The sequence below is a fragment of the Luteibacter sp. GL_149 genome, assembly GCF_057834065.1.
In genome coordinates this window covers 4211129-4326471 of record NZ_CM174395.1, presented here as the reverse complement: position 1 = coordinate 4326471, position 115343 = coordinate 4211129, and the positions used below count along the sequence as shown (strand labels likewise).

General features: G+C 63.0%; 79 protein-coding genes and 1 riboswitch (2 of these 80 running past the window's edge). Of the genes, 34 read left to right on the top strand and 45 right to left on the bottom strand.

All coding sequences use genetic code 11. From position 1 onward, the window contains the following. Window positions 1–1074, top strand: the 3' portion of a protein-coding gene (locus AC3IR3_RS19010; RefSeq protein WP_489194437.1) for a TonB-dependent receptor. It extends 2220 nt beyond the left edge of the window; the window shows 1074 of its 3294 coding nt (coding positions 2221–3294); the start codon falls outside the window, past its left edge; the stop codon is at window positions 1072–1074. A 78-nt stretch (window positions 1075–1152) separates the two neighbouring features. Here AC3IR3_RS19010 and AC3IR3_RS19005 read toward each other — a convergent pair whose 3' ends face one another. The 3 genes from AC3IR3_RS19005 to AC3IR3_RS18995 all read right to left on the bottom strand — a co-directional run bounded on the left by AC3IR3_RS19005 (window position 1153) and on the right by AC3IR3_RS18995 (window position 3260). Continuing rightward, window positions 1153–2001 carry a hypothetical protein gene (locus tag AC3IR3_RS19005; RefSeq protein WP_489194435.1) on the bottom strand — a complete coding sequence of 283 codons (849 nt, stop codon included), beginning with the start codon at window positions 1999–2001 and terminating at the stop codon, window positions 1153–1155. Window positions 2002–2813: 812 nt separating this feature from the next. Continuing rightward, the gene (locus AC3IR3_RS19000; RefSeq protein WP_489194434.1) at window positions 2814–2987 is read right to left on the bottom strand and encodes a DUF1328 domain-containing protein; all 174 of its coding nucleotides are present in this window, start codon (window positions 2985–2987) and stop codon (window positions 2814–2816) included. A 69-nt stretch (window positions 2988–3056) separates the two neighbouring features. Further along, window positions 3057–3260, bottom strand: a complete 204-nt coding sequence (locus AC3IR3_RS18995) for a CsbD family protein (RefSeq protein WP_132145900.1) — start codon at window positions 3258–3260, stop codon at window positions 3057–3059. Window positions 3261–3551: 291 nt separating this feature from the next. Here AC3IR3_RS18995 and AC3IR3_RS18990 point away from each other — a divergent pair, with 291 nt between their 5' ends. Then, window positions 3552–3935, top strand: coding sequence for a response regulator (locus AC3IR3_RS18990; RefSeq protein WP_489194432.1), 384 nt, complete (start codon window positions 3552–3554; stop codon window positions 3933–3935). Window positions 3936–3985: 50 nt separating this feature from the next. Here AC3IR3_RS18990 and AC3IR3_RS18985 read toward each other — a convergent pair. From AC3IR3_RS18985 to AC3IR3_RS18935, 11 genes are all read right to left on the bottom strand, one after another. Next, window positions 3986–5346 (bottom strand): IS3 family transposase gene (locus AC3IR3_RS18985; protein WP_489193317.1). Its coding sequence is split into 2 segments (ribosomal slippage): window positions 3986–4875 and window positions 4875–5346, totalling 1362 coding nucleotides; the frame shifts between segments, so codons are not numbered across the junction. Between the two features lie 86 nt (window positions 5347–5432). Continuing rightward, complete coding sequence (locus AC3IR3_RS18980) at window positions 5433–6011, bottom strand: hypothetical protein (RefSeq protein WP_489194431.1); 579 nt, start codon at window positions 6009–6011, stop codon at window positions 5433–5435. A 127-nt stretch (window positions 6012–6138) separates the two neighbouring features. Next, entirely contained in the window at window positions 6139–6966 is an 828-nt protein-coding gene (queF, locus tag AC3IR3_RS18975) for an NADPH-dependent 7-cyano-7-deazaguanine reductase QueF (protein WP_489194429.1), read from the bottom strand. 46 nt (window positions 6967–7012) lie between these two features. Continuing rightward, a complete protein-coding gene (locus AC3IR3_RS18970) occupies window positions 7013–8005 on the bottom strand; it encodes an aldo/keto reductase (protein ID WP_489194427.1) in 993 nt (330 codons plus the stop codon). Continuing rightward, entirely contained in the window at window positions 8002–8448 is a 447-nt protein-coding gene (locus tag AC3IR3_RS18965) for a MerR family transcriptional regulator (protein WP_489194425.1), read from the bottom strand. The genes AC3IR3_RS18970 and AC3IR3_RS18965 overlap by 4 nt, the downstream gene beginning before the upstream one ends. 85 nt (window positions 8449–8533) lie before the next feature. Next, window positions 8534–8923, bottom strand: coding sequence for an acyl-CoA thioesterase (locus AC3IR3_RS18960; protein ID WP_489194423.1), 390 nt, complete (start codon window positions 8921–8923; stop codon window positions 8534–8536). Between the two features lie 188 nt (window positions 8924–9111). Continuing rightward, on the bottom strand, window positions 9112–10140 hold the full coding sequence (locus AC3IR3_RS18955; protein WP_132145886.1) for a ribonucleotide-diphosphate reductase subunit beta: 1029 nt from the start codon (window positions 10138–10140) through the stop codon (window positions 9112–9114). Between the two features lie 191 nt (window positions 10141–10331). Beyond that, window positions 10332–12689 (bottom strand): ribonucleoside-diphosphate reductase subunit alpha, encoded by a 2358-nt coding sequence (locus AC3IR3_RS18950; protein WP_489196973.1) that lies wholly within the window; start codon window positions 12687–12689, stop codon window positions 10332–10334. A gap of 319 nt (window positions 12690–13008) precedes the next feature. Next, window positions 13009–13220: riboswitch (cobalamin riboswitch) on the bottom strand. A 186-nt stretch (window positions 13221–13406) separates the two neighbouring features. Then, window positions 13407–13967: a DUF2501 domain-containing protein gene (locus AC3IR3_RS18945; protein ID WP_489194421.1), complete on the bottom strand. Its 561-nt coding sequence runs from the start codon at window positions 13965–13967 to the stop codon at window positions 13407–13409. Between the two features lie 46 nt (window positions 13968–14013). Then, window positions 14014–14568 carry a cytochrome b gene (locus AC3IR3_RS18940; RefSeq protein WP_489194419.1) on the bottom strand — a complete coding sequence of 185 codons (555 nt, stop codon included), beginning with the start codon at window positions 14566–14568 and terminating at the stop codon, window positions 14014–14016. After that, entirely contained in the window at window positions 14565–15638 is a 1074-nt protein-coding gene (locus tag AC3IR3_RS18935) for a catalase family peroxidase (protein WP_489194417.1), read from the bottom strand. Before AC3IR3_RS18935 ends, AC3IR3_RS18940 begins: the two co-directional genes overlap by 4 nt. A 116-nt stretch (window positions 15639–15754) precedes the next feature. Here AC3IR3_RS18935 and AC3IR3_RS18930 point away from each other — a divergent pair, with 116 nt between their 5' ends. Together AC3IR3_RS18930 and AC3IR3_RS18925 are read left to right on the top strand one after the other, a co-directional pair. After that, a complete protein-coding gene (locus AC3IR3_RS18930; RefSeq protein ID WP_489194415.1) occupies window positions 15755–18445 on the top strand; it encodes a family 78 glycoside hydrolase catalytic domain in 2691 nt (896 codons plus the stop codon). Window positions 18446–18543: 98 nt separating this feature from the next. Beyond that, window positions 18544–20187, top strand: a complete 1644-nt coding sequence (locus AC3IR3_RS18925; RefSeq protein WP_489196972.1) for a methyl-accepting chemotaxis protein — start codon at window positions 18544–18546, stop codon at window positions 20185–20187. Between the two features lie 73 nt (window positions 20188–20260). Here the strand turns inward: AC3IR3_RS18925 and AC3IR3_RS18920 are convergent, their stop codons facing one another. After that, window positions 20261–20941 (bottom strand): NAD(P)H-binding protein, encoded by a 681-nt coding sequence (locus AC3IR3_RS18920; protein ID WP_489194413.1) that lies wholly within the window; start codon window positions 20939–20941, stop codon window positions 20261–20263. A gap of 301 nt (window positions 20942–21242) precedes the next feature. Between AC3IR3_RS18920 and AC3IR3_RS18915 the strand changes: the two genes are divergently transcribed. After that, a complete protein-coding gene (locus AC3IR3_RS18915; protein WP_489194411.1) occupies window positions 21243–23702 on the top strand; it encodes a glucose/quinate/shikimate family membrane-bound PQQ-dependent dehydrogenase in 2460 nt (819 codons plus the stop codon). A gap of 238 nt (window positions 23703–23940) precedes the next feature. Here AC3IR3_RS18915 and AC3IR3_RS18910 read toward each other — a convergent pair whose 3' ends face one another. Continuing rightward, entirely contained in the window at window positions 23941–24432 is a 492-nt protein-coding gene (locus AC3IR3_RS18910; protein ID WP_489194410.1) for a gluconokinase, read from the bottom strand. A gap of 102 nt (window positions 24433–24534) precedes the next feature. Here AC3IR3_RS18910 and ltaE point away from each other — a divergent pair, with 102 nt between their 5' ends. Further along, window positions 24535–25548 carry a low-specificity L-threonine aldolase gene (ltaE, locus tag AC3IR3_RS18905; protein ID WP_489194408.1) on the top strand — a complete coding sequence of 338 codons (1014 nt, stop codon included), beginning with the start codon at window positions 24535–24537 and terminating at the stop codon, window positions 25546–25548. A gap of 9 nt (window positions 25549–25557) precedes the next feature. Here the strand turns inward: ltaE and AC3IR3_RS18900 are convergent, their stop codons facing one another. From AC3IR3_RS18900 to AC3IR3_RS18885, 4 genes are all read right to left on the bottom strand, one after another. Beyond that, window positions 25558–26313, bottom strand: a complete 756-nt coding sequence (locus AC3IR3_RS18900) for an N-acetylmuramoyl-L-alanine amidase (protein ID WP_489194406.1) — start codon at window positions 26311–26313, stop codon at window positions 25558–25560. 47 nt (window positions 26314–26360) lie between these two features. Next, window positions 26361–26807: a hypothetical protein gene (locus AC3IR3_RS18895; protein WP_489194404.1), complete on the bottom strand. Its 447-nt coding sequence runs from the start codon at window positions 26805–26807 to the stop codon at window positions 26361–26363. Window positions 26808–26896: 89 nt separating this feature from the next. Further along, the gene (gene zapE, locus AC3IR3_RS18890; protein ID WP_489194403.1) at window positions 26897–28012 is read right to left on the bottom strand and encodes a cell division protein ZapE; all 1116 of its coding nucleotides are present in this window, start codon (window positions 28010–28012) and stop codon (window positions 26897–26899) included. Further along, the gene (locus AC3IR3_RS18885) at window positions 28009–28695 is read right to left on the bottom strand and encodes an alpha/beta hydrolase (protein ID WP_489194402.1); all 687 of its coding nucleotides are present in this window, start codon (window positions 28693–28695) and stop codon (window positions 28009–28011) included. Before AC3IR3_RS18885 ends, zapE begins: the two co-directional genes overlap by 4 nt. Window positions 28696–28743: 48 nt before the next feature. Between AC3IR3_RS18885 and AC3IR3_RS18880 the strand changes: the two genes are divergently transcribed. After that, complete coding sequence (locus AC3IR3_RS18880) at window positions 28744–29343, top strand: acyl carrier protein phosphodiesterase (protein WP_489194401.1); 600 nt, start codon at window positions 28744–28746, stop codon at window positions 29341–29343. 150 nt (window positions 29344–29493) lie between these two features. On the opposite strand, the gene AC3IR3_RS18875 is transcribed toward AC3IR3_RS18880, so the two are convergent. After that, window positions 29494–29991 carry a c-type cytochrome gene (locus AC3IR3_RS18875; RefSeq protein WP_489196971.1) on the bottom strand — a complete coding sequence of 166 codons (498 nt, stop codon included), beginning with the start codon at window positions 29989–29991 and terminating at the stop codon, window positions 29494–29496. Window positions 29992–30404: 413 nt separating this feature from the next. Between AC3IR3_RS18875 and AC3IR3_RS18870 the strand changes: the two genes are divergently transcribed. From AC3IR3_RS18870 to AC3IR3_RS18855, 4 genes are all read left to right on the top strand, one after another. Beyond that, window positions 30405–31670, top strand: coding sequence for an efflux RND transporter periplasmic adaptor subunit (locus AC3IR3_RS18870; protein WP_489194400.1), 1266 nt, complete (start codon window positions 30405–30407; stop codon window positions 31668–31670). A 70-nt stretch (window positions 31671–31740) separates the two neighbouring features. Further along, the gene (locus AC3IR3_RS18865; RefSeq protein WP_489194398.1) at window positions 31741–34980 is read left to right on the top strand and encodes an efflux RND transporter permease subunit; all 3240 of its coding nucleotides are present in this window, start codon (window positions 31741–31743) and stop codon (window positions 34978–34980) included. Window positions 34981–35119: 139 nt separating this feature from the next. After that, window positions 35120–38248, top strand: a complete 3129-nt coding sequence (locus AC3IR3_RS18860; RefSeq protein WP_489194396.1) for an efflux RND transporter permease subunit — start codon at window positions 35120–35122, stop codon at window positions 38246–38248. Window positions 38249–38456: 208 nt separating this feature from the next. Next, window positions 38457–40694, top strand: a complete 2238-nt coding sequence (locus tag AC3IR3_RS18855; RefSeq protein ID WP_489194394.1) for an NADP-dependent isocitrate dehydrogenase — start codon at window positions 38457–38459, stop codon at window positions 40692–40694. Window positions 40695–40764: 70 nt separating this feature from the next. On the opposite strand, the gene AC3IR3_RS18850 is transcribed toward AC3IR3_RS18855, so the two are convergent. From AC3IR3_RS18850 to AC3IR3_RS18825, 6 genes are all read right to left on the bottom strand, one after another. After that, on the bottom strand, window positions 40765–41991 hold the full coding sequence (locus AC3IR3_RS18850) for an SGNH/GDSL hydrolase family protein (RefSeq protein ID WP_489194392.1): 1227 nt from the start codon (window positions 41989–41991) through the stop codon (window positions 40765–40767). Window positions 41992–42192: 201 nt separating this feature from the next. Then, window positions 42193–42405, bottom strand: coding sequence for a hypothetical protein (locus tag AC3IR3_RS18845; RefSeq protein ID WP_489194390.1), 213 nt, complete (start codon window positions 42403–42405; stop codon window positions 42193–42195). 319 nt (window positions 42406–42724) lie between these two features. Continuing rightward, window positions 42725–45313 (bottom strand): TonB-dependent receptor plug domain-containing protein, encoded by a 2589-nt coding sequence (locus tag AC3IR3_RS18840; protein ID WP_489194388.1) that lies wholly within the window; start codon window positions 45311–45313, stop codon window positions 42725–42727. Between the two features lie 444 nt (window positions 45314–45757). Further along, a complete protein-coding gene (locus tag AC3IR3_RS18835) occupies window positions 45758–47407 on the bottom strand; it encodes a methyl-accepting chemotaxis protein (RefSeq protein ID WP_489194387.1) in 1650 nt (549 codons plus the stop codon). A gap of 138 nt (window positions 47408–47545) precedes the next feature. Continuing rightward, entirely contained in the window at window positions 47546–48493 is a 948-nt protein-coding gene (locus tag AC3IR3_RS18830; RefSeq protein WP_489194385.1) for an aldo/keto reductase, read from the bottom strand. 70 nt (window positions 48494–48563) lie between these two features. Further along, window positions 48564–48752, bottom strand: coding sequence for a hypothetical protein (locus AC3IR3_RS18825; protein WP_489194383.1), 189 nt, complete (start codon window positions 48750–48752; stop codon window positions 48564–48566). A gap of 116 nt (window positions 48753–48868) precedes the next feature. Between AC3IR3_RS18825 and AC3IR3_RS18820 the strand changes: the two genes are divergently transcribed. From AC3IR3_RS18820 to AC3IR3_RS18790, 7 genes are all read left to right on the top strand, one after another. Continuing rightward, window positions 48869–49768: a LysR substrate-binding domain-containing protein gene (locus AC3IR3_RS18820; protein WP_132145837.1), complete on the top strand. Its 900-nt coding sequence runs from the start codon at window positions 48869–48871 to the stop codon at window positions 49766–49768. Window positions 49769–50022: 254 nt separating this feature from the next. Continuing rightward, complete coding sequence (locus AC3IR3_RS18815; protein WP_489194381.1) at window positions 50023–50199, top strand: hypothetical protein; 177 nt, start codon at window positions 50023–50025, stop codon at window positions 50197–50199. A 164-nt stretch (window positions 50200–50363) separates the two neighbouring features. Further along, window positions 50364–52988 carry a magnesium-translocating P-type ATPase gene (mgtA, locus tag AC3IR3_RS18810; RefSeq protein WP_489194379.1) on the top strand — a complete coding sequence of 875 codons (2625 nt, stop codon included), beginning with the start codon at window positions 50364–50366 and terminating at the stop codon, window positions 52986–52988. A gap of 258 nt (window positions 52989–53246) precedes the next feature. Beyond that, on the top strand, window positions 53247–62174 hold the full coding sequence (locus tag AC3IR3_RS18805) for a YDG domain-containing protein (protein WP_489194378.1): 8928 nt from the start codon (window positions 53247–53249) through the stop codon (window positions 62172–62174). 56 nt (window positions 62175–62230) lie between these two features. Beyond that, window positions 62231–63907 carry a ShlB/FhaC/HecB family hemolysin secretion/activation protein gene (locus AC3IR3_RS18800; RefSeq protein WP_489194377.1) on the top strand — a complete coding sequence of 559 codons (1677 nt, stop codon included), beginning with the start codon at window positions 62231–62233 and terminating at the stop codon, window positions 63905–63907. Between the two features lie 104 nt (window positions 63908–64011). Next, complete coding sequence (locus tag AC3IR3_RS18795) at window positions 64012–64479, top strand: hypothetical protein (RefSeq protein ID WP_489194375.1); 468 nt, start codon at window positions 64012–64014, stop codon at window positions 64477–64479. A 103-nt stretch (window positions 64480–64582) separates the two neighbouring features. Beyond that, window positions 64583–66244 (top strand): Na+/H+ antiporter, encoded by a 1662-nt coding sequence (locus AC3IR3_RS18790; RefSeq protein WP_489194373.1) that lies wholly within the window; start codon window positions 64583–64585, stop codon window positions 66242–66244. 841 nt (window positions 66245–67085) lie between these two features. Here AC3IR3_RS18790 and AC3IR3_RS18785 read toward each other — a convergent pair. Beyond that, the gene (locus AC3IR3_RS18785; RefSeq protein ID WP_489194371.1) at window positions 67086–70196 is read right to left on the bottom strand and encodes an outer membrane beta-barrel protein; all 3111 of its coding nucleotides are present in this window, start codon (window positions 70194–70196) and stop codon (window positions 67086–67088) included. Between the two features lie 461 nt (window positions 70197–70657). Further along, the gene (locus AC3IR3_RS18780) at window positions 70658–73717 is read right to left on the bottom strand and encodes a TonB-dependent receptor (protein WP_489194370.1); all 3060 of its coding nucleotides are present in this window, start codon (window positions 73715–73717) and stop codon (window positions 70658–70660) included. 784 nt (window positions 73718–74501) lie between these two features. On the opposite strand from AC3IR3_RS18780, the gene AC3IR3_RS18775 reads away from it, so the two are divergent. Continuing rightward, a complete protein-coding gene (locus AC3IR3_RS18775) occupies window positions 74502–77009 on the top strand; it encodes a protease pro-enzyme activation domain-containing protein (RefSeq protein WP_489194369.1) in 2508 nt (835 codons plus the stop codon). Window positions 77010–77068: 59 nt separating this feature from the next. Here the strand turns inward: AC3IR3_RS18775 and grxD are convergent, their stop codons facing one another. From grxD to AC3IR3_RS18755, 4 genes are all read right to left on the bottom strand, one after another. Then, the gene (gene grxD / locus AC3IR3_RS18770; protein WP_489194367.1) at window positions 77069–77992 is read right to left on the bottom strand and encodes a Grx4 family monothiol glutaredoxin; all 924 of its coding nucleotides are present in this window, start codon (window positions 77990–77992) and stop codon (window positions 77069–77071) included. A gap of 83 nt (window positions 77993–78075) precedes the next feature. After that, on the bottom strand, window positions 78076–78945 hold the full coding sequence (locus AC3IR3_RS18765; protein ID WP_489194366.1) for a UDP-2,3-diacylglucosamine diphosphatase: 870 nt from the start codon (window positions 78943–78945) through the stop codon (window positions 78076–78078). A gap of 138 nt (window positions 78946–79083) precedes the next feature. Continuing rightward, the gene (locus AC3IR3_RS18760) at window positions 79084–79707 is read right to left on the bottom strand and encodes an SGNH/GDSL hydrolase family protein (RefSeq protein ID WP_489194365.1); all 624 of its coding nucleotides are present in this window, start codon (window positions 79705–79707) and stop codon (window positions 79084–79086) included. Then, window positions 79704–80945, bottom strand: coding sequence for an aminotransferase class I/II-fold pyridoxal phosphate-dependent enzyme (locus tag AC3IR3_RS18755; RefSeq protein WP_489194364.1), 1242 nt, complete (start codon window positions 80943–80945; stop codon window positions 79704–79706). The genes AC3IR3_RS18760 and AC3IR3_RS18755 overlap by 4 nt, the downstream gene beginning before the upstream one ends. Window positions 80946–81062: 117 nt before the next feature. On the opposite strand from AC3IR3_RS18755, the gene rsgA reads away from it, so the two are divergent. After that, the gene (gene rsgA, locus AC3IR3_RS18750) at window positions 81063–82118 is read left to right on the top strand and encodes a ribosome small subunit-dependent GTPase A (protein ID WP_489194362.1); all 1056 of its coding nucleotides are present in this window, start codon (window positions 81063–81065) and stop codon (window positions 82116–82118) included. 16 nt (window positions 82119–82134) lie between these two features. Here rsgA and AC3IR3_RS18745 read toward each other — a convergent pair whose 3' ends face one another. Beyond that, window positions 82135–83076 carry a LysR substrate-binding domain-containing protein gene (locus AC3IR3_RS18745; RefSeq protein WP_489194360.1) on the bottom strand — a complete coding sequence of 314 codons (942 nt, stop codon included), beginning with the start codon at window positions 83074–83076 and terminating at the stop codon, window positions 82135–82137. 224 nt (window positions 83077–83300) lie between these two features. Here AC3IR3_RS18745 and AC3IR3_RS18740 point away from each other — a divergent pair, with 224 nt between their 5' ends. The 3 genes from AC3IR3_RS18740 to AC3IR3_RS18730 are packed head-to-tail and all read left to right on the top strand — an operon-like array spanning window position 83301 to window position 87717. Continuing rightward, entirely contained in the window at window positions 83301–84419 is a 1119-nt protein-coding gene (locus tag AC3IR3_RS18740) for a DmsE family decaheme c-type cytochrome (protein WP_489194358.1), read from the top strand. Window positions 84420–84440: 21 nt separating this feature from the next. Beyond that, window positions 84441–87026 carry an MtrB/PioB family outer membrane beta-barrel protein gene (locus AC3IR3_RS18735; protein WP_489194357.1) on the top strand — a complete coding sequence of 862 codons (2586 nt, stop codon included), beginning with the start codon at window positions 84441–84443 and terminating at the stop codon, window positions 87024–87026. Window positions 87027–87036: 10 nt separating this feature from the next. Next, the gene (locus AC3IR3_RS18730; protein WP_489194356.1) at window positions 87037–87717 is read left to right on the top strand and encodes a c-type cytochrome; all 681 of its coding nucleotides are present in this window, start codon (window positions 87037–87039) and stop codon (window positions 87715–87717) included. A gap of 75 nt (window positions 87718–87792) precedes the next feature. Here the strand turns inward: AC3IR3_RS18730 and AC3IR3_RS18725 are convergent, their stop codons facing one another. From AC3IR3_RS18725 to AC3IR3_RS18685, 9 genes are all read right to left on the bottom strand, one after another. Further along, entirely contained in the window at window positions 87793–88008 is a 216-nt protein-coding gene (locus AC3IR3_RS18725; protein ID WP_489194354.1) for a hypothetical protein, read from the bottom strand. 145 nt (window positions 88009–88153) lie between these two features. Then, on the bottom strand, window positions 88154–90247 hold the full coding sequence (locus AC3IR3_RS18720) for an XVIPCD domain-containing protein (RefSeq protein WP_489196970.1): 2094 nt from the start codon (window positions 90245–90247) through the stop codon (window positions 88154–88156). Between the two features lie 17 nt (window positions 90248–90264). Further along, the gene (locus AC3IR3_RS18715) at window positions 90265–90864 is read right to left on the bottom strand and encodes a hypothetical protein (protein ID WP_489194352.1); all 600 of its coding nucleotides are present in this window, start codon (window positions 90862–90864) and stop codon (window positions 90265–90267) included. Next, entirely contained in the window at window positions 90861–91361 is a 501-nt protein-coding gene (locus AC3IR3_RS18710) for a DUF4189 domain-containing protein (protein ID WP_489194351.1), read from the bottom strand. Before AC3IR3_RS18710 ends, AC3IR3_RS18715 begins: the two co-directional genes overlap by 4 nt. A 26-nt stretch (window positions 91362–91387) precedes the next feature. Beyond that, entirely contained in the window at window positions 91388–92518 is a 1131-nt protein-coding gene (locus AC3IR3_RS18705; RefSeq protein WP_489194350.1) for a TrbL/VirB6 family protein, read from the bottom strand. A gap of 338 nt (window positions 92519–92856) precedes the next feature. Continuing rightward, entirely contained in the window at window positions 92857–93858 is a 1002-nt protein-coding gene (locus tag AC3IR3_RS18700) for a Csu type fimbrial protein (RefSeq protein ID WP_489194348.1), read from the bottom strand. Beyond that, window positions 93855–96158, bottom strand: coding sequence for a fimbria/pilus outer membrane usher protein (locus tag AC3IR3_RS18695; protein ID WP_489194347.1), 2304 nt, complete (start codon window positions 96156–96158; stop codon window positions 93855–93857). The genes AC3IR3_RS18700 and AC3IR3_RS18695 overlap by 4 nt, the downstream gene beginning before the upstream one ends. A gap of 7 nt (window positions 96159–96165) precedes the next feature. Then, entirely contained in the window at window positions 96166–96900 is a 735-nt protein-coding gene (locus AC3IR3_RS18690; protein WP_489196969.1) for a fimbrial biogenesis chaperone, read from the bottom strand. A gap of 2 nt (window positions 96901–96902) precedes the next feature. Beyond that, window positions 96903–97418, bottom strand: coding sequence for a Csu type fimbrial protein (locus tag AC3IR3_RS18685; RefSeq protein WP_489194346.1), 516 nt, complete (start codon window positions 97416–97418; stop codon window positions 96903–96905). Between the two features lie 297 nt (window positions 97419–97715). Between AC3IR3_RS18685 and AC3IR3_RS18680 the strand changes: the two genes are divergently transcribed. Genes AC3IR3_RS18680 through AC3IR3_RS18655 form a run of 6 tightly spaced genes read left to right on the top strand, consistent with a single transcriptional unit; the run spans window position 97716 to window position 102756 of the window. Then, window positions 97716–98678, top strand: coding sequence for an alpha/beta fold hydrolase (locus AC3IR3_RS18680; RefSeq protein ID WP_489194345.1), 963 nt, complete (start codon window positions 97716–97718; stop codon window positions 98676–98678). Between the two features lie 13 nt (window positions 98679–98691). Next, window positions 98692–99093 (top strand): hypothetical protein, encoded by a 402-nt coding sequence (locus AC3IR3_RS18675; RefSeq protein WP_489194344.1) that lies wholly within the window; start codon window positions 98692–98694, stop codon window positions 99091–99093. After that, window positions 99090–99284, top strand: coding sequence for a helix-turn-helix transcriptional regulator (locus AC3IR3_RS18670; RefSeq protein WP_489194343.1), 195 nt, complete (start codon window positions 99090–99092; stop codon window positions 99282–99284). Before AC3IR3_RS18675 ends, AC3IR3_RS18670 begins: the two co-directional genes overlap by 4 nt. A gap of 3 nt (window positions 99285–99287) precedes the next feature. Further along, on the top strand, window positions 99288–100853 hold the full coding sequence (locus tag AC3IR3_RS18665; protein WP_489194341.1) for an alpha/beta hydrolase: 1566 nt from the start codon (window positions 99288–99290) through the stop codon (window positions 100851–100853). Then, on the top strand, window positions 100850–101584 hold the full coding sequence (locus AC3IR3_RS18660; RefSeq protein WP_489194339.1) for an ABC transporter ATP-binding protein: 735 nt from the start codon (window positions 100850–100852) through the stop codon (window positions 101582–101584). The genes AC3IR3_RS18665 and AC3IR3_RS18660 overlap by 4 nt, the downstream gene beginning before the upstream one ends. Then, complete coding sequence (locus AC3IR3_RS18655; protein WP_489194338.1) at window positions 101581–102756, top strand: ABC transporter permease; 1176 nt, start codon at window positions 101581–101583, stop codon at window positions 102754–102756. Before AC3IR3_RS18660 ends, AC3IR3_RS18655 begins: the two co-directional genes overlap by 4 nt. 176 nt (window positions 102757–102932) lie before the next feature. On the opposite strand, the gene AC3IR3_RS18650 is transcribed toward AC3IR3_RS18655, so the two are convergent. Then, window positions 102933–105062 (bottom strand): TonB-dependent receptor family protein, encoded by a 2130-nt coding sequence (locus AC3IR3_RS18650; RefSeq protein ID WP_489194336.1) that lies wholly within the window; start codon window positions 105060–105062, stop codon window positions 102933–102935. A 121-nt stretch (window positions 105063–105183) separates the two neighbouring features. On the opposite strand from AC3IR3_RS18650, the gene AC3IR3_RS18645 reads away from it, so the two are divergent. Continuing rightward, a complete protein-coding gene (locus tag AC3IR3_RS18645) occupies window positions 105184–106050 on the top strand; it encodes a class I SAM-dependent methyltransferase (RefSeq protein ID WP_489194334.1) in 867 nt (288 codons plus the stop codon). A 3-nt stretch (window positions 106051–106053) separates the two neighbouring features. After that, entirely contained in the window at window positions 106054–106614 is a 561-nt protein-coding gene (locus AC3IR3_RS18640) for a pseudouridine synthase (protein ID WP_489194332.1), read from the top strand. Between the two features lie 46 nt (window positions 106615–106660). On the opposite strand, the gene AC3IR3_RS18635 is transcribed toward AC3IR3_RS18640, so the two are convergent. Next, window positions 106661–107446: a TatD family hydrolase gene (locus AC3IR3_RS18635; protein ID WP_489194330.1), complete on the bottom strand. Its 786-nt coding sequence runs from the start codon at window positions 107444–107446 to the stop codon at window positions 106661–106663. A 651-nt stretch (window positions 107447–108097) separates the two neighbouring features. Between AC3IR3_RS18635 and AC3IR3_RS18630 the strand changes: the two genes are divergently transcribed. The 3 genes from AC3IR3_RS18630 to AC3IR3_RS18620 form a co-directional block, all read left to right on the top strand. After that, window positions 108098–108538: a post-PEP-CTERM-1 domain-containing protein gene (locus AC3IR3_RS18630; RefSeq protein WP_489194328.1), complete on the top strand. Its 441-nt coding sequence runs from the start codon at window positions 108098–108100 to the stop codon at window positions 108536–108538. After that, window positions 108535–110553 (top strand): PA domain-containing protein, encoded by a 2019-nt coding sequence (locus AC3IR3_RS18625; RefSeq protein WP_489194326.1) that lies wholly within the window; start codon window positions 108535–108537, stop codon window positions 110551–110553. Before AC3IR3_RS18630 ends, AC3IR3_RS18625 begins: the two co-directional genes overlap by 4 nt. Window positions 110554–110784: 231 nt before the next feature. Then, window positions 110785–115343: the 5' portion of an ESPR-type extended signal peptide-containing protein gene (locus AC3IR3_RS18620; protein ID WP_489194325.1), read on the top strand. Its footprint extends 2755 nt past the window's final position; 4559 of the gene's 7314 nt are visible here — the first part of the coding sequence; it begins with the start codon at window positions 110785–110787; the stop codon falls past the right edge of the window.

Below are 115343 nucleotides of genomic sequence, written 5' to 3'. Positions count from 1 at the left end.
GTCGAACATCTGGAGACGAAGAACGCCGTCCGTTTCCAGGACCTTAACCTCGGTGCGGCAACGGGCGTGCTGCCCGACGGCCGCTCGAGCTACTGGACGACGACCGATCCGAATGCGTTCCGCAGTGTCGGCAAGACGCCGACGGGGCAGGCGATCTGTGCCACGCCCACGGGTGTCTGCGCGGGTGCGCGAGCCAATCGCGATCCGCGCTTCGGCAACGTCATCTATCTCAGCAATACGAGTCAGGGGCAGGCGACGTACGGCACCTTGCAGCTGGCCAAGCCGTTTACCGCCGACTCCGACTGGTCCGGATCGGTCGGCTTCGTGTTCGGCAGCTCGAAGGACGTCAGTTCGGGTAATGAAAAGGTCGCCGCCAGTACCTGGGCGAACGATGCCGTGTTCAATCCGAATGCCGATGCCGTCGGTCACAGCAATTTCGAAATCAGTCGCCGCATCATCGCGTCGCTGAGCTGGCAGCATCGTTTCTTCGGCGATTACACGACCAGTGTCTCGGCTTTCTACGATGGACACACCGGCCAGCCGTTCAGTTGGGTGTTCGGCAACGACGTCAGCGGTATCAACGCCACGGGAACCTCCTGGCCGATGGGTCTTGCGTATATCCCGAAGCCGGGCGACGTCCTGTTCCAGGCCGGAACGAAACAGGCGGCGATCGATCAGTTCTACCGCTTCATGGGGCAGGACAACTATCTGAAGGGTCGGGAAGGCACCGTCGCCGAACGCAACGGCGCGCATTCGCCCTGGGTCAACGAACTCGACCTGGCCATCCGGCAGGAAATCCCGGGCTTGTTCAAGGGCAACAAGGGCGAACTGCGGCTGGATATCTTCAACGTCACCAACCTGCTCAACAAGCGCTGGGGTCAGGTGCGCGATATCGGATACCCGTATATGCGCAGCCTGGCCAATTTCGCAGGCGTCGATCCGGCGACAGGCAAGTACGTGTATGCCTTGCCGCTGGACAGCAAGGGAAACTACAACCCGGGTTCGTATGTGACCGAAGACGATCGCGCGCAGTCGCGCTGGTCATTGCAGATCACGGCGCGATACACGTTCTGATCCATGACGTGCGGGAGCGCTCTTGAGAGCGCTCCCGCAGAGCGTTTCCGCGGCGCCGGGTGTCCCGGCGCCATCTGCTTAGCGAGAGTACGTGGCCGGATCGAATGTGGCCGGGTCTACATGATCGAGGCGCTTCAGCGATACCGGCTCGACGATGGTGTCGTGAGAGGTGCCGCCGATCTGGACGGGTTGGGTCACACGCGAGTACAGCACCATGTCTGTCCCATCCGCGTTAAGCAGCTGGCCATCCTTTTCGTAGATGCAAAGATCCTGCGTGCCGGTAGCCTTCAGGAGGGTGGCCAGCGCGGGATCGTCCTTCGGCATGCAGCGCAGATTGACGCCATTGACTGTACGGCGCTCGGAGAAATGGCTGTTGTCCTGCGGAGATCCGGCTACCTGTGACAGAACGTCGTCGTCCGTTTCCGTGGTGATCTTGCCGTCGTAGTCGCGCTTTACGCGCGTTATCTTGCCCTGATGCGTGATCAGGGTTTCGGTTGTGACCGGCCAGATACTGAACTCGCAGCCCTGCTCGGCCTGCATCTTTTCCGTATTCGCGTCGGACAACTGCTCGGTCTTGCGGACATACGAGCGACCGTCGGTGATCACCGTGTTCCGTTCGACCGCCGGATCGGCCGGATCGGCGGGAAAGGGTTTTACCGGCTGGTTCAGCGCTTTGGCGCCTTCCACGCAGATATCGTAGGCGATGCGCATCGCTACGCGTTCGCCGTGGACCGGGTCGGTGCGCTGCTGCATGACCAGTTCGTAGGCATTGCCACCGTCTTTGGGTACGGCCGTATTCGTATCCGCCGTTGCCGCCGTTGTCGCCGGTGCGTTGTTGCCGGTGCAGGCGGTCAGTGCGCATGCACCCAGTACCAGAGCCGCAAGAGATCCCAGGCGCTTGCCGCGCCCATCGTTATTCAATGACATCGAGTTTTCCTTCCCCTGGAGCGACTCCGGCCAACCCGGTAGGCGAGTCCAGCGCGGATGATAGGCGTACTTTTATTGCACCGCCATGGCTTCCTCGCTCCTGAAAACAGGCTCTTCACGCATGGTCGGGTAGGGCTCGGCTTTGCCATCGCGTTCGCGTTCGGACGTTTCGGGGAGAGCCGTCGGCCACCGCCCTCGACGCTCCGTCTCCACCGTCGCTCGGGAAGGGATAGCCGCTGCGCGGCTTTTGTCTGATGGCTGCGCCCCGTCGCGCCCGCGCGGCGGGCGGGGGTTTTCGATTCGGCCTCCATGCCTCAGCGAAAACGGCGGACCGTCCAGGTCCGCCCCCTTCGGGCCTTTTCCGCCCGCCGCGCTCGGTTCCGCAAGTCGCGTCGAGGGCGGTGGCCGACGGCTCTTCCGGAGGTTGCGGTGACGTGGGGGAAAGCAGCGCGTGACGCATGACCGGTGGTGAGCGTATCCGGTCCGGTCCCCCTCACGTGCTTGGCTCGCGCTCTGTCCACAACAAACCGCAGTCGCCGATGCCGTGGCCGGGTTGGCCCTTGGGGCCGCCTTAGCCGAGGGCCGCGATGACCCGTTCGAGCGAAAGCGGCGCTACGGCCCGCTCCCGCAGGGACGGCGCCGAAGGCCCCAAGGGCCAACCCGGTCGCGGCCTCCCAAACGCACAAGTGTAAGACGGCTGTCCTCGATCGAAGCTCGACGAAACACCTCAATCCGTCCCCGCTAATGCGTGAGGAACCAAAAAAGCCCCGGCATGCCGGGGCTTTCCGTTACAACTCACGCTTACCTGTCGTCTATATTTTCGGCCCGCGGCGCAAGCCGCCGAACAGCAGCGAAAGGACGAACAGGATCAGGAAGACCACGAACAGGATCTTCGCGATGCTCGCCGCACCCGCTGCGATTCCGGTGAAACCGAAAACCGCGGCGATGATGGCGACGACGAAAAATACGACGGCCCAGTGCAGCATGGTGTATCTCCTGGTTCGGGTTCTTGCCGGCCGGCGAACGTCGGTGGCCGGGGTAACGCGATGCCGGTACTACCGGTCGATGTCGTTGCGGAAATTCTTGACCTGTTTCTCGGCTTCGTCCTTGGCAACGCCATAACGTTCCTGCACCTTGCCGGCGAGGTATTCGCTATTGCCTTCGGCGATCTTGAGGTCGTCGTCGGTCAGCTTGCCCCACTTCTCCTTCATGCGGCCGGCCAGCTGCTTCCACTGTCCCTTGATGGTGTCTTCGTTCATTGAACTCTCCGGAGTACGCCGGCGACGGCCGGCTTGGGAACGATTCGAGCATCGACGTATTGAATTCCACGTCAGCGTGGGGTGAGACGACGTCTCACCGTGCCTTGCCGTTATCTGCACATGAGCCCTGCGCACGACTGCGTTATGAAGAAATCGTTTTCATCGCCATCGCCGGTCGATCCATTCGAAAAGAGCCGAAAAAGCGATGCAAAGTTGCCGTTACACGGTAGTTTCTTCGCAATTTTCTGGCGTATGCTGGTTCGGCAGGGGGAACCAGGCAAAGGGGGCGTCATGGAAGCGAACGTGCCGCGTGTGCTGGTCTGCGAAGACAATCTGCTGTTGGCAGACACACTGGTCGACGTGCTTGCGCGTCTGGGATGCCGCGTTGTGGTCAGCGTGGGTACGATAGGTCGTGCCATGGATGCCGTGCGCGACACAGCATGCGATTTCGCGGTGGTGGATCTCGATCTGCAAGGGCGGATGGCCTGGCCGGTGCTCGACTCGCTCGAGCGTCGCGGCACCGCCTACATCGTGGCGACCTGCTTGCGAATCACCGATATTCCCCAGCCGTATGCGTCCGCACCGATGGTGCCCAAGCCGTACGATGTGAGGCAGTTGCGTCGAGCCGTCGATGCCGTGAGACGTCGCGTGACATACGAAGAACATACGTCATAAAAAAGGGCGCCCCGGGTGAACTGACCCCAAGAAGTTGGACAGTATGAGCGCTAGGCACTCAAGGCCTGGGTCCGGTACTGAACCGGGCTCAGGCCTTTTAGTTTGAGCTTGATGCGATCGTGATTGTAGTAGTGGATGTAACGTCGGATACCGTGCTGAAGCTGTTCGATCGAGTCGAAGTGATCACGATAGAAGAACTCAGATTTCAGGGTGCCGAAGAAGCTTTCCATGGCCGCGTTGTCGAGGCAATTCCCTTTGCGCGACATGCTCTGGGTGATCTGTCGTGATGCCAGTTCGTGCCGGTAGGCGGCCATCTGGTACTGCCAGCCCTGGTCGGAGTGCAGTATTGGCGTGTCGCCAGCCCCCAGCTTCCCGATGGCCTTCTTCAGCATGGTGGCGACCATCTGAAAGACCGGCCGTCGCGATGTCTGATAAGCCACGATTTCGCCGTTGTAGAGATCCAGGACCGGTGAGAGATAGAGCTTTTCACCGCGGACGTTGAACTCGGTCACGTCCGTGACCCACCGCTTGTTGGGCTGGTCTGCCGTGAATTGGCGCTGCAGGATATGGGGCGCAGCGACCGAGAGCGCGCCTCGATATGAACGGTATTTCTTGGGTCGAACCAAGGATTTGAGACCCATCGACTGCATCAGTCGCTGGATCTTTTTGTGGTTGACCGCCTCGCCATCCTGCCGAACCTGTGCGGCGACTCGGCGGTAGCCATAGCGGCCCCGGTGACGGTCGTAGATGGAACGAATCCGCCTTTTGAGACCGACATGCGGGTCCTCCACCTCAAGGGCTTTGAGGTGGTAATAGAAGGTGCTGCGCGGCAACCCGGCTGCCTTTAGCAGCCTGGGAAGTGGATGCTTATGCCTCAATCCAAGGATCAGCTGCGTTTTTTCTGCGCTGCTGCCTTCTTCTCCTGGATCAAGGCATCGAGTTTTTTTAGGTAAGCAAGCTCCGCACGCGAATCTGCCAGCGCATCGAGCAGTTCCTCTCGGGTGAGCTCTTCGTCGGGCTTGAGCGGCGTAGGTTTGGGCGGTTTGGGAGCGGCCATGACCTTGGGGCGTCCTCGGGGCTTGGGTGCCAGCGCGCCCACTCCTTCCGAATCATAGCGGCGCTGCCAAATCGCGATAAGGGTGGGATTGCGGATATCAAAGATCGCCGCCGCTTGCTGAAGCGACAGTCCGTCGCGCCCGATCCGTCGCAAAACCCCCAACTTGAAGCGGGCGTCATACCGACTGAACTTCCTCGCCAAGCCAGCGGCCCCGTGTTGTTGATAACTCGCGACCCAGCGCCTCACCATCGAATGAGTCAGATCGTGGGTTCGGGCTACCGTTTTAACGCCCGCGCGCCCCGACAGGCACTGCCTGACGACCTTTAGCTTGAATGACTTGTCGTACTTCGCCATGAAAAACCCCCGGAGATTGGACGGGTGTCCAACTTCCGGGGGTCAGTTCAGGAGGCGCCCTTTTTTGTCGAAGCAGGGGGCTGGAATCAGCGCTTCTTCACTTCGAACGTTTCGTTGCCGACGGCCTGGCCGTTCAGCGAGACGGTGACCTTGTACTTGCCTTCCGGCCACTCGTTCGGATTCTGGATCTTGAACGTCGTCACGGCCGGGCCGTCGGTGCTGATCGACTGGCTGATGTCGCTTACCGTGGTGACGGTGTCGCCGTCCTGATAGATCCACTTCGCGGTCAGCGTGGCACCGGCGGTGGTGCCTTCGGTGGCGACACTGGCGTAGATGATCTTGTCGCTGGCGACGAAGCTGGTCTTGGCCTTGGCGACCTTCTTGTCGTTGCCGACGGCGTTGCCGAGCGTGACGGACGCGACCTTCAGCGATTCGCTGGTGGCGACCGGCGCTGCCGGGGCAGCAGTCGGGGTGGCGGCAGGAGCAGCCGCGGCGGTGCTGGCGGCGGCGGGGGCCGTGGAGGCCGGTGCCGGAGCGGCCGGAGCGGTCGAGGACGGCGCCGGAGCGGCAGGCTGCTGCTCTTCCTTCTTGCCGCAGGCGGTAAGGACCAGCATACCCGCGAGGGTAGCCGTGACGAGTACGGAGGAGCGGAAGGAGAGCTTCATGGCGTGTGATTCCGGGTACGTTCGATACGAAACGGGGGACCGCGGCGTGGTTTCCCCTGGCCGCGGCAGATTACAGACTACGTAAGTAAAGGCAATAGCAATGAAGTACGCATGAACGGCCCTGGATTTACTGCCGCGCGCCGCGTGGATTGGCGGGCCGGGCGGTCGGGTCGGTGCTGCGGAAGGGGTTGATATCCAGGCCGCCGCGGCGGGTATAGCGCGCATACACCGTCAGCTCGCGCGGCGCGCAGCGCTGCGAGATATCCATGAACATGCGCTCGACGCACTGTTCGTGGAATTCGGTGTGGTTGCGGAAGGAAACGATGTAGCGAAGCAGACCGGCGCGATCGATCGGCGCGCCTGTGTAGCGGACCTGCACGCTGCCCCAGTCCGGCTGACCGGTGACCGGGCAGTTCGACCGCAGCAGGTGCGAGACCAGCGCTTCCGTAACGATGGGGCCGCCCGGGGCGCTGAGGAAATCGGCGCGCGGCGGTCCGTAATGATCGATGGCCAGTTCCTGCGCGTCCAGCAGGATGCCTTCGGGTTCCGCGATGAGGGTGCCTTCGACGTCGCCCGGCGAGCGCAGCACGACGGATACCGGTCCGCCGGCTGCTTGCGACAGGTCGCGTTCGAGCACGGTACGCAGGGCGTCCGCGCTGGCCATGCGCTCCTGGGCGAAGCTGTTGAGGTACAGCTTGAAGGACTTCGACTCGACGATATTCGGGGTGGTGGCCGGAACGCGAAACTCCGCCACGGCCACCACGGGTTTGCCGCGGTCGTCGATCCAGGAAAGCTCGTAGCCGTTCCAGACATCCGTGCCGTGGAACGGCAGCGGATGGGTCACCCCGATGTCGTCCCGCTTACCCTGGCGCGGAATGGGGAAGAGCAGGCTGACGTCGTAGCGGTCGGCGTAGACGGTGGACTTGCCCAGCGGCGAGTGTTCGGGGGACGACATGGCGGTTCGCGAATCGGTGGAACCGCCATTGTACGTGACCGGCGCGTCAGCCGTTGAGGCTGCCCATCATGGCGGGCACGTAGCGTTCGCCCGAGACCGCGTCGGCCGGGAAGATCGCGTCGATTTCCTTAAGTTCGGCCGGTTCCAGGCGCACGTCGATGGCACCCACGTTCTCTTCCAGGTATTTGCGACGCTTGGTCCCGGGAATGGGCACGATATCGTCGCCCTGGGCGAGAACCCAGGCCAACGCCAGCTGGGACGGCGTGCAACCCTTTGCCCTGGCGAACTCCTGCACCTTTTCGACCAGGCGTAGGTTCTTCGCGAAATTCTCGCCCTGGAAGCGCGGACTCATTCTGCGATAGTCGTCCTCCGGGAAGTCTTCCGGCCGGGTGATGGAACCGGTGAGGAAGCCGCGACCGAGCGGGCTGTACGCCACGAAAGCGATGCCAAGCTTGCGGCAGGTGTCGAGGATGCCGTTGCTTTCGGGGTCGCGCGTCCAGAGCGAATATTCCGTCTGCAGTGCCGTGATCGGATGAACCTTGTGCGCTCGCTCGATCGTCGCGCTCGATGCTTCGGACATGCCGAGATAGCGCACCTTGCCTTCGACGACCAGTTCGGCCATGGCGCCGATGGTCTCTTCGATCGGCACGTCGCGGTCCACACGGTGCTGGTAATAGAGATCGATATAGTCGGTGCCCAGACGCTTCAGGCTGCCCTCGACCGACGTCCTCACATACTCCGGCCGGCCGCTGATGCCGCGCGCGTTGGCGTTCGACGGATCGCGAACGATGCCGAATTTCGTGGCGAGGAACACTTTCTCGCGACGGCCGGCAATCGCCTTGCCGACCAGTTCCTCATTCGTATACGGGCCATAGGCATCGGACGTATCGAGGAAGTCGATACCGAGCTCGAAGGCCCGTTGCAGCGTGGCCATCGATTCGGCATCGTCGCGGCCGCTATAGAACTCGCTCATGCCCATGCAGCCAAGGCCCAGAGCGGAAACCGTCGGCCCGTTGCGGCCAAGTGTGCGGGTGATCATGCGTGTCTCCTGCGGTTCGAGGGGGAGAGGGGAATCGCCACGACGGGCGGTTCCTCCGGGGATTCGGGAACGGACTGGCCGTAGAAGGACCGGTAAAGGGCGATCTTCTCGTCGAGCCGGGCGATGGTTTCGGTGAGCCGTTGAAGCTCGCCGCGCATGTGCGACGCATGACGCGCCAGCAGATCGCCTTTCAGGCGTACGTTCTCGGGGGTCTCGCCTGCACGGCGCAGCTCCGCGTATACCTGGATATCGCGCATGGACATGCCCGTGCCGCGCAGGCGCAGCACGAACTCGATCCAGGCCATTTCCGGCTCGCCGTAGACGCGCTGGCCGGAGCGACGGGGAACCGGATCGATCAGGCCGATCTGTTCGTAATAGCGCAGCGTATGCGCGGTGAGACCGGTGGCGAGAGCGGCTTCACGGATGCTGAGAAAGGTGGGCATGCGAAGACGATACGCCTTCGAGTGCGCTCTAAGTCAACCCTTCAGGATGAAACGATTTTCACGTGGGATTGCCCTTAAATCCGTTTCACACCGGTAACGGGTGTACGGGTGTCGGCTTGTGGTCGGCGTCCAGCGCGATCATCGTGAACGTACCGCGCGTGCAGAGTTCGCGCGCGCCGGAGATGAGGTCTTCGGTGAACATGGCGACGTCGATCTTCATGGACGTGCGCCCGACGCTGACGACTGTGGCGATGAGTTCGACCATCTGCCCCTTGCGCACGGGCACGTGGAAATCGACCTGCTCCGAGCGGGCAGTGACGACGATCTGGCGCGAATACCGCGATGCCGCGAGGAACGCCGCCTTATCCATCCATGCCAGTGCCTGTCCGCCGAAAAGCGTGCCGAGGTGGTTGGTGTGGTCGGGGAAGACGATTTCGAGGAGACGGGCTTCGGTGGGATTCGAGGGGGATGCCATGGGCGTCGGCCTTTTCGTTGTGCGTTGCGACATTGTGGGCGACGCACACGCTTCGTGCCACCCGTCCGGCCATCGGTTGTAGGAGCCCGCAAGCGGGCTCCTACGCAAAGCAAAAGCGAAGGGGCAAGAAAAAGGCCCGCCCCTGCAGCGCAGGAACGGGCCTTTTCGGTGTCACGAAATCCGATGGATCAGAACGACGCGTCGAACGTCACTTCGCCCTGCACGCCGACCTGGTACGACGAGACGCGGCGCTCGAAGAAGTTCGTCAGTTCCTGCACGTCCTGCAGATCCATGAAGTCGAACGGATTCTTCGCGCCGTACTTCTTCGGCATGTCGAGCTGGACCAGGCGCTGGTCGGCGCAATATTCGAGGTACTGGCGCATGTCGTTGACCGACAGGCCGGCCACGCCGCCCGAAAGCACGTCGGCCGCGAACTGCGTTTCGCATGCGATGGCATCTTCCATCATCGCTTCGACCTGAGCGCGCATCTCGTCGTCGAACAGATCCGGTTCCTGCTCGCGCACGGTGCGGACCACTTCGAACGCGAACGCCATGTGGCCGGATTCGTCGCGGAACACCCAGTTGGTACCCGACGCGAGACCGTGCAGCAGGCCGCGCGAGCGCAGGTAGTAGACGTAGGCGAACGCGGCGAAGAAGAACAGGCCTTCGATGCACGCGGCGAAGCAGATCAGGTTGAGCAGGAACTGACGGCGGTGTTCGCGCGTTTCCAGACGGTTGAGGTTCTGGATGGAATCGATCCACTTGAAGCAGAACTCGCCCTTCTGGCGGATCGAGGGGATGCTCTCGATCGCGGCGAACGCCTTGTTGCGCTCGGACGGCTCAGGGATATAGGTATCGAGCAGCGTGAGGTAGAACTGCACGTGCAGCGCTTCCTCGTACAGCTGGCGCGACAGGTACATGCGCGCTTCGGGCGAGTTCACGTGCTGGTACAAATTCAGCACGAGGTTGTTCGACACGATCGAATCGCCCGTGGCGAAGAACGCCACCAGACGATGGATGAGGTGACGGTCCGCGTCGGACATCTTGGTCGTCAGGTCCGAGGTATCCAGTGAGAAGTCGACTTCCTCGACGGTCCACGTGTTGCGGATCGCGGCGCGGTACATCTCGTAGAACTGCGGATATTTCATCGGCCGCAGGGTCAGCTCGAAGCCGGGGTCGAGAATGTTGGTATCGCGGGAGATCGGAGCTGCGGACATGGGTGAACCTCAGGGCAATTCGGGGTGTGGCTTTGAAGCGGGGGTTGGAGGTGGGAAGTGGGGGCGCATTTCCGGCGATCGCCCGATAGGGCTGGAACCGTCCGGCGGAATCACGGCCTGCGTGACGTTACCAGCACCCTCGGGCGTTCGACGCCGCGCCCCCACTTCCCAGCCCCCACCCCCGCTCTTACTTACTGACAGGCTTCGCAGTACTCGGGGTTCTCGAGCGAGCAGAACACCGCGGCCGTGGCTTCTTCCTGTGCATCGACGACGGGTGCGATCGGTGCGACGGCGGCGCCGGACGACACCGTGGTCTTCTGGATGCGCGTGGCCGGGCGGGAACGCAGGTAATACGTCGTCTTGATGCCCGACTTCCATGCGTACATGTACATGGACGACAGTTGCCCGATGTTCGGATTTTCCATGAACAGGTTCAGCGACTGGCTCTGGTCGATGTACGCGCCGCGTGCGGCGGCGAGGTCGATGAGGGCCTTCTGCGGCAGTTCCCACGTGGTGCGATACACCTCGCGCAGCGCGGCGGGGATCGATGCGATGCCCTGTACCGAACCTTCGGCGAGCTTGATCGCGTCACGCACATCGGCGGTCCACAGGCCTAGTGTCTTCAGTTCTTCGACGAGGTAGCGGTTCACCACCAGGAAGTCGCCCGACAGCGTTTCGCGCTTGAACAGGTTCGACACCTGCGGCTCGATGCACTCGTAGCAACCGGCGATGGACGCGATGGTCGCGGTCGGCGCGATGGCGATCAGCAGCGAGTTGCGCAGACCGTGTGCCTTGATCTTTTCGCGCAGTGCGGTCCAGCGGTCGTCCTTGCCATTCGGCCTGGCCTGCGGCCAGTAGTCGAACTGCATGTCGCCGTTGGCGGCGCGCGTTTCGGAGAAGCCCGGATGCGCGCCTTCGCGTTCGGCGATCTCGTTCGACATCGTCAGCGCATTGAAATAGATCTCTTCGGCGATGCGGGTCGACAGCGCGAGTGCCTCGGCCGAGTCGAACGGCAGGCGCAGCTTGAAGAAGACGTCCTGCAGGCCCATCACGCCCAGGCCGACCGGACGCCACTTCACGTTCGCCGTCTTCGCGGTGGAGATCGGATAGAAGTTCAGGTCGATGACGCGGTCGAGCTGGCGCACGGCGATACGCACCGTGGAGGCGAGCTTTTCGTAATCGAACTGACCGTCGACAACATGGCGCGACAGGTTGATCGAGCCCAAGTTGCACACGGCCGTTTCGTCGGCCGACGTGACTTCCAGAATCTCGGTGCACAGGTTCGACAGATGGATGACGTTTTCCGGCTTCGCGGTCTGGTTGCTGGTGGCGTTCGAGCGATCCTTGAACGTCATCCAGCCGTTGCCGGTCTGGGCCAGCGAACGCAGCATGCGGGCGTAAAGCTCGCGCGCCTTCACCGTCTTTACGGCGAGGCCGTCGGCTTCCGCTTTCGCGTACGCGGCATCGAACGTCTCGCCCCACGTGTCGACGAAGTGCGGCACGATCTTCGGGTCGAACAGCGACCAGTCGCCATCGGTTTCGACGCGACGCATGAAAAGGTCGGGAACCCAGTTGGCGAGATTGAGGTTATGCGTGCGGCGCGCATCGTCGCCGGTGTTCTCGCGCAGCTCGAGGAATTCCTCGATATCCGCGTGCCACGATTCCAGGTAAACGCATGCGGCGCCCTTGCGCTTGCCACCCTGGTTCACGGCGGCGACGGAAGCGTCGAGGGTCTTCAGCCACGGCACGAGGCCGTTCGAATGACCGTTGGTGCCCTTGATCAGCGAACCGCGCGAACGGATGCGCGAGTACGCCAGACCGATGCCGCCGGCGAACTTGGACAGCTGCGCGACGTCGCCGTACTTCTGGTAGATGCTTTCCAGCGCGTCCAGTGGCGAATCGAGCAGGAAGCACGAAGACAGCTGCTCGTGCGCGGTGCCGGCGTTGAACAGCGTGGGCGAGCTGGCGAGGTATTCCAGCGACGACAGCAGCTTGTACAGCTCCAGCGTTTCGCCGATGTCGTTGCCGCCCAGCGCGCACGCGATGCGCATGAAGAAATACTGCGGCGTTTCGATCACGGTGCGCTTCTGCGGATGGCGCAGAAGATAACGGTCGTACACCGTGCGCAGGCCGAAGTATTCGAAGCGGCGCGAGGCGTGCGTGTCGATGGCGTCGTTGAGCTTGCGCGAGTTGATCGCGACGAAGTCGCGCAGGCGGTCGTTCAGGATGCCCAGCTCGTGACCGCGCAGGATCGACTGCGAGAACGACTGGATCTCCTGGCCCGACACTTCCTTGTCGACGAATGCCGACAACAGACGCGCTGCCAGCTGGCCGTATTCCGGTTCCTCGGCGGTGAGCGCGGCCGAGGTGCGGATCGAAAGCTGGTCGAGTTCCTGCGTGGTGGCGCCGTCGTACAGACCACCGATGGTCTTGAGGGCGACACGCATCGGGTCGACGGCGAAGAGGCCGTCGGCGCTGCGAGTCACCGCGCGCACGATCTTGTTGACGTCGACGGTTTCATGGCCACCGTTGCGCTTGGTGACGCGCATCTGGCCGGGGTTGTGCGGAGGAGTCAGGGTGAAGTCCGGTGCGGGACGCTCGGCGCTGGTCTTGTAACCGGCGGCCGGAGCCTTGTCGTTGCTGGAAGGAGTCGCTGCGGCGTCGGCCGGCGATGCGGTGCGCTCGCGCGCGGAGGAATCCATTGTTGTTGTCATTTTTAGGCTTGCCCCATGGCCAGGAAAGCTTGCCTGCTCCCACGCGCAGGGCGAGTAACCGGGTGAGCTTCGCGGACAGGTCGAGGGCGGACACCCTGAGGGCTCCGCGCCGCGACGTCCCTCCCCGCGGAGGTCGTCACCACTACCGTCGCCGATCGGGCGGCGGTCGCTGGCAGGTCTTCGGACTTCGTGGGCATGGACCTTTCGATCCGCCTACCTGTCGCTTCCCAGCCCCCTGAGGACCAGTGCATTGACAGGATCGTTCCCACTTACCGCTGCGGGGCAGTTCCGGATTTACACCGGGATTCCCTTTTAAGTCCGACCGACAGCCGCGTCTGGACGGACACCAACGAGGCACACGATATAGGCGGGCGACAGTCAGGTCAACACAAGATGTAGTGTGTTCGGCCTATGTCATTGATTGGGCTTCGGAACGAATTTTTCAATGGTTTCACGGGCGGGAAAGGCCCAGAACCGGTCGAAAATCTCAAGTATTTTCGACCGGTTTTTTCGGCATGGCGTGGGTCGTCCCGCGCCGCTTCGTCGGGTCTGTTACATCCCGATCATCGACTTACCCTGCGACAGCACCTTGTCGCAGACCTTCTGGGTCAGCTGCTGCTTCAGGTCGCCGCCCGAGCTGGAGCCGCCGCCAAGCGAGCCAAGGCTCAGGCCCTTGGTGCTGCCGCTACCCAGCGATCCCAGGTCGACGCTCTTCCCGTCGCCCGTCTTCAGGATGCCGTTGGCGCCATCGGTATAGCCCTTGTCCTTCGTGGCCGACGACGAAGACGACTTGCCGCCGATGCCGTATTTGCCCATAAGTTTGTCGGTTGCCGAGCCGGACCCGCTGTCGTTGCCGGCGGCTTTCGTATCGCCCGTGACGGAGCCCAGGAGCTTGTCCTTCACGGACGAGGCGCCGCTGTCGCCGCCCAGGAAGTTGTTCTTCAGGCAGTACTGGATGATGCCCGCCGCATTGGTCGCGCTACCGGAGGTCAGCGACGAGGCGGAGTTTCCGCCCACCATGCCCTTCAGTTGGTCGAGGTTCTGGGCCGACGCGGAGCCGGTGGCCAGGACGAGCGCAAAGGCAAGATACGACAGGCTGCTGGACGGTTTCATGGCGGAGCTCCTGCTTCAAGGGAGCCCATAAGTAACTCCGCGAATGTTAGCCGGATGTGTCCGTCCGCACGGGACCGGTCATGGATCGCAGCACGCCATCCCGGCGGATCAGGCCGTGATAGAGCGCGGCGCTGACATGCACGACGACGGTCAGGAACAGCAGGTAGGCAAGATACCCGTGCGCGGCGCGCAGCCAGGCGAAAGCGACCGGATTCGCGGACAGGATGGACGGCAGCCGTAGCGACGCGCTCAGCATCACCGGCTCGCCGCTCGCCGACACCATTGCCCAGCCGATCAGAGGCATCGCGATCATCAGTGCATACAGCAACAGGTGCGATCCGTACGCGGCGAGTTTCTGCCACAGGGGCAGATCGGCGGGCAGCGGAGGCGGACGGTGGCGAAGGCGGATGGCGATACGCAGGATCGCGAGGATAAGAATCGCGATGCCCAGCGGCTTGTGGATGTGGATCAGCGTTTCGTGCCGTTCGGACACCGACGCGACCATGCCCGCGCCGATGAACAGCATGGACAGGATCATGATCGCCATCAGCCAGTGCAGCGCACGGGCGAGCGGATGGAACATGTCGGCACGGGTGTTCATCGTGCACCCTCCTTTGTCAGGCCACGGGCTTCCTCGGTCGTCCGTCGACGATACGAATCGGCGTAAGCGGCGGAGCGCGCCGCGAGCAGCGGGTCGTTCGAGCCCTCGATGCCGGCGGGCAACACTAATGGGTCGTAGTTGACGTCGCGGCAGGGGCCGCTGTCCTGGGGCTCGGTCGCCTGCACGGTGAGCGTGCCGGCGTCGATCTGCTTGTGGTCGGGCGACCACGCCTGAGCGGCGTCGTCGATCGCGTCGCCGGGGGCAGCCAGTGTCACCAGAAGATGCCAGCGCAATGGACCGGCGGCCAGACGCCTGACGAGGTCGGCGGCGAGGTAATCCGGATCGCCTGCCGGGCCGGGGGCGGCATCGGTGGCCTCGGGGATCAACGCCCAGCGGACCGCCTGCTTATCGCCCTTGCCGTCGACGAAGTAGAAGGAGTTGATCGACGAATAAGCCTCCGTCGCATAGCTGGCGGACGGCCTCGCGGTCTTCACCCAGGTAAGGAATGGCTTGGTCTCGGGGTGGGCCGCAAAGAACGCGGCGACCTTCCTCGGATCGGGTTTACCCGTGGAAGGGTCCGCCGCGGTGGCCAGTTGCTGATCGTAGAAGGCTTGGGGCGTGGACACCGGGAAGACCGGCATGGCATTCATCCCCGTGCGCCACTGCTGCCCGTCCGGTAGCGCGAAACGCAGTGCGAAGCTCCGGATCGGAATACTGCCGTCGGGTGCATAGGGATTGCCGCCGGGCAGGGCGAGGCGTCCCAGTACGGGTGTCTGCTGGCCTTGTTCGAAGACGCTGGCCGTCGACAGGTTTGCCGCGGCACCGCTGCCTTCGAACACGCCTGTCACGCAAACACCTTTGGCGTGGTTGCGTCGGAAGCCGGGATGGTCGCCGCCGTTGTGCTGGAGCGCATCGACGATACGTTCGGGCGTGAGTCGATGCGGCGCCAGCCATCCCCCGACGTAACCGAAGGCTGCTACCGAGACGATCGCGACGCCACCTATCGCGGCGAAGCGCAGCACGCGTCGTCGCGGATCGAGCGGAGGTCTGGACGGCGTTTGGATAGGCATTGCGCAAGGCTCCGCGTGAGATGACCTTCAATTGACCGGCGAGTGCCGCATTTGCTTTCGTGACCCACGGCCTTTCCCGTGGCCGGACCCCGCCGCTAGGATCGACGGGTTAGCCGATGCGTGGCATCGGCGGTCACGGCTGGGGTTTCATGCACAATCCTGTGGTTTCGCGCGTCCTCGCGGCGCTGGCGCTTTCGGCGTTGTCCACGGCGCAGGCCGTTACCCTGACGCATCCGCGTGTGGAATACACCGATACGCCGATGACCGACGTGGCGCAACCGCGTTTTTCGTGGTTCGTCGAAGAGGCTCCCAACGACACCGTGCAGATCGCCTGGCGCCTTCGGGTGAGTACGGACAGTCATCGTCCCGGCAACGCGTGGGATAGCGGGCGCGTGGTTTCGCCCAGTCCTTACGGGCATGAATACGCCGGTCCGGCGCTGAAACCCGCGACACGCTATTACTGGGACGTGACCGTCGAAACCTCGGCGGGCACCGCTACCGTGGCGTCGTACTTCGATACCGGCCTCGAGGACTGGGGCGTATCGCGCTGGATCGGCAAGGGCGACGGCGGCTCGACGGCCGCGCCACTGCTGCGCAAATCCTTTCGTGTGGATGGCGGACTAAAGCATGCTGCACTGTACGTTGCGGCGGGTGGCTACGCGGATGTCGCGATCGATGGCGTGCCCGCAAGCGATGCGGTGCTGTCGCCCGGTTTCACCGATTACGGCAAGCGCGTCCAGTACACCGCTACCGACGTGACGCAACGGCTGCATGCCGGCGAGAACGTCATGGCCATGGAACTGGGGCGGGGCTTCTACGGCATGACCAATCCGAACGTCTGGCACTGGGAGCGTGCGCCCTGGCATGGCGAGCCGCGCGTACGTGCCGTATTGCGTCTGACTTATGCCGACGGACACACGCAGGACGTCGTTACCGATCGCAGTTGGCGGATCGCGGACGGTCCGACGTTGCTGGACGATCTCTACGGTGGCGAAACCTATGACGCACGCAAGTCGCAGTTGGGTTACGACACTGTCGGTTTCGACGACGTAGCGTGGCGCGACGCAGTGGAGGTCGACGCACCGAAGGGGAAGCTTGTCGCGCAGTCGCAGCCGCCGATTCGCATCGTGGATACGCTGCGCGCTATCGCGGTCACCGAGCCAAAGCCCGGTACCTATGTATTCGCTTTCCCGCGCGTGATCGCCGGTTGGGCGACGTTTGCGGCGCAGGCGCCCACGGGAACGACGCTTACCGCCATCTACGGCGAAAAGCTGCTGCCCGACGGCACGGTGGATGCACGCGACGAACATCATTACTTCAGGAACGGCTTCCAGACCGACCGTTTCACGCTCGCCGGACGAGGCGTCGAACGCTGGCATCCCCGTTTCTCGTACAAGGGCTTTCGTTATGTGCAGGTCGATGGCTGGCCGAAGGGTCGACCGCCGACGGACGCCGTGACGGCACAGGTCGTCCACACCGATGTCGAACGTACCGGCCATTTCGAAGGCTCGAACGAGCTGCTGAACTGGATACACACCGCCGCGGTCGACACGATGCTCAACAATCTCCATGGCATTCCGACCGACACGCCCATGTACGAGAAAAACGGCTGGACGGGCGACGGGATGCTCGGCGCGGACATGTTCCTGCGCAACTTCGATGCGGGCGCATTGCTGGCCAAGTGGGTACAGGACATCGAGGACACCCGGAGCGCGGACGGCGCACCGCTGCTGATCGCGCCCAATCCCGGCTGGGGCAACGTGCGCGCGCCGACCTGGCACGCGGCATACGTGCTCGTGCCATGGTCTCTTTATATGTATCGCGGCGACCGGCGCGTGCTGGCCGACCATGTGGACGGCATGGCAAAGTACGTGCGCATGGAGGAGGCGCGTTCGCCGGGCGATATCGCAGATACCGAACTCGGCGACTGGGTAAGCCCCGAAACCGATCCCGGCGGCGAGAACGCGCCGGAAGACAAGCGCGTGGCGGCGACGGCGTACCTATATCGCATGGCGCGCGCGATGAGCGATATCGAGCGCGCGCTTGGCGACAAAGCGGCGGCGACGGCATTCGACGGTATGGCGGCTCGCATTCGCACCGCCTTCAACGCCACGTTCTACGACACGACGGCCGGACGCTATCGCGGTACGGGCGACAAGGACTATCGGCAGGCACATCAGTTGCTGGCACTGGCCTTCGGTCTCGCTCCGGACGACCAGCGCGAGCGCATAGCGAACGGTCTGGTCGCGGACGTCAGGGCACGCGACAACCATCTGGATACCGGTGCGCTGGCCACGAAGATCATCCTGCCTGTGCTGACCGCGACCGGTCATGCCGATGTGGCGTGGTCGGTCGCCACGCAGACGACCTTCCCCAGCTGGGGATTCTGGAAGGCCAACGGCGCGACCAGTCTGTGGGAGCACTGGAAACTGGCATCGCGGTCTCGCGGTCACTATTTTCTGGGCACGATCGACGACTGGCTTTACGAGGATGTCGCCGGACTGCGGCCGCTTGCGCCCGGTTGGGAACGCATCGAAGTCCGGCCGGCTCTCGTCGCCTGGCTCGACAGAGCGGAAGCGAAAACGAGAACGCCTTACGGCGATGTGGCGGTGGCCTGGCAACGAGGACCTGGCGGTCTGACCGTCGATCTGCGCGTGCCCGTCGGCGTTACCGCGCTCGTGCGCCTCCCCGCCGGGCAGGGTTCCCCTTGGCGCGACAACGGGACGATGCTTGTCCCGGAGCGGTGCGGCGCGGACTTTTGCGCGCGGATGGGCTCGGGCGTGCATCGCATCGTGAGTTCTTTGTGAACGTCTTCACATTTGCCCCGTAAAGTTTCCCGGGCGAGGGCCGCTAAGACCGGGACGGGGCCATTCGGTCTCCGACATGCAGTTCTCGGGGTATGACAATGTTGTCCGGTATTCGCGGTTGGTTTGGTCGCACGACGCTTAACACGCGTGTCTGGCTGGTCATGACGATAGTCGTGGCCGGTCTGGTGACGTTGAGCGTGGTCTCGGTGGTGCAGGGGCGCACCACCCAGATGCGCACCCTGGCGGACTCGCTGCAGAATCAGGTGCAGTCGGCGACCGCCATAGCGGACGACTTCCGCCAGCGCGCCGTCAAGGGCGAGATGACCGATGCGGAGGCGCGCAAGCAGGCATTGCATGCCATCGGCGCGATGCGCTGGGACGACGGCACCGGCTACGTCTTCGCCTTCGATTCGGACGTGAAGTTGCTGATGCATCCGCTGCGCACGGATCAGGTAGGGAAGAGCATCCGCGACGACGCCGATGCGAAGGGTTTCCACCATTACGTGGCGATGCTCGATGCGGACGCGAAGGATGGCCACGGACTGACCCGCTATACGCAGCTGATACCCAAGACCAACGAACAGCGCGACAAGATCAGCTATTCGGAGTGGTACAAGCCCTGGGATATGCACTTCATCTCGGGCGCGTACTTCGTCGACATCGATGCGGAGTTCCGCACGGATCTCATCGCCAGCCTGGAACGATCCGGTGTGATCGCGCTGCTGGTCATGCTGGTGGTGTGGTTTTCGATGCAAAGTATTCGCGACACCATTGGCGGCGAACCCGCCCATGCCGTGACGATCGCGGGGCGCATCGCCGATGGCGACCTGCGCGACGACGGTCGCAAGGGTTTCGGGCCGGGCAGCCTGCTGGAGTCGCTGGATCGCATGCGCGGACGGCTGGCCACCATCGTGGCGGAAGTACAGCAAGGCGCCCATGTGGTGTCGACCACGGCGCTGCAGTTGTCGCGCGGCAACGACGATCTGTCGCGCCGCACGCAGGAGCAGGCGTCGAGCCTGGAAGAGACGGCGGCCTCGATGGAGGAAATGACGGCGACGGTGAAGCAGAACGCCGAGAACGCGGGTCAGGCCGATCGTCTGTCCCGCGGTGCGCAGGTCCAGGCGGAGCGTGGCGGCGACGTGGCCGCTCAGGCCATGGTGGCGATGACCGACATCGGCGATTCCAGCCGGCGCATTGGCGACATCGTGAGCCTGATCGACGAGATCGCGTTCCAGACCAACCTGCTGGCGTTGAATGCGGCTGTCGAAGCGGCGCGTGCCGGCGAACAGGGGCGCGGTTTCGCGGTCGTGGCGGCGGAAGTGCGACGCCTGGCCCAGTCGAGCGCGGCGGCATCGCGCGACATCAAGCGTCTGATCGCGGAAAGTGGCGAGCGTGTCGAAGTCGGCAGCGCGCTGGTAAAACAGTCGGCAGAAGCGCTGACCGGTATCGTTGCCAGCGTAAAGAAGGTGACGGACATCGTCGCCGAAATCGCGGCGGCCAGTCAGGAACAGTCGGCGGGCGTCGATCAGGTGAATATCGCGATCGCGCAGATCGATCAGGTGACGCAGGAGAACGCGGCGCTGGTTGAAGAGGCGGCCGCGGCCGCCAAATCGATGCAGGATCAGGCTGTCGTGCTGAGCGAGCAGATGGCGTTTTTCGTGGTCGACGATGTGTCGCACGAGGTGAAGCGCGTTATCGACCACGCTCACGATATGAGCTTTGGGGAGTTGGCTGAGGCTTGAGGGTTTTGCTTCTTCGCTTCGTAGGCTTTCGCGCGCAGGCAAGCGAAAGCCTACGAAGCGAAGACGAGGCTGTCTACATCAACCCCAGCCGATTGATATCGTCGATATCGACGATATGCGTCGCATTGCCATCCCGCGCCACCCTCAGCATCGCCCGCCCCATGCGCTCCGTCGTCGTGATGTATTTCGGCAGCATCTTCGTCAGTAGCGGGAACACCGGACGCATCAGGTAATAGATCCAGCGAACGCTGGCGGTCTTGGGGACTTCGCCATTCATGGGCTCGATGCCGCCGGGCCGGAACATGTATGCGGCGCGGAACGGCAGCGCGAGCAGCGCATTCTCGGTGCGCCCCTTCACGCGCGCCCACATGCTTTGTCCTTTCTCCGTGCTGTCGGTTCCCGCACCCGTCACGTAGACGAAGGTCATGTCCGGATTCAGTCTCGCCAGCGTGGTCGCAGCGGCCATCGTCAGGTCGTAAGTAAGCTTCGTGTATGTCTCTTCGTTCATACCGACAGACGACACGCCAAGACAGAAGAAGCAGGCGTCGTAGCCGGTCAGCCGATCCTCGACGCTGGCATAGTTCGTCATGTCCGTCACAACGATATCGGCGAACTTTGCATCGTTCTTTCCCGTGGGCGTGCGGCCCACGGCAGCGACTTTCGCGACGTCCCGGTCGAGCAGGCATTCGCGCAGGACGCCTTGGCCGACCATCCCGGTCGCGCCGAAGACAAGGACATTGAGTTGCTTCGACATGGTTCGCTTCCGGGATCGTGGGAGGGCGTGCACGCCACACTAGCGTAAAGGGCCCAACGGGGATTGAGACATGCTGTCGGCGGCCGAACTGGCGCCCGGACGTACGGGACGTACAGGCAAGGTCCAGAAATACCTGACGCGGGAATCCATAGTGGCGGAACCGGTCAGGCATCACCGGACGTTCACACGAACGCATCGACCTTGTAGCAGGGGCTGGCGACGCGTGATGCGCCGCAACATTTTAGTATCCATGGAAGGTAATGGGGCGTACCATTTTCTGTCTTTACGAAAAGGCCAAGCCGTGAAACGAGCATCGCGCTTCCGTCCGGTCACACTCATTACAGCCGTCATCTTCGCCCTGTTCGGCGCCACCCTGCTTCTTGGCGGCATCCGGCTGGCGACGCTCGGCGGCTCCTGGTATTACCTGATTGCGGGTATCGCGACGCTGGTCGTCGCGGCGCTCCTCATCATTCGTAGAACCGCCGCCTTATGGGTTTTCGCCTTACTGCTGCTGGGCACGACCGTATGGGCCGTGATCGAGGTGAAGTTCGACTGGTGGCAACTGTTGCCGCGCGTCTGGGTCTGGTTCGTACTGGGCCTGTGGCTGCTGACCCCATGGGTTCGTCGCGGTCTGGTGCGCGTACGCGGCGCGCTGGACACGCCGTCGACACCACGCTCGGGCGTCCTTCCGTTATGGATCGCCGTCCTCGTGGCCGCCGCTGTCGGCATCGCGGGCCTGCTGCACACCGATCACGACCGGCCCGGCGAACTGTCGATGGACGACGTGACGGGACCGCAGGCCGACCAGCAGGCCAAGGCTGCTGGCGACTGGACCGATTACGGCAGCACGCCGTATGGCCAGCGTTATTCGCCGCTGACCCAGATCACCCCGGACAATGTTTCGAAGCTGAAGGTCGCCTGGCAGATCGAAACCGGCGACAAGGTCGGTCCGGACGATCCGACCGAAACCACCAGCGAAAATACGCCGCTGAAGATCGGCGACACAGTCTATATATGCACGCCGCATAGCCGCGTGCTTGCCGTGGATGCGGCGACCGGCCAGAAGCGCTGGGAGTTCGATCCGAAGCTCCAGAGCCCGATCGGGTTCAAGCACTGGGAGCACATGACCTGCCGTGGCGTGGCATATCACGACGACGACAAATACGCCGCGCTGCCGCCCGCACCCGTGACACCGGCGGCTTCCGCCAGTGCGGCGACGCCCGCATCCGCCGTTGGTACGCCAGTCGCCAATAGTTGCCCGCGCCGCCTGTTCCTGCCCACGGCCGACGCACGCCTGATCGCGCTGAATGCCGATACCGGTACACCGTGCGATGACTTCGGCGACCATGGCACGGTCGATATGCACTCCAATATCGGTCCGTTCAATCCCGGCGGTTACTACTCGACGTCGCCGCCGGCGGTGACGCGTAATCTCGTGATCATCGGCGGTCATGTCACGGATAACTATTCGACCGACGAACCGTCGGGCGTGATCCGCGCCTACGACGTGCACGACGGTCATCTGGTGTGGAACTTCGATCCGGGCAATCCCGACGAAACCGCGCCGATTGCGGCCGGCAAGGTCTATACGCGCAATTCGCCGAATGTCTGGTCGCTGTTCAGCGTCGACGAAACGTTGGGCATGGTCTATCTGCCGATGGGCAACCAGACGCCGGATCAGTTCGGCGGCGGTCGCACGCCGACGTCGGAGAAGTTCGGTGCCGGCGTTGTCGCGCTGGATATCGCCACGGGCAAGCTGAAGTGGAACTACCAGTTCACGCACCACGATCTGTGGGACATGGACGTGGGCGGTCAGCCGACCCTGATGGACCTCAAGACAGCGGACGGCGTAAAACCCGCCGTGCTGGCTTCGACCAAGCAGGGCAGCGTCTACGTGCTGGATCGTCGCGACGGTACGCCGATCTTCCCGATCACCGAGGTGCCTCGTCCGCAGGGCGCGGTCGCTGGCGATCACACGGCGCCGACGCAGCCGTTGTCCGCACTGAACTTCATTCCGCCGACGGTCAACGAGGCGGACATGTGGGGCACGAATCCCCTCGACCAGCTGTGGTGCCGCGTGCGTTTCCGCTCGCTGCGCTACGACGGCATGTTCACTCCGCCGTCGCTGCAGGGCTCCCTGGTGTTCCCGGGTAACTTCGGTGTGTTCGACTGGGGCGGCATTTCGGTCGATCCCAACCGGCAACTGATGCTGATCAACCCCAGCTACATGGCTTTCCAGTCGCGCCTGATTCCCAAGGAAGAACTCGCGAAGATGGAAGTGAAGATGGCTACCAGCGAAACCAATGGCATCAAGGACACCAAAGGTATTCCTTACGCCATCGAACTATCCGCGTTCCTGTCGCCGCTGGGTATTCCCTGCCAGGCACCGCCGTGGGGCTATGTCGCGGGCGTCGATCTGCAGACGGGCCGCACCGCGTGGCAGCATAAAAACGGCACGATCGTCGACAGCGCACCGCTGCCGATCCCGATGGCGCTTGGCGTCCCGAGCCTGGGTGGCATGGTGACGACAGCCGGCGGCGTTACCTTCCTGTCCGGCACGCTCGACTACTACGTGCGCGGCTATGACGTGCGTACGGGTCGCAAGCTTTGGGAAGCGCGTCTGCCTGCTGGTGGTCAGGCGACGCCGATGACTTATGCTGATAAGAACGGCAAGCAGTACGTGCTCGTTACCGCGGGCGGTCATGGTTCCCTGGGTACGAAGCAGGGCGATACGGTGATTGCGTATTCGTTGCCGGATTGATGGTGATCAGGCGAGGTCGCATACATGCGACCTCGCCGTCTTTCAGGGCACCTCGGCATCCGATCGTCGTTCCTGCGCAGGCAGGAACCCAGTGCGGTGCGATGGGTTTTCGCGACGGGGTGTGTTCACTCTTTCAGAGCGAGATCATGTGCGTGCGGCAAATCCATGCGCGGTCGCCCTGGGGCCTTGCCTGCGCAGGGGCGACGGTGAAGGGTTTGATCGCTGCGGACCCCTGCCGTCAGTTTGTTTCGTTGAGCTTTTCAACCATCCGCCCCACGACCTCATCCACCGTCAACGCGATATCCACCACGATCGCATCCCCGGGCTCCTCCAGCGTTGCCAGCTGACTATCGAGAAGCGCGGGATTGAAGAAATGCTCTTTGCGATGCGCAAGCCGTTCGGCAAGCAACGCCCGGTCGCCACGTAGATAAACGAAGCGGACATCGCCCGGTCCGGCGCCGAGCCGTTCGCGATACGCACGCTTCAGTGCCGAGCAGGCCACGATCAGCGACTGGCCTCCTGCCCGTCGTGCGTCGATGGCCGCCGCGATCGCGTCAAGCCACGGCGCACGGTCCGCATCGTCAAGTGCCTTGCCACGCGTCATCTTCGCGCGGTTGGCTTCGGGGTGCAGTGAGTCGCCGTCCAGAAATTCGCAGCTCAGCCTAATGGCGAGCCGTTCGCCGATCGTCGACTTCCCGCTTCCCGACACGCCCATGAGGATGACGATCATGCGTGGGTATTCCCGTAAATTGCCTGCGGAGCATTTTCCACAGGCGATGCGAAGCCGACCAGCGTTACCATCGACTCATCCCGTCTCAAGAGTATGTACGCCATGAAGTGGATCGACCTGCGCAGCGATACCGTTACCCAGCCCACCGACGCGATGCGCGCGGCGATGTTGCGTGCGCCGGTCGGCGACGACGTATACGGCGAAGATCCTACAGTGAACGCATTGCAGGAGCGGCTGGCTAACGATCTCGGTTTCGCGGCCGGACTGTTCGTGCCCACCGGCACGCAGAGCAACCTGCTCGCGCTGATGAGCCATTGCGAGCGTGGCGACGAATATATCGTGGGTGCGGATGCGCATACCTATCGTTTCGAAGGTGGCGGCGCCGCGGTGCTGGGATCGATTCAGCCGCAGCCGATTCCGCAGGACGGCGACGGTACATTGCCGCTGGACAAGGTCGAAGCATCCATCAAACCGGTGGACCCGCATTTCGCCAGATCCAGGCTGTTGACGCTGGAGAATACCTGGCACGGCCGGACGCTGCCGTTCGACTACCTCGCGCAAGCTGGCGCGCTCGCGCGGCGTCGCGGGCTGGGTTTCCATCTGGACGGCGCACGTATTTTCAACGCCGCGATCGCCTATGGCCGACCCGCCCGGGATATCGCGCAACACTTCGACAGCGTCTCGGTATGCCTGTCGAAGGGGCTCGGTGCGCCCGTGGGCTCCGTCCTTCTGGGTAGCGAGGAGCTGATCGGTAAGGCGCGGCGCTGGCGCAAGGTCGCGGGCGGCGGTTGGCGTCAGGCGGGTATGCTGGCGGCGGCGTGTATGTACGCGCTGGATAACCACGTCGAACGGCTTGCGGAAGATCATGCGCGTGCGGCAAAGCTCGCCGATGGATTGCGCGAGCTGCCCGGATTCACGGTAACCGGTTGCCATACGAACATGGTTTTCCTCGACGTGCCCGTCGAGCGGCTGCGCGACCTGGATGCGCATATGCGTGCGTCGGGCGTTCGCGTCAGCATCGGTTACCTGCCGTCGGTGCGACTGGTAACGCATCTGGATATCGACGATGCGGACATCGCGCATACCATCGACGCGTTTCGCGGATTCGGGGCCTGAGGTCGACCGTCAGCGAGTCGTTGCGGTGAGCTTTCGCTGCAACGAGTAGAGAATAGCGGCATCGGTTGCATCGAGGGTGTCGTTTTCCATGTTCCGGTAGTGCCGGTGGAAGGCGACGATCGCGGCGCGGGGATTGCCGAGGTCGTATCCGACCAGACGCATCGCGGCGAGCGAGTCGAACGCGGGCGGCGCGGGAATCAGGGGCTGGTCGTACCAGAGTCCGTAGCCGTACTGTGCGAGCGTGGCCCAGGGGAATTGCACGCTGGGATCGTTCTTTCGACCTGGCGCGATATCGCCGTGTCCGACGACGGCCTCGCGCGGAATGCCAAGTCGTGTTGTCAGGTCGCCCAGCAGCCGGATAAGTGCCTGAATCTGTGCCTGCGAAAAGGGCGCGACACCGTCGTTGTCCAGTTCGATGCCGATGGATGCCGAATTGACGTCGGTGATGCTTCCCCAGTTCGATGCGCCCGCATGCCAGGAGCGCTCGCGATCGTCCACCAGCTGATCGATGCGGCCGTCGTCTCCGATAAGATAATGGGCGCTGACGGGATTGGGAACGCCGGTGCGCGTGAGCACGCGGCGCGATGCATCCATGTCGCCTATCGATGTGTGATGGATGACGATGAGCTGGGCGCGTCGCGCATTGAAGTTCGGCGAAGGCGTCCAGTGGGCAAGCGCGCTGCGCTGGGGCGCGACCGCCGGAGCGGTAGCGCAACCCGTAAGCGCAAGCGCGAGCAGGCAAGCGATGGCGGAAATCTGGCGCATGGACGGCGAGACTGAGGGCAAGACCGTCAGTCTAGCGTCAAGAAGACCTATTCGACTTTGAAATCGCTGCTGGTGATAAGCCATGCGACGCGGTCGGCGTCGTCTTCTTCGCCGATGTCCTGGTGCGAGGCGACAACGATCTGCAGGTCGATGCAATCGTGGCCCTCGGAAAGCCACTGGGTGGCTTCGAACTGACGGCCCGTGTTCTTCAGGGCGGCTTCTAGCTCGGACCAGGTCGTATCGATCAGTTCGGTACCTTCGTGGCGCAGGCTGCCGCCCAGAACCTCGATATCGCAGAGCTTGCCGTCCATGAAGCGCAGTCGCAGCCATTCGTCGCCGTTGGGCAGGCTGTATTCGTCTTCGTCGTCCCAGAGGCTCTCGCCTTTGGGCTTGCCGCCGAGGCTTTCGTGCAACGCCTTGCGCTGCGTACCGAAGAAGACCGTGGTATCTCCGCGGCGAATCCCGCGGCCCGGGACCAGTTCCCAATTATCCATGGCGACCCTCGTTGATTTGCGCGGCATATCCGCGATGACAGGATGTTGGAACATGCGGAACGACGCCAGACGCATCCCGGCGGTTGATCTCAGGGTTTGTGCTCACGCTCGAGGTAGTCCTCGCTCTGCATTTCGATAAGGCGCGACTCCGTTCGGCCGAATTCGGCGCGAAGACGCTCGCCATCGTAGAGTTCGGTAATGGGCGCCGCGGCCGAAAGAATCAGTTTGACGTGGCGGTCGTAAAATTCATCGACCAGCAGTACGAAACGCTTGGCTGCGTTTTCCGAGTACACGGTGAATTGCGGCACGTTGGAGACCATCACCGCGGGGAAGTGTTTTGCCAGTTCGATATAGTCGGCAACCGCGCGCGGCCCTTCGCACAACGCCTCGAATTCGAACCAGACGATATTTTCGGCCCGGCGCCGGGCGGGAATGGCCCGGCCGTTGATCTCGATCGGCTCATTGTCCGCGACGGTTCCCTGTGCCTGACTGGAGAATATCCGCGACAGCGACCGTTCGGCCTCGGCGCCGGGAGGCACCAGGTAAACGGGAGCCTGACTCAGCGCGCGCAGGCGCCAGTCGTGCGGCGAGACCATTTCGTGCACCACGCAGTGCTTTTCGATGGCCGCGATCGCAGGCAGGAAGCGTGCACGCTGCAAGCCGTCGCGATAAAGACCTGGCGGCGGCGTATTCGACGTGGTGACCAGAACGACTCCGCGTGCGAACAGCGCATCGAGCAGGCCCGCCAGAATCATGGCGTCGCCGATGTCGGCGACGAGGAATTCGTCAAGGCATACCACTCGCGCTTTGGCCGCGATGCGCGCGGCCACTTCGATCAGCGGGTCCTGCCGGTCGCCCAGCTCGCGCAGCGATTCGTGCACTTCCGCCATGAAACGATGGAAATGCCGCCGCAGCGCCAGTCCAGGGGACAGGCTGGAGACGAACATGTCCATCAGGAAGGTCTTGCCGCGGCCGACGCTACCCCAGAGATAGAGGCCACGAACCGGGTCGCGGGTCTCGTTGCCCAGCATCGAACGAAGCCGGCCGAAGAGGCCGCCCGAGGTCGGGGCGGGATCGGGACACAGGGCGGCATGCAGTCGATCGAATTCGGCCAGCACGGGCACCTGCGCGGGATCGGACTCCCAGCGGTGACCGGCGACGCCTTCGCGATAACGCTCGCTGGGTGTAAGCGACGAGCAACTCATGCGTGACGCACGGCCGGAAGCCACTCGAGCACGGCGTGTTTCACGGCGCCGCGCAGGTCCATCAGGCGTCGATGGAAGAAATGACCGGTTTCGGGCATGCGTACGAGGGTGGGCTCCACGGGGAGGCTCTCGATCCAGGCGAATACCGCCTCGGGATCGACGACTTCGTCTTCTTCGCCCTGCACGATCAGCCAGGGGCATGTGGGAATCTCGATGTTCGAGAAATCCCAGCGTCCGGCGGGTGGAGCGATGGTGACGAGGGCGTCCGCGTGTAGTCGTACGGCATTGCGAAAGGCGACATAACTGCCGAAGGAGAAACCGGCGAGCCAGAGCTTGTCGTTCGGGCGCGTGCGGCGAACCCATTCGACGACAGCGGCGAGGTCTTCGCTTTCGCCACGGCCCTCGTCGTATTCGCCGGCCGATTCGCCTACGCCTCGAAAATTGAAGCGCACCGTATCGAGACCGGATTCGCGCAGCGCGCGCTCGACCATCGTCACCACTTTGTTATGCATCGTGCCGCCCTGAAGCGGGTGCGGATGGCATACGACGGCGACGCCGGCGCGCGCGCATTCGCGGGGCGCAACGTCGGTGATCGTTTCCAGCTTGCCCGCGGGGCCCGCGAGCGCGAAGCTGGTGGCCTCGTCCGGAAAACTCTCCGGCGCTGTAGGTAGTAGATCGCTCATGCCCTCCATGATACCCGCTGACCAACCCGCCCGTGGTGGAGCAGGGACATGAACGTTCTTGCGCATGCGTTGCTGGCCGGCCCCGATGCGGGGCTGCGCATCGGCGGACTGCTGGGCGATTTCGTCCATGGCACCCCCGATCCGTCGCTGCCAGAGGGGATTCGTCGGGGCATTCGCCTGCATCGTGCCATCGACAGTTTTACCGACCGCCACGATGAAGTGCGCGCCGCACGCGAACACATCCCGCCACCGTTTCGTCGCTACGCGGGCATCCTGCTCGATATGTGGTTCGACCATTGCCTGGCGCGCGATTTTGCCCGCTGGTCGGACCTGTCGCTGGAAACATTTTCGACGACGTTCCGCGAGGATCTGCATCAGGCCACGCCGATATTGCCAGCGTCGCTACTGCGTTTCCTGGGGTATATGGATCGCAACGACCTGCCTGCGGCGTACGTGCGGGCGCCTGTGATCGAGCGGGCGTTGCAAGGATTGTCGAGCCGGCTGACGCGCGAGAATCCGATCGGGGAGTCGCTGCCGTTGTTACAGGCCAATGACGAAGTGCTGCGGGGGCATTTCGGGAGGTTCTTTCCGGAGCTGCAGTCGTTTTCAGGGGCGTGGATCGAGCAGCACGCCACGGATCCCACGTAGCCCCTCACCGTCATTCCGGCGCACGTGCGCCGGAATGACGGTGAGGGGGTAGGCGGCTTGAGGGGCGCTGGCTGGGTGTGAGGGTCAGGTCAGCCCCAAAAAAACGCCGCCCCAAGAGGCGGCGTTTCATAACAGCGAAGCGGCCAACGCTTACTTCGACTGATCGATCATCCACTTGACCGTATTGCCGACCTGCTCGTCGGTCAGTGACGGGTTGCCGCCCTTGGCCGGCATATGGTTGCCGTCCGGGCCGGTGTAGCCCTCGATGGCGTGCTTGACCAGGGTGGCGGTGCCTTCCGCGATGCGCGTGGCCCATGCGCCCTTCTCGCCGACCTTCGGTGCGCCGGCGACGCCCGCCGTATGGCAGCTGTGGCACAGGTTGTCGTAGATCGTCTTGCCATCGGTGCTGCCGCCGTAGGCGACCTGCGAGGCCGCGGCCTTCGCGGCGGCTTCCTGGGCGGCGGCCATGGCGGCGCGGCCCGTGTCGCCCGCGTAGACGCCGCCAACCGGCGCGATGCGCGTGGTGGTCAGCTTCGTCTGGCTGGGGTCCTGCTCTTTCGGGATGCTGGAGTAGATCGAATAGGCCAGAACCATCAGGAGGACGGCCAGGACACTGAGACCCGCCGTGAGCCAGGAGAACTGGCGCATGAAGTTCTGGTCGGATTTGCTCGGGGAACCGCTCACGCTGTACTCCAGTCAGTTGGGTATGCCCTCTCGCCACGGAGGGCTTGAGGCTTGCCGATAACCACGCGAAAGCCCCTGGCCCCCACGCGCAGCGTCCAGAGGACGCAACAGGGCGCGAATTATAGCGGAACCCCGAACGACTTTGCCTCTCTAAGGTGTGGTCCTTTGGCGGCGACGGGGAACGGCATGGGGGAAGACATGCCGTCAGTCATGGGCTACCCCTGTCAACCGGCATTGTTCAATCCCGTTCGGGTACACCTAGTATTAGCGCCGTGGATCGACCGATCCATTGTCTTCATTTAGAGGGTATAAGCCCTCGTGCGCATGGCGCGGAGGTCGGGGCAGGTGCCTCACCTCAATTATCCGGAGAGTGTTTCATGTCGCGTTTTTGGAAAATCGCGCTGGCCGTTATCGTCGTCCTGGTCGTTGCGGCCATCTTCGTGGTGCCCCGTTTCCGGCACAACGCGACGGCCAACGGTACGGCACAGGCCCAGGGCAAGGGCCAGCAGGACAAGGATGGCAAGGATCAGGCACCCGTCCCCGTGACGGTGGTGCCGGTTGTCAGCCAGGACGTGCCGGTCTACCTGACCGCGCTCGGCACCGTGCAGGCACTGAACACCGTTACGGTGCGCTCGCAGGTCGGCGGCCAGCTGATGAAGCTGAACTTCAAGGAAGGCCAGGAAGTGAAGCAGGGCTCCGTGATCGCCGAAATCGATCCGCGGACCATTCAGTCCCAGTACGACCAGGCCACGGCGAAGCTGCGCCAGGATCAGGCGGCGTCCGCGACGGCGAAGAACAATCTCGACCGCTCGGTGAACCTCGTCAGCAAGGGTGGTCAGCAGTATGTGTCCAAGCAGGACCTGGACAACCTGAAGAACACCCTCAACCAGGCCGAAGCCACGGTCGCCGCCGATACCGCCGCGATCCGCGCTTCGCAGGTGCAACTGGGCTTCACCAAGGTCATTGCGCCGATCGACGGTCTGGCCGGCATCCGCTCGGTGGACGTGGGCAATATCGTCGCGACCACGGACGCCATCGTGACGCTGACCCAGTTGCATCCGGTCTACGTCATGTTCTACCTGCCCGAGAAGAATCTTGACCTGGTGCGTTCCTCGGTCGGCGAAACGGGTGCTGCTTCGACGCCGCTCGAAGTCATGGCGCTCGATCGCATCGACAGTCATGTGGTGTCCACGGGCGAGCTCGATGTCATCGACAACACCATCGACACCAGCACGGGCACGTTCCGTCTGCGCTCCGTATTCCAGAATCCGAAGACCGAACTCTGGCCCGGTCAGTTCGTCAACGTGCAGCTGAAGGTGCGCACGGTGAAGAACGGTCTGGTCATTCCGGCCCAGGCGGTGCAGCGCGGTCCGGACGGGGATTATGTCTACCTCGTGCAGGGCGACAACACGGTCAAGATGCAGGCGGTGGATGTGGCCAGCGAAGTCGGCGACAGCCATGTGCTGATCGGCAAGGGCCTGAAGCTGGACGAAAAAGTCGTTACGGAAGGTCAGTTCCGTCTGAAGCCGGGCAGCAAGATCCAGCCGCTGGCGCCCGGTCAGGTACCGGCCGCTCCGACCGCGGATGAACTGAACAAGGCCAAGCAAGGCCAGGCCAAGCAAAGCGGCGGTCGCCGCGGCTGATCCAACGACGGGCCGGCTCCCTCCGGAGCCGGCCCATGCAGGCCGACAGTTCCACAACCAGGATCGTCACGTGGGTTTTTCGACACTCTTCATTCGCCGTCCGATCGCAACATCGCTGCTCATGGTGGCGGTGCTGCTGCTCGGTATCCTCGGCTATCGTCAGCTGCCCGTTTCGGCGCTGCCGGAAATCGACGCGCCCAGTCTCGTCGTCAGCACTCAATATCCGGGTGCCAGCGCCACGACGATGGCGGCGCTGGTCACCACGCCGCTGGAACGCAACTTCGGCCAGATCTCCGGTCTGACGATGATGAGCTCGGACTCGTCGGCGGGACTGTCGACGATCGTGTTGCAGTTCGCGATGGACCGCGACATCGATATCGCCGCGCAGGACGTGCAGGCGGCCATCAACCAGGCACGCGGCACGCTGCCCAACAACCTGCCTTATCCGCCCGTCTATAACCGGGTCAATCCGGCCGATGCGCCGATCATGACGTTGATGCTCACGTCGGACAGCCTTCCGCTGCGCGACGTGAACAACTACGCCGATTCGATCCTGGCGCAGAAGCTCGCACAGGTGCAGGGCGTGGGTCTGGTGTCCATCGCCGGCAACGTGCGTCCGGCCGTGCGCATCCAGGTCAACCCGGCGCAGCTGGCCAACCTTGGGCTGACGCTGGAAGACGTGCGCAGCTCGCTCACTCAGGCCAACGTCAACGCGCCGAAGGGCACGCTCAACGGCAAGACGCAGTCCTACAGCATCGGTACAAACGATCAGCTGGCCACGGCTGCCGAATACAAAGACACCATCATCAGCTACAAGAACAACGCGCCGGTACGTCTGTCGGACGTGGCGAACGTGGTGGACGGTGTCGAAAACGATCAGCTGGCCGCATGGGCCAACGGCAAGCCGGCCGTGCTGCTGGATATCCGTCGTCAGCCGGGTGCGAACATCGTGCAGACGGTGGAGCACATCCGCCAGACGATTCCGGATCTGCAGAAAGTCCTGCCCGCCGACGTTCACCTGAAAGTATTCGCGGACCGCACCATCACCATCCGCGCGTCGGTCGAGGACGTGCAGTTCACGCTTATCCTTACCGTCTGCCTCGTCGTCGCGGTCATCTTCGTCTTCCTGCGCCGCCTGTGGGCTACGGTCATTCCGTCGGTCGCGGTGCCGCTGTCGCTGATGGGTACGTTCGGCGTGATGTCGTTCGCGGGCATGTCGCTCGACAATCTTTCGCTGATGGCGCTGGCCGTTGCGACAGGTTTCGTCGTCGACGACGCCATCGTGATGATCGAGAACATCGTCCGGTATATCGAGCAGGGGCACGACGGCAAGACCGCTGCCGAGATCGGCGCGAAGGAAATCGGTTTCACGGTCGTGTCGTTGACCGTCTCGCTGATCGCGGTGTTCCTGCCGCTGCTGCTGATGCCGGGCGTCACGGGGCGTTTGTTCCACGAGTTCGCCTGGGTGCTGACCATCGCTGTCGCGATCTCGATGCTGGTATCGCTGACGCTCACGCCGATGATGTGCGCCTATCTGCTGAAGGCCGACGAACTGCCGGACGCGGAAGACGCGCACGAACACGCGAGCGCGGCAGGCAAGCACACCACGTGGTCGCGCATCGTCGAAGGGTACGGCCGCAGCCTCGACTGGGTGCTGGACCATCGCCAGCTGACGATGACCGTGGCGGCGTTCTCCGTCGCGCTGACCGTCGTGCTGTACATCATCATCCCGAAGGGTCTGCTGCCCGAACAGGACACCGGTCTTATCACTGCCGTGGTGCAGGCCGACCAGAACGTCGCGTTCCCGCAGATGGAAGTGCGCACGAAGGCCGTGGCCGATGCGTTGCAGAAGGACCCGGCCGTGGCTGGCGTCGCCGCATTCATTGGCGCCGGTTCGGTCAATCCCACGCTCAATCAGGGGCAGCTGTCGCTGGTGCTGAAGGATCGCGGCGACCGCGACGGTCTGGACGTCGTGCTGCCGCGCCTGCAGCAGGCGGCGGCCGGTATTCCGGGCGTCGCCCTTTATCTGAAGCCCGTGCAGGACGTAACGCTGGACAGCCAGGTATCCGCGACGGAATACCAGTACTCGCTTTCCGACGTGAACTCGACGGAAGTCGCCGGTTTCGCGAACCAGATGACCCAGGCGTTGCGCAAGCGCCCCGAGCTCGCGGACGTGGACAACAACCTGGCCGATCAGGGTCAGGCGTTGAAGCTGACGATCGATCGCGACAGCGCGAGTCGTCTCGGCGTGCCGGTGCAGACGATCGACGACACGCTGTACGACGCGTTCGGCCAGCGCCAGATATCGACGATCTTCACGCAGCTCAACCAGTACCGCGTGGTGCTGGAGGTATCGCCGGAGTTCCGTACCAGTTCCGACCTGCTCAACAAACTCACCGTGCGCGGCAACGGCAACGGCGCGCTGACCGGCAGCAATGCGACCAGCTTCGGCCAGCTCGCATCCAGCAATTCGGCCACGCCCGCGGGTATCGGCAGTACGGGTAACGTCGGCTTCCAGGTCGGCGGTGGCGGCACGATTCCCATCGCGGCACTGGCCAGTGCGAAAGTGACGAGTGCCCCTCTGGTTGTCACGCATCTGCAGCAGCTTCCCGCGGTCACGATTTCGTTCAACCTTGCTCCGGGTTACTCGCTGTCGGCTGCCGTGGACGCTATCCATGAAGTGGAAGGCCAGCTCAACTTCCCGCCGCAGGTACGTGGACAGTTCATCGGCAAGGCCGCCGAGTTCTCGTCGTCGGTCGGCGACGAAGTGCTGCTGCTTCTCGCTGCCGTCGTCGTGATCTACATCGTTCTGGGTGTGTTGTACGAGAGCTACATCCATCCGATCACGATCATCTCGACGTTGCCGCCCGCGGGCGTCGGCGCGCTGCTCGCACTTCTGCTGTGCGGCATGAGCCTGTCGGTGGACGGCATCGTCGGTATCGTGTTGCTGATCGGTATCGTGAAAAAGAACGCGATCATGATGATCGACTTCGCGATCGAGGCGAAGCGCACCGGCATGAATGCGCATGACGCCATCCGCCGCGCATGTCTGCTGCGCTTCCGTCCGATCATGATGACCACCGCCGCCGCGCTGCTCGGCGCGTTGCCGCTGGCGCTGGGTACCGGTATCGGTTCGGAGTTGCGCAAGCCGCTCGGCGTATCGATCGTCGGTGGCCTGCTGCTATCGCAGCTGGTCACCCTGTACACGACGCCGGTCATCTATCTCTATATGGAACGTTTCTCCGACTGGTTGCAATTGCGTAAGGAGCGCAGGGCTCTGGCCAACGCGCAGGCCGGGATCGCCACCTGATGGCGTTACCGGGCAGGAGCTCGCGATTCACCCTTATTCGCCGGACGGTTCGCCGTCCGGCGAAACCTTTTTGCGGGACAGGCGTTATTGTTGCCATGACGTACCCGCTCCGCCTCACGATGAATCGATTCCCTGCCGCATGAATATCTCCGGCCCGTTCATACGCCGCCCCATCGGCACGTCGCTGCTCGCTATCGGCATCTTCGTCGTTGGCATGATCTGCTACTTCCTGCTCGGCGTTGCCGCGCTGCCGAACATCCAGTTTCCCGCCATCTTCGTGCAGGCCCAGCAGTCGGGTGCCGACGCGAGCACGATGGCGTCGACGGTCGCGGCGCCGCTCGAACGGCATCTGGGTCAGGTGCCCGGCATCGACCAGATGCGTTCGAGCAGTTCGGAAGGGAGTACCTTCGTCCTGCTGTTCTTCCAGAGCGGCACCAATCTCGATGCCGCCGCGCGCGACGTGCAGTCGGCGATCAACGGCGCACAGGCGGACCTGCCCGCCGGACTGCTCAACGCGCCGAGTTATCAGAAGGCCAATCCGAACGACGATCCGGTGATCGTGCTGGCGCTTACGTCAGACACGCTGGCGCCGACCGATCTGTACAACCTCGCCGACTCGATCCTTGCGCAGCGCCTGCGTCAACAGGTCGGCGTGGCGTCGGTGGATATCGCAGGCAGCGCCACGCCCGCGATCCGCGTCGACGTGAATCTGCGCGCGTTGAACGCGATGGGTCTTTCGCCCGATCAGTTGCGCAATGCGCTTACGGCCGCGAACGTTACATCGCCGCAGGGTTTTCTATCCGACGGCAAGACGACGATGGCGGTCACGGCGACCGACTCGCTGTACACGGCGGAACAATTCGGCAAGCTCATCATCGCGAACAAGAACAACGTTCCGATTCGCCTGTCCGATGTCGCGAAGGTCTACGACGGCCAGCAGGATGCCTATCAGGCGGCCTGGTTCAACGGTCACCCCGCGATCCTGATGTACGTCTACAAGAAATCCGATGCCAACGTCATCGCCACGGTCGACAACATCAAGGCGCAGGTGCCGTTGATGCAGACCTGGTTGCCTGCCGGGGCGAAGCTGTCGCCGTTCTTCGACGGCACGCCGACGATTCGTGCCTCGCTGGGCGAAGTCCAGATCACGCTGATGATCAGCCTGGCCATGGTGATCATGACGATGGCGCTGTTCCTGCGGCGACTTGCGCCGACGGTGATCGCCGGTCTCGCCGTGCCGCTGTCGCTGGCGGGCGCGTTCGTCGTCATGTACATCTTCGGATATACGCTCAACAACCTGACGCTGCTGGCGCTGGTCATCGCGATCGGCTTCGTCGTCGACGACGCCATCGTCGTTATCGAAAACGTCATCCGGCACATGGATGAAGGCATTCCCCGGTTCGAAGCCGCATTGCTCGGTGCGCGCGAGATCGGTTTCACCATCGTCTCGATCACCGCATCGCTGATCGCCGTGTTCATTCCGCTGCTTTTCGCAGGCGGCATCACCGGGATGTTCTTCAAGGAATTCACGGTGACGCTGTGCGCGGCGATCGGCGTGTCGGCGCTGGTATCGCTGACGCTCACGCCGTCGCTTTGCGGACACTTCCTGACCGCGCACAGCACGAAGCCGCCGTCGCGCTTCGGCAAGAAGCTCGAAATATTCCACGAGCGGATGCTCGGCGCCTATCGTCGCGCGCTGGACTGGACGCTGCGCCACGCATTGCTGATGGCACTGACGCCGCTGTTCCTGATTGGCGTGACCTTCGTGCTCGCGGGCATGGTCAAGGCCGGCTTCTTTCCGCCGCAGGACACCGGTCTGATCGCCGCTCGCGCCACGAGCAGTTCGACGGTGTCGTTCGGCGAGATGAAAATCCGCCAGGCGCGCATCACCGACATGCTTCTGAACGATCCCGCGGTGAAAGCGGTGGGCTCGCGTCTGGGCACGAGCCGTGTCGGTTCCAGCGGCAACTTCAATATCGAACTGAAGACGCGCGCCGAAGGGCGCGAGGAGACGACGTTCGACACGCTGGCCCGCCTGAGTGCGAAAGCCAACAATTTCCCCGATCTCAACCTGCGCCTGCGTCCGTTGCAGGACCTTCCCACCGGCGGCGGTGGCGGTAGCAGTCAGGGTGCGCAGTATTCCGTATCGCTGAAAGGCAACGATATCGTCGAGCTGCAGACGTGGCTGCCGAAGCTGGTCGACGAACTGAAAAAGAATCCGATGCTCAAGGACGTCGGCAGCGATATCGATGCACAGGGCCTGCGGCAGAACCTCATCATCAATCGCGACGACGCGGCCCGGCTCGGCGTGTCGATCGGCGATATCGACGGGGCGCTCTACAACGCTTTCGGGCAGCGCGCGGTATCGACGATTTACTCGGACATCAACCAGTACCGCGTCATCGTAAACTCGTTGCCCAGCCTGGCCGCGACGCCCGAGGCGCTGAACCGCCTGTACGTCAAGTCCAGCTCGGGAGCGATGGTGCCGATCACGGCAGTGACCCAGCAGAAGCCAGGTCTTGCGCCAAGTCAGATCGTGCACGAAGACCAGTACACGAGCATGGGCGTCAGCTTCAATCTCGCGCCGGACGTGAGCATGGGCGAGGCGATGCAGATCATCCAGAAGACGATCAACAACATGCGCATGCCTGGCGATATCCGCCTCGATGTGGGCAGCGACTTCCGGCGTTTCCAGCAGAATCAGAGCGACATGCCGCTGCTGATTCTCGCGGCGATCGTCACGGTCTATCTACTGCTGGGCATGCTTTACGAGAGCCTGATCCATCCGGTGACCATTCTGTCGACGCTTCCTGCCGCCGGTGTCGGCGCGCTGGCCGCGCTGGTCATTACCAATACGGAGCTTTCGATCGTCGCGATGATCGCGCTCGTGTTGCTGATCGGTATCGTGAAGAAGAACGCGATCATGATGATCGACTTCGCGCTCGTGGCCGAACGGGAGCACGGCAAGAACGCCGTCGAGGCGATCCGCGAGGCATGCCTGGTGCGCTTCCGTCCGATCATGATGACGACGATGGTCGCCATCCTGGCGGCATTGCCGCTGGCTATCGGCCTGGGCGAAGGCTCCGAGCTGCGCCGGCCGCTGGGTATCGCGATGATCGGCGGCCTGCTGATTTCGCAGAGCCTGACCCTGCTCAGCACGCCGGCCCTGTACGTGATCTTCGCCTGCCTCAGCGAGCGCTGGAAGCGCCGCAAGGCGGCCCGGCTGGAACGCCGGCAGGCAAAACGGGCGCTGGCGCGGCAGAGCTAAGCCAGCACCGTACGCAGGCGCATCGTCCGGTCACGGCTCGTGCGCCGGAGCGCGCTACATGGGCCGGGGAGGCGCGGCTTTCCCCCGTAGACCGAAAGCGAGACAATGAGCGGCTTGTGCGTGCCCGTCGGGACGCGGCGGCTGTCCGCGCCTTGCGACTGACGAGTTCGCCCCAAAGATTGCCGTAACTCGAAAGGTCACCAAAGACATGTCCAGTACGCCGAAGATCATCTACACCCTTACCGACGAAGCCCCGTTCCTTGCCACGCAGTCGTTGCTGCCTATCGTCGAGGCCTTTACGGCCACCGCATCCATCGCGGTCGAGACGCGCGACATCTCGCTCGCGGGCCGCATCATCGCGCAGTTCCCGGATCGCCTGAACGCCGATCAGAAGATCGCCGACGATCTCGCCGAGCTGGGCGAACTAGCCACCACGCCCGAAGCCAACATCATCAAGCTGCCGAACATCAGCGCTTCGGTGCCGCAGCTGAAAGCCGCGATCAAGGAGCTCCAGCAGAAGGGTTATGCCTTGCCGGAGTATCCGGACGATCCGCGCACCGACGCCGAGAAAGACGCGAAAACACGCTACGACCGCGTCAAGGGCAGCGCCGTGAACCCCGTGCTGCGCGAAGGCAATTCCGACCGCCGCGCGCCGGCTTCGGTGAAAAGCTACGCACGCAAGCATCCTCATCGTATGGGTGCCTGGTCCGCCGATTCGAAGTCGCACGTTGCCCATATGGAAGGCGGCGATTTCTACGGCAGCGAGAAGTCCGCGCTGATCGCCAACGACGGTACGGTAAAGATCGAATGGTTCGGCAAGGACGGCACGAGCAAGGTCCTGAAAGAAAAGACGTCGGTCTCGGCAGGCGAACTGATCGATGCGTCGGTCATGAGCAAGAAGGCGCTCTCGACGTTCATCGGCGCGCAGATCGACGATGCGAAGCGTGCGAACGTACTGTTCTCGCTGCACCTCAAGGCGACGATGATGAAGGTCTCCGACCCCATCATGTTCGGCGTGGTCGTCAACGAGTTCTACAAGGACGCACTGGCGAAGCACGCCGATGTACTGAAGCAGATCGGCTTCGATGCGAATAACGGTATCGGCGACCTGTACTCGCGCATCAAGGCGCTGCCCGCCGACCAGAAGGCCGCGATCGAAGCGGACCTCGCCGCCGAATACGCGAAGCGTCCGGCACTGGCGATGGTCAATTCGGACAAGGGCATTACCAACCTGCATGTACCCAGCGACGTAATCGTCGACGCGTCCATGCCGGCGATGATCCGCGACTCGGGCAAGATGTGGGACGCTCAGGGCAAGTTGCAGGACGCCAAGGCGATCATCCCCGACCGCAGCTATGCCGGCGTGTACCAGGTGGTCATCGAAGACTGCAAGGCGCATGGCGCGTTCGATCCCGCCACGATGGGCAGCGTGCCCAATGTCGGCCTGATGGCGCAGAAAGCCGAGGAATACGGCTCCCACGACAAGACGTTCCAGATCGCCGCCGACGGCACCGTGCGCGTTACCGATGCCAGCGGCAACCTGCTGCTCGAACACGCCGTGGAAGCGGGCGACATCTGGCGTATGTGCGAAACCAAAGACGCGCCGATCCAGGACTGGGTGAAGCTCGCCGTATCCCGTGCGCGCCTCAGCCATACGCCAGCGGTGTTCTGGCTCGATCCGCAGCGCGCGCACGACACGCAGGTCATCGCAAAGGTCCAGCGTTACCTCAAGGATCACGATACGTCCGGGCTGGACATTCGGGTTCTTTCGCCGGTCGAAGCCACGCGTTTTTCGCTCGATCGCATCCGCAAGGGTCAGGATACGATTTCGGTCACGGGTAACGTCCTGCGCGACTATCTCACCGACCTGTTCCCGATCATGGAGCTGGGCACCAGCGCGAAGATGCTTTCCATCGTGCCGCTGATGGCCGGTGGCGGCTTGTTCGAAACGGGCGCCGGCGGTTCCGCGCCGAAGCACGTCGAACAGTTCGTTGAAGAAAACTATCTGCGTTGGGATTCGCTCGGCGAGTTCCTCGCGTTGGCGGCATCGCTGGAACATCTGGGCAATCGCTACGACAACGCCGGTGCGGCGGTACTCGCGCGGACGCTGGATCAGGCCAACGGCAAGTTCCTCGACAACAACAAATCGCCCGCGCGTAAGGTCGGCGAACTCGACAACCGTGGCAGCCACTTCTATCTGGCGATGTACTGGGCGCAGGCCCTTGCGGCTCAGGACGACGATGCCGCGCTGAAGGCGAAGTTCGCGCCGCTGGCACGCACGCTGGAAGAGAACGAGGCGAAGATCGTCGCGGAACTCAGTGCCGTGCAAGGCAAGCCGGTCGAGATCGGCGGTTACTACCAGCCGAACCTCGCCCTGGTCAGCAAGGCGATGCGTCCGAGTGCGACTCTGAACGCCGCGCTCGCGACTATCGTCTCGTCGTTGTAATTCCGTAGATCCGTCGCATGCACCGTTCTGCCGGTGCGTGCGACGGGGCCATGGTCGCTGCTCGGTCTCGTCAGCGAAGCCCCCATCCTGGAGGCGTGTATGTCAGCGTCCACGTCGCCATCAGCTCGTGTACCCGCGTGGTGGGATGAAGTGTGTCCCAGAAGATGTAGCGCTGTGGATCGCAGCCTTCGCGCAATGCATGGCGCGTGACGTAATTCAATGCGCCCGGCGTATTGATATCGAGGCACGAATCGCTCACGTTGCCGAAGCCGAATTTGGCCGGTGTCGCGACCAGCTCGTCAAAGTGGCTTCGTGCATCGACAACGCGTACCTCGATGCCGTGCTGTGCAGCCAGTGCTTCGGCCACCTTACCGATTCCCGCGTTGTAATGGCCTACTTTGTCTGTCACGGTCTGCGCGTCGTCACGGCCCAACAGAAACACAGGTGCTTTTGAAAGGTCGGGCAGATTCACGATGAGTATCTTCGTTGCTCCTGCATGGACCAGTGTTTCGAGTGCCTGCTCCTGATCGCCCAGTGCTTGCTGGGCCGTGCTGTCGCCGCTGACGAAATCGTTGCCGCCGACGAGGAAGGTAAAAATTGTCCGTGAAGCGTCGTAATCCCGGGCATGTTTCATGTATCGGACATACGAATCGACCTGACTGCCGATGCCGTTGATGAGTCCGACGTAAACATCTTTCGACTCCGCGCCGCCAACGGCCCAGGTCACGAGAGGCAATCCTGTCTTCGCCGCCAGGTACTCGACCCAGACGGGTCCATTGGAGAATCGGCCGGCAGACCAGGATGCGCCAGGCAACTTCCATAGCGATGCATTGAACACGTTGCCGCTATCGCTCAGGCTGTCGCCGAACGCGACGATACGTTCGACGGGCTTTCCCGGTGCCGAATCGGTCGTCGACCATATCTGATAGTTGTAAGAGTCGACGTTATCCGCCGCCGATACCGTCACGAGTTCGCCGGGGATACCTTTTTCGGCTAGAGTCCGGATGCACGTGGCTCGCAGCCGTGCGTAACTCACATCGGTAAAGAACATCGCCTGGCCGGGAAGCCGGCTGATTCCTTGCCAGTGCCCAACGATTGCGCTGTCTTCGCCATCGGCGAACAGGAAGTCCGTTGCCACGGAAGCTAGGTCCATGTCCGCGCGGTAATGGCATCGGACATGGGTTGTGGATGCCTCTGACTTGATCGATGGATACGTTGCCAGGGTATTCGCTGACGCATGCGTGCCGATAAATGCCAGCACGATGCCCGCCAGCGCGGAAGCGTTTGCGATCCTCATCCTGATATTCCTTTCATGGAGTGTTGGCCCGGCAGGGGTTTACCGTGCTCCATTAAAGGAAAAGAAGCCTAGCCACATTAACAACATCAGGACGAGCATGTATACAACGCTGATGGTCTTGGTCAGCGGGGTCTTGGCAAGTGTGCAAGTGAGTGTGCCGAGGCACAGCAGAGAGGACCAAATCGTGAAAGACATGGCCATTCAGTCGCAAAAATAGGTGCCGGCGACGTGGCCAAGAGTCGCGCCGATGCCAAACCCCGCTGCGCCGCCGAAGCCGTAAGTGGTGCCTACACCGATAGCCGCGCCAAAGAGCGCCCCGCCAAGCACAAAACCGTCAACACACCGTTCGTAACGATGATCGATGCCGGGAGGCGCCAGCATCAAGCCGCCGGACACTTCGTTAATTTCATTCATTGTCAGTTCTACTCCTTAAGTACTTTCGGGCAGAAAGGCCCTGCCGATTCATGAGCAAGCAGGGATGACCAGATCATCCCCGGCGCTGGAAGATATCCATGCGATGCGGTGTCCGCAACGGAAAAGGAGTGCATTTCTCGCTTTTGTGTTTGTCGCAATGATTCCTCACGCACGTGCGGGGAAATCAACTACATGAGATGTCGACACCGGGCAGGATCGCAACCTTCGCCCGATACTGACAATGATCATGGCGTAATGATCGGGGTGCGAGAACGGCGACGAAGCGTGTGATTAACCTCGCCGCAATTCCTGCGCATGTTCAGAACCTATAGTTCACCCCAACATTAACGACACGTCCGCGTGGATCCGCCTGCGTGCTATCGAAGTAGGTGTACGACGGGTCCCACGGCGGTCGACGATTTTGCAGATTCTGCACCGCCAGCATCAGGGTGGTGCGTTCGATGCCGGTATAGGCGATCGAAAGATCCGCGGTGCTCCAGTTCTTTACGCGGGCGGGATACGCATCGGTCAGCCGATTTTCCGGGTTCTGCTTGTATCCGCCGGTGTAGTACCAGGTCAGTGTGCTGTTGAAGTCGCCGATCGACCAGCCGATCCCTGTGCTTCCGCGCCAGTAGGGCAGCGATCCGAAGATATTCGTCCCCGCACCGTTGACCGACGGTTGACCCGCCACGCGTGGCTGCCTGTAATCGAGCAGTCGCGACCAGTTGCCGCGCAGAGTGAAATCTCCCCAGCGATCGGCATGCAATACATGGCTGAAGTCGATATCGACACCGTCCGTGGTGAGACTGCTCTGGTTCTGATACTGGTTGTAGATGGTGACGATGCGTCCCTGCTCACGCACGACACGTCCGGGGTAAAGCTCCGGATGATTGACGATGTAGGTTGTGTCGTCCGGGCCGATGATGCCGTTCTGGACGATATGGTAATAATCCAGCCCGATACTCGTGTCGACGGTTGGCGACACAACGATGCCGACGTTGTAGTTCTTCGAACGTTCCGGTTTCAGTTTTGGATTGGCTGCGTTGACGCCGGTATAGCTGCGGCGCTGTCCTGGCGTGATCGGGTCATACGGATCGACCACGGAGCCGTAGCTGACCGCCGTGCTGTTGGTGATCTCCGGCAAGGATGGGGCGCGGAAGCCGCGCGAGAACGAGCCGCGCAGCAAGAGCCAGTCCAGCGGCTGCCAGCGTAACGAGAACTTCGGTGCAAAGGCGTTGCCGAAGTCGCTGTAGTGATCGAGGCGCCCCGCGACATTCGCTTCCAGCGTGGTCAGCAACGGTACGTTGAACTCGGCGTATCCGGCCGAAACGTTACGCGCGCCGTGAATGATATCGATCGCGGGTCGTAGCTCGGTGCCCGACAGCACGGCGTCGGAGGTATTCGAATCGATCGACTCGCGGCGAAATTCCGCGCCAGCGGCGAATCCCACGGTCCCTGCGGGCAGGTCGAACAGTGGCCGGCTCGCCGTGGCATTGGCCGCGCTGATCTTGCTTACCGCCGGGCGTAGCGTCGCCAGTCTCAATGCATCGACCGCCGACGCGTTGTTGGTATTGCTGGTGAAGTCGTAGCCGCCGCTGGCAAGCAGGGACTGGAACGCATACCGGTTGCCGAAGTTGGTCACCGTTTCGGTGAGCCTGCTCTCCGAATGCAGGGCCGAGATATCCCAGTCCCAACCGGCGTTTCGTCCGCGCAGTCCGAACAGTATGCGATTGAATATCTGCCGGTCCCGCTTGTTGCGCTGTCCGACATCCCACAGATTGGTATTGACCGGTGTCGGTACGCCATACGGATTGGCAGGATTGCCTGCCGGAAGCGTCGTGTCGATATTGGTCAGTGTCTGGTTGACGTTATTCCATGCACGCAATCCGCTGCCGATCGATAGCGGCGGCGAGAAGGTGAAGCTTGCGCGGGTGCGGCTATATATCCACTCGCCATAGGCCTGCAGGTCGTCGCCGAGTTTCAGCGTGCCGCGCAGTACGCTGTGATAGCGCTCTACCTTAGGCATCAGCGTCGTGTATTGCGCGGGGTTGTACGCCCATACCTGGCCGGACTTGCCTGGCGTGATCGCGCCGTAGTCGACTTTGCTCACCGGCCCGACAGCGTTGGCGAAACCTTGTGTCGCGTCATTGTTGTAGTAATTGGTCGGCGTCCAGTTGAGGCGGCCGCCGGGTTTGTCGCGGAAATCGTTGTCGCGCATCCAGCCCACATCGTCCTGATCCAGGCGGTCGCGTTCCTGGCCATCGACGGCGAAGAAAACGTTGTAGCCATCCTTCGCGAGATCGCCCGTTCCGCCGAGAAGATGGAAGCCGCGTTCGCGCTGACCCGTTCCTTCGGTACTGCTACCAACGTTTCCGCCGGCCTCGAAACCCTGGTAGTTCTGCTTCAGGATGATATTCACCACGCCGGCGATGGCATCGGAGCCGTAGACGGCGGATGCGCCGTCTTTCAGCACTTCGATGCGCTCGACCGCCGACAACGGCAGCGCATTGAGGTCGACGAAGGTGTCCTGCAGCTCGTTCGCGGTCGCGAAGTTCGATACACGCTTGCCGTCGACCAGTACCAGTGTGTTCTTGGAGCCCAGTCCGCGCAGCGATACGCTGGCCGTGCCTGCGGAGAAGCTGCCTGTGTACTGTTCGTTGAAGCTGTTGCCGTTGTTGGCGGAAATGGTGCGCAGGAAGTCAGGCAGGTTGGTCTTGCCACTGTGTTCGATCTGCGCAGCGGTAAGTACTTCGACGGGACTGGCACCTTCGGCGTCGGTGGTTTTGATATTCGAGCCTGTCACAGTCACGGCTTGCAGCTGCGCTGCCTGATCCGGCGATGTCTGCGCATGCACGGAAGCGGCCAGCAGACTCCCGATGGCCATGGGTAATAGAGCGATCTTGTTCATGTGCTATCTCACGAGGGGGAAGAGATGCACCCGGTCGCGCCGCGTCGCCTGGGCGACACGATGCAGTAGCCCGCACGCCGACCATCGGGCGTCCAGACGGACGTCCAAAGTCAGCCGCGCGCGGCCACCCGGGTTGGGTAGTGGGGGAGGTTTTCTAGTAACGAAGGACGGTGTGGGGAACCGTCAGACGCACGTGCGCTGGGTCAGCGACAACAGCGGCAACACGACGCCAGGGGGCGAGTCGCGTTGAAGAAAAGCTTGCTGTTGATCGGGCTTGTCACGGTAAATCCCCAGGACGTTACGACCCATGCCGGATAATTTGGCAGCATGGAAGGCCAATTGAGACATTCATGAAAGGGATTGTCAACGACTTTATCGTCAGAACTTACGGGATGGAATGTGCCTGAGCATCGCTTGAAGGCCTGTATTCTCTTGCGGCGAAGCTCAGAATTCCTTCCACAACGGACCGGATGACGGTACGGAAGGCAGTCGTTTTTCATGCGAGGCCGGTGCCGGAGGAGGCGCGGTCGCTGTCGCGACGGAAGGAACTGGTAGCGCGTCGTCGAAGCGAAAGAACGTGATCCGTTCCAGAAGCGCCTGCGACAGCTCGAATGCCCTGCGACTGGCCGCGCTGGCTTCCTCCACGAGTGCGGCGTTCTGTTGCGTGACTTCGTCGAGCGCACTGACGGCGTGGTTGACCTCGCCGATACCGGCAGCCTGCTGCTGCGATGCGGCGGCGATTTCCTCGACGATGGCGTTGACGGTGCGGGCGCCCACGGCGATTTCGTTCAGCGCCTGACCGGTACGTTCGACGAGCTCCGCACCTTCGCGTACTTTCAGACTGCTGCTCTGGATCAGAGTACGAATCTCCCGAGCGGCGGCGCTGCTACGTTGCGAAAGCATGCGAACTTCGGAGGCGACGACCGCAAAACCGCGGCCCTGCTCGCCGGCGCGTGCAGCTTCAACCGCTGCATTCAGGGCGAGAAGGTTGGTCTGGAATGCGATCTCGTCGATCAGTACCACGATCTCGCCGATCTGCGCACTCGACGCCGTGATTTCATGCATCGCAGCGACGGCATCGTTCGAAATGCCCGATCCCTGTTCGGCGTTCTGGCGAACCTGTGCCGCCATGCGCCGCGCGTGGTCCGCGCCATCGGCGTTCTGCTTTACCGAGGCGGCCATTTGTTCCATGGAGGCCGCGGTTTGCTCGAGAGAGCTGGCCTGTTCTTGCGTGCGCTGCGACAGATCGTCGTTGCCGCGCGAGATATCGCGCGCCGCGCCGCTTACGTCTTCGGACGATGTGCGAATGGAGCCGACGATCTCCGATAGTCGCAGGTCCATGCTGCCAAGCGCGTCCAGCATGTCGCCGAACTCGTCTCGCGAACGGGTCGCCCAGTTGTTGCCCAGCTTGCCGTGGCTGATCGCCTGAACCAGTGAGCGAGCACGTACCAGTGGCCGCATGACCGATCGCGACAACAGCATGCCGAGCAGCACCACGAAGACCATGCCTATGGCGGCCACCACGACCGTCAGCACGAATGTGAAGCGATACGCGTTACCCGCGCTGGCAAAGGCGTCCGCGGCTTCCCTGGTATTGCTCGCGGCAATGGCGTCGGCGAGATTGGATTCTTCGGTAAGCACCGGCGCCACCTCATCGAGGATGAGCTTTCGCGCTTCGGACGTATTTCCCGTTTCTATAAGCGATAGGGTTTTCCGAACGAGCGGTCGTGCTTTTTCCTTTATCGCGATGAAAGCCAGAGCCTGTGTTCGCTCATCGTCCGACGTGACCATGGATGGATAGTAGGACGCCCACGACGCGTCGAGTTGCGCGATGTTTTTCAGTATTTCGGCGCGGGTGGCGGCGCCGTCTCCCGTTGCCCGGAGCATTTCGCGGGTAAGCAGAGCGCGGTTCTCGACGATCATCGATCGCACGTCGCCGATGGCGGCGATCGGTCGAACGTTGCTGTTGTACATGCGGTCGAGCTGGTCGTTGCTGGCCCGTATGCCACGGATGCCCACCAGGCCCAGTACCAGTGCAACGAGTAACACCGCGCCCATCGAACCGCCGATTCTTGCTCTTACCGATATGCGCACCGTTTCTCTCCTCACGTAGCCGATGCATCCATATCGGCACGAGGCAGGGAGGCTGTTGTCGGTGACGGCCGTACGAGTGCGTCGGAGGTTTACTGTAGGAGCCCGCTTGCGGGCTCCTACAAAAAACGGCAGCCGGATTCAGGTCGCGCTGGCTTTTTCCAGTTTGCCGATTTCTTCGGGCGACAGCGTCAACCTCACCGCGCCAGCCAGCTCTCGTAACTGCTCGACGCTGGTCGCACTGGCGATCGGTGCGGCGATGCCGGGACGCGTCATCAGCCATGCCAGTGCGACCTGCACTGGCTTAGCGCGCTGCGCTGCGGCGACTTCGTCCAGCGCACCGAGCACACGCAGGCCACGGGCATCGAGATACGTCTTTGCTTTGCCGCCGCGCGCTTTGCTCTTGTCCAGATCGGCTTCGCTACGGTACTTGCCGGTCAGGAATCCGCTGGCCAGCGAGTAATAGCTGATAACGCCGACATCTTCCTTCACGACCAGCGGCTGCAGTTCGCCCTCGTACCCGGCGCGGTCCAGCAGGTTGTATTCCGGCTGCAGCGTTTCGTAGCGTGGCAGGCCATGGTCCTTGCTGAATTTCAGGGCGTCGGCCAGGCGGCTGGCGCTGTAATTGGACGCGCCGAGCACACGCACCTTGCCTTGCTTCACCAGATCGGCGAAAGCGTGCATGGTTTCCTCTAGCGGCACTTTCGGATCGTCCTCATGCGCCTGGTACAGGTCGATGCGGTCGGTCTGAAGGCGGCGCAGCGAGTCGTCCACGGCTTCGCGGATGTTGACAGGCGAGAGGCCCGGATAGCGGGCCCACTTGCCGACTTTCGTGGCTACGACCACCTGGTCGCGCTTGCCGGACTTCTTCAGCCATTTGCCGATAATCGCTTCCGACTCTCCGCCTTCGTTACCCGGAACCCAGGCTTCGTAGACGTCGGCGGTGTCGATCAGGTTGAAGCCTTCGTCCACGAAGGCGTCCAGCAGTTCGAAGGAGCGCTTTTCGTCGGCGCTCCATCCGAATACATTGCCTCCGAACGCCAGTGGCGCGACTTCCAGCGGCGACCGGCCTAGCCTGCGTTTATTCATGGGGGATATCCAGCGAGAATGGAAAACACCCATGATGCCGCCACGTCGGTCGACGTGGCGTCGTCGACGATCAGCAGGCGTGTCGCGGTCCGATCACGCAGTCGGTCGGAGCGGGGCAGGGTGCGCTCTTCTCCGCGGCCTGCGGTCTGCGGACTTTCGCGGCTTCCCGCTCGTTTTCGGCCTTTGCCAGCGAGAACAGCAGCTCTCGATTCGTGATGTGACCGTGCAGGAACGCCAGACCCGTAAACATCGAAGCCATGATCCTCTCCCCGGACTGTCGCAGAAAGCTGCGACTTGGTGTGGGGACAAAGCGTGCGCTCTGGACTGCGGCGAAAAAAGCGATATGTTTGCAATCCAGACTTGAGGGAAATTCACATGTCCCGGATGCCGTTGGCTCTATTGCAAGGGTTCGTGCTGGTTGCCCGTACCGGCAAACTGTCGCGTGCGGCCGAGCAGCTGAACCTGACTGTCAGTGCCCTCAGTCACCAGATCCGCAACCTGGAAACCCGCCTCGGCCGCAGACTGTTCGAGCGCGGTCCTCGTGGCGTGGTCCTCACCATGGACGGGAATCATCTGCTGGATGCTATCGGACACCATTTCGACGGCATCGAGCAGGCACTGCATCGCTACGCGGGGCGCCATCAGGATGCGCTGACGGTCAGCGTGCTGCCCTCGGTCGCCTCCAGCTGGCTGGTACCGCGGCTTCCCCGTCTGGTCGCGCGCCATCCCGAGCTGGAAATCAGCCTGCAATCCACCGCATCGCTCGTGGATTTCGATCGCGAGCCGGTCGATGCCGCCATCCGTTATGGCATGGGGCAATGGCCGCGCACCACGGCGGAGCGCCTGTTCGGCGAGTACATCGTGCCCGTGGCCAGTCCGGCGCTGATCGAGCGTATGGGCGGCATGCCCGACGTGTCCCTTGCGGGATGGCCGCTGCTGGGCGACCCGTCGGGGCGCTGGACGGGCTGGGCCGAGAAATTCAAAACGCCCTTGCCGGGCCGGTACGTGGCCCGGTTCGATAACACCGAAACCATGCAGCGCGCGGCGCTGGAGGGCATGGGCGTGGCCCTCGCGCGGCTGGTGATGGCGCGCTCGCTCATCGAATGCGGTGCGCTGGTCATGCTGTGCGAGGAGCGGCTGCGGGTCGCGGAAGCCTATTATCTCGTCTATCCACGGCGGTCGGAAACCCACGCCGGCATGACGGCTTTCAGGGGTTGGTTGCTGGAGGAGGCCGCGTGTCACGAAGCGGGTCTCGGCGAGCCACCAAAGGCTTGACACTTGCGCAGCGCAGCACGACAATTCTCGCGCTATCGCGCGGCTTCACGCGCCTTCAGCACCCTGCCATTTCTTAACCAAGGCATATGGACGTCTACCCTAGTCGACGCGCCGACATCCGCAAGCATCGGAGGGCGGCGTTGAAAAATAATCGCCCGCGGCGACCGTAAAGGTCTGCCGGCGCTTTCCTGACTAGGAAAGTCCGGCTCACCCTCGACGGAAGCCTACGGCTTCCGTTATCCGAGGAGTGAGCCATGAAGCTCAATCTTGATATGTCCGGCGCCCGCATGTTCGGCCGTCGTCTCGCGTTCGCGCTGGCCCGCCGCCGCGCCGATGTTTCCGCACGTCCGCGCACCATTACCGTGCCACGGTCCCGTCATGCCGAAGAAAGCCTGGCGAAACCCAAGAGTCGCACCCTTTTGCCATCATGAGCAGCGATACAGCGACAGGGGCGCGGCGTCCGCCGCACGGCTCCATGTCGATGACCAGCAGAATATCCATTCGTCGGCTCCGCGCCGGCGCGGGACGTCGCAACCCCGGTTGACGTCCGCTCGCGCCCGGTGGCTTCGATGTGCACCAGGGAAAGCGAGTCATCATGAAGAAGCACCGCGCAGCTGATCCGGCTGCAACCCCGCTCCAGAACACTATCGTCCGGGACGCTTTCCGTGCCGGCCCGGAGCTGCTTGCGTCGCTGGACAGCGGTCTCGACGGCCTGAACGAAGCGCAGATCGCGGAGCGTCTCGACCGCGACGGCGTCAACGAAGTCAGTCACGAGAAGCCGCCGCACTGGTCGCTGCAGCTGCTTCGCGCGTTCAAGAACCCGTTCATCATCGTGCTGGTCGTACTTGCGATCGTGCAGTTGGTCACCGAGCCGGATGACCTCACCGGTCCGGTCATCATCTGCGTGATGGTGGGCATCAGTGTCCTGCTGAGCTTTACCCAGGAATTCCGCTCGTCGCATGCGGCGGAAAAGCTCAAGGCGATGGTCCGGAATACCTCGACGGTCACGCGTCGCGCGGACGACGATCATGCCGAGCGTATCGAAGTGCCGGTCGAGGAACTGGTGGTCGGCGATATCGTGCACCTGGGTGCCGGCGACATGGTGCCGGCCGACCTGCGTCTGCTGGCCGCCAAGGATCTCTTCATCAGCCAGGCCATTCTCACGGGCGAATCGCTGCCGGTGGAGAAGGTCGCGCCGAACGGCCGCGACGTCGGCGACGTGGGCAATCCCCTCGACCTGTCGACCGTTTGCTACATGGGCACCAACGTGGTCAGCGGCACCGCGACCGCGGTCGTCCTCGCCACCGGGCAGCGCACCTATCTGGGTTCCCTGGCGCATACGCTTTCCGGTCAGCGCGTCCAGACGAGCTTCGATCGTGGCGTGTCCAGCGTCAGCTGGCTGCTGATCCGCTTCATGGCGGTGATGGTGCCGATCGTTTTCCTGATCAACGGTTTCGACAAGGGCGACTGGGTCGAGGCCTTCATGTTCGCGTTGTCGGTGGCCGTGGGTCTCACCCCGGAAATGCTGCCCCTGATTGTGACCGCCAATCTCGGCAAGGGCGCGCTCGCCATGTCGAAGCGCAAGGTGGTGGTCAAGCGTCTGAATGCCATCCAGAACTTCGGCGCCATGGACGTGCTGTGCACGGATAAGACCGGCACGCTCACGCTGGACAAGATCGTGCTGGAGCGTCATCTCGATCTGGCCGGTGCCGAGTCCGACGAGGCCCTGGAATACGGCTATCTCAACAGCCGTTTCCAGACCGGCCTGCGCAACCTGATGGACAAGGCCGTGCTCGCGCATCGCGATCTGGAGCCCAGCGCCCGTCGCTTCCGCATCGTCGACGAAATCCCGTTCGATTTTCAGCGTCGCCGCATGTCCGTGGTCGTGACCGGAGACGACGGCCAGCACCTGCTGATCTGCAAGGGCGCCGTCGAGGAAATGCTGGCCATCTGCACCGAAGCCAGGACGGGCGACGTCGTCGAGCCGATGACCGACGAAAAACGCCGGGAAATCCGCTCGATGACGCGCCGGCTCAACGAAGACGGTCTGCGCGTACTGGTCGTGGCCATTCGTCGCGAGCCGCTGCACGACCGTCCCTACGGTGTCGCCGACGAAAGCGGGCTGACCGCGGTGGGCTGTCTCGCCTTCCTCGATCCGCCGAAGGATTCGGCTGCGACGGCTATCCGCGCGCTCCACCACCACGGCGTGGCGGTCAAGGTCATCACCGGCGACAACGAGGCCGTGACCCGCAAGATCTGCTCGGAAGTGGGGCTGGATGTCGTCGCTTCGATACTCGGTCGCGATGTCGAGGCGCTGGACGACGACGCGCTGGACGAACTGGTCGATCGCACGACCGTCTTCGCGAAGATGTCTCCGACCCAGAAGGCGCGCGTGGTCAAGTCGCTGCAGCGCCGCGGCCACACGGTAGGCTTCCTCGGCGACGGCATCAACGATGCCCCCGCGCTTCGCGAGGCGGACGTCGGCATTTCCGTCGACACGGCAACGGATATCGCCAAGGAATCGGCCGATATCATCCTGCTCGAAAAGAATCTGATGGTGCTGGAAGAAGGAGTGCTCGAGGGGCGCGTCACCTTCGGCAACATCATGAAGTACATCAAGATGACGGCCAGCTCCAACTTCGGCAACGTCTTCAGCGTGCTGGTGGCGAGCGCCTTCCTGCCCTTCCTGCCCATGCTGCCCTTGCAGATCCTGGTGCAGAACCTGCTGTACGACCTGTCCCAGCTTTCCATCCCCTTCGACCGGATGGACGAGGAATACCTGCGCAAGCCGCGCAAGTGGGACGCGCGCGACATCGGCCGTTTCATGGTGTGGATCGGTCCGGTCAGCTCGATCTTCGACATCACGACGTTCTGGCTTCTGTGGCATTACTTCGGAGCCAACGACGTCGCCCATCAGTCGCTGTTCCAGTCCGGCTGGTTCATCGAAGGCCTGCTGTCCCAGACGCTGATCGTGCACATGATCCGCACGCGCCGCATTCCGTTCCTGCAGAGCGTCGCCTCGGCGCCGGTGCTGGCGCTGACCGGCCTGATCATCGTGGTCGGCATGCTCGTTCCCTATTCGGGGCTGGGCGCCAAGATCGGCATGCAGCCCCTCCCGGGCATCTATTTCGCCTGGCTGGCCGTGACGTTGCTGTGCTACAGCGCGCTGACGCAGGTGATGAAGACGATCTACATCCGGCGGTTCGGCCGCTGGCTATAACCCAGCGGGCTGTTATGTGCAGGGGTGCGCTTGAGCGCGCCCCTGCATGTAGAGAAGCGAGCCCTTTGCACATTGATTCGAATTTCAGTGTGATCTTGTTCACAAAACGGCACTTCCGTTTCGTGGCGATATCGGAGAGCATTCGCCCCTACGCAGGGCGCTGTATTACCGCGCCCGGTCCTTAAGGGGGATCCAAAGCGCATTTCGGTCGCATCGGCGACGTGACCCCCCCATGCCTATCGTGCTCAAGGGTTGTCGATGAATCGGATCTATCGTCTTTGCTGGAATATTTCTACGAATCAGTGGGTTGCGGCCAGCGAGCTCGCTCGTGGCGCTCGCCCCGGAGCATCCCGCGTCGTGGATCGCACGGGTGGCCCACGACTGACGAAGACCCTGCTGGCCGCCGCGTTGGCGCTGGGTTCGTCGGGGCAGGTCCTTGCCGATCAGACCGGTGGTCAGATCGTTGCCGGCACCGGCAGCATCGCCCACAACGGCGCGACGACGACCATTTCCCAGGCCAGCCAGCACCTGTCCCTGAACTGGCAGAGCTTCGACATCGCGGCCAACGAGACGGTGAACTTCGTGCAGCCGGGCGCGAACTCGATTGCCGTGAATCGCATCCTTGGGAACTCCGCCAGCGAGATCTACGGCCATCTCAACGCGAACGGCCAGGTCTGGCTCATCAACCCGAACGGCGTGCTGTTCGGCAAGGGTGCGCAGGTCAACGTCGGCGGCCTGGTGGCATCCACGCTCGACACGGCCGATGCGTCGATGTCCTCGAGCAAGCGCAGCTTCAGCGGCGACGGCAAAGGCAGCGTCGTCAACCTCGGCAGCATCAACGTGGCCCCCGGCGGCTATGTGGCGCTGCTCGGCAACCGCGTATCCAATCAGGGCACCATCTCGGCACGTCTGGGCAGCGTGGCCATGGGCGCCGGTAGCGCCGTTACGCTGACCTTCGACGCGAACCAGCTCGTTTCCATCCAGGTCGACAAGAGCACGCTGGACAACCTCGCCGAGAATCGCCAGCTGATCCAGGCCGACGGCGGTCGCGTATTCATGACGGCCGGAGCGGCCGACTCGCTGCTGACCAGCACGGTCAACAACACGGGTGTGATCCGCGCGCAGACAGTCGAGAACCGCGACGGCAGCATCACGCTGCTGGGCGGCATGACCGCCGGCACGACCAACGTCGGCGGTACGCTCGACGCGAGCGCTCCGACGGGCGGCAACGGCGGCGCCATCGAAACCTCGGCGGCCTACGTCAACATCGGAGGCGGCGCGAAGATCACCGCCGCGGCGCCGCACGGCAAGGCGGGTACATGGCTGATCGATCCTTACGATCTGACCATCGACGCGGCAGCGGCCAGCACCATTTCGACGACGCTCAACGGTGGCACCAACGTTACCGAAACGACGACCGCCAGCGGCGCCAGTGGCGCGGGCGTGCAGAACCCGGCCGGCTCGGGCGACATCATCGTCAACTCGGCGATCAACTGGTCGAATGCGGCCGCGACACTGACGCTGGATGCCTTCCGTGGCATCGCCGTCAATGCGGCGATCAACGGCGCGGGCGGCGTCGTGATGAACGCCGGAGCCGGGAATATCTCGCTGGCCGGTGGTGGCACGATCGAGGGCGGTACCGGCGTGTCGCTGACGGCGAAGGGCAATTTCATCAATAACGCCGGCGCGAATGCGCTGACTTCGGCTTCCGGGCGCTGGCTGGTGTACTCGACCAACCCCACGGCCAGCACGACGGGCGGCCTGGCGCCGAACTTCATCCAGTACAACGCAGCGGCGGGCGCCACGCCGGCTGCCTCCGGCAACGGCTTCCTCTACAGCGTCGCGCCGACCGTCACGGTGACCGGCCTGACCGGCAGCGTGCGCAAGACGTACGACGGCACGACGGTCGCAACGCTTGCCGGGGCCAATATCAACAGCACCGGCCTGATCAATTCGGACAAGATCGCCGCCGCGACCGGCAGCTACGCCAGCGCCAACGCCGCGACGGGCATCGCCGTGACCGTGCCTTCGTCGGGTGCGAGCCTGACTTTCACCGACGCCGGCGGCATTCCCGTCTATGGCTATCAGGTGGCCGGCCTGCCGCGATCGGCAAGCATCGGCATCATCGATCCGAAAGCGCTCACCGTTGCGATCGTCGGCAATCCGACGAAGACCTACGACGGTTCGACCACGGCGACGCTCAGCGCGTCGAACTATCTGTTGGTCGGGCTGGTGACGGGCGAGAACGTCACCTTCAGCCAGCCGAGTTCGGTTGCCTATGCTGCCGCCGATGCGGGCGCGGAAAGCGTGAGCGCGGCATTCCTGCCGTCGAACTTCGTCGCGGGCAACGGCACGCGACTGGCGAACTACACGCTTCCGTCGCAAGCCACCGGCATGGGCACGATCAACAAGGCTCAGGTGCAGCTCACCGGTCTGCTCGGCACCGACAAGGTGTACGACGGAAGCACGGCCGACGCGCTCGATAAGAGCAAGGTAAACATTTATGGCGTGATCGCGCCGGACGCGAGCAATGTGACGCTCGATACCAGCGGTGGTGCCGGTACGTTCGCCGATGCGAACGTCGGCACCGGCAAGTCCGTGACGGCGAGTGGCTTCGTACTCACCGGTAGCCAGGCTCACAACTACGATCTGGTGATGCCGAATGACCTGACCGGCTCCATCACGCCGAAGGCGCTGACGATCGCCAACATCAGCGCGCTGAACAAGGTTTACGACGCAAAGACGATCGCATCGCTGGTTCTTGGCGGCGCATCGCTCAATGGTCTGGTCGCCGTCGATCAGGGCAATATCACGCTCGATGCGTCGGGAGCTGTGGGGAACTTCGCCACCACGCATGCGGGCAACGGCATCGGCGTTACCACGACGGGCTTCTCGCTCGTCGGCGCGGGCACGGGCAATTACACGTTGACCCAGCCGGCCGGACTCACGGCGAACATCACGCCGGCGGCGCTCGCGATCACGATCACGGGCAACCCGTCGCGCACGTACAACGGCACGAACAACGCCAACATCGCTAATGGCGATGTCACGATTACAGGCTTCCAGGGCAGTGACGGCGGCACGGTCACGCAGAGCGCCGGCGCGACCTACGATGGCAAGGACGCAGGTTCGCACACGATCACCGCGCTGCTCGAAGCGTCCGTCTTCAGCCTGACGGGAGCGACGCAGCTTTCCGATTACAGCTTCCCGTTGTCGGTCACGGGCCTTGGTACCATCACGCCGATTACGTTGACGTATGCGTTGATCGGCAATCCGACCAGGAATTACGACGGCACGACGGTCGCGAATCTTACGAACGCGAACTTCCAGCTCAATGGCTTCCTTGCTGGCGAAGGCGCCACCGTCACCAAGACGACCGGCGCATATGCGAATCAGAATGCTGGCCAGTGGCTCGTAACCGCGAACCTTGGTGCGGGTGATTTCAGCCCGACAGGCGGCACGATTCTCGGCAACTACGTCTTCCCCACGGTGATGACTGGCATGGGCACGATCGTGCCCGCACCGCTTGCCGCTAAAGAGATTTACGCCGAACTCCTGGGCATCACCCGCGCTTATGACGGCACGACGGTTGCCAATCTCACGGCGAGCAACTTCAATCTGATCGGCTTCGTAAACGGCGATGGCGCGACCGTAACGAAAACAACGGGCACGTTCGCCGACAAGAACGTCGGTAAGCAAGCGGTATCGGCATCGCTTGCTCCATCGGATTTCGTTGCAACCGGCAGCACCATCCTCAGTAACTACACGTTGCCTACGGCAGCCTACGGCACCGGCGAAATTACGCCCGCACTACTCACGGCGTCGATCATCGGCAATCCGACCAAGGTGTACGACGGCAGCCGTTATATATCGCTCGTGCCGGGCAATTTCTCCTTGCAGGGATTCGCGAGCGGAGAAGGCGCCGATATCCAGCCGCCTTCGTCGAGCCTGTTCGACGATAAGAATGCTGGTAATGGCAAGGGCATTACCGCCACGATGGCCACATCCTCGTACATCGCGCATTCGGGAACGCTGCTTTCGAACTACACGCTTGCCACCGACGCGACCGGCACCGGCACGATCACCAAGGCGCCGTTGACCATCGTCGGTGTTACCGCACTGAACAAAGTCTACGACACGACCAGTACCGCGACGCTGAGCGGCGCGGGTTCTCTTGTCGGTCTGGTCGCGGCGGACGAATCGAACGTGACGCTGATAAGCGGCACGACGGGTACGTTCTCGCAGGTCAACGTGGGCAACGGCCTTTCCGTTGCGACGAACGGTTTTTCGATTTCCGGCTCGGAAATCGGCAATTACGTGCTGGCGCCGATCACGGGTCTGACGGCCAATATCACGCAAGCTCAGCTACACATTGGCAACGTAACCGCAAACGACAAGGACTACGACGCGACCAATGCCATCGCCCTCACGACGGGTGGCGCCACGCTGACGGGTCTGCTGGGTTCCGATGCGGCTGTCGTGTCCCTCGATGCGAGCAACGCACAGGGCACGACGCGCACGTCGAATGCGGCCGACGGCCTCGCCGTCACGACGACCGGTTTCTCGTTGACCGGTACCGGCGCGGGCAACTACGCGATCAACCAGGTCACCGGTCTGACCGCCAATATCCGCAAGAAGCAGCTCACGGCGACCATCATCGGCGATCCGACCAAGCCGTACGATGGGTCGAACTCCGTGACGCTGACGGATGCCAACTACCAGCTCGGCGGCTTCGTCGGTTCTCAGAGCGCGAAAGTGCCGCAGTCCGCGACCGCAAACTATAAGACCGTGGACGCTGGAAGCAATATCGGCCTCGAGTCGACGCTGGTGGTTTCCGACTTCGTCGCCGGCAGCGGTACGAACCTGTCGAACTACCTGCTTCCCACGACCGCAACGGGCACGGGAGGAACGATCACGCAGGCGATCCTCAATCTGCAGGGCACGCGCGTTTACGACGCGACGACGAATGCCGCCGCGGCGCTGTTCCTTGATGGAAGCAATCGCATCGCCGGCGTGAACGGCGAGTACCTCACGCTTACCGGCACCGGTACGTTGACGACGAAGAACGTTGGCTCCCAGCGTTCGTTCGTCGACACCACTGGACTGACCCTTGGCAACAATACCGGTAATGCAACCAACTACACGCTGGTTGGCGGCATCGACTGGGTCACGATCACGCCGGCGACGCTGACGGTCACCGGAACGCTCGCGGACAACAAGACATACGACGGCAATACCGGCGCGACGATCCACGGGTCCGTCCTGCAAGGCGGATTCGCCGGCGACGACCTCACGCTGGGCGGCACGACGACGGGTACGTTCGATACGAAGAATGCCGGCACGAACAAGTCGGTGGCGACGAATCTGTCGGTCACTGGCGCGGACACCGGCAACTATATTCTCGAGCAGCCGTCGGACGTGAAGGCGAACATCGATGCCAAAACGATCACGGTAAATGCCACGGGTGTAAACAAGGTCTACGACACGACGACCGCGGCTACCGTCGCGCTCGGTAGCGGCGGTGTCGTCGGTGGGGACCAGGTGACCTTCGCGGGTACGTCGCGCTTCGATACGAAGGACGTGGGTAACGGCAAGGCCGTCAGCGTCACGGGGATTACCTCGGCTGGCGCGGATGCCGGCAACTACATCCTGTCTTCCAATGCGGCGGCAACGACGGCGAACATCACGCCTTACCTGCTCGACCTGCTGGGAACGCGCGTATACGACACGACGACGAACGCGGACGCCGCGCTCTTTACGGTGCATGGCGCCGGGTCCGAGACCGGCAGTATTTCCGGCATTGGTACGCTCGCGGACAAGAATGTCGGCAGCAACAAGGCGGCGACCGTGGGTTCGCTCGTGCTGGGCGACAACGGTGCCTTCCTTGCCAGCAACTACCAGATCAGGTCGGTGAAGGTCACCGTTACACAGGCCGAGCTTTACATCATCAACACCGTTGCCGCGAACAAGACGTATGACGGCAACACGATCGCGACGCTCTCCAATACGTCGCTGAGCGGTCTGCTTGTCGGAGACACAGTCAGTCTCGGCAACGTCGCCACTGGCACGTTCGACAGCAAGAATGTCGGTACGGGCAAGTCGGTGTCGACGAGCATGACGGTGTCCGGCGGCGATTCGGCCAACTATCACCTGAATCAGCCGGCGAACGTCAAAGCCGATATCTTCGCCCGTGGCATTACGGTCGTGGCGGATGGTGTCGATCGTGTTTACGATGCCACTACCGCATCGGGCGCTACGCTGAGAAGCGCGGGCGTGGTGGTTACCGACAACGTCGTCTTCACCAATACGTCGAACCTGTTCGATACGAAGGACGTCGGTAACGGCAAGCTCGTCACGGTCAGTGGTATCGGTATGACCGGCGCGGACGCGAGCAACTACACGTTGCTTAACAACCAGACGACGACCTCAGCGAATATCACGCCGTACCTGATCAACCTGCACGGCGAGCGTGACTACGACGGATCGAATGTCGCGGTCGGTTCGTTGTTCGGTACGGTCAATGGCGTTGCGGGCGAAACGCTCACGGTCAGCGGCTCGGGTCTTCTGGCCAACAAGAACGTCGGCACGCAGAAGCCGGTGACGTCGCTGGATTCCCTCCAGCTCGTCGGCGACGGAGCCACGCTCGGTGGTAACTACACACTGGTCGGCGGAACTCACTGGGTCACGGTCGACCCGCTGCATGTGACGGTCGTCGCCGCCGCGAACGACAAGGTCTACGATGGCAGCACTGGTGCAACGAGCGTCCTGTCGTCAGGTGGCATTCTGGTGGGCGATACCGTTTCGTTCGCCGGTTCCTCCGCCTTCGGCGACAAGAATGTCGACAACGGAAAAACGGTGACGGTCACCGGCATAGCGGCCAGTGGAGCCGACGCTGGCAACTATCTTTACAACGTGACGACGACCACCACGGCGAACATCACGCCGCTCGCCATCACCGGCGCTATCCTGGCAAACGACAAGGTCTACGACGCGCTGACCGGCGCCGTCACGCACGGCACCCTGACCGGCCAGATCGCTGGCGACGTGCTGAACTTCGACACCACGGGTGCTTTCGGCGACAAGAACGTCGCCACGGGCAAGACCGTCAACGTCGCCGGCAGCCTGAGCGGTACCGATGCCCGCAACTACACCCTGACGACGAACGCCACGACCACGGCGGCCATCACGTCGCTGGCGATCAATGTCGTGGCGACGGCGCCGAACAAGGTCTATGACGGTACGACGAGTAGCACGGCGGCGCTCGGAAGCGCCGGCGTGATCGCCGGCGACACGGTGAACTTCGCGCAGGGCACCGCCGATTTCGATACGAAGAACGTCGGCACCAACAAGACGGTGACGGTCACCGGCATCGCCGGCTCGGGTACGGATGCCGGGAACTACACCTGGAATACATCGACCACGACCCATGCCGATATCACGCCGCTTGCCATCGTCGGCAGCATCGTCGCCGCCAACAAGGTGTACGACACGACGATCGGTGCGATTACCTCCGGCACGCTGGCGGGTGTCATCGCGGGCGACCAGCTGAGCTTCGCCACGTCCGGCAACTTCAGCGACAAGAACGCCGCCAATGGCAAGACGGTCAATGTCGCGGGTAGCGTGAGCGGTGCGGACGCGGGCAACTACGTGCTGACCACCAACGCGACGACGACGGCGGATATCACGCCGCTGGCGATCCTCGTTACCGCGACCGGTACCGACAAGGTGTACGACGCGAATACGCACGATGTCGCGACGGTCGCCGGTCACGGTGTGCTTGCGGGCGATACGGTCGTCTTCGCCGGCGGTCCGGCCAACTTCTCGGACAAGAATGTCGGCAACGGCAAGACAGTGACGGTTACCGGCATCACGGCCAGCGGCACCGACGCAGCCAACTACAGCTACAACGGCACGGCGCTGACCACCGCGAACATCACGCCGCTCGCCATCTCCGGCACCATCACGGCATCTGACAAAACCTATGACGGCACGACGTCGACGGGAATCGCGGGGACGCTCACCGGTGTGCTGGCAGGCGACAATATCGGTTTCGCCACCACCGGCGCGTTCGCGGACAAGAACGCCGGCACCGGCAAGACGGTCAACGTCGCCGGTGCGCTGAACGGAACGGACGCGAACAACTACACGCTCACCACCAACACGACCACGCTGGCCGACATCGACCGGCTCGTGCTGAACCTGACCGGCACGCGCGTCTACGATGCGACGGCGATCGGCGGTGCCGCGATGTTCGGAAGCGCCGGCTTGATCGCCGGCATCGCCGGCGAGACGCTGACGCTGTCGGGGCAGGGCGTGCTGGCGAGTAAGAACGTAGCCACCGGTAAGCCGCTGGCAGGCCTGGGTTCGCTGACGCTCAACGACAACGGCGGTGCGTTGGCCAGCAACTACACGTTGATCGGCGGCACGCATATCGCGACGGTCACGCCGCTTGCGGTGAACGGTGCGATCGTCGCCGGCAACAAGGTATATGACGGCAACACGTCGGCGGGCACCAGCGGTTCGCTCAACGGTGTACTTGCCGGCGACGACCTCAGTCTGGCCACCTCGGGCAGGTACGTGGACAAGAACGCGGGCAACGGCAAGACGGTGAACGTCGCCGGGACACTCGGCGGGGGCGACGCGGGCAACTATGTGCTGATCGTCAATCCGACCACCACGGCGGACATCACGCGCCGCCAGGTGACGGTCGATGCGACGGGCGTCGACAAGTTCTTCGACGGCAACGCCAGAGACCCGGCCAGACTGGCCAGCACGGGCGTGCTCGGCGGCGACGTGGTGAGCTTCGGTGCGAACAGTGCATTGTTCGCGAATGCGACGGTAGGCAACGGCAAGGCGGTCACCGTGTCGGGTATCTATGCCACCGGTGCCGATGCCGCGAACTATGCGTTCAACGATACCGCGGCCACTACGGCGAGCATCCTGCCGCTGGCTAGCCAGGGCGAGTCGGCTAACGCGTTGACGCAGATCGATTCCGTGCTGGGACCCAGCTCGATCGAAACGCCGTTCGGCGCCGCCGCGCAGAACACGATCGGTCAGTACACGGGCAACCATAAGAAGACCCGTCAGTCGGTCGAGGAAAATCTCGGGCGCAAGGACTTCTATTCGGGCCTGTCCCTGCGAGTGGTCAATGGCGGCGTCGGCCCGGCGACGGATGCGATCCAGTGACCGGAATCAGCCAGGCCCCCCGTTTTCAAGAATCCTCTTCCAGCCATGTGACGACCATGAAGTCCTCTGTATTCCCTTTGCGCAGAACCCTCGGTGCCTGCATCTTCATCGCGCTTGGCATGGGAGCCGTGCAGGCCCAGGTGCGTCCACCGCAGGCAGGTCAGCTATTGCAGGAAGTGCCGCCGCCACGCACGCCACCGCAGGCTAACGATCCCAGCCTGGATATGCACCGTCCCGAGAAGGGGCCGCGGGGCGATAGCGCACCGTTCCAGGTCAATCGCATCGATATCACCGGCGCGACCTCGCTGCCAGTCGACGAATTGCATGCGCTGGTGGCTTCAGGTGAGGGGAAGCAACTTACGCTGGCGCAGTTGTACGAGCTGGCGGATCGCATCACCGAGGCTTATCGCGAGAAGGGCTATCCGCTCGCCAGCGCTTATGTGCCCGCGCAGAAGCTCAGTGGCGGCGTGGTTCGCATCGCCGTACTCGAAGCGCGCTATGGCGCGGTCACGCTGAACAACCACAGTACGACGTCGGATCGTCCGCTGCGAGCGACGCTTGCGTCCCTGGCCAGCGGAACGCCGGTAACGCAGGGTGACCTCGATCGCAGCCTGCTACTGCTCGGAGACATCCCCGGCGTGGTTACGACATCGGTCATACGTCCCGGCAGCGAGCCGGGTACGTCCGACCTCGTCGTCGACGCGGCCGATCGTCCGCGCTATACCGGCGTGGTCGCGCTGGACGACTATGGCAACCGGTATACCGGCCGTACGCGTCTGAGCGGTACGCTGAACGTCAACAGCCTGCTCCATCAGGGCGATATGCTTACCGCCAACGCGCTCACGTCGGGCGCGAATATGAAGTACGGACAGCTCGGCTATCGATTCCTGATCAACGGCGAAGGCACGGTGATCGGCGCCTCGGCATCGGCGCTGGATTACCGGCTTTCGGGCGACCTTCGCGCACTGCGCGGACACGGCACGGCCCAGGTCGACAGCCTGTTCATTTCGCATCCTTTCATTCGCAGCACGCGCGGCAACCTCTACGGTCAGCTCGAATTCGATCATCGTCGTCTGAACGACGATATCGATGTCGTCGGCATCCAGACGCATCGCCATACGAATAGCTGGACGGGCGTACTTGCCGGCGATACTCGTGACACGCACGGCGTGACTAACTTCAACCTGTCGGCAACATACGGTCAGCTCGGCTTCAACGACGACTTCGCGGAGTTCGTCGATGCGATCAGCACGCGAACGAAGGGTCACTACCTGAAGTGGTCGTTCTCGATTGCACGCCTTCAGCAGCTGTCGACCAACAATGCCTTGTACTTCGGCTTCCAGGGACAATGGGCGAACCGCAATCTCGATACCGCCGAGCAGTTCTATCTGGGCGGTGCGAACAATGTACGCGGCTACGACACAGGCGCCATCGCCGGCACCCAGGGTCAGATGCTGAACATCGAGTTCCGTCACACGCTGGCGGTATCGCTACCCGGCATCTGGACGGCGACGGCATTTGCCGATGGCGGACGCGTGACGATCTATAAGAATACGTTCGCGCCGGGGATCAACAGTGCCCATGTGCAGGACGTCGGTGTCGGTCTTCGCTGGGCGGGCGACGATCAGTGGGCCATCAGCGCAGATGTATCGCATCCGGTCGGCGCACGGCCGGCATTGATCGGTTCGACGAAATCGGCGAGGGCGTGGGTGCAGGTGCAGAAGGGCTTCTGAGTAATCGCACCTCGCGGCCGACCTACGCGAGCAGGCGACCGCCGCCGCTGTCGGCCGCATGCCTGTTCGCGGTCTTATCTCCGTTCATTCCAACGGAGGTGCCTATGTTCCGATTCATGTTGTTCGCGCTGCTTTTCACTGTGTCGTCCGTCGCGCTTGCCGGACAGTCGCGTTACGTCGACGCCATCGACTATCCCACCGACGAGGCGTCCTGGGACCGCTTCTACGATCTGACCGACCGACTCGATAAGTCCTTCGACTTTATCTGTGGAGACACATTCTGCGAAGGAGACTACAGCAACCTCCGGTCGATGAATTTCACCTGCTCGGTGGACAGACGCAGCGGAACCATGGGCGAGTGTCTGTGGACGTTCGCAGGCAGCTATGAAGATGTCGATGGGAAATCGGGTGAGGTTGTTTCGTATGCCCGGATATTCAGTTGCCGTGCACCGCTGGCTCCCCATACGCCAGTCGAGGCTTTCTATGCCGCGCTGGAAGGCGGCAATCCCATCGATGAGACGCTTCCCGGTACGCAAACCACGATCTACGAAGGTCTGACGGATTGCCTCTGAGGCAGTTAGCGGCGCCATCCTCCCGGTGACGCTGTCGAGCCATCGCCCCGCCGCGACCGGGCGATGGCTCGACACTGGCACGGTTGCCCGTTAGCGTTGCGGCATGAGTATTGTCATGACCGTCCTGGTGCTGCTGCTGGTCGTCGCCCTTTCAGGCGCCGTGCTGCGCATTCTGCCGTTCAAATTGCCGTTGCCGCTGGTCCAGATCGCACTGGGCGCAATTCTGGCCATGCCCTGGTTCGGCATGCATGTGCAATTCGATCCCGATCTGTTCTTCCTGCTTTTCATTCCGCCGCTGCTGTTCGCCGATGGCTGGCGCATTCCGAAGCGGGAACTGTTCCTGCTGCGCGGTCCGATTCTCGCCCTGGCGATCGGACTGGTGTTCTTCACGATCCTGGGCATCGGTTACTTCGTCCACTGGATGATTCCTTCCGTGCCGCTGGCCGTGGCATTCGCGCTGGCGGCGGTGCTTTCGCCGACGGATGCCGTCGCGGTCACGTCGATTACGGGCGGCACGCCGGTGCCGTCGCGTCTGCTGCATATCATCCAGGGCGAGGCGTTGCTCAATGACGCGTCGGGCCTCGTCGCCCTGCAGTTCGCCATCGTGGCCGCCGTTACCGGGCATTTCTCGTTGATGGATGCCTCGATCGAGTTCGTCGTCAAGGCGCTTGGCGGTATCGTCGCGGGTGCCGTGGTCAGCTGGCTGTTCGGCCAGATACGCCGTCGGATGATTCGCTGGACCGGCGAGGTCGACCCTTCGAGTCAGGTCGCTCTGTTGCTCCTGCTGCCTTTCGCTGCCTACCTGCTAGCGGAGCACTTCGATGTATCCGGCATCCTGGCCGCCGTGGCGGCGGGTATCACGATGAATTACACCGATGTGCTCAAGGGCGGGCATGTGGCGACCCGCATGCAGAGCGGTAGTGTCTGGTCGATGGTGGAATTCACCTTCAACGGCATGATCTTCCTTCTGCTGGGGTTGCAGCTGCCGGGCGTTCTGGGCAATGCGAAAGTGGATCTGGCGCAGGCCGGCGGTGGCCATCTCTGGTACCTGGCGGGCTACATCCTGGCGATCACGCTGGCGTTGGTGCTCCTGCGTTTTATCTGGGTATGGGTGTCGTTGCGCTTCGTGCTTCTGCGCGCGCTCGTACGAAACGAAGTCCGTCCACGCCCCGGCGTCCGGCTGATCTGGACCACGGCGCTCGCGGGCGTTCGTGGGGCGATCACGCTCGCCGGTGTGCTGTCCCTGCCGTTGATGATCCGCGAGGGCGTACCGTTTCCCACGCGCGACCTGATGATCTTCCTCGCCTCCGGCGTCATCCTGTGCACGCTTATCTTCGGCGCCATCGGATTGCCGTTGCTGGTCAAGGGCCTGAAGCTTCCCGGCGAGGATCCGCGCGTACGCGAGGAACGCGAAGCGCGCGCCTTCACGGCGCAGGCAGCGATTCACGGCATCGAGAACGAACAGCGGCGCATCGAAAGAGAAGCCGACGAGAACGGCATCGCCCTGGCATCGCGGGTAGCCGCACGCGTGATGTCCGATTACCAGCAGCGTCTGGAAGCGGCAGGCGAGGAGGGCGATGTTCCCCAGAAAGCGCGCGCCGAAGCCGGAACCGAACGCGCCATGCGCCTGGCCGCGCTACGCGCGGAACGCACCGAACTTTACAGACTACGCAGCACGCACCACATCAACGACGAAACCATGGGCACCCTGCTACGCGAGATCGATCTGGCGGAAGCCGCCCTGACGGGCCTGCACGCCGGCTGAGCCTTGCGCCAGCTTCTGTAGGAGATGTTCCGCGATCCGTCGGACCGTACGTGCAAAAAACGGTTCTTCACGTATTGCGGGCGGGCTCGGCTTTGCCATCGCTATTGCCGTCGCGCTGGGACGCTTCGCGAAGAGCCGTCGGCCACCGCCCTCGACGCTCCGTCTCCACCGTCGCTCGGGAAGGGATAGCCGCTGCGCGGCTGGTGTCTTAATGGCTGCGCCCCGTCGCGCCCGCGCGGCGGGCGGGGGTTTTCGATTCGGCCTCCGTGCCTCAGCGAAAACGGCGGACCGTCCGGGTCCGCCCCCTCCGGGCCTTGTCCGCCCGCCGCGCTCGGTTCCGCAAGTCGCGTCGAGGGCGGTGGCCGACGGCTCTTCCGGGTGTTGCGGTGACGTGGGGGAAAGCAGCGGGTGATGTATGACCGAGGGTGACCCGCATCCGGTCCGGTTCCGTCACGTGCTTGGCTCGCGCTCTATCTTCAGCAAACCGCAGTCGACGGTACCGTGGCCGGGTTGGCCCTTGGGGCCGCCTTAGCCGAGGGCCGCGATGAATAGTTGGAGCGAAAGCGGCGCTACGGCCCGCTCCCGCAGGGACGGCGCCGAAGGCCCCAAGGGCCAACCCGGTCGCGGCCTCCCCGAGGCACGAGCGTGAGGCGACGAAGCCGCGAGCGACACGAGCCGCCCAGCGATTGTCCTCAACCGAAGAGCGACAAGTCGTGCGAGATCGTCCCCTTAGTGCGAGAAAAAACGCAAAAAAAGCCGCCGGGGTCGCCGGCGGCAATCTGGGGAGGGCTGCCGGGTAGCGCGCCGCGGGAATCGGCGCGTACCCAATCTTGTTGTTGTCTCAGAGGGTGAAGTCGTATTCGGCCGAGACCTGGACGTAACGTGGCTGCTGGAAGCTCGTTGGCGTCAGGTAGGTGCTGCCGGACAGCGATACGCCGTTGGCGTCTTCGCCCACTTCGTTGACCGAAAGCGCCTTCTGCTTGTTGAACACGTTGAACACGTTTGCCGACAACGTCAGTCCCTTGGCCCATGCCGGCTTGTACGCAGCGTTCAGATCGATGTTCCAGTAGTTCGGCGTGCGGCCAACCGAGCCGCGATCCACGACGACACCGTTGCAGTACAGATAGGCACCCGAGCCGTAACCGCCGACGACCTGTGCGTCGATCGGATTCAGGCCATAGCAGTTCTCGGGCCGACCCGTCTGGAAGATGGCATTCGCGCCGACCATCCATTCCGGGTTGATCTGCCATGCACCGTAGACCTTGACGGTGTGCTCGCGATCGTTCGGCAGGTAACCATTCGAGCCGGCCATGATCTCCGGATAGTCGAATAGCTCGGTGGTTCCGGTATCGGCCTGGCCGTTGCTGGAATCCACGCCGCCTTCGGCGTTGCCGCGGGTATGCGACCACACATAGGACGCCTTCAAGTACCAGACATTGTCGAAGTTGCGTTCGGCGGTCAGCTGGAGTGCTTCGTAGGAGCGCTTGTATTTCGGCTCGCCGATCTGGTCGGCGGTCAGGTGCACCGAGTACAGCTTGCCCGTCGCATCGAGCGGCGTGTTCAGCGTGACGCCGCTACCCGGATTGAAGATATAGCAACCGGGTACGTTCGACGCTTCCGGCGTGAGGCTGGTGGTATCCAGATTCAAGCCATAGGTGCTGTTGGCATAGGCGGCGATCGGGCGGAAATCGCACGCATCGTCGACGCCGGTCAGGATGAAGCGGTAGATGCCCTTGACGCCAAGCGTCCAGTCGCCGACCTGCTGCTGTGCGCCGAGGATGAACTCACGCTGCTTGAACGGCTTCAGATTCTGCGTCGCCACGGCACCGGGGTCCGGCACGGTGCCCGACTCGCCATTCGCATACACAGTGCCGGTGCGCGAGGGGAACGCAGCGGCATAGGCGGCGGGCAGGGCACCGAGACCCGTCGGAGCACCGGTGAGCGGGTCGACACCGGTGTAGCTGAAGTACTTGATCTGGTAGAGCGATGCCGATGCGCCGCGCAGCGCGACGTTGGCGTCGAGCGGCAGCGAATAGTCGCCTGCGCTGCCATAGATCTTCAGCGTCGAATCGCCGTGTACATCCCACGAGAAGCCCAGGCGCGGCTGCCAGCTGTGCACCTGCTTGACGTAGGTGGCACCTTCGCTGTTCGTATTTTCGAAGCCGTCGTTGCGCACACCGATGCGGGCGGTGAAGTTGTCCGTGATGTGCCAGTTGTCCTGAAGGTAGTAAGACTTCTGCGTGACGCCGATCTTCGCGCCGGTGGCGAATACGGTTTGCCGGACGATGCTGTCGGACGGATCGAGGCCAGGGTCGTGGCCGAGGATCGATGCCGGAATCGACGAATAGGTGTAGAGCGCGCCGCCTTCGTACGAGGTACCGGTCTGCGAAGTGAAATGATCGCGTGCCCAGCCGGCTTTCAGGTCGTGATCGCCAAGCTTGTACTCGAAGTCGATGCGGCCCGCACCACGGCGATCTTCGCCGTTCGGCGTGTTCAGGCTCCCTGCGAAATCGCAGTGGTTGTAGCCCTGCGCACCGTTCTGTACAGGCGTGCGATTGTCGGTGATGCTGGGGCAACCGGGTGAATTGGCGGCGTCGAAGATATTGCCGTCGTACGTTTCGACGATGCCATTGGCGGCCGTCGCCGTGTTCACGCGCTTATTGACGCTTTTGCCGTACTGGGCAGAGACCGTGAAGTCGTCCGTGATGTAGCTGGTGTACTTCAGGATGTTCGTCTGGCCGCCCGTCTTGTTGTAGACGGTGCCGAGGTAGTCGGTCCGGTATGGCTGGCCGCTGTCCGAATAGCCGTAGCCATAGATGCTCTGATTCGTCTTGCTGGTGTCGCTGAAGCCGGTGTACTCGAGGATATTGCTGTCGGAGATGTTCCAGTCGAGCTTCACCAGGTAACGGGGATCCGAGATCGACGTGCGGTTGTAATTGCCGCCACCCGTGGTGTCGCCGTAGTGTTCGTCGTTCGTGCGGGTGCCGCCGACCAGCGCGAACATGAACAGCTTGTCCTTGATCAGCGGGCCGCCGATCCACGCGTTGTAGCGCGTACCGAAATCGTTGGCATTGCCCGAATTGTTGTTGCCGATCAGGTAGTTCTTGTTGCTGCTCGACGTGCGAAGCAGCGATCCATTATTCAGGTAGATGTCCGGCTGGCTGGCCTGAAGCTGGTACGGATTCCAGGTGACGTCGACGCCGCCCTTCCACTCGTTGGTACCGCGCTTGGTGTTGACCGAAATCACGCCGCCGGTGGAGTTGCCGTACTCCGCACCGTAGCCACCATCCTGGATTTCTTCCTGATCGATGGCTTCGAACGGAACCTGCGAATACGTCAGGCTCTGGAAGAAGTTCGTGACGTTGAATCCGTTGACGTAGTAGCTGTTCTCGGCCACCGATGCGCCGCTGAACGAGGCCAGGTTGCCGAATGCGCTATCGCCCTTGGTCGCACCGGGCGCGAGAAGCGCTACGGCTGTCTGGTTGCGTGCGAGCGGGAGCTGCTTGATCTGTTCGGACGTCAGTACCGTATTGGTCTGGCTGGACGTGATGTCGATCGGGGGCAGGGCGTTTGCCGTCACCGATACGGTGCTTTCATCTTCCGTCCCGCCCGCGTCAGCGGCGGGTGCGGCGAGATTGAGATTGAATCCCTGTCCCGCGACGACTTCGACCGTACGCGTGGTCGTCTGGCCTTTCTCCGTTGCGCTGATGCGGTAATCGCCTGGCTGCAGCGAAGAAACGGAAAATTTTCCGTCGTTGCCGACAGTTACATTGCGGGTAAGGCCGCTGCCTGTATTGACGATAGTAACCTGGGCACCGGCGTCCGCCGTGCCATATACCGAGCCTACGGTGCTCTGCGCCATCGCACCCGTTGCCACCAATCCCAGCGCGGTCGCCACTGCCAGCGCAAGCGAGCGCCGGCGAGCGTTCCCCATCGAACTACGCGAATACATGTTTGATCTCCCCGGCCGAAGCCAACGTTTTCTGGTTTCGAGCAACATCCTCCGCGCTGCTCGTCGATCGACGTCGTTTAACAAAACTAAAACGTTCGACCGGTGCGGACGCTACGCGGAAGGTTCCGGGCGCTCAATGCGCATTTCGCTGAACGCAAGGTCTTGCCGGGGGAAAGCTGGTATGACTCGTGCATAAGATGAAATCCATTTCATCGTAATAATTCGTATGGATGGCTAAACGGCGCCATTCGTATCAGCAAGAAATTTTCATTCGCATTGGTTGACACGTCTTCTGTGAAACATGTTTCATCGAACCGACGCGAGATCGAAACTTATGGCGCGGGGAAAAAGGCAAAAAAACGGCCGCTACCCTTGCGGGAGCGGCCGAATCTGGGGAGTTGCTCAGGGCGCGCGGCTTAAAGCTAAAGCCGTTGCCCGCCGGTCTTGTTATGCCGTCATAGTTACAGGGTGAAGTCGTAGCGGGCGCCCAGGCGCACGTAACGCGGGTCCTGGAACGAGCGGGCACGCAGGAAGTTCGGGCTGGGCAGACCCTGCGAGGTCTCGCCAGTCTGGAAGTACTGCGTTACGCGCTGTTTGCCGAGCAGGTTGAATACATCGATCGTCAGAGCCAGTTTGTGCTCGAGGAAGGCCGGCTTCCATGCGGCGCTTACGTCGAGGTTATAGGTCCAGGGCGTACGGCCACGCGAACCGCGCGGCGAGGGCTTGCCGTCGCACCAGAAGTAGTTGGCGCCGTAACCGTACGGGTCGCCACCAGCGGACAGCGGACGAATGCCGAGGCAGCTGATGGGGGTGCCCGAAGCGATACGCGTCACCGTCGAGAACTGCCACTCGTCCGTCGGCGCATAGCTGCCGAAGATGCGCAGCTGGTGCTTCTGGTCGTTCGGCAGCGGACCGTTGGTGTTCTCCATGATGGCCGGGAAGTCCCAGCTCTCGGTGGTCGACACGTCGGCCTGCACGATGTCGGAGTCGAGCTGGCCTTCGGAGTTGCCGTAGCTACGCGAGAACGTGTAATCGATCTTGCCGTACCACTTGTCGCTGAACTGGTGTTCGGCGTACAGGTCGAGCATGTAGTAGCGGCGCTTGGGTGTCGGCTCGCCGATGTCCTTCGCGGTCAGAGGAACGCTGATGTACTGACCGTCCGCCGGCGAGAGCGTGAAGGTATTGGCGCGTCCCGGATTGAACAGCCAGCAACCCGTGCTGCGGTTGATACCGGCGGCCACTTGCGCGGACAGGCCGTTGCGATCGCCCCAGGCCTGAATCGGCGCGGAGTCGCAGGTATCGTCGATCAGGCTCTGGAGCTTGCGGTACATCGCTTTCGCACCGACGACCCAGTTATCCGGCAGCTGCTTGTCGAAGCCGAGGATGTATTCGTCCTGATAGTAGGAATGGAGCTGCTGGGCAGAGACGGTCTTCGCGTCGGGCGGAGTGCCGTTCGCGCCGTTCAGGAAGTAAGTTCCCGAATACGGTGCGCCCGTGCTCAGGCCCTGCGGGATGCCGGTAGCCGGATCGATGCTCGTGAACGAGTAGTAATTGGACGGGTAGGTCGACGGACCGGCGCCGCGGACGGCCACGCTGGTCGGCAGGCCGAGATGGTAGCGGCCGGCATTCGCATAAACCTTCAGCGAGCTGTCGCCGTAGACGTCCCATGACACACCGAGGCGTGGATCGAGCTGATGGCGAGCCTTGGCGTACACCTGGCCGACACCGTTGTAGTTGGTGAACTGCTCGTTGCGCAAGCCGACGTAGCCATGCCACCGGTCGGTGATCTGCCAGTTGTCTTCGATGAACTCGGAACGCTGGTTGGTGCGGGCGGACGTGCCGGTGGTCAGGGCCGTCGACTCCACGTAGTAACCATTCGGGAAGTTGGCCGGGTTGTAGCTCGCGGGATCGAGGCCGAGGTTGATCAGGCGCTGCTTGATCGACGAGCCATCGCCTACGTCGTTATAGATGTACGCCGTGCCGCCGACGGGGATCGCACCCCATTTCGCGCGGAGGACGTAGTTATCCATACCGGCGCGCAGGTCGTGGTCGCCCAGGCGGTACTCGAGGTTGATATTCCAGCCGCGGCTGCTGTCGCTGGAACCGGGAAGCAAGGTGGTCGTGCCGCCGACCGTGCAACCCGTCTGGCGATTGCTGCTGAACTCGACGCGCGAGTCCGTAATGGAGGGGCAAGGCGTACCGGAAGCGCCGTTCACCGTCTGCTGGTGATCGGAATCCGAACGGCCGTACATCGCATTTATCGTGAAGTCGTCGGTGATGTAGCCGGTGTAGTGGGCGATGTACGTGGTACCGCCCGGCGTCGCATTGGTCTGCGTCAGGTTGTAGTTTTTCGTGTACTGCGTGCCCAGGAACTTGCCGCGACCGGTATTGTAGTTGTACCCATAGATCGTCGAGTCGGTCTGTTCGTTGTCGCCGAAGCCCGTGAATTCGAGGATATGGTTATCGGTGATGTTCCAGTCGATCTTGCCCAACCACCGTTTTGTCTTCGCGGTCTGCTGCTCGTCGTCGCTTACGGCACGCGAGCCGGTGAAGTCGCCGGTCTGCTTGTACCAGTCGGCGGCTATGAAGAAGAACAGTTTGTCCTTGATCAGCGGGCCGCCGAACGAGCCGGAGTACTGCAGGGTATCGTTGTTGCGCAGGGCGAATGCGTTACCTTTCTGGTACAGCGTACCGTTCGTCAGGTAAACATTGCGCGGCTGCTGGGCAAGCGTCGAGGGTGCCCACAGCACCTGAATGTCACCCTTGAAGTCGTTGGTACCGCGCTTGCTGACGACGTTGATCACGCCGCCGGTCGACCGGCCGTATTCCGCGCCGTAACCGCCGATCAGCACCTGTTCCTGGTCGATCGCGTCATACGGAAGCTGGCGGGAGCTGACGCCGGTGAGCGGGTTCGTCGCCTGGAATCCGTTGATGTAATACGAGTTCTCGGATGCGGACGAGCCACCGAACGACAGGGCGTTGCCGTAACCGCGAGCGGCCTGGGTGGTGCCCGGTGCGAGCAGCGCGATGGAGCTGATCGACGTGCGCGCGATCGGTAGTTTCTGCAGCTGGTCGGCGTTGAGCACGGTGCGCGAGTCGACGGAGCTGACGTCGATGCTGGGAAGCGTCGTGCCGCTTACTTCGACGGTGCCGAGTGTCGTAGCACCGGTTGCGGCAGTACCGGCGGAGAAGGAAACGTCGGTGCCCTGGCTGATGGACGTCTGCACGCCATTGTGCGATTCGACGGTCGTGCCATTGCGGATCAGCGTGACGTTATAAGTACCGATGGGCAGCGATGCGGCGCGGTAGCGGCCGCTCGAGTCGGTCGTGATATCGCGCTTGAAGCCGGTGCCCGCGTTTTCGACGTGAATCGTGTCGCCGGGCGCGGCCGAACCGTAGATCACACCGGTGGAGTTGCTCTGTGCCAGGGCAGTACCGGAACCGGCGATGCAACAGGCGATAGCTACCGCGAGCGCGAGGCGACGCGGAGCTGGTCGGGTAAGACGAGTTGCGACTTGCATAAAAACGCCTCCTCAGAAAAAACGAAACGAACGCAAACGTGGCTGCCGCCCGAAATGCGGCAAAAACGGGTCCTTACCCAATGCCTCTGGCATCGGGTGGCGCGGATTGCCGGGTCGCGCGATCAGCGCGAACGGTTATCCGGTGCGGTTATTTGAAGCTGTATCGAACAGGCCGACGACGCGTAAGCACGGTCTCGGCGGCGCGCGAAATGGACCGCGCGACAAAGAGGTAAGAAGGTGGCGTAAGCATGCATTTTCTCCCCAAAGAAAACGCCGTCCCTGGACTTTTAAGCTGCTACGCCGATTGGAGTCCCGGCGAAACGAGCGCGTCTGGCAGTGCCGAACGTAAAGAGAACGTAATCCTCACGTAACGATGCGGGCAATAGGAATTAATCCTACGCATGAAATTACGATGTCGAAGGATTTTGTAGATAACCGATTAAGGCGATTAAGAAGCGATTATTCGAATAAATAAAGACAATTTAATAAATCGACTTTTTTCGATGAATCATGTCGATTTGATCACACTGCGCTATTACCGTTCCGATGCGTAATGAATTAAGAAAGGACGAAGAAAGGTTCCGGTGCTGAGACTGATTTTGAAACAGGGGAGTAGGGCGTTCCGACCGATGGTTCTGCAATTTCTTGCGACGCATCGACGATTAACAAAACGTACTTCGATCAATCCGTCGCTCGCCGCTCCTGACACTCGGGACGCCAGCAGTACCGGAGCTGCCGGGATTATCCGGCGGCAATCTGTGTGGTTTTAACTACAGGACTATTCATGAAGATCGAGGGATCCCACAAGAACGGTATTAAGGGAAATCGCAAGAAATTGCTTTCCCTGGCGGTTGCACTGGCTATGACCTCTTTATCCGCGCATGCCGCGGATAGCTGGGTAAGTACGAATACGCGGGCGGCATTGCTTAGTACGCCAACACTCGCGAGTAGCGTTACTACTGCCAGTAGTCTGTCGGTTCCCACCTCGGGCACCGGCTATGCGTTGAACGTCACCGGTACGCCGCGTATCGATGGCGCGGTGGTCACGGCGCTGGAAGTCGATCATCCGCTGCACGTGGTGGTCAGTCTCAAGCTCCGGAACCAGGATCAGTTGCAGTCGTTGCTCGGACAGATCAGTACGCCGGGGAGCGCGCAGTTCGGCAAATTTCTGACGCCGGCACAGTTCAAAGCTGCCTACGCGCCAACGGATGCGCAGGTGCAGGCCGTTGTCGCGCACCTGACCCAGTCCGGGTTCACCAACATCGAAGTGGCGCCGAACCATCTGCTCGTCTCCGCCGACGGTACGGCGGGCACGGCCGTCAATGGCTTCAACACGTCGATGAAACAGTTCAGCGTCAACGGTCGTCAGTTCTTCGCCAACGATGCGCCGGCGATGGTGCCTGCCGCACTCGGCGACACAGTCGGTGCGGTACTCGGTCTTCAGAACGTGTCGGTCAAGCACACGCTCCATCACGTCTACAAGCCGGAGAACGTCACGGTTCCCGGTCCTGCCAGCAGCACGCTGGCGGCAGCCTCGGTCACGTCGCACAGTCCGAAGGACTTCGCCACGATCTACGATGCCGGTTCGGTTCCCGCTGCCACCAATACCGCGGTGGGCATCATTACCTGGGGTTCGATAACGCAGACGGTGACCGATCTGAATACGTTCACCTCGAATGCCGGCATGTCCACGGTGAACTCGCTCATCAAGAAAGTCGGTAGCGGTACGTTCGCCAACGATCCGAATTCAAACGGCGAGTGGTCGCTGGACAGTCAGGATATCGTCGGTATTTCGGGCGGCGTCAAACAGCTGATCTTCTACACGTCGCCGAACGGCGATTCGAATTCGAGCGGGATCACCGACGCCGGCATCACGGCGACCTATAACCAGGCCGTCGTCGACAACATCGCCAAGGTCATCAACGTGTCGCTCGGCGAAGACGAAACGGCGGCAGAGCAATCGGGCACGCAGTCGGCCGACGATACGATCTTCCAGCAGGCGGTCGCGCAGGGTCAGACGTTCTCGATCGCATCGGGCGACGCCGGCGTTTACCAGTGGTCCACCGATCCTTTGACGGGCTCGCCCGGCTATGTGACCAACTCGGCCGGAACGGTGCAGATCGACCTCACGCATTATTCGGTCAGCGAGCCCGCGAGTTCGCCGTACGTGATCCAGGTCGGCGGAACCACGCTATCGACCAGCGGTACGACATGGTCCGGCGAGACGGTGTGGAACGAAGGCCTGTCGGCGATCGATCCGAGCCAGGGCGATAACAACCAGCGCCTCTGGGCGACGGGCGGCGGCACCAGCCTCTACGAGACCGCTCCTTCCTGGCAGACCGCCGCACTGGGCAGCAGCGTGACCAAGCGCGTCGGTCCCGATCTCTCGTTCGATGCGGCCTCTTCGTCGGGCGCCAACATCATCGTCAACGGCTCGACGGAACAGGTCGGCGGTACCAGTCTGGCCTCGCCGCTGTTCGTCGGCGCGTTCGCCCGTATCGAGTCGGCGGCCAACAACGCCATCGGTTTTCCGGCGTCGAATTTCTACCAGACGTTTCCGACGCAGACCTCGCTGTTGCATGACGTGACATCGGGCAACAACGGTTATCAGAGCCATGGCTACACCGCGACAACGGGCTTCGATCAGGCGGCCGGCTTCGGCAGCTTCGATATCTCCAAGCTCAATACGTACGCTCAGGCTAATTGGGTAAGCGGCGGTGGCACCAATGTGCCGCCGGTAGCAAACTTCAGCGTGGTAACGAGCGGATTGACGGCTACGTTCACCGACAGTTCCACGGATAGCGACGGCAGCATCGCATCGCATGCGTGGACCTTCGGCGACGGCGGCACGTCGACCGCGGCCAGCCCGAGCCACACGTATGCGGCGGCTGGAACCTATACCGCGACGGAAACGGTGACGGATAACGGCGGAGCGACCAACGCGAAGTCGTCGTCGGTGACGGTCACCAGCGCGGGCGGCGGCAACGTGTTGCAGAACGGCGTTGCGGTGACGGGACTCTCGGGTGCGAAGAATGCGCAGCTGAAGTACACCGTCGTGGTCCCGTCCGGAGCGACGAACTTCAAGGTGGCGATCTCGGGGGGTAGCGGCGATGCCGACCTGTATCTGAAGTTCGGCTCGGCGCCGACCACGTCCAGCTACAGCTGCCGTCCGTATATCACCGGCAACAACGAGAGCTGCTCGGTCGCTTCCCCGCAGACGGGCACGTACTACATCATGCTCAACGGGTATGCGGCGTTCTCGGGTGTCACGCTGAAGGCCACCTGGAACTGATCGCGTAAAAAAACGCCCCTCGGCAACGAGGGGCGTTTCCGTGTCGGCGCGCGCGCGGATCAGTACCGCGGAACGGTCGGATCGATCTTTACCGACCAGGCATCCATACCGCCTTCCACGTTGTAAAGCTGCGTGAAACCGTGGGCGGCGAAACGCTCGGCGGCGGCGCGGCTGGACACGCCGTGATGGCAGATAAACGCTATGGCGGTGTCTTTCGGAAGCGTAGCGAGGGCTTCGTAGCCTTCCTCTTCCAGAATGCGCGCCTGCGGCAATGGAGCCGCCATGGCACGGGCATGCGACGGACGCACGTCGACCAGGACGATGTCGTTGGCGTCCAGGCGTGTCTTGAGTTCTTCGACGCTCAGCGAATGGATATCGACGGCGCCCGGAAACTTCAGGCTGAGACCTTCGCCCTGCACCGTCGAGACCCAGTCGATGACGACGCCCTTGGCGCGCGCCGCGCTGCCTGGATCGAAATGCACTTCGATGTCGTTGGCGACAACGACGATATCGTGATCGCCGGCCGCCGCCAGCTGGAAGCCGGCGCTATGGTCCGGACCGATTTCCAGGTGCAGCGACATGCCCTGCGCGCTGGCCATGCCGCTGCGAATGGCGTCGGCTGCCTTGTCGGTGATGGTGATTTCCGGCGGCGTACGATCCGGCGGCGTGGCGCCGAACAGCGTGTGCAGTTCGCCGCTGGTGTACAGCTGGCGGATGATGTCCGAGCCGCCGACCAGTTCGCCCTTCACGTAAAGCTGCGGAATCGTCGGCCACTGGCCGTATTCCTTGATGCCTTCGCGGATTTCCGGATCGGCCAGGACGTCGACCGTGTGATACGTCGGCAGCAGCTCGTTGAGCGTGTTCGTGGCGGCGGCGGAGAAGCCGCACATCGGCTGCGCGCGCGAACCCTTCATGAACAGCACGACCTCGTGGTCGTTCAGCAGGGATGCGATGCGTTCGCGGGTGGGGATGTCGAGGGCCATGGGGTCACCGCGGGAAAGAGAGGGGGCCATTCTACCGGCATGGGCCGGAGATGGTTCCCCGGGGGCTCCTTTTCAACGGTTATTCACGCCGCCCGGGCCGTTCCCGTCTCCAGACCCGAGAGATCGGCCCGGCAATCCGCCAGTGGCGCGAACGCCAGAGCCCCGGCCAGGGAGGGCAGGACCATTTCGCGGCTGGCCCGTCCCAGTGGGGTCGCCTGGCCAGTCCAGTGCAGCAGTTCCATGGCTCCGGTAGCGTCTTCGACCAGCGCAGTGCAATGTTCTACCCAGTCGCCGTCGTTGAGATAGACGATGCCGTCGATCGTGCGGACATGCCCGAAATGGATGTGCCCGCAGATGTGCCCGTCGAATCCCCGTTCGCGCGCATCCCGGGCGACGCGTTCCTCGTAGCCGTGGATATAGTCCAGCGCCTTGCCGATATGCGATTTGATGATGATCGACAGTGGCAGGTAGGGCAGGTCCATGCGGCGCCGCACGGCGTGTACGCGGCGGTTCGCCCAGCAGATCGCGCGGTGCAGTGCGTCGCCCAGATAAAGCATCCAGGTGCGGCCGACGTGCTCGGGATCGAATTCGTCGCCGTGGCTGACCCGGTAGCGGCGGCCGTCGGCACCTTCGTGTACGGCGTCCAGTTCGACGCGGATACCCGCCAGCATCTGGCCGGCCATACCACGCATGGGGGCGTCGTGGTTGCCGGGGATATAGATGACTTCCACTCCGTGGGCGGCCATGTCGAGGATCTGCCCGACCACGGCGCTGTGTTCGCGCTGCCAGCCGCGACGTCGCGCCATGGCTTCCATGTCCACGATATCGCCGACGAGGTAGAGCTTCTCGCAGTCGAGGTGTTTGAGGAAATCGAGGAGAAAGTCCGCCTTGCAGTCCGGCGTACCGAGATGCACATCCGAGATGAATGCGGTGCGGCAGGTGAGCTTGGCCATGAGCGTGGCTCCGGGAGGGGGAGGTCCCGGGCGCTTATGGTGATCGCAGGACGTTGCAGCAGCGTTGCAGTGCCGCAAACCGCTTTATGACCTATTTGCAGGGGACCCTCTACATTTCCTGACGAAGAGGGCGCGCTCCTACAGCAGCGCGCCGCCGGCTTCTTTCAGCGCCGCGCGGGCCTGGGGTTCGATACGGTCGGTCCATAGCGAGTACTGCTTCGCGGAAGGGTGCAGACCGTCGTCGACCAGCATATCGGGCTTTGCGCCCGCACTTCGCGAGGCGGGCGTCACATCCACCCAGCGCGCATGCGCACGCACGGCTTCGTCGTGGCCGATCGCATTGAAGGTATCGATATCGCGCGCGATGGCGTGACGGTCGCGACCTTCCGCGAAAGCGGTAACGCCCCAATCGGGAATCGACACCACCACCACGCGGCGCGCGTCGCCGGCGAATCCGATTGCCTGTTCCAGCAGGGAGAGGAACTGGCGGCGGTATTCGTCGGCTGGCCGGCCGCGATACTGGTTGTTGACGCCGATCAGCAGTGTGACGAGGTCGTAGCGAGGCGCCAGATGGGTGGCATCGATCGCCGCCGAAAGTTCGTCGGTCGTCCAGCCCGTGGTGGCGACGATGCGGGGCTCGCCGATGTCGACGCCGTCCGCGCGCAGTCGCGCGACCAGTTGCCCGGGCCAGCGGCCATCCGGTGCGACGCCCTCGCCGATCGTGTACGAATCGCCGAGGGCCAAAAACGTCGCCTGGGTCATGCGACGGCGCTGGCGGGCTGCACTTCGTCGGCCATGCGTGCGAGTACGCGGTCTATGCGAACGAAGACCTCAGCCAGTTGCGCCGGTTCGGGCAGCAACGTCAGACGCAGGTGCCGGCTTGCGGAAAGATTGAAGCTGGTGCCGGGTACGACCAGTACCGCTTCTTCTTCCAGCAGGCGCAGGGCGAAGGCGGTGTCGTCGAAATGCGGCATCGCGTCCGCGCGTACCTGGGGGAAGGCGTAAAGCGCGCCGCCCGGAGCGACCACGTCCAGATAGGGACTGGCGGCGACACCGTCGAGCACCGCGCGCCGTGCTTCGTACAACCGGCCGCCCGGCGACGTCAGCGAGCCGATGGTCGGCTTGTCTTTCAGTGCGGGACGCACTGCCCACTGGGCGGTGACGTTGGCGCACAGACGCAGTGCGGCGAGCAGTTGCAGCGCATCGCGGTATTCGGCGTTGCGGCGCGGATCGCCGGAAAGGCTCATCCAGCCGACGCGGTATCCACAGGCGCGGTGGACCTTGCTCAGGCCGCCGAAGCTGACGCAGGGCAGGTCGCCCGCGATGGCGGCCAGCGGCTGGAACGGCGTGTCGTCGTAAAGGATTTCGTCGTAGATCTCGTCGCTGAGCAGCAGCAGCCCGCGGCGGCCGGCGACTTCGACGATGCGCTCGAGCAGCTCGCGCGGATACACGGCGCCCGTGGGGTTGTTCGGATTGATCAGCACCAGCGCGCGCGTCTGCGGCGTGATCAGCGATTCGATTTCGTCCGGATCGGGCAGGTGGCCGCGTTCGGCCGGACAACGGTAATAGCGAGGCTTGCCATCGTTGAGGATGGTGGCGGCGCTCCACAGCGGATAGTCGGGGCTGGGCAACAGTACTTCGTCGCCGGGCTGGAGCAGGGCGCGCAGGGAAATGTCGATCAGTTCGCTGACGCCATTGCCGATGAAGATGCGCTCCACTTCCACGCCACGCGCGCCGCGTTCGGTCTGCTGTGCCGCGATGGCCTCGCGCGCCTCTTCCAGTCCCTGCTCGTGGCCGTAGGCTTCGCTGTCCACCAGATGTGCGGCGATGGCTTCGCGCAGATGGTCGGGGGTCTTGAACCCGTAGCGGCCCGGATTGCCGATGTTGAGTTTGATGATGGGATGGCCGGCGGCCTCGAGGTCGCGTGCGCGACGGGTAAGCGCACCGCGAATCTCGTAACGCACGTCCGACAGGTGCGCACTGGGTTTGATCGGAGACACTTGGAGTCCAGTTCGTTCATGCCCGCCGGGCCGTCCCGGGGGTTCCCGACCGATCCTAGCAGCGTCGTCTCCGCGCCGCGAGGCGAAATCGGGGCGGAACCGGGCATAATCGCCGGCATGACCGATGTTCCGGATATCGCGCGCCTGCGCCAGATTGGCTGGCGCGAACCCAGCCTGCCCGACGACAGCCGACGGCTGGCGCGTGTCGTCGCCCAGCATCGTGCCGGTTACGAGCTGGACGATGGCGTCGGAACATTCAACGCCCAACCGGCCGGGCAGTTCCTTAAGCGCGGTCTCGATCCCTCGGTCAGACCCGCCGTCGGCGACTTCGTTTTCCTCGATCACGCAAGCCATCCGGTCATCGAAGCGGTGCTGCCGCGGCGTACCGTGCTTAGCCGTGCCGCGGCCGGCGAGCGTTACGAGCGCCAGGTCATCGCCACGAATATCGACTACGTGATGGTGTTGATGGGCCTGGACGGCGACTTCAATCCCACTCGTATCGAGCGTTATCTGGCCTTGATCGAAGGCTCGGGCGCCCGTGCCGTGGTGTTGCTCAGCAAGGCCGATATGGCCGACGACATACCCGGTGCCATCGCGGCGGTTCGCGATCGCGTGGCCGCGGAAACCGCAGTGCATGCGATCAATACGAAAGATCCGTCGACCGTGTCGTTGCTGGCCGAGTATCTGGGGCCTGGCAGCAGCGCGGTGCTGGTGGGCTCGTCCGGCGCGGGTAAGTCGACGTTGACGAATACGTTGCTAGGCGAGGAGCGTATGGCGACCAAGGCCGTGCGGTCGCACGATAGCCGCGGCCGGCACACGACCACGCATCGCGCGTTACTGAAGCTGCCGACGGGTGGTTGCCTCATCGATACGCCGGGGATGCGCGAGCTGAAGCTCACTGGCGAGGAAAACCTGGACCTCTTCGCCGATATCGAAGCGCTGTCGGCTCAATGCCGCTTCGCCGATTGCGGCCACAGCAACGAACCGGGATGTGCGATCCAGGCCGCGCTGGAATCGGGGGAGCTTTCGCCGCAGCGCTGGCGTAGTTTCCTTAAATTACACGATGAGCGCGAAGAGCAGGCCGCGACGCTGGAAGCGCGGATCAAGCGCAAGGCGGCTTCCAAGCCGCCGGTGAAGTCGCACAAGAAATTCCGCGGCCGCGACGAATACTAACGCGGCTCTTTGCCCGTCATGCCGTGGCGCGAAGCTCCTGCTGGTCGTCGTCGTGCAGGCTCGCCAGTTCCTTCGGCAGCATCTGCGCCACGTAATCGATAAAGCAGCGCACGGCGGGGATCTGACCATGACGCGATGGATAGACGGCGTGCACGTTGCCGGCGGGTAACTCCCAGTCCGGGAGCAACTCCGTCAGCAGGCCGCTTGCCAGTCCTTCCCGACAAAGGAAGCGCGGCAACTGGGAAATACCTATGCCGCCTTCCACTGCTTGCCGCATGACGTAGAGGTCGTCGGTGGCGATGCGGGGATGGTGTTCGACCTGCCGCGTTTCGCCGTGCCGATGGGTGAGCGGCCAGAAATGCCGGTTATCCGCTGCAACCACACCGACGCTCGGCAGGCGTTGAAGATCGGATGGGTCCTGCGGCAGGCCGTGCTGCCGGAGCATGCGCGTGCTGCCGACCAGCATCTGTGGATCCATGCCGAACGAACGCACGACAAGACTCGAATCCTTCACGGAGGGGCGAACGCGAAAGGCGATGTCGTAACCCCCGGTGACGACATCGACCTGATGCCGGGCGATGTCCAGATCGACCTGGACATCCGGATAGCGCTGCAGAAAACCCACCAGTACCGGCGCCAGCAGCAGTTGGGCGAAAAGGACAGGGCAGGCGATATGGATGCAGCCGCGCGGGGCTTCCTGCGCCGTGTCGATAAGCGTCTGTGCCTGGACGGCCGCTTCCAGCATCACCCGGCATTGGTCGTAGTAGGTACGGCCTATATCGGTGACCGAAGCACTGCGCGTGGTCCGCTGGATCAGGCGGACGCCCAGATGCTTTTCCAGTCGCGCTACGCGAAAGCTGAGCAACGACTTAGCCACGCCGAGCGCTTTGCTCGCCGCGGTGAATCCCCCGAATTCCACGACCTGCGCGAAGTAATAGATATCGTTCAGATCCTGCATGACTCCTCCCCGGAAGCAGGTCACTGCGAGATTACTCTTCTCGCAGGAACGTGCATGTTGCGCCACGGCATCGCAATTGTTCGCGAATCTTGGACAAACAATCCCGTTGCCACAGGCTTACCCGCGTTGCGGTAGCCGGTCGATACTCGAACCCGATGCCGGCATCCACCAGGGGTTGAGGGGTGGCCGGCGCGCTCGCGCAAAGCCAAAGGGATGCCATAGCCATGCGTGTTTTTCCGCTCTCGTTAGCGGCGTGCGTTCTCGTGGCGGCCACACTGGCCGCGGTCGTCGCATGGCCTGGCCAGGCCGGTGCGCAGCAGGCCGCGCCGGCCTCCAGCGCGCCCCTGACCCAGCAAGATATCGCGCGCATGCTGCCGGCGACCGACATGGGCGCGGGGCATGGACACGGCATGGCGACCTATACGGCCGCCACCCATCCGGGCGATGCCAGCACGGCGACATCCTTCGACGCGGCGTCCATCCCGACGAATCCGCTGATGCCCAAAGCCGATCCGATCGGATCGAAAACCTGTATCGCGTGCCATACCCAGGAAAACATCCAGGCGTCGCACTCGCTGCATGTCGCGTCGTTCCGGGCGGGCAGCGAACGCAGCGGTCCGCAGGCCGCGTGCGAGACCTGCCACGGACCGGGTTCCGAACATGCGAAAAATCCGACCGCTCCCGGTTCGATCATCGCTTTCACCCACGACTCGAAAACGCCCCCCGCCGAGCAGGCGAAGGTGTGCCTTGGCTGTCATGCCGGCGGTGCGCGCCAGCACTGGACCGGCTCGATCCACGAACTGCGCGATCTTTCCTGCACCGACTGTCACAACCCGATGGCGCGTGTGTCGCCCGAGGGCGTGCTGGCAAAACCTTCCATCAACGAAGTCTGCGCCGGCTGCCATCAGGACATCCGCGCGAAGTTCAACCGCCGTTCGCATATGCCGCTACCCGAGGGGCAGCTGGCGTGCACGGACTGCCACAACCCGCACGGCACGATCACGAAGCCGCTGCTGAAGACCGATACGGTCAACGAGACTTGCTACACCTGTCATGCGGAGAAGCGCGGACCGTTCCTGTTCGAGCACGCGCCCGTACGGCAGAACTGTCTCAACTGCCATGACCCGCACGGATCGAACCAGCAGACCCTGCTGGTCGCACCGATCCCGATGCTGTGCCAGCAGTGCCACACCATGACGCGCCATCCGAACGACCTGCAGACGGCTGCGGGCATGGGCACCGGTGCGTCGCCCGACGAACGCGTGATGGGGCGTGCGTGCCTTAGCTGTCACACGAACATCCACGGTTCGAACAATCCCTCCGGTTCCAAGTTCCACAAGTGACCGATGACGAGGAGGCGGACAATGCATGCGCTCGAAGCGAAAGTCCTGATCTTCGGCATCGGTGTCGCATGCGCCTCGTGCGCGTTCGCCGGCGATACCAGCGGTACGATGCGCGTCGGCGACATGCAGTTCGGCAATGCGCTCGACCCGCGCGGCTGGACACCCATGCTGTATCCAGCCGATCCGGACGGTATGTCCTATCTGCATGCGGGCATGCTGCGGACGCCGACGGGTTTGCCGTATCGCTTTCCACCCGCCGCCGACGATGTAAAGCCGCTGGGTAAAGCGAGCGACTGGACCTATTCCGGCGTGGTGGAACTCGGATTCGTCCACGTAGGTGGCGACCGCAACGCGGAATTCTTCCGTCAGTACGCGGACTGGAAATCCGGCTTCGCGCTGGGTCTGCTGGCGCTCGACTTCCAGAACGCGAAAACCGGCCAGTACGTCGAACTGCGCGGTAGCCGGCTGAGCGGCGACGACCAGTTCTATCGCCTGCGCGCCGGTCAGTACGGACGCTATCGCGTGGAAGCCTTCTACCGCGACATGCCGCATACCGTGTCGACGAATGCCTATCCCTTGTGGAACGGTGTCGGAACTTCCGATCTGACGCTGCCTTCTCCGCTGATCGCCGGTGCGAGTACGCCGGCCCAGGTGGCCGCGGCGCACGCCGGGTCGCCGCGCCGCACGATCGGGCTGACACGCACGCGCGAAGGCATCGGCATCGAAGGCACGGTGTGGCGCAACTGGATCGGATCGGCATCGGTCACGAACGAAAAACGATCGGGTACGCGTCTGTGGGGCGGCTCGATGTTCTTCAACTATCCGTTTCCCGATAACGGCGGTGTGCTGGAGACGGTCCGGCCCATCGATTTCCGTACGACCGACGTGAATCTGAGCGTGCGCAACGTCGGCAGGATATGGCGCTTCATGGCGACCTATACCGGTTCGTTCTTCCGCAACAATCAGGATCACCTGAACTTCGAAAGTCCGTTCCGTCTTTACAACGTCGTGGGTACGCCGCAGGTTGCCGATATCAAGTACGGCCAGTTCTCCCTTGAGCCGGACAACGACTATCACAACGTCCGGCTGGACCTGTCGCGCGAGCTGAAAGGGAACGGCCAGTTCACGGTCGCCGCGGCTTACGGCACGATGCGGCAGAACGATGCGCTGTTGCCGCCGACCACCTGTACGGGTACCGGCGGCATCTTCATCGCGCCGCCGGTGAACTACACGTTCAACTGCGCGGACTGGAACACGACGAACGCGCTGTCGCAGAAGAACGCCAATGCGCGCATCGACACCGGACTGATCGATACGCGCCTGACCTTCCGCCCGACGCCGACGTTCGGCTGGCATGCGAACCTGCGTTGGTACCGCGAGGACAACAAGACCCGTTATCTCGCCTATAACCCGATCACGGGGCAGTACGGCTACATCTCCGAGAACGGCTCGCAGGGAAGCATCGTGCCCGGCGAATCGGGCATCTTCGATCCACGCAATCCGCTGCTGCATTCGGCCAATGTGACCGTACGCAATGTGCCCTACGGCTACACCGATACGTTGTTCGAACTGGGCGGCGACTGGGAAGTGGCGCCGAAGCAGTCGCTGAGCGCGACTTATACCTTCGACCATAACCAGCCGAAGTACCGTGAGCGCAAGCGGGTCGACGACCAGCGCATCAAACTTGCGTGGGTCGCCCGCGGCGTGGGTGGCGCGACGATTCGCGCTTCTTACGAATATGCCAGCCGCACCGGCGATCGTTACAACTACGATCCCTACAAGCAGTTCTTTTCCGAATCGCTGGCGGGCTTCGTCGATCCGGTCACGGGAATCGCGGCACATACCGTGGACGACATGCGCAAGTACGATCTGTCAGATCGCACGGAGAACAAGGCGCGTCTGATCCTCACGTATCCATGGGGCGATTCGACCACGCTTTCGGCCACGTTCTACGGCAGTCGCGATCGTTACGACACGCAGATCGGCCGGCAGAACACGTCGACGACCGGGGCCACCCTGCAATGGGACTGGCAGCCGACGCCAGCCACGACGATGAATGTCTATCTGGGCGCCGAAGGGACGAGGCTCGGTATCGCCAACGTGGCCGACAATGAGTCGCTGATCGGCTCGAACATCGGCCAGACCAATCCCAGTCTTGGTGGACCGCTGTATCCGTACGCGAATCAATGGTGGGAGCTCGATCGCGAGCGCAATAGCAATGCGGGTCTGAGCTTCAGTCACGACTTCGGTCGCGTGCGCGCGGATGTGAGCTACAACTACTCCGGTTCGTTCGGCCATGTGGGTTACAACTACGCATCGCTCGCCGCGCTTGCGTACCACGGACCCAATGCGGCCGCTGCCGCCGGCGACAGTTTTCCGGACAACAGCTATCGCAGCAACAGCATCGACCTTGGCCTGAGTTTCAGGTTCACCCATCAGCTCGGCATGCGTCTTTTCGGTCGTTACGAAACGGGGTCGTTCACCGACTTCCATTACGCGGGATTCGACAGCACGCTCGACTACGACCATCGTGTTTACACCGACAAGGGACCGCAGCGGCATTACAGCGCGAGCCTCGTCGGCGCCATGTTCAACGTGAAGCTGTGAGGAGGGGGCTATGTCGACCATTGTTCGTCTGATCGTCGCCGCCTCATTCGCATGGATGCTTCCCTGCGCCGCCGCCGATGCACCGGTAAAGCCGCTCGACCTGCGCCGCGTGGAAACCGTGCATGGCGATGCCGCGGCGGGCACCGCGAAGGCCGCGGTATGCGCGGCATGCCACGGGCCGGCAGGGGTGGCGATTGCGCCCACGTTTCCGAATCTCGCGGGGCAGTCCGCGACGTACGTATACATCCAGTTGAAAGAGTACAAAGAGGGGCAGCGCGCGAATCCCATCATGACCGGCCAGGCGGCCGGGTTGTCCGATGCGGATATGCGCGATCTTGCCGCGCATTACGCGGCGCTTGCGCCGAAAGCCGTCGGCCGGCCGGATGCATCGTCGCGCGGCGCGGTACTTTATCTTGCGGGGGATGCAACGCTGGGCGTGCCGCCGTGCCAGGGGTGTCATGGCACGGCCGGCCGGGGGCCGAAACCGGCCTATGCGTCGTCGCCCCAGCCCCCATGGCATAGCTTTCCTTCGCTGGCCGGGCAGTCGTCGCTATATGTGACGCAACAGTTGGGCGACTACCGGACCGGTACGCGGGTGGGCAGCAGTAACGCCAACGTGATGCATGGTGTGGCGCGGAACCTGAGCGATGCGGATATTTCGGCCCTGTCGAGCTACATCGAGTCGTTGTAGTCGAATTGTTGATTGAAACCGGGCCGTTGTGGGAGCGCGCAGGCGCGCTCCCACAGGCATCGGGGAATCACTGGACTATTGCATTAGCATCCCGCGCTTTTTCTCGTCGATTCCCGGACTCATCACCCGATATATCTCGCCGACTTCGTCGATCAAGCCGCGCAACACATACGCGGCCTGCGCCACCGAGCCTTGCTCGGCATCGATCACCGGTACGTCGATAAGCAGATCGGCCACGCCACGCCTGCCCGACAAACGGTCGGTGATCGCTTCGTGGATATCGCCTAGCATCAAGGCGCGACTGCCTTTGCAAAGCGGGCAGGGATCCACAGCAAGACATGCGTGGAGAGGTTCGCGGTGTTTCCGCGATGTTGTCGCGTCCCGGCGATACGTATGGCCAAAGCCTCTCCATCGCGAAGTTCATCGTTATGCCCGCTTACATGGACATCGACGGCCCGGAGCGGCGCATGCTGAGGCTTCGTTCCAGCATCTGCTGCTGTTCCCTCTGAAGATGCTGGAACTGCTGCATGGATTCACCCCACTGGGCGCTGCTCTGCTCGACGGATTGGCTGATGGCCTCGGCAACCTCCACCTGGGCACGCTGGCGAATCGGTGCGTGGGGGCTGCCCTGAGAAGCAAACACGCGGGTGCCATCGAGGCTGAGGTCGACGCGATCGATCTGTTGCAGCCTATCGCGGCGTGCGGCAAGGACAAGCGCGGCGGCGAGGTTGTCGCTGTACTCGTCGGCAGGGCGTTTCTGTGAGGCATCGATGGCCGCGATGCCACGGCGCGCCTGCTGGTACATCGTGTGATCGGGATGAGACGGGTGGTCGAGACGGATCGCGCGACGCGGGGTCAGTGGGTCCGGTCGGCGTAGCTGCTCAAGCGTGTCATCCATCGACTGATGCAAGGCACGGAACGGCGCCTCGATATCGTCATGCACGGCATCGAAGCCGTGACCGATCCGGCGGCCGATGTCCTGTGCGGTGTGGACCGTGGCATCGACACTTCGTTCGACCCGCTCCGCCACGGCATGGGCGGCGCGATGGACGCCTTGCTGCGCCAGGTCGATACCCTGAGTGACCTCGCGGCCAAGGTGTTGCGCGCCGTGCTGTACGGCGTGCTGGGCCACCTCGATCCCTTCGCCGAGTTCGCGGCCCAGATGGCGGGCATCGGTCCACGCCTTCTCGACGGTACGGTCGGCCTGCTGCACGGCAACGTCAGCGGTACGCTGTATCGCGTCGCGGGTGACGTCGACGCTGTGCGCGATCTCGCGGCCGACGTACTGCGCGCCGTGAACCGTCGCCTCGACGCCCCGTTCCACCTGCTCGGCGACAACGTGTACCGTTCGCTGTGCGGCCTGCTGGGCCACGTCGACACCTTGCGACACCTCGCGCCCGAGGTACTGCGCACCTTCGCTGGCGGTTCGGGCGACCGTGTCGGCGGCGTGTTCGACGCGATGCCCGACCGCCGATACGGTGTGCAGCATGGCGCGATGCGCGGTATCGAGGCTGTGCCCGATGGTGTCCGTGGTGCGCTGATAGGCGTGTTCGGCCAGCGTGGCACTTAGCCCTATCGTCTGGGTGAGGGTGGCCTGTGTTTGCCCGAGCGTGATAGCGCCGCGTTGCCTGATCGCCTCGACGGTGTGCATGGCGCCGTCGACATCGCCCTTCCACAGGTCCGACGTTACTTTGCCGACCATGCCATGCAGGGTCTGTGCCTTATGAGCGGCTTCCCACAGCGACGAGACCGTGTTTCCGCGCAGGGCATGGATATCGGCCCGGAACAGGCCGATGGCGCGGGCGTGATCGCGTGCGTTTTGTTCGTTGGCGTCGGACAGGTCCGAGAGGGTGCTATCGGGCGCACTGGGAGCGAAGTTGGTGATCGTGTGCGCGGCGAAGCTGATCGGAGTGAACGGATTGCGGATGCTTGTTGCGGTCGCCTGGTCGTGATACCCCGCATCGGTCAGTCGCTGGATATCGCTGTCGGTCGCGTAGTAGCGCACGGAGCCGAAGTGCCGACTGGCCGCGCTGACCACGTCGGTGACCCGCACATGGTTGATGACCTGATCGCCGCCTTCGGGAATGCCGTGCTGGAGATCGACGGCACCGTAACCGTTGAAGGTCTCGCCGCGCAGGCCGAATTCGTAGGCGGTGGCTTCGGCAAGAGCACCACCGAGAGAGTGGCCGGTGACGGTGATGTTGGCGCGGTCGAAGAGCGGACCTTCCTTCTCCTTGGCTTTGTTCAGTACAAGGTTTGTGAATGCGCGAGCTTCGTCCAGCTGGGCGTTATGGCCTGTGACGATCATGCCCAAGTCAACCAAGGCATCCTGAACTACGCCAAAGGATGTCTCCGTACCCCGGTGAGCAATGACAATCTCTTGAGTGCCTACTCGTTGGTAAGCCGTTCCTTGGTAGCCCGTCAGACCACTTTGTTTGGTAACAATAGCTTCGTACCGAATACCTTCAATCAATGGATCTCGATCATTCTCTCGATCCTTGTAACTATCCCTGCTTAGGGCTGCATACATACGCGTCGTGCTTGCCATCAAAATGCCTCCTTGGCAGATAATGTGATGGAGAAAAGTTGGTTTTTGCGTTCAAGTGCGAACTGCGACGAATACAACCAACCAGATACTGTCCGTTCTATCTGGTTTCCTTGAAAGTCATCGCGGTCGAAGAATGTGGATCTTCTTTTTTCCGGAGTGAATTCCTCACGAGAAAGCCCTGCATGAAATGTCAAATTCTTGGTCCTTGGGAGCACCACAATGCTGTCAAGAGACCAATGACATATGCCAAGGCCAAAATAGTCTTCGTCGACAACTCCATCGAGGTACATGCTGCCCCAGTAGACGTGATCTGAGATTTGCTTGAAAACAACTTCGATACGTACGTCTTTGGGTGGAATGCGCATGGCGTTCAAAGGGGCGCCAGTCACAGGAACGCAAGACAGGTCGCTTACTTCGTAATCCGCAAATCCGGTAACGATATCGAACGGCGCTGGGGCATCGTTGATCGTCAAGGTGACGTCGTAACGCAGCTTCGGATTCGGGTTCCGTTTGACGTTAGGCGTCGTAATCAATAGGTCGCTGACAACGAAATAAATTAGCAGCGCGACGGCGAGTGATTTGACCAGTATCGTTCTCATGGAATCTGCTCGGGGAGGCTGCATGCGGTGTGATAGACCCCGCAATTCGTGTCGACCGCTTCGCATCTCCGCATTCCCGATTCGACAGCCTTCTCAAGAGTGATGTCGGCGGTGACATTGAATATCTTGTCGCCTAGCACCATCGCTGCACATTCGTTGTCGTAAGCCACTTTCAGTTTGCAGGTTGTTCCACCGTTGATCTTGCAATGCGCAAGCGCTGCTTGTTCTGCACGTTCCTTGCTGGACTCGCCGGTTACAGAACCCAGGGCGGCTGTCGCTGCATCGGTAGCAATGGCGCCCCATCGTGAGACCCATCGCGGCGGGGGCGGCATGATGGGGCCAGCGTCATGGCCCGGAATCGGTGCGCATCCGACGATTCCCTGCCCTAATGGCGCTGGCATGGGGTAGGACCCCGGCGCGCAGCCTCCCTCGGCACGAACCGCGGTATTCATACAGAATCCGGCAATTAGTACCGTCGTCATGAACTTCCATTTCATTGCGTGCTCCCTGCGCATTAGTGACCTCATTCACCATGCTTCTTGATGACGTCGGCCTGTGGCGATGGCGTAGCGTGCAACCTTGTCGGTTGATGACGAAATGCACCTGCGCTTTCATCAGCAGAGCTCACGTGAGCTGCATGCGACTGCGGAGGCGTATACGACCCCGCTGGCTGTCCCTGCGGCCCGGGCCGGTTCTTCGGATCGAGTGCGGAATACGACAGGAAATGGCCCGCCGTGCCCTGAAAGAACGCGGCCGCCAACGGAGGAACGGAAACGATCAACACGGTCAACAGAAGACCGATGCCGCCTTGTTGCAGCGCCTGACTGGACAGACCTTCGGGGTCCGAACCGAAGATTTCATCGTTGATGAATTTTGCCCCCCACATCGCCCCGGCGACACGTAACGACAGGCTAAGCACCATGGCGCTGACCATGTTCAGTACCGCCATGGAGAACAGGGTGCCGACGCCGTACATCAGCCACTTACGGAACAGGTCTTTGGTCTGATCGAAGATCAGGCAGAGGATGAATAACGGTCCCAGTCCGATAAAGAGCGCGAGGGTGAACTGATAGAGGAGCAGCATCGCGCCAGCCGCCATGGGCGGGCTCGCTGTGCCGAAGCCAGCGAAGAGCATGGCGTGGGCTTTCTGCTCGCGGTTTTCGTCGTCGCCCTGGGGAATCTGCACCGCATCGATGGCCGCGAGCGCGATCTGCGTGTAAGCCAGATTCTTGTCGATGGCTTTGGAGGATTCCTCGTGATCGCCCGTGACCAGGTAGTTGATTTCCTTGCCCACATCGACGGTCAGGAATGTATGCAGGTTTTCGCCGAACATCCCCATGGTCGTGGCGGTGACGACGATGAAGGCCGTGCGCGCCATGCGCTCGACGACATGGGCGATGGGTTCGCGGAGCTGGCCGGTGGTCAGGCGGTAGCCAAGGAGCATGACCCACAGGGTGGTCAGGACCAATGCGATGCTGCTGGCCCAGGTCATGGTCCGGCGCATCAGGTCCATGCCGGTCGTGGCGATCTGGTGGTTCAGGTAGTTGTAGATCAGCTCGAAGAACAGGAAGTCGCCCAGGTTCGCCGGATCGGCGAAGGCGATGGCTCCCATCGGTCCGAGAAACCCAGTGAACCCTTCCGTTAGTGCGTCCATGCCGTTCCCCTAGCTTCCGCGTGCGCTGTCCGGCACGCGTCCTTGAATGTAGCTGTCCAGACTTACAGCCCCGGCACGGCCTTCAAAGCGGACATACGTACTCACCGCAAGTAGGCGATCGGCCAGTTTGCGGTGAGGCAAGCGGGGAGTGTCGTCAGGGCGGTGTCCCGGAGCTACGAGACGAATCTGAAAAAACGTAATTATTTAACGAGTCATCGAGACCGGCTTCAGGCGTGGTACCGATCAGATCGATAGCACCACGCGGCGACGCCATATAGAAGCGTTCGAAAGTATTTCTGCGGGGAGGTTCGCGGAGATCGGAGGAAGATTTGCCGGACTCAGTACGTCACCGTCACCTGGATCACGTCGCTGTACGGACCGGCGGGGACCGGTGTCTGCACGGGAACGCGACCGTAGACGCCGATGGTTTGTTCCGCGCCGGTTCCCGTACCACTGAGGGTGTCGGTGTTGAGCGTGTTACCCCAGCGCGTCGCGTAAGTGGCCTCTTTGTATAGCTCGTAGATAACCGTCGTGGTTGCGCCCAGCATGCGTCGTGTCGAGCCGGTGGCGTTCTGGCCGTTGTCGAGACCGATCTGCCACGGCGAACGCCGGGTGCAGGTCAGGCGAACAAGCGAGTTATTGTCGTGGTTCGTGTTGAGGAACCCGGGTATGTTGCCGAAATTCAGGTCGTCGGCGGTGCCGACGGCGCAGAACGGGGGAACGTTCGCGGTGATGCCGATGTTGGGCGAGGTGCTGGTTCCTCCCGCACCGCCACCCGCGGTGCAGCTTGCCGGATACGTACCCAGCGATAGCAGCACCTCGTTGTACTGGTAGTTCATCGAAGCGGTGAGCGAGCCGGTGTAATTGCCGAATGCCAGGTTTGCCTGGGATGCGGCTACCTGGCCGTAGATATTGATCGATCCCGTCTTGGGCGAGCCGTTGACGAGAATGGCGAAACTCTCGTAGAACGTGTTCGGCGATGACGGCGAGACGGTGAGCGAACCCCAGACCTGGTTATGGGCGAGGTCCTTGTAGAGGTTATAGGTCATCGTGTCCGAGGTGCTGTTGACCAGGGTGCGCGGGTTGTAACTGTTCAGCGGATCGGGACCGAAACTTACGCACATCGTGATGTATGTACCGAACAATCCGCCCAGCAGGCCGCCGTTATACGAGCACGAGTAACTGAGTGTCGCGGTGATGGGCACGGCACTGGAGTTCGGCTGCACCTGGCCGAAGGCTACCGGTCCCAGGCTGGTCACATGGCATTCGGTCGTGGCGTGTGCCCCGGCGGCGGACAGGGCCAGCAGCAGGAACAGGAGCAGTCCGGCGAGGCGTTTCACGGGCGTACCTCGCGGCAGGTCAGCGGTCCCAGTTGCGGAAGATCGTGCGCACGTTCCGGGTAGATCAACGTTGCGGTGCAGGTGCGGCCGTCCGGTCGCGTGACGCGCAGTTCCGTCGAACCTTTCAGTGTGTCGAGATAGGCCAGGCCGTCGTATCCCACGATCGCCGGGCTCCCGTTGCCTGTATCGACGCGACTGCCCAGTGGCAGATCGATCCCGGCGTCGTCGACGAGTACCACGGATGCCGCGCGTACCGGGCTGATCGGGAAACGCACCACGACACCGGAACGGTCGGCCGGGGCGACGACCGCTTCGACGCGCTGCACGCGCGAATCGGCCGGAAGGTCGAGAGGATCGATGGCGATATGGTTGTCCTGATAGGCGTTCAGCCGGGTAACCAGCAACGTTCCATGGCTGTCGGTGACACCGGTGCGGCGGTTCTCCAATTGCACCGGCACGTCCGGCACGCCATCGGTCGTTACCACCGCGAAGGCATCGTCGACGCGCCTCGCCGCGAACACATGGCCGCCCAGGAACACCACGGAACCGTTGATATCCGCGTAACTGTACGAGCCTGTCCCGATCGTGCTCGCACCCAGCGTGGCCTGGCCGTTGCTGCCAAGCCAGCCCACCTCGCCCAGGCCACCCCCGCTGGCGCCGCCGCGTCCCTGCACATGCCAGCCGAAGCCGCCATCGCCGGGAACCGGTTGACTGGCATCGGCGATGAAAGACGTGCGGTCGCGATCGCGTTGGGCCGAGAAACTCAACGTCTTCTGCGTATCGAGGGCCATCGTGAAACCGACGAAGATGCTGCGGTCGCGAGACTTGTCCAGGTTCTGGTTGATGCTGAGATTGATCGACGTGCCACGGCCGACATTGCCGAGGACGAACAGGCCGGCGTAGCGCGTCATCGGCTGGTTCGCGTAGCGCAGGCGCACGAGGTTGGCTCCGAAGCTGGCGCGCCGTACGTTGAAGCCGATCAGTGCACGATCGCTCACGCGGGGCGGCGCCGATCCGTAGCCGCTGGCGACGTCGCGGTAATTGCCGCGGCTGCGTAACGTATCCAGCGACAGGTTCATGTACTTGCCTGTCCACGTATAGCCGGCGCCGAACTGCATGCCGCCGCCATGTGCCATCGAGACCGAGCTATTGACCACGCTGGCGCCGCCGGGCGTCCAGACCGCGCCGGCGCCGGCCGTGCCGCGACCGTCGCCTGCTTCGGCGTGACTTTCGAAGGTGAACCGGTCGGTGATGCCGCGACGCCACGTCGCACTGACGACCGGCTCGTGGCCGTATTTGAACGATGTGATGCCGTAGTCCTCGCGCACGGCGCCCAGTTCCACCGACCAGTCGTTCACGCCGACGCCCAACAACTGCCGCGCGGAATAGACAGGGAAAGTTACCGTGCTGCTGCGTCCCAACGCATCGGTGAGAACGACCTGGGCCTGGCCGGCGGTGTCCATGCCCGGTACGGCGGTCAGCTGGAAGGGGCCGGCGGGAACCTTGCCGTTGTATTGCTTGATCCCGTCGACATAAAGCTCCACCGCCGACGGTGCGGTTGCCTCGCCGAAGAACTGCGGCAGCGGCGTGGTGACCCGATAAGGCTGCAAGGCAAAGTCGGTACCGAATGCGATACCGCCGATACGCGTGGGCCGCGTCCAGGACAGATATCCCGTGAAGGTGTCGCCTATCGTAAGCGCCTGCGCGCGGTCGGGGAGTGCCAGGCGCCACTGCGTATCCAGTCTGACGGAATCGCTTTTCCAGCCATCGTTATTCGTCTCGTAGCGGCGGGCCAGCGATGTATTGCTGAGGACGCCGTACTGCGACGTGAATGCCCGCGCTTCCGCCAGCGCGCTGATATTGCCTTGTCCCTCGCCGCTGGATGCATAGATGTCGTAGTTAAGCAGGATGCCGGTCGAGCTGGTCGCGGGTATCGATGTTCGTTCGTTGCGATTGAGTACCTGGCGAGGCAGCGAAAGACGGTCGATGCTCGCGTCGACGGAAACGCGCTGAAGCGCTACGTCGTAGGAGTAGCGCACTCCCTTCATGTCGCCAAGGCATTGCTCGTTGTCGTCGGATAGCAGCACGAAGCCCAGCGAACGCAGATCGGCGGTGGATGCGCATAGCGCTTCGCCATGGCGTACGAAGTGGATGAGACGGCTGGTGCTCGTACCGTTGAGTATCACTTCGAGATAAAGATCTTCGCCGGCCGTACGCGTGCGCGGCGTAACGGTAGGCGGTGGGGGCGCCGGTTCCGCCGCGTCGCGCGATGTCGCGTGAAGGGCCATGGCGTTGAGCATCAGAAGGCTAGCGGCCGTCCGCGTCCATGGTAAGTGTGGATTCGGACGCCTCACCGTTGATCCTTGCGCGCACGGCGCCACCGCGGGGATTGCTTTGCGGGGGCACGCGCCAGCTCATCGTGCTGCCGGGCAATGCGTAACCCACCAGCCCGGGTAGCAGCACCGTGCGATTGTTCTGTGCGCCGACGATCGCGAGATCCGCTATCTGCGCGTGGCCGCTGCCCGAATTGCGTACTTCCAGGGCGGTTCCATCCGGTCCGTCGCGCCATGTCGCGCGTAACGTCGCTGTCTTCGCTCCATCGGAAGGAACGAGGAATATGGGAATGGAATACCGCAGTACGAAGCGAAGGCCGGGTTTCGCCTCGTGATCTAGGGGAAGCTCGTCCACCAGGACGCGGTAGGCAAGCTCCGTACCCACTGGGGCATCCACGCTGCGGATCACGCGTACCAGCTGCCGGTCGCCGGGCGCTACCGATATCATCGGCGGACTGACGATCAGATCGCGCGTGGGCTCCAGTCGATCCTTTCCATCCACCTGCGTCCAGCGGAACACGCGGACCTGGGCCTGAATCGTGTTGGTCCCGGTATTGGTAAGCCACAGCGCATCGGCCTGCGCATTGGCTGCAAGTTGCAGACCGATGGGCGAGACCTGCAATCCACTCGCCATCGCCGTGACCTGCGCGCACGCCAACCATGCCGCCAGCAAGGCGGCTATCCACGCTCGCGAAAGCCATGGAAACACCGTCAATACGTGATCGTAGCGGTGATCACATCGGCATAGCTGCCGACCGCGAAATTGGTGCTTGGCACGCGGCCGTACACCGGTATCGCCACCGACACGCCGGTGCCGGTGCCGGCGAAGACATTGCCGCCCGTTCCTGTCGTACTTCCCCATATGTCGGCGGCGGTCCGCGTTGCGGCACGGTAGAGTTGATAGGGCACGAGTACCGTGCCATTGCTCATCTTGCGCGAATTGGCGTCGATGCCGTTCTGTCCGTTATCCAGCGCGATGGTGTAAGGAGAGAGGGGCGTGCAGTTCACGTTGAGCGCTCCCTGATTGTCGACGTTGGTGGCTGTCGATGGGTGCGATCCGAAATTGACATCGGTAGGTGCCGTGGTGCTGATGTCGCACGCGGCGGTAATCTGGATGCGTACGTTGAATGTGGTCGTGGCGGTCGCGGCCTGGGCGTATTCCGTGACCCCGAACAATGCGACTGCGCTGAGCGATGCAATGACAGATACGACGATACGGCGATTCATAACGTTACCCCCCGTTGTCCGGCGCGTTATGCGCGCCGTAAAGCAGTGCTTCGTTAGATGCTGATGCAGCGTGCGCGTTGCGGTCTGAATGAATGCGATTGCAGCTTGCACGCGATGCGGGGGGTACTTGTATGAAAAATCGGAAGTTGTGCCATTTTTGCGTAGCGATAGCGAATTGCGGCCATCGATCGGTGGTAGCTATGGGCATGTAAAGGTTACTTGACATCTCCTGCCGGTCAGCGGACTATTTGTGTCAAGCGTGCTTGACACGTTTCCGACAACCTAAGGAGGTGCACCATGTCCCACCGCATCGCGCTCCGTCTCGTTGCTTTCGCCATGGCCTGCTGGGCCGCGTCGACACTGCATGCCGCTACCGACACGCCGGCGGCATCTTCAGCACCGGCCAGCGAATACGCTGCGGGTATTACGGATTCCTTCCAGATCGGCACGCTGAAGGTTCAACGTTACGGCCATGGCGGCCGCCCGATCATCCTGATTCCCGGTCTTTCGAGCGGCGCATGGGTCTGGAAGTCCACGATCGAATCGCTGTCGAAGACCGACACCGTGTACGCCGTCACGCTTGCCGGGTTCGACGGCACGCCGGCGCCGGCCGGCGACGAGAGCTATATGGATCGCGCCGATGCGTCGCTGCTCAAGCTGATCAAAGAGCGCAACCTAAAGCATCCCGTGATCGTCGGGCACAGCATCGGCGGCACGATCGCGCTGCGCTTCGCTGGCCAGCATCCCGACGCGGTGGCGGGTATCGTGGCCGTCGACGGGTTGCCGATCTTCCCCGGCATGGACAGCGTGCCGGCCGAACAGCGTGCCGCCATCGCTGCAAACCTGAAGGCGAAGGCCGAAGCCGCCACGCCGGAACAATACCGTGCGCAGTCGCTGGCCTATATGGAAAAGGTCGGCAGCATCGACCCGGCCATCGCTGCACGATATGCGCCGCTAAGTGCCCGCAGCGATGTGAAAGCGGTTGCCCGCTACATGGCCGAAGACGCAGGCGGCGACTTCCGTCCCGTACTGAAGAACGCGACGATGCCGATTCTGGAGATCGCGCCTTTTAACGCAGCGGATGCCGCTGCCAGCCGTACGGGGATGACCGAAGCGCAGAAGACGGCGTATTACCGGTCGCTGCTGGCTGAAGCGCCGCATGCGAAGGTCGTTTCGATCGGTCCGTCGCGCCACTTCGTCATGCTCGATCAGCCTGAAGCCTTCCAGAAGACGCTCGCCGGCTTTATCGGCACGCTCTGATCCAGGGGGACTTATGCGAGCCGTACACAAACGCTATCTGCGCGAGTTCATCCCAGCGATGGGCGGGTACGTGGTTCTTATCTTCGGATCGGTATCGATGCTGAAAAGGATCGATACCGGTTGGCTGAGGGCCGTGATCACATTGCTGCCGATCATTCCCATCGCCTTCGTGATCCGGGCCATGGTGCGGGTCATCCGCGATCAGGATGAGCTGGAACGGCGCATCGATCTCGAAGCGATCGCCATCGCGGGTGCGCTGTCTGGCTTCGGATTCTTCAGTTACGGCCTGCTGCTGAATGCAGGTACATTGCCGGCGCCGCCAGCCGAGGCCGTGGCCATCTGGGTGATGCCGGTGCTTATGGGGACGTTCGGTATCGTGAAATGCGGCATGAGCCAGTACTACCGCCGTCGATGAAAAACCGTGTCCGCGAATTACGCACGGAGCGAGGATGGTCGCAGGCCGATCTTGGCGAACGACTCGATGTATCCCGGCAGACGGTGAATGCCGTCGAGACCGGGAAGTACGATCCGAGCTTGCCGCTGGCCTTCAGAATCGCCCATCTTTTCGCTTTACCCATCGAAACGATCTTCGAACCCGAGGAGTAAGGAATGCAACGATCCTCCCGCATGGCGATTGCCGTCGCGATCGTCGTCGCCGTACTGGCAGGACGCCACTATTTCCGGTCGCCGGAACATCCGGCCGATGCGGTGGCGACGCCGGTTCCGGCAGCGAAGGAACCGGCGAAGCCACGCACATGGCAGCTCGGCTCGCTGACGCTGCGCCCCTGCGAACTGGAGCAACCGCACAGTGGCCTCAGTACGGCGGCGTGGTGCGCGCCGTTCGAGGTGCCGGAAAACCGTGCGGAACCGGGCGGCCGCAAGATCGGTTTGCGACTTGCCGTCATTCGCAGCAGTGCACAGGTTCCGGCGAAGGATATGGTCGTCTTCCTCGCGGGCGGTCCGGGGCAGGCGGCGACGGAGAGTTATCCGGCCATCGCGCCAGCCATGGCACCGCTGCTCGCACACAGGAATGTGCTGCTCGTCGATCAGCGCGGAACGGGCGGCTCGCATCCGCTCAGTTGCCGCGACGATGGCGATACCGGCGCACACGGTGGCCCCGATGACAGTACTGCCTTCGATATGGGGCGCCTGCGTCGCGAAACCGAAGCATGTCTTACCGAGCTGTCGAAGGATGCGGACGTACGTTTCTATACGACTACCGACGCGGTGGCCGATCTGGAAGACGTGCGCAAGGCGCTGGGATCGCCGGCATTCGATGTGATCGGCGTGTCTTACGGTACGCGCGTCGCCCAGCAGTACGCGCACCGTCACCGCGATGCCGTGCGCACCATGGTGCTCGATGGTGTGGCGCCGAACGAGCTGATTCTTGGCGAGGACTTTGCCGTGAACCTCGATGCGGCACTGAAAGCGCAATTCGCCCGCTGCGCCGCCGACAAGGCATGCAGCGCTCGCTTTACCGATCCGTATCAGACGCTGTATCAACTGCGCGACGCGCTGCGCGCCAATCCGCACAAGGTGACCTTCCGCGATCCGCAGAACTATTCGTCGGTTCAGCGGGTACTGAGCGAACACTCGCTGGCCACCGTCGTGCGCATGTTCGCCTATTCGCCGGAAACGGCCGCGCTGTTGCCGCTGTCGATCGATGCCGCCGCTCGCGGCGATGTGGGGCCGCTGCTGGGGCAGGCCAAACTGCTTACCGGCGATCTGGGCGATACGATGGACGGCGGCATGCAGTATTCGGTGATCTGCTCCGAGGACGCGGACCTGCTGAAGCCACGTCCGCAGGATGCCGACACGATTCTCGGCGACACGATGATCGAAGCGTTCCGCGCCGCATGTTCCATCTGGCCGCACGGTCGGCGGCCCGCCGATTTCCACGAGCCGCTGCGCAGCGACGTGCCGACGCTGCTGATGTCGGGCGAGTTCGATCCGGTGACGCCACCGCGTTACGGCGATCAGGTAGCGAAGGGCCTCGTCAATGCGAAGCATGTCGTCCTGAAAGGCCAGGGACATAACGTGATCGCTCGCGGCTGCATGCCGCGCGTGCTCGACAATTTCATCGACAAGGCGCAGCCGGCGAGCCTCGATACCTCGTGCCTGGACCGGATGGGACCGATCCCCGTCTTCGTCGGATTCAACGGAGCGACGCCATGATCGAAGTAAGAGACCTGCATAAGGCATTCGGCGACGTACGCGCCGTCAACGGCGTCAGCTTTCAGGCCCGCGATGGCGAGATCACCGGCCTTCTCGGACCGAACGGTGCCGGCAAGACCACGACGTTGCGCATGCTCTATACGCTGATGCATCCCGACAGCGGCCAGGTCCTGGTCGATGGTATCGACGCATCGGTCGATCCCCAGGCGGTGCGCAGGCAGCTTGGCGTGCTTCCCGATGCGCGTGGTCTCTACAAGCGACTGACCGCCAGCGAGAATATCGATTACTTCGCGCGCCTTCACGGAATGCCCGAGGCATTGCTGGCAACACGCCGTAAAGCACTGATCGCCGCGCTGGAAATGGACGACATCGCCGACCGGCGCACGGAGGGTTTCTCGCAGGGGCAGCGCGTGAAAACCGCGATTGCCCGCGCACTGGTTCACGATCCGCGCAATGTACTGCTGGACGAACCGACCAACGGTCTGGATGTCATGGCGACGCGCGCGATGCGCCGCTTCATGCGGCAACTGAAAGACGAGGGGCGTTGCGTGCTGTTTTCCAGCCACATCATGCAAGAAGTCGCGGCGCTGTGCGATCGCATCGTCGTTATCGCGCACGGTCGCGTCGTGGCCGACGAAACACCCGACGCGCTGCGCGAGCAGACGGGAGAGGCGAACCTCGAAGATGCTTTCGTGAAAATCATCGGTACCGACGAAGGCCTTGCCGCATGAGCCCCGCCTTCGTCGTTTTCCTCAAGGAAGTCCGCGAAAACCTGCGCGATCGGCGCACGTTGATCAACGCGCTGATTACCGGACCGTTACTTGGGCCGGTGATGTTCATCATGCTGATGAATGTGATGGTCAATCGCGAGCTGGCCAAGGCCGACAAGCCCATCGCGGTTCCCGTGATCGGCGCCGAGCTGGCGCCGAATCTGATCGGTGCGCTGAAGTCCGCGGGTATCGACGCGTTGCCGGCGCTGGCGGACGCGGAAGCTGCCGTGCACGATCAGCGTACCGATATCGTCATCCGTATCGCGCCCGATTACGCCGAAGCCTGGAACAAAGGGCAGGCGGTGCAGGTGGAGCTGATCTACGATTCCTCGCGCCGGGACGCCTCGACACCCGTGCAGCGCGTGCGTTCGGTGGTGGAGAGTTACGGGCGGAGAGAAGGCGCGATGCGCCTGATCGCACGTGGACTGGCACCGATTACCGCATGGCCCGTGCAGGTCGCGGACCGCGATCAGGCGACATCGCAGTCGCGTTCGGCGCTTATGTTCTCGTTCCTGCCGTACTTCTTCGTGCTTACGGTGTTCCTTGGCGGCATGTATCTGGCGATCGACCTCACTGCCGGCGAGCGCGAACGGCAATCGCTGGAGCCGCTGTTCGTCAATCCCGTCGCGCGCTGGAAGATACTGGCCGGCAAGCTCGCCGCGATCTGTTCGTTCTCGACGGTGAGCCTGCTGCTCAGCGTCGCGGCGTTTGCTACGGCACCGCTGTTTATTCCCACCGAGAAACTTGGCATCGCGCTCGATCTCGGGTTCCGCTTCGCCGCGCATGTCGTCCTGTTGATGCTGCCGTTGATCGTGTTGCTGGCCGCATTGCAGTCGCTGGTGGCGGCGTTCGCGAAGAGCTATCGGGAAGCGCAGACGTATCAGTCGATCCTGATGATTATTCCGGTGCTGCCCAGCGCGCTGCTTTCGGTGATACCGGTGAAGGCCGAGTCGTGGATGTATGCGGTGCCGTTGCTCGGGCAGAACCTTGGCATCGTGCAATTGCTGCGCGGCGACGGGGTGACCGGCGAGCAGGTGATGCTGTGTCTTGCTGGCGGTTTCGCGGCTGCGGCGATCGCGGTAGTGGCGACGGCGTATCTGTATCGGTCGGAGCGGTTGGCGATTTCGGGGTAATCCAACCACCTCACTGTTATTCCCGCGCAGGGAGGAACCCAGTGCGGTGCAACGGGTTTTGCGACGAAGCTTGTTCACGCTTTTAAAGCGCGATCGTGCACGTCAACGCATCCTGCGCGTGGTCGCCCTGGGCCCCTGCCTGCGCAGGGGCGACGGTGAGGGGAATAGGGTGTTGTCTATTCCTTCCAGCGCAGATCCACCCCAACCAGGAACGTCCTCCCCGGCGCCGGCTCGTAATACCGGCCATTGCCGTCGTTGACGATGACCGAGCCGATCGTGTGCCGGTCGGCGATATTGTCGACGCGTGCGAAGGTGTCGATACGCCAGCGGCCGCGTTCCGTGATGTAGCCGCCGGACAGTCCGAACACCGCATAGCCCGGCGCCGATTCGGTGCCCAGGTCGTTGACCGACGTGGCGCCCATGGCATTGGCATCGATGCCTGCCTGCCAGCCGCGCTCAGCGCCGTAACGAAGCGCGGCGTAGCCATTCGAACGCGGAACGCCGGGGATGCGCGTTCCCGCGGCAACCGGTGTATCCGGCGCGGCGCAGCCGGCCGATACGCAGGTGAGGAAGGGGCTGCGGAAGGTGGCTTGCAGATGTGTATAGGCCAGCACGAGTTTCAGGTTGCTCGCGAGTGTCGTATCCAGCGAGGCTTCGACGCCTTGCCGGCGCGAGCGAGCGATGTTCTGGTACGTCGTTCGGCCCCCGAGATTGGTGGCGACGGCCAGTTCGTCGCGACTATCGGCGCGGAACAGCGCGATCTCGGCATGCGTGCCATCGCGCGGCTGGAGCTTAAGTCCCACTTCCGCGTTCCGGCTGTGCGACGGGCGCAGGTCGAACGCCAGGCCGGCGCCACGGTCGGCACGATAGCCCAGTTCCGAGAAGGTCGGCGTTTCGAAGCCTTTGCCCCAGTTGGCATACAGGTGCGCGATCGGGGCGATGCGATAGAGCACGCCGAGTACCGGACTGGTCGCGCTGTACTCGACGCGGCCGCTATCGTCGGGATTGCCCTTGGCGATGAAGCGATCCTTCGAGCCGAATTTCACCGTGCTATGGCGCACGCCACCCATCAGCGTCCAGTCGTCCGCCACGCGCCACGTGGCCTGAGCGTACTGGTCGAAGTCGTAGACGCGGTCGATTTCGTCGCGGCGAAGCAGGCCGCGCACGCCCAGCGTGTCGCCTACGAAGTTGTTATAGCCCTGACGATGCTGATTCTGGTTGTCATAGGCAACACCAGTCGCCAGTTCGAACGGTCGGCCGGCGAGCTGGTCGCTATACACCCAGCGCGCATCGCCACCGCCGTATTCGTTGCCCAGGTCGACCACGCCGCCGGAATTGCCGGGTTGCGAAAGCTGCGTGGCTTTCGGGATCGACAGATACTGCGTGACGCTGCGTTGCCCGTAATAACCCATGACACGGAAGCTGTTGGCGTCGCTCACCCGCTGCTCGTAGATCAGGCCGGCCTGTTGCTGGTCGACGGATTTACGCGTGTTGTAGGTGTCCGCGACGCTGGCCACCTGACGCGGATTGGCCTGGTACTGCGCGCGCGTCAGGCCGAGCGGATCCTGCGCATCGGGTACGTCGAGGGCATTGAGTACGAGGGTCAGCTTGCGATCGTCGTCGATTTGCCAGCCGAGTTTGGCGTTGCCCGACTCGCGGCGCGCGGCACTGTGATCGCGGTAGCCACTGGTGCGGAAGTGGCTGACGTCGACGTTGTAATCGATGGGGCCTTCCACGCCGCGCGCATTCGCCGAGACGCGGATGTTGCCGTTGCTTCCGCCAGCGACGCCCAGACGCACCTCGGGCGGTTCGGTCCCGTCGGCGGTGAACAACTGGATCACGCCACCGGATGCGTTGCCATACAGCGCGGAGAACGGCCCACGCAGCACTTCGACGCGGTCGGCCGAATCGAGATTGAAGTGCGATACCTGGCCCTGTCCGTCGGGCATGCTCGCCGGTATGCCGTCGGTATACAGGCGCACGCCGCGTATGCCGAACGTGCTGCGTGCGCCGAAGCCGCGAATGGATATCTGGGTGTCCTGCGCGTAGTTCTGCCGGTCGCGCGCCACGACACCCGGAATCGACTGGAGCCGTTCGGACAGGTTGACGTCGAGCGTGCCGTCCGGCGGTGTCGCCACGACATCGATTGCTGCGGCGACGTCGAAGGGCTCCTGCGCGGTACGCGTCGCGGTAACGACGACGGGCGCAAGGTTCGTGCGTGCCGGCCGGGCATCCTGGGCGAAAACCGATGCGGCCAAGGCGGCCACACCGCAGGCGACCAGCGGGCGGACGGGGGAGTGGGACATGCGAAATCCAGTAGCGCTTAAGCTCAATGCGCATAGTGTCGCCGGTCGGGGCGGGTGCGGCCAGTGAAGAGCGCTTCACCATGCTAGCCTTTCGCCCTACCTTCCCTACGCATCGATGCCCATGTACAAGACTGCCCTCGCACTCGCTTGTCTGCTCTCTCTTTCCGCATGCGCCAAGACGGCGTCGACGGACGGTCAGGCCAATGCCGCCGCCGACCAGCCGGGCGCCGCCGTACCGCCGACCACGGCGGGGCAGTTGGCGGGTGGCGAGCTCGATCGCGTGCTGGCCGGCAAGTGGCGCTCGCCGGAGAACAGCGCGCGCGACGTGTATCGCCATCCGCGCGAAACGCTGCAATTCTTCGGTTTGCGTCCCGACATGACGGTGATCGAGATTGCGCCCGGTGGCGGCTGGTACTCGGAAGTGCTTGCGCCGTTCCTCAAGGAGAACGGCCGCTATATCGCCGCGGTGCAGGCATCGAGCAAGGTGGAAACGTCGTTGAAGGCGAAGTTCGACGGCGATCCGGCGGAGTACTCGAAGGCCGAAATCGTCGCGTTCGATCCGAAGGCGCCGACGTTCGGTCCGGCGGGTTCGGCCGATATGGTGCTGACGTTCCGCAACGTGCATAACTGGGTGGAAGCCGATACGGCCAGTGTCATGTTCAAGGGATTTTTCGCGGCCCTGAAGCCTGGCGGTGTGCTTGGCGTGGTGGATCATCGGTCCGCCGACGACGCGACGCTGGCCAGCGTCAAGGAGTCGGGCTATCTCCCCATGGATTACGTGATCGGCCTTGCGACCGACGCCGGCTTCAAGTTCGACGACAAGAGCGAGATCAACGCCAATCCGAAGGACACCAAGAACTATCCGAAGGGTGTGTGGACCCTGCCGCCGACCTATCAGCTGGGCGACCAGGACAAGGCTAAATACCGCGAAATCGGCGAATCCGATCGCATGACGCTGCGCTTCGTGAAGCCCGCCACGACGCCTTGATCCGTGCTGATCGCGCTCAACAAACCCTTCGGCGTACTCTGTCAGTTCAGCGGCGTCGATGGGCGTCGCACGCTGGCTGAATTCGTGCGGAAGAAGGACGTCTATCCGGCCGGACGGCTGGATTACGACAGCGAAGGGATGCTGCTTCTCACCGACGATGGTGGACTGGCGCATCGGCTCACGGACCCGAAACACAAGCAACCAAAAACCTATGTCGTGCAGGTCGAGGGCATCCCCGATGACGACGCGCTGGAGCGGCTCCGGCGTGGCGTCATGTTGAACGACGGCATGACGCTGCCCGTGGGTGTCGAAGCGTTATCGTCCGAGCCGGACTGGCTGTGGCCGCGCGATCCGCCTGTCCGGTTTCGAAAAACGGTGCCTACGTCGTGGCTGCGCATGACGTTGCGCGAGGGACGTAACCGGCAGGTCCGGCGTATGACGGCGGCGGTAGGATTGCCGACGCTGCGGTTGGTACGCGAAGAGGTTGGTGGCTATGCGCTGGATGGTCTGGCGCCGGGCGAGACGAGAGTACTGGAAGCAAGGGCGACGCCGAGACGCCCCTGATTTTTTGTAGGAGCCCGCAAGCGGGTTCCTACACGGAGCAGGCGGTTCAGATACCGAAAAAAGCCTTCGCCGTGCGCGTCGTTGCCTCGCTTAGCGCCTCGACCGATTCGCCGCGATCTTTTGCTACCTCGTCGCGGATGTGCGCCAGGTACATGGGCTCGTTCCTGCGATGCTTCGGCTGGGGCCGCACCGTGCGTGGCAGCAGGTACGGCGCGTCCGTTTCCAACATCAGCCGGTTCGCCGGAATATCGCGCACGAATTCACGCAGATGGTTGCCGCGACGCTCGTCGCAGATCCAGCCCGTGATGCCGATATGGCAGTCCAGTGCGAGGTAATCGAGCATGGCCTCGCGCGTGTCGGTGAAGCAATGGACTACCGCTGCGGGGAGGCGGTCGCGATAGCGCGCGAGTAACGCGATGAAATCGTCATGCGCATCGCGCTGGTGCAAGAAGACCGGCATGCCGAGGTCGACGGCAATTTGTAACTGCCGCTCGAAGACAGCGCGCTGGACGTCGGGCGGCGAGTAGTTGCGGTGGTAATCCAGTCCCGTTTCGCCGACCGCGCGCACCTCCGGTTCGTGGGCCAGTGTCCGTAGCAGGGCATCGACCTCGTCGTCGTAGTCGATGGCGTGGTGCGGGTGTATGCCCGCCGTCGCGAACAAGCGTCCTCCCGATGCACGGGCGAGCGTCAGCGCGTGCTCGCTGCCTTCCTTCGACGCACCCGTAATCACCATTTTGCCAACGCCGTGCGCGGTGGCGCGGGCGAGTACGTCGTCAAAATCGTGACGAAAAGATTCGTGGGTGAGATTGGCGCCGATGTCGATCAAGTCCATGTTTTCTTTCGCTTTGTAACGATGGTTTGAATGGGGTGGGGCACGTTGTGGAGGTCTGCATCTGTTTGAAAATACGAGAAATTATCTCTCGTATTGCATTCCATTGGCACCCGTCTCGATGCATCGAAAATTCATGCGTCAAACGATTGACTCGCAAGTTCATGCGCTGTTAGGTTCCATGACGACGTCAATTTATTGACGTCGCAAGCAGGGGAACGGGAGCTCCGGGGGGAGCGCTTCCATCGATGACGTCCAGGAAGGATGCAAGGGGGTACCGACCGGTCTCCGGTCGCCGCAGCGATGCCACTGAAGGAGTAGTGCGAATGGTAGATCGTCTTTATCCGGGGAAGTGTCGTTCCTTCCTCATGCCGGGCATTTCCTTGCCCGTCGCGGGCGTATCCGATTGCGCCAGACCATGTCGGGCTACACGCCCAGCTGGTCTACATCCGATGGCGGATACCCGCTGTCGTCGCTAGCTGAGACCGTAAGAAAGAGCGAGGTACGCACGGTTTTACGACCAGTGCAGCCACCCGCTCCGGAATCAGGGCACTCGTAATTCGGCAACGCCACGAGTTTTCGTCGGTGAAGGGGGGCCTTCGCCGGCCGGCGCGCAGGGAGGGGTCCCGGCGCCACATCATGGGAGAAAGCTTCATGACTTCACGATCACTGGCACAGGCCGCAGGCCTCGTGCTGACGGGCATCTTCACCGTAGCTGGCAGCGCATACGCGGCCGATACGCCGCAGGCCGCCCAGCAAACAGTCACCTTGCAGGGCGTCCAGGTAGCCATCGATCCGGCAACGGGCCGTTTGCGTGAGCCGACCGCCGCCGAGCGTGCGGCACTTTCTCAGGCCGTCGGCGCCAGGGCATTGCAGCAAAGTGCCTTCGTCGGTCAGCCGCTCGACGAGGTCGAGGCGCGTTCCACGTTCAAGAAGGTTCAGTTCCGCAACGGTGCGAGCGCCACGTCGGTGAAGGTGCCGGCGAGCCTGATGAGCAGTGTCGTGGCCGAGCGTTTGCCCGACGGCAGCCTTGCCATCCATCACGACGACGGCCAGACGCCGTCGAGCTCGAAGGCACCGGAGGTGACGCGATGATCCGCCGTACGCTGCTGTTTACCGCGCTTGCCGCGGTGGGAATGTTCGGCACCATCGCTACCGCGTCGGCCGCCGAAATCAAGATCGTCAACCAGGACACCGGTACGGGCAAGGGTCTCGACGATCCGACTCCCGCGGTGCCGGTGGGCGGCAATCCGGGGACGACGCGCGGCAAACAGGCGTTGATCGTCTATCAGTTCGCCGCCGATATCTGGGGTGCCGTCCTGAAAAGCGACGTGCCGATCGTCAACAACGCGACGTTCAAAAAGCTGTCCTGCGACGCGACGTCGGGCGTGCTCGGTTCGTCGGGTACGGTCAGCATCTTCACCTTCGACGCGGCCAATCTGCCGGCAGGCGCGGTGGCCAATACCTGGTATCACTCCGCTCTGACCGACGCACTCGCGCACGAAGACGGCGCGCCCGGCACCGCCGATATCCAGAGCCAGTTCAACGGCGCTCTCGGTACGCCGGGTTGTCTCGAGGGTTCGTCGTGGTACTTCGGTCTCGACGGCAAAACGCCCGCGGGCTCGATCAACTTCCTCAATGTCGTGCTCCACGAAATGGCGCATGGCCTGGGCTTCTCCGGCTTCGGCAGCCTGACGACCGGTCAGGGTTATCCGGACAGCAACGGCGTTCCGCATCCGGATATCTATTCGACCTTCGTTTACTCCGACACGCAGCAGAAGAAGTGGTACGACCTGACCGACGCGCAGCGCGTTACCGCCGCACTGGACGACGGCAAACTCGTATTCAGCGGCGCAACGGTAAAAGCCGAAGCACCGCTGGCACTGACCACGCCGCAAGTGTTCCGCGTTTCCGCACCGGCTGGCGCCGCGGGCGATTACGGCTTCTCGCAGGCGGCTTTCGGGCCGACCGCGACGTCGTCGAATCTCACCGGTAGCGTCGTCAGGGCGCAGAGCGGCGCCGATTCGCTCGGCTGCGTCGCGCTTACCAATGCGGCCGACGTAGCGGGAAAGATCGCCATTATCGATCGCGGTACCTGCGACTTCACGGTGAAGACGCTTAACGCACAGTCCGCTGGCGCCAGTGGCGTAATCATCGCGAACAACCAGGCGGGTGCCATCACCCCGGGCGGAACGCCCGCATCGCCGGTGACCATTCCGGTCATCGCGGTAAGCCAGGTGGACGGCAATACGCTGAAGGCGAACCTGACCGGTCTGACCGGCGCGGTTGCACTGGGTTCCGGTCTTGCCGGCGCCGATGCGGCCGGCAACGTACTGATCTATGCCCCGACCGTACTCGCACAGGGTTCGTCGTTCTCGCATTACGACACGCGTCTGACGCCGAACGCGATCATGGAATACGCGATCAGCCAGGATCTCGTAGGCCAGATCGATGTCGACCTGACACCGGCACTGTTCAAGGACATCGGCTGGGGCCTCAACACCACGACGCAGAAGTTGCTTACCTGCGACACGGGTATTCCGACCCTGGTGCCGGGTGGCGTGATCGTCGGCGCCAATGTGATCTCGAACGCGAAGGTGCTCGCGGGTGCCGCGGCTTCCGTGGGCGACTACCGCACGGCTATCGCCAGCTATGCCTCGCAGCTTGCGACCGATGGTCTCATCACCGCGGCACAGGCCAGCAGCCTCAACGCTTGCCTTTCCAGCGCCGAAACGCAGAAGCAGTTCGACGCGTGGGGCACCGGTGGCAGCAATCCGGGTACGCCCGCGATCGTGCTTGCCAACGGCGTAGCGCTGGCGGGTCAGAACGGCGCGGCGGGTAGTTCGGTGCTCTACAAGATCGCCGTTCCGGCGGGCGCGAAGAACCTTTCGTTCCGCACATTCGGCGGTTCGACCGGCGACGTGACCCTGTACGTCAAGGCGGATGCCGAGCCGACCACGACCGCTTACGACTTCGTGTCGCAGCGTCCGGGCAATACCGAAGCGGTGACGATCGCCGCGCCGAGGGCGGCAGCCACGTATTACCTGAAGGTAAGCGCGGGAACGAAGGCGTTCTCGGGTGTTTCCGTGTACGCGGGTTATACGCAGTAACTGGCTGAAAGAAGAAGTCCCGGTTCGCCGGGACTTCTTTCAAGGGGCCCGCGCAGCGCGGGCAGGGGAAGACAAATATCGACGTATGGACGGCCGAACGGGTCAATGCCCGGCGGCCGCGTGAATTCCGGTACGCCGCGTATGGGCGACGTACGTACAGCACGCAGTCCGGTGGCGCCTCAGGCGCCGTCACTCATTCGCTCAGACGCGGTTTCCGTGGGAGGAAAGTCTGTGAACACCATTTACAGCAAGGTTTGGAACAAGTCGCTCGGCATGCTGGTCGTTGCCTCGGAGCTAGCTCGTGCGAACGGCAAGGGCGGGAGTGCCCGGCGCGTTCGTGCATCGATGATGGTGCTGCCGCTGGCAGCCGGCGCACTGCTGGCGCTGGGCAGCGTACCCGCACAGGCGGGCACGATCTGCGCGGGCGATTTTTCCGGCCTGGCGCCCGTGGCGAAGGGCGATTCGGCATTTGCATGCGGTGTATCGGCGCGTGCCTCCGGCGCGTACAGCACGGCCGTGGGAACCATGAGCCGCGCGACGGGTAGCGCGAGCGCGGCATTCGGTCAGGACGCGGCGGCGACGAAGGACTATGCGACGGCCGTGGGTCAGAGCAGCCGCGCGACGGGCCTGCAGGCGACTGCGCTGGGTCAGGACGCCGTGGCAAGCCAGACATCGGCCATCGCGATCGGTCAGGGCAGCCGCGCGAGTGGTGTTCAGAGCAGCGCATTGGGTACCGGCGCACGCGCGACCGGCGCGACGTCGACGGCGGTTGGCGACAGCAGCCGCGCGACCGGCAATGCCAGTACGGCCGTGGGTCAGGGCAGTCGTGCAACGGGCGACGACAGCACGGCCCTTGGGCAGAACGCCAAAGCGACGGCGGATAACGCCGTAGCGATCGGTGCGGGCTCCGTGGCGAATCGGGCGGACAGCGTTTCCGTCGGCAAGACGGGCGCGGAACGGCAGATCACGAACGTTGCTGCCGGTACGACCGCTACCGATGCGGTGAACAAGGCGCAGCTCGATAAGCTGGCTGGCAGCGTTGCCGATGCCAGTCATTACTTCAAAGCCAATGGCCTGAGCGACGGCAGCGACAACGCGCAGGCCGATGGCAACCTGGCCACCGCGGCAGGCTCGAGCGCGTTCGCGCATGGCACCGGTGCGACGGCGTACGGCAGTGGCGCGACGGCATTCGGCAATCAATCGACGGCCACCGGTTTCAACAGCACGGCGCAAGGCGTGCAGAGTTCGGCGTATGGCGCGGGGGCGAGTGCGTCGGCGAATGGCGCGACAGCCATCGGCGGCCAGGCGGTGGACGCGAATGGCAAACCGCTGATTACGTACAGCGCGACGGGCGAAGCGGTCGGTCCGGCCAGCGCATCCGGCCTGTCGTCGACGGCGGTGGGCGCAAGCGCGCAGGCGGCGGGGCAGTTCGGTACGGCGCTCGGTACGGCTGCCTTTGCCGCTGGCGAGCAGTCGACGGCAGCGGGTTTCCTCGCCGAGGCCTCTGGCGCGGGTGCGACCGCGACGGGTAGCCAGGCTTATGCGGCGGGCGATCTGTCGCTGGCATCGGGTTATCAGGCAGCGGCGTACAGCGCGGGTGCGGTCGCCATCGGCGGCGGTGCGAGCGCGGCGGGTGCGAACAGCATCGCCATCGGCAATCTCGCCGAAACGGGCTTCAGTTTGTTCGGTCTGGAAAGTGCGAACGCGGTCGCGGTCGGTGCGGGCAGTTGGGTACTGGGTAATAACAGTACGTCGATCGGCGCGAATGCATGGACGATTGCCAATAACTCGGTCGCGATCGGTGCGGATTCGTACAACACCCGCGACAACACCGTGTCGGTTGGCGATGTCGGGAAAGAGCGGCAGATCACGAATGTCGCGGCCGGTACGGAAGGCACCGATGCGGTGAACAAGAACCAGCTCGATGCGGTATCGGGCAGCGTGGCGGATGCCAGCCATTACTTCAAAGCCAATGGTCTGAGCGATGGCAGCGACGACGCACAGGCGTTGGGCCAGTACGCCACGGCGGTGGGTTCGTCGGCGTTCGCGGCGGCGCAGGGTGCGACAGCACTGGGTAGCGGTGCGATTGCGTTGGGCGCGAATGCCACGGCGACGGGTACCAACAGTGTTGCGGATGGCATCAACAGTTCGGCGTACGGTGCGAGCGCGCAGGCGCATGGCCCGGGCAGCGTCGCGGTCGGTAGCGTGGCGGTCGACGAGAACGGCAATCCGCTGATCACCAGTGGCGGCGTGCCGGTGGAAACCGGTGCGACGAGTGCGGGCGTTGGCGGTACGGCGGTCGGTGCGAGTGCGCAGGCGAAAGGCTTCGCGGCATCGTCGTTCGGTGTGGGTGCGAACGCAGCGGGTAGCCAGTCGTTGGCGCTCGGCGCGGTCGCCAACGCGACAGGCAGCCTGTCGACGGCGGTCGGTACGCAGAGTACCGCGGCCGGTGCGAGCAGCGTCGCGGTGGGCGAAAGTGCACAAGCGACCGGGGACGAAAGCGTGGCGGTCGGCGGCTCGACGTTCTTCGGCTTCATTCCCGCACAAGCGACGGGACTGGGTGCATCGGCCTTCGGTGCCGGCGCCTGGGCGACGGCGGACTATGCGACGGGTCTTGGCTGGAACAGCTATGCCGATGGCATCAACAGCACGGCGGTGGGCGCCTCGGCATTTGCGTTGGCGGATAACAGTACGGCGCTGGGTGCGAACTCCACTGCCAACGCCGTCGACTCGGTTGCTATCGGTGCGAACTCGATCAACAACCGGGCGAACACGGTGTCGGTCGGTGCAGCCGGTAACGAGCGGCAGATCACGAATGTCGCGGATGGCACGGAAGGTACCGATGCCGTGAATAAAAATCAGCTCGATGCGGTGTCGAGTAGCGTTGCGGATGCGAGCCATTACTTCAAGGCCAACGGTCTGAGCGATGGCACCGACAATGCGCAGGCCGATGGCGATCTCGCGACGGCGGCGGGATCGAGCGCATTCGCGCATGGCACCGGCGCGACGGCGTACGGCAGTGGCGCAACGGCATTCGGCAGTCAGTCGACGGCCACCGGCTTTAACAGCACGGCGCAAGGCGTGCAGAGTTCGGCCTATGGCGCGGGTGCGAGTGCATCGGCGAACGGCGCGACGGCCATCGGCGGTCAGGCCGTCGATGAAAATGGCAAGCCGCTGATTACATACAGTTCGACCGGTGAGGCGGTGGGTCCAGCCAATGCGTCCGGCCTGTCGTCGACGGCGGTGGGCGCAAGCGCGCAGGCGGCGGGAAAGTTTGGTACGGCGCTTGGCACGGCGGCATTCGCCGCGGGTGAGCAATCGACGTCGGCCGGTTATCTTTCCGAGGCATCCGGCGCAGGTTCGACGGCACTTGGCGGTCAGTCCTATGCGGCCGGCGCAGTGTCGCTCGCTGCGGGTTATCGGTCGGCGGCGTATAGCGGCGGAGCGGTGGCGTTGGGTACGGGTTCGAGTGCTTCGGGCACCAACAGCGTGGCTATCGGCAATGGCGCGGAAACGGGGTTTGCCGGACTTGGTATCGAGAGTGCGAACTCGGTGGCGCTGGGTTCGGGAGCCTGGGCGTTCGGCGACAACAGTACGGCACTGGGTGCCGGTTCGCTGGTGGCATCGAATAATGCCGTGGCGATCGGCGCGAATTCGTTTACCAGTCGCGACAACACGGTATCGGTCGGCGATGTGGGTAACGAGCGGCAGATCACGAATGTCGCGGCCGGTACGGAAGGCACCGATGCGGTGAACAAGAACCAGCTCGATGCGGTATCGGGCAGCGTCGCGGATGCCAGCCATTACTTCAAAGCCAATGGTCTGAGCGATGGCAGCGACGACGCACAGGCGTTGGGTCAGTACGCCACGGCGGTGGGTTCGGCGGCGTTCGCGGCGGCGCAGGGTGCGACAGCACTGGGTAGCGGTGCGATTGCGTTGGGCATGAATGCCACGGCGACGGGTACCAACAGTGTTGCGGATGGCATCAACAGTTCGGCGTACGGTGCGAGCGCGCAGGCGCATGGCCCCGGCAGCGTCGCGGTCGGTAGCGTGGCGGTCGACGAGAACGGCAATCCGCTGATCACCAGTGGCGGCGTGCCGGTGGAAACCGGTGCGACGAGTGCGGGCGTTGGCGGTACGGCGGTCGGTGCGAGTGCGCAGGCGGAAGGTTTCGCGGCATCGTCGTTCGGTGTGGGTGCGAACGCAGCGGGTAGCCAGTCGTTGGCGCTCGGTGCGGTCGCCAACGCGACAGGCAGCCTGTCGACGGCCGTCGGCACGCAGAGTACCGCGGCCGGTGCGAGCAGCGTCGCGGTGGGCGAAAGTGCACAAGCGACCGGCGACGAAAGCGTGGCGGTCGGCGGCTCGACGTTCTTCGGCTTCATTCCCGCACAAGCGACAGGGCTGGGTGCATCGGCCTTCGGTGCCGGTGCCTGGGCGACGGCGGACTATGCGACGGGTCTTGGCTGGAACAGTTACGCCAGAGGTGTGAACAGCACGGCGGTCGGTGCGGCGTCATACGCCAAGGCGGACAACAGCACGGCGCTTGGCGCGAATGCGACGGCGAATGCCGTCGACTCGGTCGCTATCGGTGCGAACTCGGTCAACAACCGGGCGAACACGGTGTCGGTCGGCGATGTCGGCAGCGAGCGGCAGGTCACGAATGTCGCGGCCGGTACGGAAGGCACCGATGCGGTGAACAAGAACCAGCTCGATGCGGTATCGGGCAGCGTCGCGGATGCCAGCCATTACTTCAAGGCCAACGGTCTGAGCGATGGCAGCGACGACGCACA

Excerpts from the sequence above, each read along its gene's own strand:
- AC3IR3_RS18795 (WP_489194375.1), top strand. The coding sequence starts at position 64,012 with ATGTTCCGATTCATGTTGTTCGCGCTGCTTTTCACTGTGTCGTCCGTC.
- AC3IR3_RS18670 (WP_489194343.1), top strand. The coding sequence starts at position 99,090 with ATGAAAAACCGTGTCCGCGAATTACGCACGGAGCGAGGATGGTCGCAG.
- AC3IR3_RS18960 (WP_489194423.1), bottom strand. The coding sequence starts at position 8,923 with ATGGCATCCCCCTCGAATCCCACCGAAGCCCGTCTCCTCGAAATCGTC.
- AC3IR3_RS18825 (WP_489194383.1), bottom strand. The coding sequence starts at position 48,752 with ATGGCTTCGATGTTTACGGGTCTGGCGTTCCTGCACGGTCACATCACG.
- AC3IR3_RS18675 (WP_489194344.1), top strand. The coding sequence starts at position 98,692 with ATGCGAGCCGTACACAAACGCTATCTGCGCGAGTTCATCCCAGCGATG.
- AC3IR3_RS18720 (WP_489196970.1), bottom strand. The coding sequence starts at position 90,247 with ATGTATGCAGCCCTAAGCAGGGATAGTTACAAGGATCGAGAGAATGAT.
- AC3IR3_RS18860 (WP_489194396.1), top strand. The coding sequence starts at position 35,120 with ATGAATATCTCCGGCCCGTTCATACGCCGCCCCATCGGCACGTCGCTG.
- AC3IR3_RS18990 (WP_489194432.1), top strand. The coding sequence starts at position 3,552 with ATGGAAGCGAACGTGCCGCGTGTGCTGGTCTGCGAAGACAATCTGCTG.
- AC3IR3_RS18965 (WP_489194425.1), bottom strand. The coding sequence starts at position 8,448 with ATGCCCACCTTTCTCAGCATCCGTGAAGCCGCTCTCGCCACCGGTCTC.
- AC3IR3_RS18695 (WP_489194347.1), bottom strand. The coding sequence starts at position 96,158 with ATGCTCAACGCCATGGCCCTTCACGCGACATCGCGCGACGCGGCGGAA.
- AC3IR3_RS18995 (WP_132145900.1), bottom strand. The coding sequence starts at position 3,260 with ATGAACGAAGACACCATCAAGGGACAGTGGAAGCAGCTGGCCGGCCGC.
- AC3IR3_RS18875 (WP_489196971.1), bottom strand. The coding sequence starts at position 29,991 with ATGCGCCAGTTCTCCTGGCTCACGGCGGGTCTCAGTGTCCTGGCCGTC.
- AC3IR3_RS18950 (WP_489196973.1), bottom strand. The coding sequence starts at position 12,689 with ATGCGCGTCACCAAGCGCAACGGTGGCCATGAAACCGTCGACGTCAAC.
- AC3IR3_RS18855 (WP_489194394.1), top strand. The coding sequence starts at position 38,457 with ATGTCCAGTACGCCGAAGATCATCTACACCCTTACCGACGAAGCCCCG.
- AC3IR3_RS18850 (WP_489194392.1), bottom strand. The coding sequence starts at position 41,991 with ATGAGGATCGCAAACGCTTCCGCGCTGGCGGGCATCGTGCTGGCATTT.
- ltaE (WP_489194408.1), top strand. The coding sequence starts at position 24,535 with ATGAAGTGGATCGACCTGCGCAGCGATACCGTTACCCAGCCCACCGAC.
- AC3IR3_RS18780 (WP_489194370.1), bottom strand. The coding sequence starts at position 73,717 with ATGCAAGTCGCAACTCGTCTTACCCGACCAGCTCCGCGTCGCCTCGCG.
- AC3IR3_RS18660 (WP_489194339.1), top strand. The coding sequence starts at position 100,850 with ATGATCGAAGTAAGAGACCTGCATAAGGCATTCGGCGACGTACGCGCC.
- AC3IR3_RS18760 (WP_489194365.1), bottom strand. The coding sequence starts at position 79,707 with ATGACCCAGGCGACGTTTTTGGCCCTCGGCGATTCGTACACGATCGGC.
- AC3IR3_RS18730 (WP_489194356.1), top strand. The coding sequence starts at position 87,037 with ATGTCGACCATTGTTCGTCTGATCGTCGCCGCCTCATTCGCATGGATG.
- AC3IR3_RS18920 (WP_489194413.1), bottom strand. The coding sequence starts at position 20,941 with ATGTCGAAGCAACTCAATGTCCTTGTCTTCGGCGCGACCGGGATGGTC.
- AC3IR3_RS18840 (WP_489194388.1), bottom strand. The coding sequence starts at position 45,313 with ATGAACAAGATCGCTCTATTACCCATGGCCATCGGGAGTCTGCTGGCC.
- AC3IR3_RS18725 (WP_489194354.1), bottom strand. The coding sequence starts at position 88,008 with ATGCTAGGCGATATCCACGAAGCGATCACCGACCGTTTGTCGGGCAGG.
- AC3IR3_RS18940 (WP_489194419.1), bottom strand. The coding sequence starts at position 14,568 with ATGAACACCCGTGCCGACATGTTCCATCCGCTCGCCCGTGCGCTGCAC.
- AC3IR3_RS18910 (WP_489194410.1), bottom strand. The coding sequence starts at position 24,432 with ATGATCGTCATCCTCATGGGCGTGTCGGGAAGCGGGAAGTCGACGATC.
- AC3IR3_RS18895 (WP_489194404.1), bottom strand. The coding sequence starts at position 26,807 with ATGGATAATTGGGAACTGGTCCCGGGCCGCGGGATTCGCCGCGGAGAT.
- AC3IR3_RS18735 (WP_489194357.1), top strand. The coding sequence starts at position 84,441 with ATGCATGCGCTCGAAGCGAAAGTCCTGATCTTCGGCATCGGTGTCGCA.
- AC3IR3_RS19005 (WP_489194435.1), bottom strand. The coding sequence starts at position 2,001 with ATGTCATTGAATAACGATGGGCGCGGCAAGCGCCTGGGATCTCTTGCG.
- AC3IR3_RS18705 (WP_489194350.1), bottom strand. The coding sequence starts at position 92,518 with ATGGACGCACTAACGGAAGGGTTCACTGGGTTTCTCGGACCGATGGGA.
- AC3IR3_RS18765 (WP_489194366.1), bottom strand. The coding sequence starts at position 78,945 with ATGGCCAAGCTCACCTGCCGCACCGCATTCATCTCGGATGTGCATCTC.
- AC3IR3_RS18930 (WP_489194415.1), top strand. The coding sequence starts at position 15,755 with ATGCGTGGCATCGGCGGTCACGGCTGGGGTTTCATGCACAATCCTGTG.
- AC3IR3_RS18710 (WP_489194351.1), bottom strand. The coding sequence starts at position 91,361 with ATGAAATGGAAGTTCATGACGACGGTACTAATTGCCGGATTCTGTATG.
- AC3IR3_RS18885 (WP_489194402.1), bottom strand. The coding sequence starts at position 28,695 with ATGAGCGATCTACTACCTACAGCGCCGGAGAGTTTTCCGGACGAGGCC.
- AC3IR3_RS18665 (WP_489194341.1), top strand. The coding sequence starts at position 99,288 with ATGCAACGATCCTCCCGCATGGCGATTGCCGTCGCGATCGTCGTCGCC.
- AC3IR3_RS18800 (WP_489194377.1), top strand. The coding sequence starts at position 62,231 with ATGAAGTCCTCTGTATTCCCTTTGCGCAGAACCCTCGGTGCCTGCATC.
- AC3IR3_RS18630 (WP_489194328.1), top strand. The coding sequence starts at position 108,098 with ATGACTTCACGATCACTGGCACAGGCCGCAGGCCTCGTGCTGACGGGC.
- AC3IR3_RS18680 (WP_489194345.1), top strand. The coding sequence starts at position 97,716 with ATGTCCCACCGCATCGCGCTCCGTCTCGTTGCTTTCGCCATGGCCTGC.
- AC3IR3_RS18830 (WP_489194385.1), bottom strand. The coding sequence starts at position 48,493 with ATGAATAAACGCAGGCTAGGCCGGTCGCCGCTGGAAGTCGCGCCACTG.
- AC3IR3_RS18870 (WP_489194400.1), top strand. The coding sequence starts at position 30,405 with ATGTCGCGTTTTTGGAAAATCGCGCTGGCCGTTATCGTCGTCCTGGTC.
- AC3IR3_RS18650 (WP_489194336.1), bottom strand. The coding sequence starts at position 105,062 with ATGTCCCACTCCCCCGTCCGCCCGCTGGTCGCCTGCGGTGTGGCCGCC.
- AC3IR3_RS18685 (WP_489194346.1), bottom strand. The coding sequence starts at position 97,418 with ATGAATCGCCGTATCGTCGTATCTGTCATTGCATCGCTCAGCGCAGTC.
- AC3IR3_RS18945 (WP_489194421.1), bottom strand. The coding sequence starts at position 13,967 with ATGAAACCGTCCAGCAGCCTGTCGTATCTTGCCTTTGCGCTCGTCCTG.
- mgtA (WP_489194379.1), top strand. The coding sequence starts at position 50,364 with ATGAAGAAGCACCGCGCAGCTGATCCGGCTGCAACCCCGCTCCAGAAC.
- AC3IR3_RS18900 (WP_489194406.1), bottom strand. The coding sequence starts at position 26,313 with ATGCGCCAGATTTCCGCCATCGCTTGCCTGCTCGCGCTTGCGCTTACG.
- AC3IR3_RS18775 (WP_489194369.1), top strand. The coding sequence starts at position 74,502 with ATGAAGATCGAGGGATCCCACAAGAACGGTATTAAGGGAAATCGCAAG.
- AC3IR3_RS18815 (WP_489194381.1), top strand. The coding sequence starts at position 50,023 with ATGAAGCTCAATCTTGATATGTCCGGCGCCCGCATGTTCGGCCGTCGT.
- AC3IR3_RS18935 (WP_489194417.1), bottom strand. The coding sequence starts at position 15,638 with ATGCCTATCCAAACGCCGTCCAGACCTCCGCTCGATCCGCGACGACGC.
- AC3IR3_RS19000 (WP_489194434.1), bottom strand. The coding sequence starts at position 2,987 with ATGCTGCACTGGGCCGTCGTATTTTTCGTCGTCGCCATCATCGCCGCG.
- AC3IR3_RS18955 (WP_132145886.1), bottom strand. The coding sequence starts at position 10,140 with ATGTCCGCAGCTCCGATCTCCCGCGATACCAACATTCTCGACCCCGGC.
- AC3IR3_RS18880 (WP_489194401.1), top strand. The coding sequence starts at position 28,744 with ATGAACGTTCTTGCGCATGCGTTGCTGGCCGGCCCCGATGCGGGGCTG.
- grxD (WP_489194367.1), bottom strand. The coding sequence starts at position 77,992 with ATGGCCCTCGACATCCCCACCCGCGAACGCATCGCATCCCTGCTGAAC.
- AC3IR3_RS18820 (WP_132145837.1), top strand. The coding sequence starts at position 48,869 with ATGTCCCGGATGCCGTTGGCTCTATTGCAAGGGTTCGTGCTGGTTGCC.
- AC3IR3_RS18980 (WP_489194431.1), bottom strand. The coding sequence starts at position 6,011 with ATGAAGCTCTCCTTCCGCTCCTCCGTACTCGTCACGGCTACCCTCGCG.
- AC3IR3_RS18970 (WP_489194427.1), bottom strand. The coding sequence starts at position 8,005 with ATGATCACCCGCACACTTGGCCGCAACGGGCCGACGGTTTCCGCTCTG.
- AC3IR3_RS18645 (WP_489194334.1), top strand. The coding sequence starts at position 105,184 with ATGTACAAGACTGCCCTCGCACTCGCTTGTCTGCTCTCTCTTTCCGCA.
- AC3IR3_RS18740 (WP_489194358.1), top strand. The coding sequence starts at position 83,301 with ATGCGTGTTTTTCCGCTCTCGTTAGCGGCGTGCGTTCTCGTGGCGGCC.
- AC3IR3_RS18785 (WP_489194371.1), bottom strand. The coding sequence starts at position 70,196 with ATGTATTCGCGTAGTTCGATGGGGAACGCTCGCCGGCGCTCGCTTGCG.
- AC3IR3_RS18925 (WP_489196972.1), top strand. The coding sequence starts at position 18,544 with ATGTTGTCCGGTATTCGCGGTTGGTTTGGTCGCACGACGCTTAACACG.
- AC3IR3_RS18635 (WP_489194330.1), bottom strand. The coding sequence starts at position 107,446 with ATGGACTTGATCGACATCGGCGCCAATCTCACCCACGAATCTTTTCGT.
- AC3IR3_RS18745 (WP_489194360.1), bottom strand. The coding sequence starts at position 83,076 with ATGCAGGATCTGAACGATATCTATTACTTCGCGCAGGTCGTGGAATTC.
- AC3IR3_RS18655 (WP_489194338.1), top strand. The coding sequence starts at position 101,581 with ATGAGCCCCGCCTTCGTCGTTTTCCTCAAGGAAGTCCGCGAAAACCTG.
- AC3IR3_RS18790 (WP_489194373.1), top strand. The coding sequence starts at position 64,583 with ATGAGTATTGTCATGACCGTCCTGGTGCTGCTGCTGGTCGTCGCCCTT.
- queF (WP_489194429.1), bottom strand. The coding sequence starts at position 6,966 with ATGTCGTCCCCCGAACACTCGCCGCTGGGCAAGTCCACCGTCTACGCC.
- rsgA (WP_489194362.1), top strand. The coding sequence starts at position 81,063 with ATGACCGATGTTCCGGATATCGCGCGCCTGCGCCAGATTGGCTGGCGC.
- AC3IR3_RS18805 (WP_489194378.1), top strand. The coding sequence starts at position 53,247 with ATGAATCGGATCTATCGTCTTTGCTGGAATATTTCTACGAATCAGTGG.
- AC3IR3_RS18625 (WP_489194326.1), top strand. The coding sequence starts at position 108,535 with ATGATCCGCCGTACGCTGCTGTTTACCGCGCTTGCCGCGGTGGGAATG.
- AC3IR3_RS18715 (WP_489194352.1), bottom strand. The coding sequence starts at position 90,864 with ATGAGAACGATACTGGTCAAATCACTCGCCGTCGCGCTGCTAATTTAT.
- zapE (WP_489194403.1), bottom strand. The coding sequence starts at position 28,012 with ATGAGTTGCTCGTCGCTTACACCCAGCGAGCGTTATCGCGAAGGCGTC.
- AC3IR3_RS18845 (WP_489194390.1), bottom strand. The coding sequence starts at position 42,405 with ATGAATGAAATTAACGAAGTGTCCGGCGGCTTGATGCTGGCGCCTCCC.